The sequence below is a fragment of the Priestia sp. FSL W8-0001 genome (genome assembly GCF_038050335.1).
Taxonomy (GTDB): Bacteria; Bacillota; Bacilli; order Bacillales; family Bacillaceae_H; genus Priestia; species Priestia flexa.
Genome location: NZ_JBBPAL010000001.1, coordinates 1,108,440 through 1,222,874, shown reverse-complemented (window position 1 = coordinate 1,222,874; position 114,435 = coordinate 1,108,440). Strand labels below are relative to the sequence as shown.

Sequence of the window (114,435 nt, the reverse complement as noted above, 5' to 3'; positions counted from 1 at the left end):
GGTTGTCTGTTTCTAAAATAAGATTGAATAACTTTTTAGCTAAATCGACGTCGCAAGTTTCATACTTGTGACTACTCTTTTTCTTTTTATTCTTATTCTTATTCTTATTATTCTTTTCTTCTTCTTCCCTATGGTCTATAGGTACCGTATCTTTTTTTTCAGATACCGTATCGATACCGTATCCGTGTTTTTTTAGTTCATCTAAATATTCATCGATGAACCCTTGAAACTTAACGGTTTCTAACTCTTTTTCAATACAAACTTTAACCTTTGGAGAGTTAATAAAATTGTACTTAGCCCAGTTTCGCATCATGATCTCTTTTGTTTTATCGTTGTAAATGATTTTTTCGTAATCAACAAAACGCTGCAGTAATTTATCGACTGTTTCACGGTTATAACCTGTATGCATTTCAATCACTCGTTTAGGCAGCTCATAAATACCACATTGAGTTGTTTTGTTATTAGTCATAAGGTAAAGGTAGAAATACTTTTCTTCGGGTGTTAAATCTAAAACAAAAGCATCATCCCAAAATGTTGTGTGAACTTGTCTATATTTAGCCATTTAAAACGCTCCTTTATGTGGTATAATATGTGTACAATTATTTCTTTTGGATCCGATGCGCCAACATCGGGTTTTTTTATTTGTTTCCTTACTCATAAATTCTCACCGGAAGAACTAACGTAGTAACCATAACTCCATCACTTAAAGTAAATGGGCGCATATCACCAGTGAATCGAATTGTCACTTCAGGTGAATTAAGTTTGAAATGAGCTTCCATAGCGTCTTTCATGTATTCACAATTAAAACGGATACGAGATAAGCTAGATGGTTGTGCGTATGTTTCGAAAGGTAAAGTGAAATCGACTTTTAACGTGTCCACCGAAACAGAAATCCCTTCTTTGTTGAATTGAAGATCAACCGTTTTATTTCTCGAAACCACCTTCATAGCTTTCATGGTTTGCATAATTGATTTAAAAATGTTGAGCCATAAATGAATGTGTTCTTTATTCAAAGTGATTGCTTCGAATGAATTTTCGTTAGCTGTTTCTATAAGCTTTGCAACATCCGGGTAACGGTCACTTTTGGCAACCATTAAATTTTTAGGGTTGATGATATATTCCTGTTCGAACCCATGAATGTTTTCGATTTTTATTAATCGGTGTGAATCAGTTGCTACAACGTCACCGTTTGAAGTGTGTAAAGCGTATTGCAGGATAGGGCGTGTATCACTTTTTGCTACAAACTTTTTCACAACATCCATTGCCACTCCGTATAAATCACCGTGTACAAATTCAATTCCAACACTAGCATGTATTTGTTTAGTCGTTTTTAAGTTATTCATTTGTTTCTCCCCCTTTTAATTAGCAACGCGATTTAACATTTTATCTGCAACTCTTACCGCATCTTCTAACAATCCAATCTCTTCTAAGAAGCGTGGCCGGCTGATATCTTTACCTGTCTTATTAATATGATGTTGGCGTTTAAGCTCTAAGTTCGTTTTATAAGCTGTATTAAACGATTGAACGAACACTTTCCAAGCTGCACCATACTGGATGCCGTCTTGATTTGCTAATTTTCTGACCATTGCATTGAGTCGTTGTCTAAGATCCCCACTGATATTAACGTTATCTAAATTATCGATACGGTGCTTTAACACTTGATTTTCTTGTTCAATCCGATTTTGTTTTTGTTCCAACTGATTCACACGTTGTTCTTGTGCAACCATTTGATTGATTGCACCTTGCAACACTTCAAGCTGCGTCATAGGTTGCTTAGATTTTTTATTAAATTCCTCTTCCACTTCAATGAAGTATCTTCTTGCTACACGACCCATTTCATTGTTCTGAACCATTGCAATTTCTTTAGCTGTCGCTAATTTCAAAATGTATTCTGTTCTAGGTCTTCCACCAAGGCTTTCCCCCAAAATTGGTGAAAAGTCTTCTTCTTCAATGAACCCGTATTTCTCAATACGATCTTTAATCCAAGATGTAAAATCCTTACCAACCATTAATTTTTCATGTAACTCTCGAGCATCTACCACTCGTTCTCCTGTAGAAGTTACATACACCGGTATTAAACCGTCAGCGATGATTTTTAAATCGTTCATTTCCCCAACTCCTTTACGCTTGTACTTTTTCTTTCTTTACAATCAGATCCGTAATTTCACAATTAAGGAACGCACAAAGCTTTTCGAGTGTATCTAAGTTGATTCCATTTGCTTCATTGTCACGCAACCTTTGAAGTGTTGGACGACTGATTTTTGTTTTGACGCTAAGATAATTAAGTGACTTGACTCTTTTCTGCCACATTAGTTCATCCAGCATGATCTTGTAATTGTGGTTGATTTTCACTTCATTTTTCTTTGCCATTATTTACACCTCGCTTTCCTCTGTGGCTTGTACTATGATTGTAACATACCCATTACAGAATTGGAATATACATTTCACAAAATTTCCAAAAAAATTTACAATTCAGGGTATATCCTTTTACAATATTGCATATATCTAAATTAGGCGGTGGGACAAGGTGAAAAAAGTTAGGATAAAGCTCCATGAACTTATGGGTAAGCATAAAATCAGGAGCATTAACCAATTATCAAAAGAAACAGGTATTTCAAGACCTACATTAACTCGCTTATACGATGAAGAAACAAAGCAGTTAGATTTCGGTACAGTAGGTATCTTGTGTGATTTCTTCGGTTGTGACATAGGCGATCTTCTTGTATTAGAAGAATCCGATTCCCAAGAGAGCGAATAACACGCTCTCTATTTATTTGCTGTTTTTCTCGGTTCAGTAGCAGCTCGTTCTAAATCCCAACCCCTGCGGTAGTAACGACCATAAGCTAGTTTAAACGGCACACCATTCGCTTCTGCTAACTCACGTAACCGCTTTGTTTCAGGGAACTCCCTTGATGTACTAGCACTTGTATACCTAGGTGGAGTCGTAATTGCTCGTTCTAAGTCCCAGCCCAATTCCATAGTGCGGGCATATAACATGCGTTTGTGTACACCGTATTCTTTTGCGCGCTCAATATCTTCTTTGCAAAGTACGTGATGCGAATTAACTGGAATGTGGATAGCTTGTTTGATGCTCCACCCTAATTTAAGACGACTGTATAATGCAGCTTCCGAAATGCCATTCGCTTTTGCTTGTAACCGTTGTTCTTTCGTCACTTTCACTTTGCATGCCCCTTCTTTCGCATCTTTTTCATCTTCTTAATGACATTAAGATAATCACGCTTCAACTGATTGTTTTCTTTCAATAAATCATTTATGCGATCTTGATATTGTTTTATCAATAGAAGCTGCTGCTTGTGCATCTTACTTCCCCCAGATTTTTATTTCGCTTTATTCTCGAAGTGCGACACAATCAAATCAATTCTAACTGCTCGAATTTTTTTACTTTTTCAACATTCAACATGGATTCTTTTGCTTTGTTGTAAAATTCTTTTTCAATTTCAAAACCAAAACTGTGGCGGTTTAATTCATACGAAGCCCTTAATGTCGAACCACTACCCGCACATGGATCAATGACAACATCACCTTCATCAGTAAAAATTTGAATCAACTCTTTTAACACATTTACAGGCTTTTGCGTTGGGTGAACTCGTGGATATTCTTTTGCGTTATCTCGTTTCCACTCAAACCAGTTTTTAATCATTCGGCCTTTTGTTTCTTCCGTTTTACCATTTCTAAACTTGGGTAACTTATCACGATATAGGACAACTGCATGCTCTGTCGCTCCTACAATCTTCATATTCGCTTTTAACACTTGAGAACTTGTATTTTTAATAAAAAACAATGGATATGAGTTTTTAAACCCATGTTTTCTTCCATACTCCTCAATCATCGGCATTTGTTGATAGGAACAAAATACAATCATGGCAGGTGCTTGGTTTTTTTCTTTTGGTTCTTTTTTCAATAACTTGCTACAAAAGTGCATATACTCGGCAAGATTGAAATTTTCATCCGTTTTAAAAAACGATTTACCTGCTAGTTTACTTTCACCGTTCTTGTTATCACCATCTATATACCATTGGTTACTTGAAGCGTATGCGTTATTCCCTAAGTTGTAAGGGATATCCGCTATAACTAATTGCGCTCTCGGTATGTTGTATCTTTTAAAGTTTTGAAAATGGTCATGGTAAAGCTCCATTTTAGTTTTATTTGTCATTTCGCTCTCTCCCTTTATGTCGCTTTTTCCGTCAATGACGACGTATTATATTAAAGTCACTCTGTCCGTAAAGTGGACATTTACCCTTAAACTCTTGTATATCCTAAAAACTTGTTTAAATCAGCTTGACTCTTACCTGTTGGTACAACCATTTCAGCAGAAGATTTAACTAACATGTTAATGGCATCTAACTTCTCTTTATCCATAGCCACTAAATGTATTTGTCCATTGATTTCAAGTAAAACAGTTACTTGTGCATGTTCCAGATTAGCTTTCATTCCATCCCCTCCAATTCTTCATGTTCCACCAAGCATCCACACTCACATTTAAGTAGAGGTAACACATAGCAGCTAAGCATTTCAAATTGACAAACTGTACAGAAGAAGCGGTAACTCATCGTCTTACCCACCTTTTAACCCTGCTATAAACCTGCACATAGAAGATAGATGCTCCTAGTAACAACATGATCCATAACCAAAAAGCTAAGATAACGAATTCTCCTAATGTAAGATGTAATTTCATATAAACACCTCCACCTTTCGCATTTTTACACAGTACAAGGTATCATCTGTGGTTTGAGACTCCCACGGCTAAAGCCGCAAGCCCTACACCTTACGGTGTGACGGGTGGGATTCTTGAATGACTAAGCGTTCGCAGTCCATTTCTGTTTTGAACAGCCTTCAAGATGAGGGTGTCTCATCACCCCTCCTAAGACAGTGCATATAGCATCTTAGGCTGATTGACTGTTACCATCAATCACAGGTGCATATCGAATGTTCATAGCACCGACTAAATCACGATGTTTTTCGAATCCGCACTTACATGTATACTTACGGTCTTTTGCTTTGTTTTTCTCAGAGCATTTTGGACATGTTTGACTTGTGTATGCAGGATTTACATATTCAACTCTAATGCCTTCTAAATTCGCTTTATATTCAATGAATTGAGATAGACGATAAAATGACCAGGTGTGCAGATTCTTTTCGTTTTTACGGCTTGTTCTTGCCGTCTGCCTGATATTCGCTAATTGTTCTAAGCGAATGACAGAAATTTTATTTTCTTTTGCAAAATTAACAATTGCACGACTCACTTTATGGTCTTGGTCTTTCATCCAACGTTGTTCCTTATCTTTTGAACTGCGAATGGCATTTAACTTTTTCTTTTTTCCTAGCACTTTGCGTTCAGAACGGAACTTACGCTTCATGTACTTGTTTTGCCTGCCGTTTCCAAAGAAGCGTACCTTTTCATCATCTGTGACGGCAACAGCGGGAACTTTTAAACCTAAATCTACACCCATAACCTTTAGACCTGTCTTTTCAATCGTTGGAATAGTGACGGAAATTTGAGCAATCCATTTCCTCGCTTTCTTTGTGATACGAAGTGTACCTAGTTTATGTTTTAACAAATCAAAATTTCGATTGTCTTTATCAATCAACAAGGCACGAATCGGTGTTTTCTTTGCTTTTCCGTCTATCATGATAGGTATTGAAATATGCGTGAAATCAAACGAATAGTTTTGATTATTCCAAATGCAGACGGGCTTCTTTAAAACAGGAACAGTAGTGAATTTACTTTTCTTTGCTTTCTTGAATACGCTTTTTGCGTCTTTGATTGCCTGATTTTTAACGGCACTTGGCAAAGAAACAGAAATATCTTTACTCGACTTCTTTGTGCTTTTCTTTTCAGCAACCATTTCAGAAACGAGAGTATTGATAGTGGAGATGTACGCTTTACTCATCTCACGCAAAATAGAAGCCTGCTCTTTTGTTGGAATCAATTTAACTTTTACTGTGACTACCTGAGACATGATATTCACCCCCTTGTTTTTTGTTGTTCGACATAACGCTTCATGATAATGTCCACTTGATTCCCTCCTCATATGGCTCAACAGAACCTTGTACAAAGACTTTTATGACAATCCCTTTATCTTCTACTTCACCGACATATAGGCGGTAGAAATGACCGTCTGTAGCTTGTACCACCATGATGTCCTCATCTATCTCGACTAATGTATAGTAGCCATGAAATGCATGTTTGGATAAATCAGATACACCCGATACTTTTAGGATAGAACCAGGAGGAAAATGCTCCCGGTCCCATATCTTTAGTGTTTTAAACATTACTTCACCCCGCTATGCTATATATACAGGCTTGCCGGTCAATTTCATAATTTCTTCTTTGAAAAGGTTTTCATCGCTATTTGTGTCGCTAAGATGTAAGAGATGTATTTGTTCAACTTTGCTCAAATCATTAGCTTTGAAGAATTCTTTTACATTTTCTAAACTAAAATGTGAACGTGCGATTCGTTTTTTCATTACTTGCGGAATCACACCTAATGCTATGTTTGCATCTAAGATAGATGATGAGTAATTACATTCGATCATTATGTGAGTTAGTCCGGGGAACTTATATTTGATGTAATAAGTATCTGTAGCAAAGAGAAGTTTTTCCCCGGCTTGATTCATAATCAGAAAGCCAAATGGTTCAGAAACATCATGCTGCACATCAAAGGCCATAATTTGAAACGTTCCAATTTTAAAAGGTTTCTTAGCTTGTATCGTTTTTATCCGATGATGTTCAACGTTTATCGCGTTCGCTGTACCCTTCGACATAAAGCAGTCGATACCAGCTTTTAAAACATCCTTGATGGATTTAACATGATCACCATGTTCGTGAGAGACTAAACAACCTGCAATTTCAGAAGTTTTAAATTCGGCAGCTTGTTGAATTTGCTTCCAACCTACACCACATTCCAATAACAACTTTGTACGAGAGTCATCAAGCAAGTAAGCGTTTCCCTTGCTTGATGAACCAATTACTTTAATGTCAATCAAAACGGCGCACCGTTTTTCTCAGGTTCTTCTACAAAATCCATTTCGAGAGCAGATTGTTTTTCTTCTGGAACCTTTTTGTTATATTCATCTGCAGCTGGTTCTTCTGTTTGTTTTTCAATTTGCTTTTGTTCGTCCTGGATCTCTTCATAATCCATATCTAGCACTTCACCATTTGCGTTTTCATCGATTTCTTGCTGTACTTCGATTTCTTCATCTTCTTTATTGATGTGTTTCATCATGACGCTTTCATCATCAGAAGAGTTTAAGAACTTCTTGCAAGCACGATTGATGACTGTCTTTTTAGCCATTTCTTGCTTGAATTCATCATGCGTACTTCCTTCTTTTTCTTTGTCTTGGTCTTTGCTCCAAAACTGTGCTTTACTCCAAGCTTGTCTAATTTCTGCGATTGTCATTAACTCGATATACACTTCACCTTCAGGAAGGACAATCGTTGCATAAGCACCTATAATCTTTTCTTTATCGATGTTCTCAAATTGTTGTTTATGTTTAAGGTTAGCGATTCGACCATTAATGATTTCGTAATCAACCGTGTCACCTTCATAAATAACAGCTGCATCAATACTTTTCGCTTTCGCTACACGTTTTGTAACTGCCATTGTTCCGAAGTAAGAACGTTGGAAAGTTAATTGGCTTCCGTAAACAATGAAGTAACCTTGCTTCTTTGCCGGGTTTAACCCTTGAACCACCATGTCCAGTAATGCATTAGCGATACTATCTTTTGTGCAAACTTCTAAAGCTGGGCGTTTATTTCGGTCTTGTGTATTTTGAAGGATTAACCAAGCTGATTTCATTGCATTTTCCGGGCTATAGAAAGCAGGGAAATGTAGTTCACCACTTTCTTGAAACTCTTTTACCTTTGCTGCTACTACATCTACCGTATCTTTTTTAACTAATGCTAATTGATTTGTCATATTATTCTTCCTCCTCGTATGGGTTTGCTTCTAGATATTCAAACTTCACTTGTTTACCTTTGTTTTCAATTAAAAAGTTTTCTAAAAAGCTGGCGATTTCACTAGAAGAGATTAAATCCCTTCCGATGATTGCGTCTTCTGGACACTCTGATAAAGGACGCACTCCGAATATTTGTTTTCCGTTCACTTCTAAAACATCATGTGTGCAATAATCACTGTCTTCCCAACTTTTAACCGTTACTGTTACAACTTTTTTCGACATTTAAACTACCTCGCAATCAACAGTGATTAATGAGTTGTTATCATCTTGCTCTACTCGTAGTTCATCATCTGCACCACTTACAACTAATGAAATGATTTGTGTATCCATATCGATTAATTCTGTAACTGACTCGCTGTTATCGATGAAGATCGGGCAAGCAACTCCAAAGTGTTCAGATAGCGTTGAAATGATGTCTAAACCTACATTGATACGAGCTGCATTGTTTAAACCTCTTGAGTACGGAACGCCTTGATATAACGTTTCGCATGTCTCTTCAAGACCACCATTGATGTTTTGTTTAAATAGTTGGAAACGAGCATATTTGAATTTAGAGTTAATTTTTTCTTCTAATAAAGTAACTTTTGAGCGAATGAACTCTTCTGTTAGGAACAACTGATGTTCAAGTTCTTCAAACTCTTTTGCTAATGTTTTTTCTTCTGCTTCTAGCTCTTCAATACGTTTATTAGAAGCTTCAACTTGATCAAACTTTGCTTTATCACGTTCTAAGTTTCGAATATCTTCTTTAAGATTCATGATCTTCTCACGGACCAAAGTAGCTTCTTCATTGGCATGATCTTTTACACGTTGGATTTCTTCCTGAATAGAAGCTATTTCTGCTTGCTTTGTTTTAAATTCTTCCGTTTCTTCAAATGCTGTAGTGTTGGTTTTTAACTCTCCATACTGAGTTTTCAATTCAGATAAAACACGTTCACTTTCTTTCTTTTCAGCTTCTAAAGAAATTAATTGATTTTTAATAGCTGAAACATCAACTTTCAACTGTTCAACATCTTTAGCAACTAACTTTCCATCATTCATAATTTCCTCTAATTGCTGAGATTTTTCGATGTTAAATTTTTCGATAATTTCTTGCTTTTGATCTTCCGGATATTCTTGACCACACATAGAGCAAGTTGTTTTATGTTCATCAAACGTTTCGTTATCTTTTTTAACCCACTCTTCACGTAAATGTTGAATGTTCTTTTCGGAAGCTTTTAAACGTTCTTCATAAATATTTAAGTCATGTTGCTTCTGTTTGATATCAAAATTGAATTGATTGTTCTTATCTTTTTGAACAGCAACTTTATCTCTTAATGCATTTAACTCACCGTAATTCTTTTCTTTGTATTCGTTTTTCAATTCAATTAAAGAACTTTCAATTTCACGTAATTTCTTTTGTTTCTCAACAACTTCTGTGCCATTTTGAATACGAGAAAGTTCTTCTTCTTGCTGAGTGATAAGCGCTTGAATCTTTTCAATTTCTTCATTAATTGCTGATTCATTTAACTCTGATACATCAACAATAGAACGTCTTACTTCATCAATTCTTACTGGAATACGTGTAAGTTCTTTATTGATTTCAGTACGTTTAGCCGCAATGATTTTGCGATGATCTTCAATGCTTTTGCCGTTTAAAATGTTTTCTAATGAAGCTAATTCTTTATTGCTGTTGATTACATCTTCATTTGTGATGTCGCCTGAGATTCGAAGAAGTAACTCACGGCGCTTTTGCCAATGTAACTGTTCATTAAAGTAAAGTGGGCTTGTTAACAGTTTGAATACATCTTCATCAATTAAAGTTGCAACCGCATCTGTAAATTCTTTTTTCTTGCTTGGTACACCGTTCACGTAATAATCTGTTGTATGCCCTGTGAATTCAGTTGTTGCAGCACCACGTTTACGCGTCCATTTTTCTTTAAATACTTTACGGATACTTAGTGGTGTACCATCTACTGAGAAGATACCTTCCACTTCATGTTCCAGGTTGTTGATTTCCTGACCAACTGCATTAACTGTTTTTAATTGAAAGTCTTTTTTGTTTTGGCTGTCTTTATCAAACAGCAACCAAATGAATGCATCGAACAATGTTGTTTTACCTGTGCCGTTATCACCGAATACTTGAGCGTTGTAACCTTGTGTATCTAATTTGAATTCTTTAACACCTTTAAAGTTTTTAAGAATTAATACTTGTAATGTGATGTTTTTCATGTTTTCCTCTCCCATTGAGTGAATTTTAGTTTTCGGTTATACTGTTAAAGAAATATTATTTATGAGAGTCCTGTTCCCGCAGGCTCTTTTTTATTTAATCGCCCCTTCATATACAAATTTTCTAGCTTCTTGATGTTTGTGATAACATGCCAACATATATTCCAAATCGTTTAACTCCATTTCGTAAGCAATGACCATGCCGGCTTGGATACCTTCTTCATACAAATCAGTAGCATGTTGTTTCTTTTGCTCTGCTGCTACAATACGTTTTTTAACAAATTCAATTTGTTCCATGATAATGCGCTCCATTATTTACGCCCCTTTTTTATTTTCATTTTCTTTTTCAGCTAGCCGAACCATAGCTGGCATTAATGCTTTCCAAAAATCTCTTAAACGTTCGCCCTCCGGTTTTAATTTCATGACCTTTTCCCTCTTTCCGTTTCTAATTAATAGCTTTTTTAGCACTTTCGCTTATCGTGAATTACGCTTTTAGTTCGCTTAGAGCGAACACTATTTGAAAAAAAATCCAACTTTCGGTTCAATAAATCATCTAATGACACTTCTAAAACGTCAGCAATACGCAATAGTGTTTTAACGCTTGGGTTTTTAACATTTCTTTCCACATCACTTATATATGACCTAGTTTTACCAATTTCACAAGCTAAATTTTCTTGTGACATATTTTTCATTTTCCTGTAAACAGCTATGTTGTTAATCAATTATACTTTCACCTCTTTTCTGTAGTGTACGCTATTTGTTAACACCTTATGTTTATAATATACAAAAGTGTACGCTTATAGTCAACACTTTTTTAAAAGTTTTTTCCAAATTAGCTAACACTTCACTCGGCTTCTATTGTTGATACTTTGTACGCTACTAGTTAAACTTAAAGCAAAGGAGGTGTACGCTTTGAGAAATCGTGTAGGTGAAAAATTGAAAAAGTTACGCCAGGACCGCGGATTATCTTACCGTAAGTTAGGAGCCGAGTTATCTATTGCTCCATCTTATTTAAGTCAAATTGAAAAAGGCCAACGAAGTCCGTCGGAAGAAACACTAGAACATATCTCTAAATTCTTCAATGTAGACATATCTTACTTTTATATTAAGGATGATTATTTGAATGATTTTTCGGAAGAAGAAAAAAGTTTTTTGTTCCAAAAAGAAATTAGTTTAGAAACAATTGCGGATAATTACAATTTAAAAGTTGGTGATCGTATCGCTACGAAAGAAGAGATAGAGCAAGCTATTAAATATATTGAAGCGATTCGTATTATGTCAGAAAGTAAAAAGCACTCAAATAAATGAGCGCTTAGTTTAATTTCCTTTCTAACTCTTTTAATTTTTCAATAAATTCAAGCAGGTCCAATTCAGGTTTTGGGTTATTATGAGCAAGTGATAGCAATCGACATTCCACCTTTTTTGTTAAAAATAAGAACGTTCGTTCCTGTTTTTTCAACCGACTTAATTATATAACAAAACAAATAAAAAAAGTATTGTTTCGACAAAACAAGACAACAAATTATGTCAAGATATGATAGTCGTGTGCAGATAAGTGTAAAAAGACCTAAATTAGTGGGAGTAGTGAGATGAAAGTTAGTTTATATGCTAGAGTATCGACGCAAGAACAAGTTGAAGAAGGGTACAGTATCGACTCTCAATTAACCAACTTGCGTAAGTTTGCAGAAAGTCAAAGTTGGGATATTTATAACGAATATGTAGACGAAGGATTCTCTGCAAAAAATTTAAAAAGACCAGCGATTGAAGAATTAATAGAAGATGTAAAAAAGCAAAAGTTTGATGTTGTGTTGGTTTATCGTTTAGATCGTTTGGTGCGTTCGGTTTTAGATTTACACAACTTACTTAATTTGTTTGATAAACATAACGTCATGTTTCGTTCGGCTACCGAAATGTTCGACACCACTTCTGCTATGGGAAGATTTTTTATTTCTATTGTTGGCAGCATGGCAGCGTGGGAACGAGAGAATCTTGGTGAACGAGTATTTGTTAACATGAAACATAAAGCAGAAGAAGGAAAAAGACCTGGTGGTAAGGCTCCTTTTGGTTATCATAACATACGTGACAGTCTCATAATAAATGAAGACGAAGCGAAATGGGTTAGATGGATATTTAATCAGTACCGAACAAAAGGGAAAGATATGATTGCTTTTGAGTTAAATGCAAGAGGTGTAAAAACCAGGAACGGAAAATTGTGGTCAAACTCTGTACTTAATTACTTGATTAACAATCACGTATATGCCGGTTATGTTCGTTGGAATCGAAAGGATAGCCAGGGGAAAATAAAAGATGACATGATATTAGTAAAAGGCGATCACGAACCTATTATCTCAAAAGAAACATTTGATGAAACGCAGCGAATACAAAAGAAACGATATGTCCTGAAAGAAAAAGGTAATCGTCACTACCCTTTCACCGGTGTGTTGAAGTGTGAACGTTGTGGTATGCCTTTGTATGCTGAAAGAAAAAAATTGAAACATTCCACACGCATATATTACAAGTGTTCCGGCCGATTCAATCATAATATATGTAAAATACCTATTATACCTTCAGAAGTAATTGAATCCGAGTTTCTAAAACACTTAGATGCCGATATCTTAATAGAAGACCATGACGAGAAGCAGAACGAAATAGATGTTGCACCGCAATTAAAAGCGATTGAAAGAAAAATCGAGCGTTTAAAAGAACTTTATATTGAAGGGGACTTACCAAAAGAACAATATACAATCAAAATGCGTGAAGCTAAACAAAAAGAATTAGAATTATGGAATCAATTAGATAAGCAAACACCAGCCATAACAAAAGAACAACTCGCAATGATTGCTAACAATATTAACGCTATTTGGAACGAAGCAACCGACGAAGAGAAAAAAGTAGCTGTCCATTCTTTTGTTGACTATATCTACATAGATGTAACAAAAGAAAGTGACAGGAAAATTGGTTCTGTGCCGGAGATAACATTCACTAAGATGAAAGTCCTAAAATAATAATGCGGTGTGTAGCAACATAATAGGTTGGTCACGTATTGGACACCAGCTTGAAGATTTGTTTAAACGCTTAAAACAATATATTGAAACAGAAAGCTTTAAAAACGAAGCAATCATTGAAGGCTTCATGAAGATTGACTATTTATTCAATCAAAAACACAAGCCTCGCAAACCTTGGTGGGATGATAAGTTAGATAAGCAAGTTCGTTCTCATTACTATCAGCAAATACTTGCAAAGCCAACGGTATTAGGCGATGACTTTGTCGATGAAAACCTAACGGAAAAAGAGCTTTATAAGCACACTGTTCTTGAGCTGCTTCCATTTGATTATGCATACTACAAAAACACTGGAAAAATTGTAGAAAAGCAGTCTTTAATTTTATTCTACTATGATCAAAAAGCCAACGAGACGAAACTGTTTACCTCTCCTGTTGAAGCCTTTGATTTGCCAGTAGTGAGCTAATCGGAAAAGACCTCGATACGCGTATCGAGGTCTTTTTTTAACAGTTCTTTTTTTGCTTTTTCTTATGTTTTTTCTCAGCTTTTGCAATTTCAGCCATCTCTAAAAACTTAGCTGCGTTTGGATCACCCATTTCAGGTCCAAACTCCTCTTGTAAAAGTTGTGTTTGCTTTTCTTTCGAGTGGGCAAGGTGTCTATGATCTTTTTTCGTCATTTGCTTTGTCCTTGCTTTCCGTGCTTTGAATTACGGTTTGCTGCTTTATATATGTCTTCTCCGCCATATTCAGCTGAAAATTCTGTATCGGGTAAGCTTTCTTTTGGCGTTTGATTATTTTTTTGTGCTGGATTATGTGCTACTTTACGTTTTGCCATTGTAATAACCTCCTCATAAGATTATAAGCATTTGCTCTATACTAGCTTGTGCAAGTGCATAGATCTTATGAGCAGTAAAACCTGTCAAAACGCTTAATGAATTACCCAATAATAATGCGTTCTTTTGGATAATGATAGTCTGGTTCTGTTTTTGGACGACGAAACATTAGAATAAATACGAGCATTCCAATTCGACCGATAAACATCAGAATAATAATGAGTATTTTCCCTACATCTGATAAGCCACTCGTGATTCCCATTGATAAGCCTGTCGTTCCAAAGGCTGAACACACTTCAAAAATAATCTCTGTTAAAGAAAACGACTCTGTGATTGTTAAAATAATAACAGAAGTGGAGCAGATAATAATGGCAAACATAGACACAGCTACAGATTTAGTAATATCATCTTCATGAATTTCTCGTCTAAAAATCTTTATTGTTTTACTTCCTCTTGCATAATAAAACAAAAATAAAATATTTAGAGCAAACGTGGTCGTCCGAATCCCTCCACCGACGGAGCTTGGAGATGCTCCAATGAACATCATGGCACTCATGATAAGCAGCGTCGGTAGCGTAAATTCACTAACATCCATCGTGGCTACTCCACCACTTCGGGTTGCGGCTGATTGAAAAAAGGCATAGAAGAATGCTTCATGCCAAGACTTCCCTGCCATAAACGCATTCTGTTCTAAAAGCAAAATTAACAAAGTTCCAACAGCTAACAAGGCTAAGAACATAATAGACGTTAATTTTGCAAAAAGAGAAAACTGAAACTTACGCTTTTCTTTACGCTTTAAAAAGAAGTGCTTAACTTCAATTAGAACTGGAAAACCAATTGCTCCTAGCGTAATTAAGAGCACCGTCACGACTTGAACAAAATAGTCGTTAGCATATGGAACAAACGAAGCTCCAGTTATATCAAACCCAGCGTTTGTTGTCGCACTAATAGATGAAAAAAAACCATGTAAAAATGCTTCTTTCCAATCTAAATAATATTGATGAAAGTGAAGCGTTAATACCAATGCACCAATTGCCTCAATGGCAAAAATAAGAAGCAGTACATTTCTCATTAAATTAACGAGTCCAGATAATTTGGACTGATTATGATCCATCATAATTAATTGTCGTTCTTTTAAGCCAATCTTTTTTCCAATTAAAAGCCAAATAAATGTACTTAGTGTCATAACACCGATTCCACCTATTTGAAAAATAAATGCTAAAATAAAATATCCGAATGTGCTAAACGTCTCAGCTGTTGAAACGGGCGTGAGGCCTGTTACGCTTACCGCGCTAACAGCAATAAATAAACGGTTAATTAAATCTAGCTCCACCCCTGGCTTTAATGCTGCTGGAATGCTTAAAAGTAAAAAACCAACCGTCACGGCCGTCAAATAAAAGCCGACAATAATTTGTGCTGAGGACATTTGCCTAATTCGATGTTTCCAATTTCGACGCATGATAGACATTCCTTTTTTTATAATACATAATAGCTTTCCCTTTTTTTGAATTTTTCTTCCTTATGTATTATTTTCTTTTACTCACTAAAAGAAGAGATAGCTTTATTTAGTATAAAAGAACAAGTGACCGTTGTCATTACCAAACAGGAATTTCAGTATAAAAAGTTCTTTTTCCCATTAATAATAAAAGCTGTACGTGCAGGAAAACCACTACACGTACAGCTTTTATTCTAGCTACATTTCGCTTATTAAAAAGTTTTACTTTGAACGCTTTTGTAGCCAATCACCAATTGTTGGGTACGTTTCTTTAACCGCTTTTGGACCAAATACAACTGAAACGTGTCCTGTTTGAAGAAGCTTATATTCTTTATCTTTGCTTGAAACAGCATCCATTAACGCAGCAACTTGATGAGGCATTGCAATGTGATCTCTGCTTGCAGCAATGTTAAGAATATTAGCCTTAATATTTTTTAAATCAACCTTTTGTCCACGAATATCTAGCTCGCCATTAATCAGCTTATTTTGCTGATAAAAATCTCGAATCCACTGACGATATGCTTCACCTGGGAACGGAATGCCATCGGCTACCCACTTTTGCATAAGCTTCCAGCTTTCAACAAAGCGTTGATTTTCTGAACGATCAACTAGCGTTACGTAAGGACCGTAGAAATTTGTAATTGGCTTTAGCATCTTATTACCAAAGTCAATCATTTCAGGTGGAATGTTACCTAGCGTATCGACGGCTTTATCTAAGTTAAAGTAGCGTTCATCTAGAAATGCGCCGTATAAACCAGTGTCTGAAAAATCAAACGGACTTGTCATAAAGATCAAGTTTTTAATTGGCAATTCATCATGTAAAGCCGCAAAGGCTGCCGTCATCGTACCACCCATACAATAACCTAACACGGACAAGTTAGGTGCTTTTGAGTGACGCAGTACTTTTTTTGCAGCGCGCGGAATGTAGTCCATGATATAATCATCCAATTTCATACCGCTATCTTCTACGCCAGGCGTACCCCAATCTAACAGGTACACATCAAAGCCACGCTCTAATAAATATTCCACTAGGCTATTGCCAGGTGTTAAATCGAGAATATATGGTTTATTGATAAGAGCATATACAAGTAAAATTGGCGTCTTGTGTAGTTTTTCTTGAGTTGGAGTGTAACGATATAGCTTCGCTTTATTCTTTTTCCAAATCACTTCTTTTGGTGTCAATCCTACCTCTGGCTCTGCTTCCGTTGTGACAATTTCATAAGCACGCTTAAAGCGTCGAGCTGAGCTTTTATATTCGCTAGGCATTGATTTGATTAACTTTTCCCATTCTTGGATATATGGAGTTGCCATGAAAACATCCACCTTTCTTTTTAATCATGAGCGAAAAAGCACAGCCCCGACAAAACGTCAGGGCTACTTTTATATGAACGAACAATTACATGTATAAGCCACCGTTAATGTTTAGTTGTTGACCTGTGATATAAGCTCCGTCTTTAACTAAGTACACAACGCCACGTGCAATTTCATTTACTTGACCAAAGCGGCGCTTTGGAATTTTCGCAACAATATTAGCACGTACTTCTTCTGGAATTGCCATTACCATTTCAGTTTCAATAAAACCAGGGCAGATAGCATTAACCGTTACGTTTGTTTTTGCTAACTCAAGTGCCAGCGACTTTGTGAAGCCTACCATACCAGCTTTTGCAGCTGCATAGTTTGTTTGACCGAACCCGCCTGCTTGACCGATAATAGATGAAATGTTAATGATGCGGCCTGCTTCTGCTTCTACTAAGTCACCTAAAGCAGCAGAAGTTGTGTTATACACACTATGTAAATTAACATCAATCACTTTCTTCCAATCTTCTTCTCCAAGCTTTTTGAAAGAACGATCGCGCGTAATACCAGCGTTATTTACTAAGATATCAAGCTGGCCAAACGCTGCTTTTGTTTCTTCAACAAGGTGTTTAGCTTGATCTGCATACGATACGTCCGCTTGAACAGCAATCGCTGAACCGCCGTTTTCTCTAATTTCATTGACAATAGCTTCTGCAGATTCTTTACTACTGTTATAGTTTACAGCTACCTTAACACCTTGTGATGCTAATTCACGTGTAATAGCCGCTCCAATTCCTTTAGATCCACCTGTTACGATTGCTACTTTACCTTGTAATTCTGTCATCAAAAATCCCCCCTGGCCTCATCAATTGTAATTGTTCTACATAAACAGTAGTATGATGTGTTTACTTGTCCCCTTGTCTTACTTTTGAGCCGGTTGCTCGCTCGGCTTTTCTACTTTTACTTGCTCCAACAGCTCAGCTTTTAGCTGTTCACCTTGCTCTTGAATTTGCTCTTGAATTAACTCTTGCAGCACAGCTTGCGTATCCTGCTGCTCTTCAAGCAGTGACAATACCTTATCTAGCTTTTTGTCTAACGACTTTACATCTGACTTCAGCTTAGTGACTTCACGCTTGAAAGCTGGACTATCTTGCTTGTCTTCAAGATCATCGAAACGATCTTCTAACGCCTCTACCTTTTCCTCTACATTAATAACAAGTGAAGCTACGTTTGCTACATCTTCCTTTGTTGGAATGTTGACCTGTTGAAAATAGCGCCCTGTTACTTCGTTAATAGCTTGTTGATACTGAAGGTTCATGTTCAGAACGTTTCCCATCATTTGTGAGAACTCTTCTCTGTTCATATTGTCTCCAATAACTTTTCCCCAGTAAGACTCAGTTTTGTCATATACGTCTTTCCATGCTTGAAACGGATCTAACATCTTTTGCTGTTCCAATTTTCCATCTCCTTTCCACGTAATTAAAAGTGATGGCTCTCAATATGCTCATGACGAAAACGCATGTGGACATATTAGGAAGCACGAAGTAAACGCAATCATTATCATCAATAAGAACGCTTACTATTGTTTAATTTGTTTTCTACTTGCGCCAACAAAATGTAAAAGTGTTAAAAATATCTTACGTATACTATTATAGAGTTGTTTGATACGATAAACAATTCCCAATATTTGATTATTTTTGAAAAGTTTTGACAGAAATTGTCGAAACCTTTTGTTTTTTTGTCGTTTTCTAAAAAAACCCAAGGGAATGATTGACTTTTATCTCATCTAGGTGTAAATTACACATATAGAGACAAATTACCAAAAAGGGGTGATTAACTTGAGTACAAGTAAAGAAGATAACGCCTCTGCTTCAAACTCCGCTAACCTTGAAAAATCGATTAGTGGTGCACCAAAAAACTTTATGATTCCTTTTTTATTACTGAGCCTTCGGGGTTGGAATTTACATGGTTATAAGCTAATTCAACAGCTAATGAGCTTTGGCTTTACATCCGTCGACCAAGGAAACGTATATCGCACCTTGAGACAGCTTGAAAAAGATAACCTTATTACTTCACAATGGGATACATCTGCTGAAGGACCAGCTCGACGTATCTACTCATTAACGGAAGCTGGCGAACAATACTTAACGATGTGGGCTTCATCATTAGAGCAATATCAAAATATGTTGGATTCATTCTTTTCCATGTATACAGACATGTTTTTTCCATTCAGCTCAGGTACAAAAAAAGATGAGAATCAAAAGTAATTTGCATGTACAAAAGGAGTCACGTAGTTTGATGCTGCGTTTCCTTATATAAAAATAACGGCTATTTCGCGAGCTAGCTGAAATGTTAAGCCTTACACCTACGACAAACACCACTAACGTTTCATAAATTTATTCTGTTCGCAAGCCAATCAACCGAGGAGGAATTTGATTATGGCAACAGTAAAGTATGAAACAGTAATCGATGCAATGTGGGATCAATGGACAAAAGGATTAGAAAACATCGCTGAAGGAAATAAGCAAGTTGAGCTTTGGACGTTAAAAACATTAGAGCAACAGCAAGAATTTGTCTCAAAAGCAGTTGAACAACTTCAAGAAGTTGATAAGCAATGGAAAGCTGAGCTTGAAAACCTTCAGAAAAGAACAGTTGAAAATTTACGTAAAACTGCAGGCAACGCTGTGGCAGACTCATACGAAGAGTGGACGAATCGCATGAGCGAAGCATTAAGCAAGCTACAATCATTATCTGTAAACCAAAGCAAAACTGGTTATACAATGGTGAAACAAGCACAAGAGCAATACCACCAAGTCATCACACAGCTACTAGAAGAGCAAAAGAAAACGCGTGAAGAGCTTCAACAAGTATCTGATGCGTACGTAGAGCAAGTAAAATCTCTACAAAAATCATTTGCTCAATCAGTTGATCAATATGCAGTTGTAAAATAAAACAAGAAAGCCTAACTTCTTCTGAAGTTGGGCTTTTTATTATCTCCTTCAAACCATTACCAGTATGGCAAGAAAACGAGAGTACATACTACGACTACAACGATAATTATTCGTTGAACTTAAAAAAGGAGAGAATGAAACCATGGCTAAATCAAATAAATTATTAGTTCCTGGCGTTGGACAATTTTTAGATCAATACAAAGCAGAAATCGCTCAAGAATTTGGAGTAACTTTAGGCTCTGATACGGTTGCTCGTAGCAACGGATCAGTTGGTGGCGAAATTACAAAACGTCTAGTACAACAAGCTCAAGCTCATTTAAACGGGCAAAACAAATAATTTTAACAACTTCATAACATGGCTAAAAGCAGGTGCTCTAGGCACCTGCTTTTCTCATGCAAAAAAGAGGGTGGGACATAACAAAACAAATTTCCAAAAAGAAGAACAATTCCTTTTCTCACCTCTTTACGTTGTTAGAATACGTTTGTTTTCACAATCAACAAAAAACCTGAATGATTAAAAGCGAGTAACTCTCAATCGTTCAGGTTTATCGTTGGCTGAATTACTTATGTCTCAGCCTCTTTGATTATTGATGATCTACTTTTTTCAATGCATCTTGTGCATCATCTGAACCTTCAATTTCACTTTGATTTTTACCTTTCGATAAGAACCAGCCGCCAACAGCAATTGCAATCAGCACGATCCAAAAGAAAAGTTTCCATCCTTTTGACTCTGGGAAATGCTCATCAACAATTGCTAATTCAGGGTGAGCAAGCGTATATACTGCTAATTTAACCCCTACCCAACCAACAATTAAGAACGCAGCCGTTTCTAAACCTGGGCGTTGATTTAATAATTTTACGAACCATGTTGCTGCAAAACGCATGATAATTAATCCAATTAATCCACCTGCAAAAATAACGGCGAACTGTCCACCATCTAGCCCACCAATCTTAGGTAGTGGAGTATTTGGAAGCGTGACAGCAAGAGCTACCGCTGCAAGAATTGAATCGACCGCAAACGCAATGTCTGCTAACTCTACTTTTAAAACAGTCATCCAAAAACCTGAACCCTTTTTTTCCTTTGTAACGGTTTCATCATGTTTTGACTTTTTCAAATAGCGCTTTACGAGGTGATTAATCGCGATAAACAGTAAATATACTGCTCCGATTGCCTGTACTTGCCAAACATCCACTAAGAACGAGATTGCAAATAGTGAACCAAAACGGAAGATAAATGCCCCCGCTAACCCGTAAAATAACGCTTTTTTACGCTGCTCTTCTGGTAAGTGCTTTACCATAATTGCCATTACAAGCGCATTATCGGCAGCTAAAATTCCTTCTAAGGCGATGAGAACAAGCAACACCCACCCATATTCTAATAACAATGATGCATCCATAAACATTCTCCTCTCTTTTCTCTCTTACTAATCTTTTTCCCTAATTCGGCAAAGAAAACACAAAAAGACCTTTGCCAAATATGGCAAAGGTCTTGCTAAGCATAAATAAACTCGTTATGCCAACAAAGCCGATGGACAGAATCCATGGAATGACGACTTTGTTTCAGGTTTCCCTGACGCTACTCCCCTTTACTCCTTAGACGAAGTAAGTGTATTAAGTTATTATCATAATACGTAACTTTTTCCAACTTGTCAATGGAAGAATAGTTATTTATTTCTTTCCATTCAGTATACGTGCTAACTTGTGTAAAAATGTCTCAAAATGGATGGGTTTGGTGATATAATCTTCAAGCCCCATGTTCACTTCTTTTTCAATATCATCTTGTAGTGCATTCGCTGTAACTGCCATCAACACCCATTTTTTATGAGGCGTGATGAGCTACTGCTTCTTTCAATTAAGTCTAAGGCTGTATAAGCAGCTAGAATGCCCACTACTATTGCCAGCAAAACGGTAAATAAATTATAATTCCCTTCCAGAGTCATTCGCTCCTTTCTCATAAGCAAGACGTAAAAACAGACGAACCGTTTCAAAGACTCGCCTGCTGTTACGTGCAAGTGTATTTAATTCAACTGTTAATTGACCATTAGATCATGGAGCTGCTTTTGCACTTCTTGAATTTTCAATTTCGAGATATGAGCATATTCATCAAAATTCAAAAAGTAGACTAGGTACGTTTCATTTCTAGGAGTAATATGAGAGACCTTTTCCAGATTAACAATATAAGATCGATGCGTTTGGCTAAAAACGTTTGGATCTAAATACATATAAATATCACTGATGTTTTCATATGTTTCATATGTTCTCAACTGTGTGAATATTAAACATTTCTTTCCTGATTTTTCAATAAAAACAATCTCGTTAATTGGTATATAGTAAGTAGATCCGTTAAATTTAACAGGTAATCGCTTTGCTCTTGATTTAGTTGAGTTGTCTTTTTCTTGTTTAGCAAGCGTTTTTTTAGCGCGCTCTAAAGCTACATATAAACGCTGATTTTCAATCGGTTTAATAATATAATCAAGCGCAGATAATTCGAAAGCTTCAACCGCAAACTGATCATACCCTGTTATAAAGATAAAGCGTAAATCTGGTTTAATCTTCAAACATTCTTTGACAGCTTCTAATCCGCTCATGCTCAGTATATTAATATCTACCAAAATAAGCTCTGGACTTTGTACCATTACTTGCTGAATTAACTCTTCACCATCCCTGCAAGAGCCAATGACATCAAAGCCAGGTACCTGAGAAATAAAATATTCTAAGATTTCAATTGAATCTATATTATCATCTGCAATTAATACTTTCACAAACGTCGCTCCTTCTAACATTCTTTCTAATCCTTTTACATTATCTATTCCGTCAAATTAAAAACAAAAATGAACATTTATGCTAAGGAGAAAAATCTCGCTAGTTTCTCTCAAATTTAGTAAGTATTTGGATATCAAAAGTGTAGCATATAACCGTAACAACATATATATGAGAAATGAACTAATCAATTCATAAACCAAGTCTATCATACTATACTTCTTCCACTTATGCATAAAGAAATGCCTAAAAATCGTATTTTTATATAGGTCTTTTTGACTATTAATAAGAGATGAAACAAAAACAAATAAGCCCACCAGAAGAATTCACTTCCGGTGAGCTATATGCTTCACATGCTTATTTGCCTTTTTTTACAATGTCTTGTGCTTGCTTTGATACAAAGAAGCGGCCGTTTTTATCTTGTACGACAACGCTATTCATTTCAATTTCTTTTCCATTCACAACCGCAATATTTTTGTTAACAGGAAACTCAACCGTACGCTTGTTTGATTTTACAACTAGTACAGGGTTTTGTGGATCTTGTTTATTTACTGTTACGTTAGCACCCTTAAATGCTTTTGTAGCTTCAATAAATAGCTCATCCGTTAGTTTATCTAAGTCGAAATTCATTGCTTTTGCCATATGCTTAGCAAGATCAGTATTATCGTAATGCCCCACAGGACGATCTACTCCGTATGAATATAAGAACATGTCTTCACCCGTATGCCCACCTGTCGTAAAGCCTAGGTTTGCACGATTTGCCAGCAGTTTAGATAATGTTACTCCAATTGCATTTTTATCTTTCGCTGCATCTAACTGTTTCTTTTCATCAACCGTTAAGTTGTCTAACCCGTATAAAGCAGCCACTTCTTCTTTGTTTGATAAGTCTTTATTTAGAGAGCCCATTGCACCTTCTAACGTCATTTTCGCTTTTTTCAACGGGTCAATGTACGCTGAAACAGGCGTTGTATCATAGTTTTTATCTGTATTTTTACTTCCGATTGAAATACCGCTATTACCGTGATCTGATACAACAATAACCATTGTATTTTTATCTTTTTTCGCAAACTCGACTGCTTTCCCTACTGCGTTATCAAAAGCTAACACGTCGCTTACCATTCCAACAGGATCGTTTGCATGTGCCGCCCAGTCTGGCTTACTGCCTTCAACGAATAAGAAAAATCCATCCTTGTCCTTTGAAAGCGTAGTAAGTGCTTTATCCGTCATTTCTGAAATTGTCGGCTCTTGGGGCTTTGTTTGTTTACGGTCCATTTCGTAAGCAAGCGCTGAATCTGAGAATGAACCCCAAATTTTATCTGATTTTGATTTCAATAACTCATCGCGATTTTCTACAAAATCATAGCCCTTTTCGTCAATTACTTCAACTAAGTTTTCACCGTCTTTACGGTTTTTACTACCTTCTCCTGTAACAAGTGATTGCTTACCACCACCGAGTACAACGTCTATGCCTTGGTATACTTGCTGCTCACCTAGTACATCAAAGTTATTACGATCGTGATGATGGGCTGAAAAACCAGCTGGCGTTGCGTGTTGAATTTCAGAAGTTGCCACAATTCCTGTTGCTTTTCCAGATAGCTTTGCTCCTTCTAGAACATTTGCAACGGGGCGGTACTTGTCTTCTTCTTTTATTTGTTCAACACCAGGTGTTGTGACAAGTGAAGGAAGCACTCCTACGTATCCAGAGTTAGATTTATTACCAGTAGCCAATGCTGTTCCTGCTGGTGCTGAATCCGTAATTGCTGATTCAGCTGAATAAGCGCGAACCCCTCCAGCCATTAACTGATCCATATGTAGAGGTGCACCTTTATACCATCTTGCTAATGTTGTTGTGCTTGAGCTTGTTCCGTCCGTTACCATCATAATAACGTTTTTTGGTTTTTTCTCCTGCTGTTTTGGCCCCTTCGCTTCAGTTTCCATTAATGCATTTCCTAATCCAAAAGAACCGAGTGCTACAGCACCAGCAAGCGTTGCCCCTAATAATTTCTTTTTCATTTCATCGTGCTCCCTTCGTATCGCTCTTTTTTCTACATGCTTAAATCTAACAATTTTTTGTAAATGCACTTTTATGGCAATGTAAAGATTCGTTAAAATCGCGTAAATCCCTGTTTACAAGCCAAAAAATCCTTCAAATGCACTAATCCTTCAGGAGAAAAGTTTCATCGCATAAAAAGGAAACACATGAACAAACTACCAATAACAGATGAGGATTGATGACAAGGAGATACTTATGTTCAAAAATTTATTTAAAAAGAACAATGCTGATCAACAACCAAAGAAAACCCTAGATGAAATTATTGAGCAATTTAGTAAATCCAGTGATTTTACAACGCTCGCTATTGGAGCTCAGCATAAGAAATACGTCATTACGTACTTTAAACAGCTCGTCCAGATGCAAAGCGTTGAAGATAAAATTATAAAGCCTATTCAGCTCATTGACTTTACGTTAACAAACGTCAACGAAGTCGAAAACGTATTACCGATTGAAGATATCTCTATCACCAAAGATACCCAAGAAATTTTGGAAAAGATGCTTCGCGGGTATGTTATGTTTCAGCTTCATACTGATGATAAAGAAGTTGCGTTAATTAAAGTTCAAAGCTTTGATACGGGATTTCGAACAGAGAATGAAACTGAAAATGAGTTTAGCGTTGTAGGTCCAAAGCTCGGATTTGTAGAAGACCTAGACGTTAATTTATATCTCATGCGAAAGACATTAATTTCTGAGCATTTGGTATTCAAGGAAATTACGGTCGGACAAAAGTCTAAAACTCGGGTAGTAATCGTTTATTTAGAGGACATCACGAACCCACAGCATGTAGATACCATGACAAAGTGCTTAGAGTCCCTTGACTTTGACGTTATTTTTGATAGTACCATGCTAGAGCAGCTCATTTCAGATAACTCCAATACTCCTTTTCCTTTGTTTTTAACAACGGAGCGAGTAGACCGCGTATTGTTTACCTTGCGAAACGGTCAAGTTGCTTTTTTCTCAAGCGGTTCTCCATATGCAGTGACGGGACCATCCACGCTGCTTGATTTTTTTATTTCACCTGAAGACTATTATTTACCGTGGGTGCTAGGCTCATTCTTTCGCTTAATTCGAATGTTTGGCGTACTTTTTTCTATTTTTGCAACGCCGCTATATGTTGCCGTTGTTACCTATCATTATGAAATGTTGCCAAAAGATTTACTGGGACCAATTATTTTCTCAAGAACAAATGTCCCTTTTCCTCCCGTAGTAGAAGTGTTGTTCTTAGAAATAACCATCGAACTGCTTAGAGAAGCCGGAGCCAGACTACCTTCTAAAGTCGGCCAAACGCTTGGAATCGTTGGGGGAATTGTTATTGGGCAAGCAACCGTTGAAGCTGCTTTAACTAGTAACGTTTTGCTCATTATTGTTTCTCTAACTGCGCTCGCATCGTTTACAACGCCAATTTTTAAGATGTCTAATACGATTCGACTTTTGCGCTTCCCTTTTGTACTGTTTGCAGCCTTGTATGGACTGGTCGGTATCATGTTTGGCTTTTGCTACTTAATCGTTCATTTAATTCGATTACAATCCCTGGGTATGCCTTATTTAGTTCCTGTCTATCCATTTCGAGCAAAAAGCCAACGAGATACGTTGCTTAGACTTCCATATAGCAAAACGGCAAAACGCCCTGGGTATTTAAGACCTTTAAGCTGGTTCCGCTATAATCCTGAAAAATCAAAAAAGAAACAAAATCTAGACCGAGAGTAAGCAAGGAGGATATACAGCAATGAAAAAATTAATAATTATAGCTTGTTGTAGCATCTTTCTAATTAGCTGTGCGGATCGAGAAGTGATTGATGAGATACAAGTCGTGAATGCGATAGGATTCGATTACGATAAGGACGAAGACAAGATTCGAGGAACCATTTTATATCCCATCTTTAAATATGGACCAACGGAAGAACCAAGCATCATTGCAGCCAAAGGCGATAGTTCTTTTGATGTCCCTCTCCATTTAAATGTTAAGTCTTCACTCCCTTTGGCATTTGGCCAATTGCGTAGCGTCATAATTGGTGAAGATTATGCCAAACACGGAATGCGCGATTTAGTCAATACGCTTGCTCGAAATCCTGACTTAGGGCGTACGATTAAAGTAGCCATCACAGATGGTAATGCACATGAGATGTTAAGCTCTGTTATGAGAAAGAAAATTAAAGATTATCAGTTTATCTCAAATCTAATTGACCAGAATATTAAAACTGAAAACCTACCGCGAACCAACTTACAAACGTTTTTATTTAGTTTTTTTAGCGACGACCGCGATCCTTTTTTACCGTTGTTATCCCAAGAAAAAGATGCAATTAAATTAGAAGGAGTTGCATTGTTTAAAAATGAAAAATACATTTCTTCAATCGATATGAAAGAGGCGTTTTTAATGAAGCTACTCCTGGATGGGACGAAGCACGGTCGCTATACAATGGATATGAAGCACAAAGGGCATTCAGGCGAAGTTATTTTAGAAAATCTGCGAACCAAAACGAATTACGAATTAAAAGGGAACCGTCATAATCCCATCATTGTTGTCCATTTAAATATTGACGGCCTTGTAAAAGAGTTTCCACAATGGCTGAAACTAACAAAGCCATCTAATGTCAATATGCTTGAGAAAAAGCTAACTACGAACTTAGAAAAAGACAGTGATCGCTTAATTAAAAAGCTGCAAAAGCTTGGCGTTGACCCCATTTGTTTTACGGATTACGTTCGTAGCCGTACGCGGAACTTTGACAGCCAACGCTTTAGAGAAAACTATTCGGACATGGATATCCATGTAAAAGCGCATGTGAATCTAGTTCAAACAGGCATTAGTCAGTAGGAGGGAACAACGTGGAAAACAATGTGAAAGAACAATTTCAAGTCTCTCCGTCTTTTCTGTTCTTTTTGATTCATTCCGTGCAAGTAGGGGTTGGAATGCTGGGGTTTCAAAGATATATTGTGAAGGGTGGCGGACATGACGCTTGGATTTCAGTTATTGCTTCTGGCTTAGCCGTCTCTGTGCTGTTTTGGATGTGCTTTTATGTACTAAAACGTGAAAATACGGATGTCATTGAAATTCATCGCCTGTATTTTGGAAAATGGATTGGCAATCTCTTTAATATCATCTTATGCCTATACTTTTTCTCTTTTGCAATCACGATTTATCGAACATATATTGAAGTCCTCCAAGTCTGGATGTTCCCGCGGCTCACCACTTGGAGTATTTCACTTATTTATCTTCCTCTCATTTATTATATTATTTCAGGTGGTTTTCGCGTCATTACAGGTATTGCATTCTTTGGAGTCGTCCTTCCATTACCTTTATTTTTTTCATTGTTTTATCCACTTTCGCTAGGCGAAGTAAATAATATCTTACCAATTTTAGATCATAGCTTTGGTGAGTTGTTTACTTCTTTTAAAACAATGACGTTTAGCTACTTGGGGTTTGAATCGATTTTATTTTTTTATCCCTACATTAAAAATGGACCCTCTAGTTACAAGTGGGGGCAAGCTGGCCTTTTATTTACAACAATTCTCTATACATTTTTAACAATTGTAACATTTGTTTATTTTAGTCAAGGGCAGCTTTTAAAAACGATTTGGCCGACGCTTACAATGGCTAAAATTATTGAGATTCCCTTTATTCAACGATTTGAATACGTTGTAATTTCATTATGGCTTCTTGTTGTTCTGCCAGCAATTTGTACAACCTTATGGTGCAGCGTTCGAGGGATGAGACGGACATTTCGAGGAAAGTCTACTATTTACCTATTGGTATTTATGCTAACCTTATTAGCTCTTTCAATTTTCTTTGATAATCGAAAAAACATTGACCTTTTAAATAATACCGTTTCTCAAATAGGGACATACGTTATTTATTTTTACATTCCTTTTCTATTTATTTTCAGCATTATTCGTTCGAAAATAAAAGGAAGCAAACGAACACCTGAACCACAGCAGGAACCTCAAAAAAAGAGTGAGTCACCTTCATCGTGACTCACTCTTTTTATTAGTTAAATAGCGCTACATATTCACCGTATCCCTCTTCTTCAAGCTTATCTTTAGGGACAAATCGAAGAGCGGCTGAGTTGATGCAATAGCGTAACCCTCCAGCTTCCGTCGGACCATCTTCAAAAACATGACCTAAATGTGAATTTGCAGTTTTACTACGCACTTCCGTTCGAACCATATTATGACTAACATCCATGTTTTCCTCTACCTCTTCCTTATTAATTGGCTTGGTAAAGGACGGCCAGCCGCACCCAGCATCATATTTATCTCGTGAGCTGAAGAGTGGTTCTCCAGAAACAATGTCTACATAGATTCCTTCTTCTGTATGATTCCAGAATTCATTTCGAAATGGAGGTTCGGTTGCGTCATTTTGTGTTACCTCGTATTGAATTGGCGTCAAGCGTTTTTTCAACTCTTCATCTCTACCGATATCTTTCCAGTTCTCTTTAATAAACCGATCGCGACCGGAACCTCGACGGTACATTGAATAGCGAAATTTATTCTTTTTGTAGTAATCTTGATGATACTCTTCCGCTTCATAAAACGGCTTTGCAGGTAAAATTTGAGTTACGATAGGGCTTGAAAAACGGCCGCTCTCTTCTAGCTGTTGCTTTGAAGCTTCCGCTAGCTGCTTTTGCTCATCATTATGATAAAAGATTGCTGTGCGATAAGAGTCTCCGCGATCAGCAAACTGTCCTCCTGGATCGGTTGGATCGATTTGAGGCCAGTAAAGCTCCAATAATTTTTCATATGGAAACACTTCGGGATCAAATGTAATTTGAATCGCTTCATAGTGTCCTGTCGTTTCTGAACATACTTCTTTATACGTTGGATTTTCAGTATGGCCTCCAGTATAGCCCGATACAACTTTTAGAATGCCTGGCTGTTCGTCAAACGGCTTTACCATGCACCAAAAGCAGCCTCCAGCAAACGTGGCTAATTGATGGTTAGATTGTGTCAACGAGAAGACCTCCTCTTGATTATTTATGTTTATTATACGACTGATTAATTGAGATACCAACTATCTTGCTTCACCGACTATTATGTATAGAAAAAAGGAAGCTATGAAGCCCCCTCTTCGTTACCCTGCCTTATTTTCATGTTCTTCGTTTTCTTTTTCATCTACGCGCTGACTCATTCGAAGCGGAATAGCTTTAATAAAGAACGTTAGGACTACACCCGTTACAACAATAAAACCAGCAGTTAGATAAACGCCTGTTAGTGAATAGCTTAGCGTTTCACGAAGAATAGATACAAAGCCATCAAATGCTTGTTGCATGGATGCTGGTACCTGTTTTTGAATATCTGCTAAGCGCGCAGGATCCATTAGTACCTGTGGATCTAGCCCCTGAAGTTTCGAAGCTAATTCAGGAGGAACAGATGCTCCGCTTACCTCTTCTGTCATATGGCTAGACATACGTGAGTTCATCATTGTTCCCATAATCGCAACCCCAACTGTACCACCAAGCTGACGGAACAATTGACTGGATGCTGTTGCTACACCTAGGTAGCGCTGTTCAACAGCATTTTGAATGATTAGCGTAAATACTGGGAAGCTCATTCCTAATCCTAAACCTACTAAAATATTGTTGATGATTACGTTTGTTGACGTCGAATCTTGATTCATTGCTGACAGTGAGAACATTCCTGCTGACATGATAGCTAAGCCAATGATTGCTAAACCTTTATACTTACCTGTTTTCGTAATATATTGTCCACCGAGCGTACTTGCAAGTACCATCGCAAGCGTCATTGGCATCATAATCAATCCAGACGCCGTTGCAGAACGACCGATAACACCTTGAATAAAGAACGGAATATACATCGCTGCTCCAAACATTCCAGCACCTAAAATAAACCCAACAACGTTTGAGAGCGTAAAGATGTTGTTACGGAATAAGTGAAGTGGTAATACCGGACTTTTTGCTTTTCGCTCGACCATAATAAAAATAGCTAACGATACAACGGTTCCAATAAACAAGCTGATGATTGGTGTTGACACCCAATCATACTTAGAACCAGCCCACGAGAACGCTAGTAGTAGCGGTACAATGGTTGTTGTTAAGAATAGTGAACCCGCATAGTCGACCTTTTCACCTTCTCGTTTTTCAACGCTTGGAAACAGCATCCAAATTAGAACGAATGCAACGATACCAAACGGTAAGAATACCCAGAAAACCCAGTGCCAGTTCGCATTATCAACAATCCAACCGCCAAGTGTTGGACCGAATACACTGGCTAAACCAAAGACTGAGCTTAGTAACCCTTGCCAACGACCGCGCTCACGCGGCGTAAATAAATCTCCAACTGCTGTAAATGCAGTCGACATAATTAAACCTCCACCAAGGCCTTGAACAGCTCGGAAGATGATCAATTGAATCATTGTATTTGAAAAACCTGCACATAGTGAACCGATGATGAAAATACCGATACCTGTTAAAATAAACGGCTTGCGTCCGTAAATATCTGAAAGCTTCCCTACTAAAATAGCTGTGATACTGGAAGCTAACATAAAGCTTGTAAATACCCAGCTATAATACTCAATTCCCTGTAGCTCAGCAATAATACGTGGCAATGCAGTACCCACAATCGTTTGGTTTACGGCTGTAAACAGCATTGCTGACATAATTGCAATCATAATGGCTACTTTTTTTCGATGTTCTAAATGTTCCATATGTCTACTCCTTTCGGTAACTAAATAATTCACCTAGTGAATCATTTTTTCGGCGTACCTGTCTCTTAGTTTGACTGTCGCTCCGCAGAACGATCAATTTTTTGAAATAATGTATTCATAATTTGAATTTCCTCATTTGTAAAATCGTTAAACCGTTCAAAAAAATATGCTCTTTTTTTTGCTTCAATTTCCTCAAATATAGCATGCCCTTTTTCAGTAATGACAATTTCAACAATTCTTCGATCTGCTTCTGACTTTTTCCGTTCCACATACCCTTTAGATAAAAGCAAATCCGTCAAAGCCGTAATATGACTAGCGGATACCTGCAGGTGCTTTGAAATGTCCGTTGATTTTTGAGGACCTTCATTTCTTAACATGCGAAGAATCATAAAAGCATTAGTTGATAGCTCCGAATCAAATACGCTGTTAATTTCTTGTCGAAGCTGACGAAATACACTGCGAAACAACAACTCCATTTCATGGAGAAGCTCATGACGTTCTTTCACTATACACACTCCTTCCTTTTACTTATATGATTAAAAAGTTAATAAAATATTTATTTCACTTAGTTAACTAAAATAGTTTTATCAAATAAACATGCTTATCGTCAAGATAAAACTTCCTAAAAGATAGTATTTTCTTTTTTCAGAAAAAAAGCCATAAAAAAAAAACATGCTTGCGATAAGCGTAAGCATGTCTAATACGTAAATAATCCTGTTAAAAACGTGCGCCATTTTGGAGGCTTTTTCGCGGCTGCAAACTGACTGTCTTTTAAGCGCGTTTCAAATTCCTCTACCTTTGCTTGGAGCTTTATCATCTTTTTCGTTAACTGATCAATTTCTTTTCGGTGCTCAAGAAGCTGAAACGTGACCACTTCTCCTGCTTTTTCTTCCGTTCTTTTTTCATTTTCAATTAAGCGCATTAATAGCTGGTCAATTTGCCGTTGCATTTCTTGATTAGGCTCTTCTACTTCTTTGTGCTTTGCAGACTGATAAGCCTCAAGCTTTTCTTGCAGTACAGATACCTGAGCTTCTACATCATGTAGCTTTTGGTTGTCCTTATCATCAACCGCTACTGAAGCCGCCACTTCTTCATGAGCTGACCACTTCTCATAAAGTTCATCCATTTGTTTTTGAAGCTGCTCAATGCGATCATCACTTGCTTCAACCACTTTCACAACCGCTTGTCGATTCCGATTGTTCTTAAACTCCTCAAGCTTCGTAACATTTTCTTCTGTAAACTCCCAGTGTCCAGCATCATTTCGTTGAATATCAATGTCTGCAAGCTTTGCCCATTTCAAAACCGTACTCGGATGAATTCCTAACTGTTTGGCCACGTCAAGCGTTTTTATTGCCATCGTAATCCCTCCATCTTCTTGTTATACTAGCAACTTCGCTACGAAACAAAGATTCCCTTCATTCGTGACAAAACTAGAAGGAATTCGGCAAAGAAAGTGGGAATTCAACAAAGAAGGAGCTGGAACATAACGAAATAATCCCTTCTCAAAGACGAAACATTATTTCTTCAACATCACTAGGTTGTAAGAACAAGCTCGTTCTATTACGCTACGGACACTCGCTTTTCGCGGGGAGGAAGCTGAACCTCTACATTTTTGGTTTTAATTACATACGAAACACTCTTATTCCATTTCGTTTCAACAAACCAGTCAAACGGCACTTATTACGAAAGGAAACTTAGACCTATTACAGCAACATTACTTCTAAAGGAGCTTGTTTGTATGAAATATCTCTTATTAATAACAGCTCTATGTACCACAGCTGTTTTACTCTTCAAACCATTATCCACTTGGACCATCATATTTATCTGTACAGTCATGTGGAGCAGCGTATATGTGTACATGAAACGAGTTTCTTTTACCCATCCTATTTCGTGGATTTCATGCACGTTCTCAATTTGTATAGTCAGCGGCATGTGGTGTACTAACTCACCTTTACTACTCCTACTATTACTGGCTGTGCTATTGATGTACTATTTTGAAATCGCAAGCGGACATAATTACCTATTCTCGATTAGTAAACGCGAACTTTCAGCATCAGCTGAACTCTCAAAAGTAAATGAAGTATTCCAACAAATTCGGGCTGAGCGACATGATTTTATGAAGCATATTAGCGCCGTGTCCTACCTTATGGATAGTAAGCAACATCAAAAAGCCAATGCATATATGCAGCAATATGTGGATGCACTTCAGAACACCAATACATACATGCAAGGCGAAAGCGGACATATCGCTTCCATGCTATATCAATGGAAACAACAAGCAGCCCAAGATAACATTGAGCTAGTCTTTCAGTTTGAAAACCCGTTATCACAGCTTCCTATCACAAAGCTTAATCAAATGAACCTATTGGTAAACCTTTTGGAAAATGCCTTTGATGCGGCACGGTGCACAGACGAGAAGTATATTTGTATTAAATCTCTAGTTAAAAGTGGAATTTATATACTGGAAGTGACCAATTCCACACCTCCACTCTCTAATGAGCTGCAGGATCAACTATTCAAACAGTTTAACAAAACCACCAAATCAGGAAGCCATGAAGGACTTGGAACGTTTGTCATTCATGAGCTAGTTCGGCACTCTAACGGCTATCTGGATTATCTTTATTACCACCAGCGTTTAACCGTTAAACTGAAGTTTCCAATTGTTGTATAGCCTTTTAATTTGTTAGCAATCGTACAAACTAATGATACACGCTGGCAAAAGTCCACCTTGTGAAATCATAGGTAAAATAATATTCTTTTTTAATTAAACGGCTTGCATTTATCTCTAAAAACGAATATTATATATCATGTTGCTTTTAATGTTCGTTATTTTTGGAGGTACTTATGTTTAAGTTACAAGAAGCTAACACGAATGCTAAAACAGAGGTTTTAGCTGGAATTACTACGTTTTTAACAATGGTTTATATCGTGGTTGTAAACCCTGTAATTTTATCAGATGCAGGTGTACCGTTTGATCAAGTATTTATGGCAACCATCATTTCAGCCGTTATTGGTACGTTGTGGATGGCACTTGCCGCCAATTATCCAATTGCAATTGCGCCAGGTATGGGATTAAACGCATATTTTGCATACTCTGTTGTCGGTTCACACGGTAACATCGATTATAGAATTGCTTTTGCGGCCGTGTTTGTCGCAGGTATTATTTTCGTTATTTTGTCGCTCACGCCGTTTCGTGAGAAATTAATCGAAGCCATTCCAGGCAACTTAAAACATGGAATTACAGCTGGTATTGGCCTTTTCATCGCCTTTGTCGGCCTTCGTTCAGCAGGTATTATTGTCGCAAACGAATCCAACCTTGTAGGCTTAGGAGATCTTCAATCTCCTGGCGTTGTACTCACTTTAGTGGGATTGGCCATTACCATTGCGCTATATGCAATGAATATCAACGGGGCATTGTTTTTCGGTATGCTTATTACAGCCGTTATCGCGCTTTTCACAGGTCAGCTTTCATTTGACCAAGGGTTTGTGTCTGCCCCTTCTCTACCAGAAGGACTTCTAATTACAAATCCGCTAACTGCGTTTGGTGACGTTATTCAGCACGGTTTGTATGCTGTTGTATTTTCTTTCTTACTGGTAACCATTTTTGATACAACAGGTACGATGATTGGTGTAGCACAACAAGCAGGATTAATGAAAGATAACCATATGCCAAAAGCACGCCAAGCTCTTCTTGCAGATTCTTTTGGTACATCAATTGGTGCAATGTTTGGAACAAGTCCAACAACTGCTTTCATTGAGTCTTCAGCTGGTGTTGCTGCAGGTGGACGTACAGGTTTAACTGGCGTAACCGTAGCTCTTTTATTCATTATTGCTGCGTTCTTTAGCCCGCTTGTAAGCGCCGTTTCAGGCATTGCAGCGATTACGTCTCCAGCTTTAATTATTGTAGGTAGCTTAATGATGGGCTCTATTGCAAAGATTAACTGGAGCGAATTTGATGAAGCATTCCCTGCGTTTCTTGTTATTTTAACAATGCCTCTGACATCAAGCATTGCAACTGGAATTGCGCTAGGTTTTATCTCACATCCACTAATGAAGATTGTAAAAGGTAAAGCAAAAGAGGTTCACCCCCTTGTTTATGTATTTGCTGTTTTATTCTTATATCAACTTGTGTTTTTACCGCACTAAAAGCGATGCTTATGCATCGCTTTTTTATTTGAGATACGTTGGATTTAAGTGGAATCCTTTTCGTTATTTGGTATACTGAATATACAGAAAACGTCTTCATTGAAAGGAGCTTCATATGAAAAAACAGCTTGGCACGCTTATGTTTATCATGTTTATGATTTTTGTCGGATTCGGCATTATTATTCCGATTGTGCCAGAAGTCATTCGCATAACTGGAGCTAGCTCAGTTAACCTTGGACTCTTAATGGCAAGTTATTCTATCGCATCTTTCTTGATCGCTCCATTTTGGGGAAGTCTATCTGACCGAAAAGGTAGAAGACCCGTTCTTCTTACGGGCTTAATCGGATTTAGCGCTAGTTTCTTTATTTTTTCATTCGCTAATGACTCACTCGTTCTGATGTACATATCACGTATTCTTGGAGGTTTATTTGCCGGAGCGGTTATTCCATGTGCATTCGCTTACGCTTCTGATATTACCACGGAAGAAAATCGCACAAAAGCAATGGGCCTTTTAGGAATGACAATCGGGCTTGGCTTTATTTTTGGACCAGCATTAGGTGGACTGTTATCGTCCGTGAGCTTATTTTTCCCATTTACCATTTCAGGGATATTGGCACTAATTATGACGACCTATGCTTTCTTTGCATTACCGGAATCGCTCCAGCAAGAAAGCGTCTCTCAGGAAAAGAAAACTACGCTGCAAGATTTCAACACGGATTTTAAAGGCGCAATGAAGTATTTATATTTACTCTCCTTTTTTGGAACGTTTACGCTAGCTGGCCTTGAAGCAACTTTTCAATTTTTTCAAATCGAACGCATTGATGTAACCCCTACCATGATTGGCTGGATGTTTATGGCCAGTGGCGTTACGCAAGCTGTTATTCAAGGCGGGGTTTTACAGCGATTTAAGCAAGGAAATGAGAAAAAGCTAATTGCTGTTGGTTTAATTGTCTCAGCGGTCGGATTTGCATCCATTTTATTTTCATCCAATTTATTTAACGCAACGGTTTTCCTTTGCATCTTCACAGCCGGCAATGCCCTTATTCGCCCTTGTGTACTCGCTCTGATTACCCTTAAAACGAATATCGGCTATGGGTCAGCTTCAGGTATTAATTCATCAATGGATAGCTTAGGAAGGATTTTCGGGCCTCTGATGGGAGCCTTTGCTTTTGAACTGAACAGCATGTATCCATTTTTAATTGGAGCTGTATTAACATTCAGTGCGCTCCTTCTGCTTCAACGTCATATTGCACTCGACTATTCACCCAAAGAAATAACACCTAGCTCTTAACTAAGAAAAGACTTTAGCTTTTTTGGCTAAAGTCTTTTCTTATCGCTTGAAATACCTGGACGATTTCATCATAAAACACCATAGTACCTAAACCGATAACCAACAGTATAGTTGAATTGAAAGCACACCCAAATCTAAAAAGACGCTCCTCACTATTAAGATGAGGCCAACAACGAAACCGGGATCAGAAGGAGCTTTTAAATCATCAGCTTCTTTCTCTTCTTCATATAGTTCGCTCTCTGATTTATCTTCAGCTACTTGTTCAGTGCTTGACTGTTTTTTCAAAAGCTCATCTAACGTCACATTATAAAATTCAACTTGCTCAATGTATACTGCTTCCTCTTTATCATCTAAGAATTTCACCGTGTACTTATTGTAATATTTTCAATTCTCTTTTCCGATTTTAAGTTATTATCTCCATCAAATTCTACCACTCCAAATTTATGATCGATTGTTTCATAAAAAGCTAATAAAGAGTTTGCAACAGGTTGTGGAGTTGTTTGTAACAGCACGTCTAATCCTTCTAATTCTTTATATTTACTAAACTCCCTCACTAATTGTTCCCGTGAATTGCTACATGCTGATAAACATAGTAAGAAAAGTGCTAACACCGCTATAAAAAGCTCGTTCATATAATTCCCCCTCCTTTTTAATTCTACATCCATTACAATTAATTTCCTATATATCCATAACATAAAAATTACCATTTTCGTCAATTTTATTGCTTTGGAAATAAAATTGACGAAAATAGCACATTCTCAAATTAAAAAGTAAATACCATAAGATTTCATTACGTGAAGGGGGAAATGGCGAAAGTTTAGCAATCTTTAATAAAATAACCCTTAAGCTTATAATGCTTTTCTGACTTAATATAAGCTCTTTTTCTCTTTTACAATACATTTACGTTTACGACGAATAAAAGCCCAGAAGCAATCTTCTAGGCTTTTATTCGTCGTCCTCTAAGAAGTCTAGTACGCGATCAATAAATTGTTCGCTACCTTCGTCATTTCCGTGCTCAATTAACAGCTCCATGTTCAGCCTCCTTTTAAAATTGTTAGAATATTCTTGTTTTATACCTTACCACAATTCCAACCAAGTTGTAACGGTTATTTTGTGTAAAAATTTCGACAAATATCATCTCTTTTCAACGAAAAAAGAAAAGAGAGAAGATAAGCATCTTATCATGATTATAGACAAGACTGCAATTGATATGAATACAACCTTAAGCGTATGTACCTTTCAGCCATCCAACTCGCTTTAATTTTGCTATACAAGCTTCTTTTAAACCTTCTTCTGTGTAGCCCTCAATAACTTTGCAGTCAATTCCAATGGCATACGTATCCCTTCCGCTCTTTACTACAATTTCGTAAAACGTCTCAAGCTTTCTACAGGTAAAATCATTAATCTCCTTCAATTGATTTAATACATCGTTTAGCACTTCTTCATGATTCTTTATAATCGTTTGTGTCATCCGTATCTCTCCTTCTAATAAAATCAAAAAAGCTCATTTTGCTTTAGATGCAAAATGAGCTTTCACCCGTCTTATCACCCAAAGCTAATGCTTTGCTGGTAGGAGCACCTTACGTTGGTAGGTTGCTGTGGAGTCATAGAGCCAGATCTCTCGTCCACTCGTGATAACTTTTTAAATTAGATTTCATTATACCAAATATCTCCTATTTAGCAAGAGTATTTTTTAAATTTTTCTTTTTTTCAGTTTTGTCACTCTTTTTAACCTATGCATAGTAAAGCGAGAATATTTTCCTTTCTTTACGTAAAAACTAACAAAAAAAACGTAATGTAATTCTTTAATTAAATCCTTGGATAATTTTCTGATTATTCTTTCATTTGACCAAACTCTACCTTTGCTTATAAAATGAAGATTTGTAGAAAGGAGCACGAAAAACTATATGTATACGTATCAAATTGGCAATCAAACAATTGACTACAAAATTAAAGTCGTTCCAAATAAAACCGATATTACGGTCCAAATTTGTGACAATGAAGGGGTAACCGTAATTATCCCACGAGGCTTAAACGAGCACAACGTTCGCTCTGTTATTTCTCGTAAAGCGACTTGGATTTTAAAACAACTTAACGGTGGTAATCAACCAACCGAAGCAAAAAAACCAGCTGCTAAAAAAGCCGAAAAAGCAAAAACTGAGAACAAAACGCCAGCTGCACCTAAAGCAAAGACGTCATCTTTTGAAAACGATGACAAATTTTCGTATTTAGGTCGTCAGTACCGCTTAAACATCGTTCGTGATAATGTGGAGCAACCTGAGATGACGTTCCGTGCTAAATTTATCGCAACAGTGCCATCATCCTGGTCTGAACAAGAAACAAACGAGGGAATTCAAAACCTTTTAACAGAATGGTACCAAGGACGAGCAAATGAAAAATTCAGCGAAGCACTAAAAACAGTGAAAAAACAAGCAGCAGATGCACCTGACTCTGTAGCGTGGAAGGAACTGCAAGATACATATGCAACGATGGAAAACGGTGAGCTAGTATTGAACTGGCGTCTACTTCTAGCACCATTAACAACAATTGAATATGTGATTGCTTCACAATTTACAGATGCAGACTCATTATTTGAAGATGCAGCAGAGCGTAAACAATGGTTAGAAGAAAATAGCTTACAAGCATTCTAATCAGCTAACAGCAAAACACCCATCCTAAACTACACAAAGGACGGGTGTTTTTGCATATTGTGTTTTGTTAAAACTTAATTATAATAAAAAATGTTTATAGTTGAATAATATAGGTTAAGTATATGTAAAGGTAGTATAAAATTTAATTTTGCTCCTTTATCTATCTTCAGAAAGGATGTGCACCTAATGAAAGGACAAAGCTTTTTCATTTTAGGTCTTATTTTCGCTCTTATTATTGCTATCTTAGCTGTCATCAACAATGAGCCAGTTCAATTTAACTATGTCTTTGGCTCACAAGACTGGCCACTTATTTTAATTATTTTAACATCGGCTGTATTCGGTGGTGTCGTCGCTGCTTCACTAAGCTTTGTTAAAATCACTCAGCTTAAAAGTAAAAACAAGCAACAAACAAAACGAATTGCCGAACTAGAAACGCAACTAGCCACTCACTCAGAACCACAAGCTGATCTAGAAAAACCTTTATCAACACAAGGTGAACCATCAGCTTAATATAGAGATATACTAAAATCCTGCTTTCCCAACACTACGGGAGGGCAGGGTTTTTTGTTTTTCCTCCTTACCCCTTATAACCAATTATTATAATAAAGGGTGTATTAGCTATGTCAGTAGCCTGTGAGTGAAATGGGAAATGTTTGACTCCTACGGAATTACCAAGACGGCTTGAGACCCCGCAGAAACGCAATGACGAGGAAGGCAGGCGTGAGCCACGTGGAAAGCGAGCAATCCGGAGTGAAAATCACGACTCGTTGCGTGCGCTCGTCCTTCTTCCACACCCAAACACTTATAGAGATACGTAGTTTCCCTCCTACTCAAGAAGCCCGTGATTGAAACGGAAGATGCGAGACTCCTGCAGGACTAGCGAGTGCTCTGAGATCCCGCAGTTTACGAAGAAGCTCAGACCGAACCCTGCGGAAAGCGAGCAATCCGGAGTGAAAATCACGACCCATTGCATGCGTCTTCCCTCCTATGAAAATATGAATAACACGCATATACAAATGGAAATCTTTAGCTAACAATGGTACAATCAATTCTGTTCTTTATTCTTTCTATTTGATTTAACAAAACGATTCACTTAAAAAAAGAAGGTGCTCTTATATTGAGAAAAACTCGCATAAAACGAGAAATCATAATCTACTGCTCCATCATTCTCGGAACACTTCTCTTTTCTCTTATTGTGCAACAGTATTTCTTTCAGCCTTATACCGTTAAAGGAGACTCTATGAATCCTACGCTTCAAGAAGGCAACCGTATTATTATTAATAAACTAAGCAACTATCAACGCTTCGATCTCGTCGTCCTTCACTCTCCTCATGACCAAGACGAGTACCTCGTTAAAAGAATAATCGGTGTTGCAGGCGAAAAGATTGAATACATTGATGACCAGCTCTATATTAATAACCAAAAAGTAAGTGAACCTCACTTACATAAATACCTACAGCATATCCCGACATACGAACGCTTCACTGAAAACTTCTCTACCGAAGAACTCGTAAATGACGGCATCATTCCTCATGGATTCGTCCTTGTACTCGGAGACAACCGTAGAATAAGCCGCGATGGCCGACACTTCGGATTAACACCTGTCTCAGACATCGTTGGTGAAGTCGATGTGAAATATTGGCCTCTGACTGATCTCAAACTAATGCACTAAAAAAAGGAGCGGCGTCCGCTCCTTTTTTAATACCCATTCTCTTCATACAACTCAAGCGGAAGGCCGTCTGGATCTGCAAAAAATGTAAATAACCTTCCTGTTAACTCATCCACTCGAATCGGTTCTACCTCAATGCCTCTACTCTCTAACTCTACTTTTGCTGCTTCCACGTCTTCAACAGCAAAAGCTAAATGCCGAAGACCACAAGCCTCTGGTTGTGATGGACGAGCTGGAGGATTTGGAAATGAAAACAACTCAATTTGTACTCCTGGCGCTAGCTCTAAGTCTAGCTTATAAGAGTCGCGATGCTCTCGATATGTCTCTTCTAAAATACGCGCTCCTAGCTTTTCTACATAAAACGCTTTTGATTGCTCATAATTACTTGCGATGATTGCTACATGGTGAATTCTCTTAAACTCCATCCTTGCCCTCCTATGTAATCATTGCTTTCATCATAACCGAGCAACTAAAAAAAGAAAAGACACATTTACTATTTTAGGAAATTCTCTTTCCGTTCGTATCGTTTAAACTAATTTCCCACTCTGTTCAATCGTTTTTTTGTCATCAAACATAGTTTTATAGTATACTATTTTTCAAATCAATTTTTGAGCGACTATACTATTTATTCCTATTACTACTTGAAGGGAGGTGGTTTTCTGATGGGATTGCGATGTATAAAATTAGCAAGCTTGCAGAGATGGCATTTATAACAAAACGCACGGTAAATTACTATTCAAAAGAATTACTCGTACATCTTCGTCTTATTGAAGCTTTAAAACAAAAAGGGCTTTTGCTTAGAAAAAGGAAGCAACAATTGGAGAATACATCCCATATAGAAAACAAGCCCCTCCTTCATAAAGACGAGCTTATAACAACATCATTATACACGACGACAAAAAGTGTAGCGTCAAGAATAAAAGGCTTAATGACGGTGAAAAAACTTCTGTTAAGCAATCACTAGAGCCACTCTCACGCACTCACTTCTCATGCTCTTGTCGTAATTTGATTATTTACAGGAGGTGTTTACTTACTTTGCTTACGCAGAGTAAGTATGTTCATTGATAACCATTAATTTAATTTTAGTTGCCTTTTTAATTGCTTTAACTGCTTATTTTGTTGCGACAGAGTTTGCGATTGTAAAACTTCGTAGCTCTCGTGTCGATCAGCTCGTAGCAGAAGGTCGAAAAGGAGCGGTCGCAGTGAAGACCGTCACGACTCACCTAGATGAATACTTATCCGCATGTCAGCTTGGTATTACCATTACAGCACTTGGATTAGGTTGGCTAGGTGAACCAACAGTTGAGCGCATTTTAAATCCAGTTTTCGCAGACTTAGGTGTTCCATCTTCCGTTTCACACGTGCTTTCGTTTGTAATCGCTTTTGCGTCGGTTACGTTTTTCCACGTCGTTGTTGGAGAGTTAGCACCGAAAACGGCGGCGATTCAAAAAGCTGAAACGGTGACGCTTCTGTTTGCACCACCGTTAATTGTCTTTTATAAAGTCATGTTTCCTTTCATTTGGTTACTTAACGGTTCAGCTCGCTTATTAACAGGCTTATTTGGATTAAAACCAGCCTCAGAGCACGAGCTAGCGCACAGTGAAGAAGAGCTTCGCATCATCTTATCAGAAAGCTATAAAGGCGGCGAAATTAATCAATCTGAATACAAATATGTAAACAACATTTTTGAATTTGACAACCGCGTTGCTCGTGAAATCATGGTGCCAAGAACTGAAATGGCCGTTGTTTCTGAAGACGATACAATTGACGAATTTTTAAAAGTGGCTGTAGAAGATCGCTATACTCGTTATCCAATTACCATTGATGGGGATAAAGATAATATTATCGGCCTTGTCAACATCAAAGAAATTCTAAACGATGTGGTCTTAAACGATGCTGTGCGTAATCAGCCTGTCAAAACGTATATGAAACCAATTATTCAAGTCATTGAATCAGTCCCAATTCAAGATTTACTACTATCCATGCAGAAACAGCGTACGCATATGGCGGTGCTTATTGATGAATATGGTGGTACAGCTGGTATTGTAACGGTTGAAGATATTTTAGAAGAGATTGTTGGGGAAATTCGCGATGAGTTTGATACAGATGAAAAGCCGTATGTTCAAAAGCTTAGCGATCAACACTTTATCTTCAATTCAAAAGTATTGCTTGATGAAGTAAATGAAGTGCTTGATATTCAACTTGAGCACGAAGACATCGATACGCTCGGTGGATGGATGCTTCTTCAAAACATTGATATTCAAGAAAATGAATCCGTCACTCTATACGGATATGAATTCACGGCAAAAGAAATGGACGGACATCAAATGAAAGAAGTAGAAGTTCGTCAATTATCTCAGGAAGAAAACGAAGTGCAACAAGAAGCACTAAAAATTGAAATATAACCGAAAAAGCTGCCTCGAGGCAGCTTTTTTCATTTCTGAACAACTAATGGATAGCTATCTTCAAAATGCATAGCTACAGCATCTACTATAAGCGGACCTTTCTGTAAAACTTTCGTACTTGTAAGTTTTGAAAAGCCATCTCCACCTTCTTGCAGATAGTTTGACAGAGCAATCGTATACGTTTGAGTCAGTTCAATCGGCTCACCGCTTTCTGCTTTAATCTCTTCAATCCGCTCACCAAACGGCGCTAAGTCATTCCATTCCACTGTAATGCCCGCTGTTTGTAAAGCTGCATCATATTTTTCACTCCACTGCTGTTCCAAAATTTCATACAGGTCTCCCCCTGTTACCTCAATCTTGACGAGATGATGCTCAAAAGGAAAAGCTGATATGCCATTTCAGCTAAATCTTCCTTTGGATTCCCACCATTTTGATCAGACTGCACAGAAACATGAGCTAAGACGACAATAGAACGTATGCCCTGCTCTTTCAGTTGTTTTACGCTTTTGTTAATGGCATTTACCTCATCGGTAATCATTACTTCTTCTCGACTATTTGCCAAAACAAAATCGTTTGTATCCGTTGTGACAACTCCGATAAAGCCCATGTTCACTCCGTTTATTTTTTGATGACATACGGCCGAAACACGGTTTCACCCGTTTTCTTATCTAAAATGTTGGCTGAGGTGTACTGTGCTGTAGCTCCTTTAAAGTTTCCTTTTTCCTGAGGGGATTCACCATGAATTAAGCGCTTCATTTCTGCTACTCCACGATCAAATTCATGATTGCCTGGCGTACCAATATCAACGTTTAGCAAATTTAAAAATTCAATTGTTGGTTCATCATTAAATAACGAAGAAATAGGAGGGCTCCCACCGACCATATCACCGGTGTGAACGAGAAGCGTGTGCGGATTTTTTTCTTGGTATGCTTGCAAATGAGAAGCGAGATACTCAGCTCCTCCTACTCGTTTACCTTGGAGCTGCTGATATTGATCTAACTGACCGTGAAGGTCGTTTATTCCTAAAAGTTGCACGTGAATTAAATCATTAGACGAGGCTGTAAAATGCGTTTGGAAAGCATGGTGATACGTGGTAAACAATAAGATGCCTACAAGTAAAAGCATAGCTATACGTTGAAATAATCTCATTTCATATCCCCTCCTCATGCTGTTATCGTTAGGCTACCATAGAAGCATTAAGGAAGTATGAACGATATGTAAAGACAAATATAACAAAAAGCGCATCAGCTAGGTCTGATACGCTTTTATCATTGAAAATAAAATGCTTTTTTCTACTTGCTTTAAATGATAAAAGTAACCTTTCTTACTCATCAGCTCAGAGAACGAACCAACTTCAACCACTCTGCCTTCATCCATGACAATAATTTGATCCATCCGCTCTAAGCCAGCAAGACGGTGGCTAATGAAGATAAGCGTTGCGTCCTTTGCTTTTTGTGTTAGCTCGGCAATCACTTTTTGTTCCGTTAGCAAGTCCATTGATGAGAAAGGTTCATCCAGTAGCCAAATTCGGCCTTTTTTCAAAAATGCACGAGCCATTGCTAACTTTTGACGCTCGCCTCCAGATAGGTTTTCACCTTTTTCTAAGATGCGATCATCGAGCTCATACGCATGTAGCTCCACCGCTTGTAACGCTGCTTTTAACTCGATATCAGACGCGTTATCATTTGCTAGCAGGAGGTTGTCACGAACCGTCCCGTAGAAAAAATGATTTTCCTGCATCACGACATTCGTATAGCTCCACAAATCTTCTTGTTCAACATTCGTTAAGAACTCTTGATTAATGGATATGGTGCCTGAGGTAGGCTCATACAGCTTGACGAGCAGTTGAAACAAAGTGGATTTACCAGAACCACTAGGTCCTACAATTGCCGTTTTTGAGCCAGCTGAAAACGTAACAGAGACATCATCTAGTACGTTGCGATTTCCATACGCAAATGATAGATTTCTCACTTCTACGTCCATCGGTTCATCTTGAAGCACAGCTGAAACAGGCTTCTTTACTTCTTTCTGGTTACCCATAACAGAAAACAGCTGCGCCGAAGAGCGACGGCTATCTTCGAAATGAGTCGGAAATGCAGCCATTGGAACTGCATATTCAAATACATTCAGTCCAATCATAATAAGCATTGCTAGGAATAACCCGTCCAGCTCGCCTCGCGTGACGTCATAGACGCCGAATAAAGTTACGGCCCAGCATACGAACATGGAAATAACTAAGCTCCACGATTGGCTTGCGTTTTCCGCTTCTTGCTTTCTTGCTTGAGCGCTTAAATAACGCTTAGATAATTCAGTTAGCTTTCCTTGCTTTTCTTCTACTTTTTGATGAACTTTTAAATCTCGAAACCCGTATAAAAACTCCGTTGTTTCTGCTGATAGCTCACTTCTGAGCTCTTGAGTAGATGCTTTTAAACGCTGCTGCCTCCACGCAGCAAGCATGGGTACAACAACCCCCGTGAGGAGCATTCCAATAGCTAAGGTCACGCTAATCCAAACTGAGTAAAACAATGTAAAGAAAATGGTGCTAATGAAAACAAAGAAAAAAACGATTGGCGGATAGAATACCCGCAGGAAAAAGTTTTGTAAATTTTCTACGTCTCCAACAATTCGTGCTAGTAAATCCCCGCTGCGGTACTGATGAAGTACGCTAGGCATGAGCGGTTCTAATTTTTCAAAAAAGCGTACGCGCAGGTTTCCCAAAATCGTAAAAGTTGCTCGGTGTGAATAATAACGCTCCGCATATTTTGTTACAGCTTTTGCAATACCAAACAGCTTTAAAAGCGCAAGCATAACCGTTAACGTATACAGCGGTGGAATAAGAGCTGCTTTGGAGATGACATACCCGCTTGCACCGAATAAAGAGATGCCGATGAGCCCTGCTAGTACACCGAATATCGTCGTATATACAATATCCTTTTTTTCTTTCAGTACAATTGTGCTGATTGTCAGTAAATTTCTCATCTAACACCCTCTCCTTGCTGCGCCTGCATCATGTCGCGGTAGCTGTCAATGCGCGTCATTAATTCATCATGCGTTCCTGAATCAATGACTTTTCCGTCTTGCAAATAAACAATTTGGTCCGCATTTCGAATCGTATAAAGTCGATGAGCAACGGTAATCATGGTTGCTCGCTCACTTAGCTCTTTAATGGATGATTGTAGAATTTGTTCCGTTACTAAATCGAGACCAGTTGTCGGTTCATCAAATACAATGAGAGAAGGCTGCTTAATAAATGCACGAGCTAGTGCAAGGCGCTGTTTCTCACCGCCAGAGAGGCCTCTTCCCCCTTCACCTATCAGCGTATCAAAGCCCGCTTCCATCGACTGAATAAGCGGTAACAGCCCCGCTTTTTCGGCTGCTTTTATAAGTTCTGCTTCCGTCACTTGAGTTTGTGTACCAAGGCAAATATTTTCTTTAATCGTTCCGGAAAATAAATACGGGTGCTGAGAAATATAGCTGATAGATTCAAACCAATCCGCTTCGCTAATGTCAGTTCGCTGTTTTCCATTAATGACTACTTGTCCTTCTGTTGGATCAATTAAACCCGAAATCAATCGAAGCAGCGTTGTTTTTCCTGATCCGTTTGGACCGATAATCGCTACTTTTTCAAACGGCTTAATGATTAACGAAACGTCACGTAATGAAAATGCTCCTTCTTGATAAGAAAAATGAATATCATCCAGCACGATATGAGCAGGTTGCCCTTGCTCTACTCGATGATTTCCCCACTTCACTCCGTGTTCGGAAGCTTCAAGCTCTTCTTTGATTTTATTCGTTGCCCCGATGCTACCTCTTCCAGCGTGAAATGCACTACCTAAATCTCGAAGCGATAGATAAAAATCCGGTGCGAGAATTAAAATAAAAAACGATGCAAAAAACGTAATATTTTCAAATACAACAAGGCGTAGGCCAAGCTCAAAGGCGATGAGACCAACGCTTAGCATCGCAATAAACTCCAGTGCCAGAGAAGATGAAAATGCTGTTTTCAAAACATCCATTGTCGCATCACGAAATTCAAAGCTTTTCTCTTTCATCTTGTCTTTTTGCACCTTTGCTTTGCGCATGAGCTTCAGCGTCGTTAATCCTTGCAGAACATCGAGGAAATGACCTGAAAAAGCCGTCATTTTTTCCATTTGAACATCCGCTTTTTTTTGCGTTTTTAACCCGATCACAATCATATAAATCGGGAAAAATGGTGCGGTTATCATCATTAATAATCCTGAAAACCAGTGCTGCGTAAACACGGCAAGTAAGATAATAAGCGGCAAAATACTCGTTTGGATGACCTGCGGAATATAGAAGCTAAAGTAGTTATCCACTTCATCAATCGCATCCATCGCTACGCTCGCTTTTTTACCCGTTTGGCCGCTTAACGAAGCTTGTAAAGGGTTGTTTGCATATTTTTCAAAAAGCTCTTCTCGGATTTCACCCTTCACTTTTTCACCAAGCTTAATTCCTAGTTTTCTTGATAGATAGATAAACAGCACCCGAGCAGTTAAGACAATTAATAAATAAATAAAAGAAGGAAGCACGTCTTGAAACGACGCGTCCTTCAAGAAGATTTGGTCGACAATGTACACAAAGAAATATGCTTGGCCAACTAACATCACACCGTTTAGCAACGATGATAGGATGAGCGGAATCATCATTTTTTTATGTGCAAATGCTCGTTTTCTCAGCAGTTCCATACACAATCGGTCTCCTTACGTTTAGTTAGCAGTACTTACTGATAAGGGCTTTTTCCTTTTGCCCCCCAGATGAACAAAAACACAATTGCACCAACCACAAGCAACACAGGTGCTATCATAATCAAAAACGTATTCACATTTCGTCCCTCCTTCACTTCTTACCCTGCACGTACTCGTTATCAAATAGAAACAGTCGCATCAATAAGTATAATGATGGAACGAGCAAGCATAGTCCTGCAAGAAAGGAAATGATAAGCGTGATGGCCATTGTATCGTTTGTGAAGCTATCATAAATCGTCACGTGCGGATAGAGTAAGTACGGTAAATGCGCCGCTCCGTACCCGTAAAATGCTGTGGCAAACTGCAGCATGACAAAGATAAATGATAAACCAAGACGCTTTTTCTTCCAGATAAAATAAACGGCTCCGACAAAGAACAAGAATGACAAAACAAACAGCCACGATACATCTAACATTTTCGCAAAGTGCTCGCTGTTATGATCTGACATGGCCCAAAAGACAAGAAAGCTAGCCAAAATCGTAGGTGTACTCCAAAACAATGCGTATTTACGCAAAATGCGAAATGCCCCTTCATCTCCTGCTTTGTGCGCGTAAAAGGTTAAAAAACAAGCAGAAATATACAGAACGCTCACCACTGCAAGAAGCACAACGGCCCATGAATAAAAGCTGGTGAACAACGCCCCGTAGTCAAGTGAAACATTCGTGCCGTTTAGCTTAATATAACCACCTTCTGAAATCGTCAAGACGATGGAAAGTGAAGCTGGAATTAAAAGTCCCGTTGCTCCGTATAAAAGTTGATAGCCTAGACGCCCTTTGTTTCCATAGTGGTGAAACGCATAGTACGAACCGCGAAGCGCAATTAAGATAATTGCGATGCTTCCAGGAACCAACAGTGCCGTTCCGTAATAATAAGCAAGAGACGGGAAGAAACCAACTAATCCAACATAGAAGAAAATCAAGAATACGTTCGTTACTTCCCATACCGGAGACAAGTAACGATTGATTACTTTTTGTACAACATGTCCTTTCCCTGTCACCGATGCATAGTAGTTAAAGAACCCTGCTCCAAAGTCAATTGAAGCAACGATTAAATAACCGTATAAAAATGTCCATAGTACCGTGATACCAATTACTTCGTAGCTCATAGTAGTCCTCCCTATTCAATCCCGCGTTTTTTCAATTCTTTTTCGACAGGATTTGCTCTAAAGGTACGAATAAGAACCGTCACGGCCGATACAATTAAAATGACGTATAAAGCAGCGAACAGATAAAGCATAATATCAACGTGCTGAGACGTTGTTGCTCCTTCTGCTGTACGCATAACGCCTCGAATAATCCAAGGCTGACGTCCTTCTTCTGTAAAGAACCATCCTGCTTCAATCGCAAGCATCGCTAGCGGCCCACCGGCTACTATTAAGCTAAGAAGCGGTTTGTTAAGCGGATTCCATGATTTTTTCTTTTTCATCACAATGTAAATAAATGAAATGAACGCAAGTCCCATTCCAATTGCAACCATCAAGTCGAACATGTAGTGAACAACAAGTGGCGGCCAATCTTCCTTAGGGTATTCTTCAAGCCCAATGACTTCAGCTCCCGGAGTTCCGTGAGCTAAAATACTGAGCGCATACGGAATTTCAAGCGCGTACTTCACTTCGTTATCTTCGGTTAAAATACCGCCTAAAATTAGCGAAGCTTCTTCCATTGTTTCAAAATGCCATTCAGCCGCTGCGAGTTTTTCAGGCTGATAGTTTGCTAAATATTTGCCTGACAAATCTCCAACAAGTGCCGTTACAATGGCAAAGACAAACGCAACGACCATTGATAAATGCAGCGCTTTTTTATGATAAACGTGATCGCGTCCTCGTAAAATTGCAAAAGCTGCAATAGCTGCAAGCACAAACGCAGACGTTAAATAAGCCGAGGATAAAACGTGCGACACTTTTGTCGGCGTCGCCGGGTTGAACATAGCCGCAATCGGATTAATATTTGAAAGCACGCCGTTTTCATATGTGAAGCCCAGCGGTGCGTTCATAAATGAGTTTACCGTTGTAATAAAGAAACCCGATGCGGTTGCACCAAGCGCAGCTGGAATTAACAGCAGCAAGTGATACATTTTATTTTTGAAGCGATCCCACGTATATAAATAAATTCCGAGGAAAATAGCTTCAAAGAAGAACGCAAATGTTTCTAAAAAGAGCGGAAAGCTAATGGTTTGACCAGCTACCTGCATAAAGTTTGGCCATAGCAAACTCAGCTGCAGTGCAATCGCTGTACCTGTCACAACTCCGACAGCAACCGTGATGATATATCCGCGTGCCCATCTTCTAGCGAGCAAGTGGTAGTGTTCATCGTTTCGTTTAATTCCTATCCATTCAGCAAGTGCAATTAAGAGTGGAACCCCGACTCCTAATGTTGAGAAAATCGTATGCACAGCTAGTGTTAAACCGGTTAAGATTCGACTATACAAGACCGGATCATACTCAAACACAAACATTTCCTCCTTTATGTAGGAAGAGAATTTTCTCTTCTCTTAGCAGATTGTAGTCCCTAGTATAAAAACTTCTTTTATAGTTGACCATACTGTTCACCATTTTGTTAAAGTTTGTTCACAATTTCACAATCTTAATTTCGACACAATTTTAGAAGGTCCTGTAAAAAAACAAGCTGAAATATAAAAAAGTCATGATCCCTTCTCAAAGAAGAATCATGACTGTTTTAACATCGTTAGGTTGTAAGAACACGTTCGTTCCATTCCACTCTTTTTTTAAATTGGTTTCCGAATTATCTCTCAATCGTTCCGATAAATCGCTAACCGAAAGACTTATGTCTCCGCCTCTTTTACTCTTCATTTCTCTTTTTTACTAAATAGTGTCCGTATGTAAAAGTTAGAAAAAACACAAGTCCTACAACGCTTCCTACTAGCAATCCACTTTGAAGATTTCCATCGGGACCAGCTGTCACAATTAGTGTAAACACTCCTCCAAGCAGGAAGCTGCCAAGGGGAATAATATAATAAGGAACAAGATTTTCACGTTTGTTGTCATAAACATCCACTGATATCTTCAAATTTAAGTAACCTAATACAACAGCCGTTAAAATAAAAATAAACCAAAGGGGGTTTTCATAAGCATGTAAAATACCGTTTTGTAACCCGTCATAAACTAATAAGGATAAAATCCCTAATGTTTGAATGATAAAAGCCACTCGAATATTTTTTAAGTTTTGAACAATAAGGCGTTCATCTTTTATTTTCTTCATTGGAGCCCTCTCTTTCTACCCAAAAAACATCGTTAAGCGTTTGATCGACTGCATAACAAATTTCTAAACATAGTTTTAAAGTTGGATTATACTTCCCTTTTTCAATTAGGCTAATCGTTTGCCTTGTTACGCCAACCTTCTCAGCCAACTCACTTTGAGTTAAATCTGCTTGAACTCGAAATAACTTCACATTATTTTTAACTATATACCAATTACTTCCATTTTAATTGTAACATATACATGACATAATTCAATATATATATTACATTTTATCACAAATAAAAAAGCCGCCCTAACTTGTAGAGACGACTTTTAATAACCACGCTGCACTGCTGGATGAAGGAGCTGATAGATGACGGCTTCGTCACTGTGTTGTCTTGTTGCGGTTCTCGCTTCTTCCATCGTACCGATAAACTGTACTTCTCCCTCTTTTAACACAGCAAATCGGTGGCATAAACCTAGAATTTCATTCAAGTCATGCGTAATATAGATGACTGTTTTTCCTTCTCTCGTAAGCTTTTGAATGTATCTGCCAATCTCCATTTTCGACTGCAAATCAATTCCCACCGTCGGCTCGTCCATAAGTAAAATCGCTGGTTTATGAATGAGCGCAACGGCGATATTGAGCTTCCGCTTCATTCCGCCTGATAAATTTTGAACCTTTTCGCTCCATTTCCCCTCTAGCTGCACAGATTTACAAAGTGTTTTTAGCTCATCATCTGATACGGATCGCCCCGTCATTTTACTCCACAGTCGCATGTTTTCTTTTACCGTCAGTTCTTCCCACAGTGCAATATCTTGCGGGACGTAGCCAATTTGACTGCGAATGTGCTTTTTAGCTTTTTTTAAACGCTGACCGTTGATGACCACTTCGCCGCTCGAAGGCTTAGTGAGCGTTGCTAAAATGGATAAAAGCGTAGACTTCCCTGCACCGTTTGGTCCTAGCAGTCCCAGTACCTCACCTTTTTTTACATGCAAAGACACTTTATTTAATGATTTTTTTCTTCCATAACGCTTACTTACTTTTTCAATTGAAATCACGTAATCGACCTCACATTCCACACTGCTTTTAACCATAATAAAATGGTGATGACTAGTATTGTTCCAAGCTGAATCCAAAGTTCTTTAGCAAGTACAAGCTGCTGCGTAACCAATAGATGCTGAGGAATCCATGTAGCAATTGCGCCTAGCCGCTCCGCTATGTCACTGATTGGGAAAAATACGCCCCCGATAATACTGAGCATCATCGCAATCAAGAATCCTGCGGTATAGTAGCGCCCGAGGTGACGTGATTCCGTAGCTAGCCAAAAGCTAAACGCTAAGCAAAAGCAGAGATATATGAGCATTAGCAACAGTACTCTGCTATCTGTCACCGCTCCGACTTTCAAAAAGAAGAAAAAGCTCAGGACAGTTTGGATGATCAAAACAAACCCATATGCTGCTAACGATTGATACACATAAGACATGACGCCTTTTGGCAAGGTCTTCATTCGCTTGAAAATAGGCCCTTTTTCCTTTAGGACCCATTCCATCGCCATGAGCGACACAACAAGCGTCAAAAAGCCCCACAGCGGAACAGAGCGATTTATAGTCTGTTGCTTCTCATCAGGTTGTACACCTTCTTGTCCATCAGTCACATATTGAATGGTCATTAACGGTTCTGGCTTCCACTGCTCGTCCGTATAGCGATACGCATCTTCCCATAGGGTTTCGGGCTTTTCCCAACGATAACGTTCATACAAGCGTTCTACTTGAATAGCAGCTTTACTGTTGCTCGATAAGCGAGTTACTTCACTAGCAATCACTTCTTCTACAACGCTCGTCGCAACTGACGCTGGCATTTTCACCAGCTCAATCGTTTCTTCATAATCTTCTTTTTTAATATTATCCATAAAGCCTTCTCGAACGATAAATAAGCTATCTACTTCATTTCGGAGAAGCTTTTTTTCTCCTTCATCAGCCGTTGTAGCTATCAATTTAATTCTCTCATTCGTCGTAACTCGCTGGATTACTTCCTTAGAAAGTTTACTTTGGTCTTCATCCGCAATGGCAACTGGAATCTTCACATCGTTCTCAACGTTTTGAAGAAACATTTGGCCTACATAAGCACCTGCAGCAGGAAGCACCAGGAGAAGTATCAATAAAAATGGCTTTCGGATAATAGCCTTCAGCTTCTCCATCATGAGATTCATAGGCTCACTCTCCTTTTTTGAAACAGTGCCGTCCAGAGGAGCGACAAGCTAAAAGCAGTGAGACCGTAAACGACGAGCCAGCTCATTGATTCTGACCAGTCTACTGACTCATAGCCTCCAAATAAGCCAAACATCATCTGCAGCGACCAGGCGTTAACAGACCAGGTTTGAAGCATTAGCAACCACTCTGGTAAATAAACGCTAGGTAAAATATGTCCGCCTACAAGAGAAGCTGCAGCAAGGAACAGAACGCCTACTAGCTGATACAGCTTTTCACTGACGAAGATAGCTTGCAAGAGAGCAAACGTTGCTAAAAAAGCGAATGAACTAGCTGCAACGCTGCCAATTAGTTGCCCCCACGTGTACGATAGTGACAAGTCAAGCTTCTCTATTCCTACTGCGTATAATCCTAGCGCTAAAACGAAAACGAGTAAGAACATACTGCTAAACTGAGCAAGATGAACGTGTAGTGAGGATACTCCGTGCGTCTGCATACGCTTAAGCACTGAATTTGAATGAAGTCCTTTTACAAAAAGCATGCTGCTGTAGCTCCAAATCATGAGCAGTACTAAAAAGAACGAGAGAATATAATACTGCTTCATATCTTGCTGAAATAAAGACGTCGCTATTCGTTCTTCAAACACGCTTCCACGATCAAGAACATGAAGCCCAAATGAAAGAAGGCTGCGACGAAATTCAGATTGTCTCTCTTCCGTGCTGGCTCCTTCTTCTTGTAGAAAGTGATCGATTGTATTAATGCCGCTTTGAGCAGCGGATGTATAGTCAGCTGCGCTATCCATGACATAGCGAAAAAGCTGGGCTTGAAGCGGCTTGTTTTTATTCCCCACTACAACAAGAGGCATGTTTTCTCCCGTTGCAATCGAATGACTAAAGCCATCTGGTAAAACAACAAACGCCGCAATCTCGTCTTTGGACAGCATTTGTTGTGCTTCTGTTTTTGTTGGATACACAGGATTGATAAGTGAGCTTAACTGCTCACTTTCCGTTAACTGTTTGATGACGTATTCTGTTTGAAGCGTATCATCTTCATCGACAATTGCCACCGGAAACTTTTGTATCCGTGCTTCATCCTCCATTGTTTCTGTTAGTATGACCCCTGCTCCTATTAAGAATAGAACAGGAGCAAGTAGAAGCAGGCTAAAAGACTTCCAGTTTTTTAGCATCGCCTTCCATGTGAATGAGCATAAATAAAAGAATATCTTCACCTGCTCTTCTCTCCCTGCATTATTACATTAGAATTGTAACTAGGTATGATAGTTTACTATATGGTTGTACAAGTAGATTCAGACCTACTGCAAACCTGATAAATTTAACAAAGCGGATAACATGCTGCACACGTCATCCGCTTTTGTATGAACTATTAACTGTTAAGATTAAGAAATATCAAGATCCATCATTAAACCTTGTAAGTTTGTGTAGAAGTCTTCTTGAATCTTCATTAAATCAACTGGCGTAATATCTTTTACGTTTTTACCGTTCTTAGAATCAACTGCTGGAATATCCGCCGCGTCTTTTAATTCAGAATTTGAGTTAATCTTTAAGTTGATATCAGCTGAATCTGTCGGCATACCAACTTTTAAGTTAATATCAAACTTGTAATCTGACTTTCCTTTTGAAGCATCAATGTTTTGATCTTGCTTAAGGTCACCGCTGAACGTGTAGCCAGGAGCTTGATCACCCAAGTCAAGCGTGAATTTGCGATCAGCTGTTTGTTTCGCATCCGTTTTTCCATTCACAACTGAATCCATTGTGAACTTTAAGTTTAGGTCTTCTGTTGTTGAATCAGAAGCGTTAACGCTAGCAACTAACTTTTCAGAACTCTTCTCTCCGTCAGCTGTAATGTCGTTTGTCACATCAAGCTCTACTTTGCTATCATTGTTGTCATTTCCAATCGTAAGAGCTAGCTGTTGAGCACGCTTGTTGTCCGCGTATTCTACATCTTTTGTTGCTACTTTTACATTTCCTACATTGTCTTTGTCATCAGCTGAAGTTGCAGCAAACTCTACGTTACGATCCACAATTACTTCATCATCATTGATGTAAACTGTTGATTTAAAGCCTTTAGGGAATTTAAGATCTTTCACATCTGTTTTAAATTCGTCCAAGCCTTCTTTTAGCTGTTTTTTCACTTCTTTTTCATCTGTTAATTCAGCCATTTCTGGATCTGTTGCAGCAGATGATTCAGCAATCGTTGCAACGCGTTTTGCAATGATTGTTTGTAGCTCATCATCCTTTGCCATTTCCGCTACAAGCTTTTGAACAAATTTCTCCGTTTGTTCTTGGTTCATTTCAAGCTTTAGACGCGTGAATTTTAACGTTTCATCACCTTGTTTATACTCAGCGTTCTTTTCTTTTGTAAAGTAGTCTTCATCTAAGTTATCATAGAAGAACTTTCCGTATTTTGTTGCAATTGCTTTCTTTTCTTTCTCCGTTAGTTCTAAATCTTCCACCTTAATTTGGTTTAGTTCTAACTTATCTGGACCCGTATATGATGGGTCAAACATGCGCATAACCTGACCATACTCATCAAGGTTTAAATAGAAGAATTGATTTGCTAAAATTGGTGCTTTAAAACCAATTTGTTCCTTTGTTTGATAACCTTCTACGTCAAGTGCTTTTGTGTTACCAATATCAAGCGTTAATGAACCATATGTTTCTTGCTTTTTAGGGTCTTGCTCTGTTTTTACATTAATCGTCGATTTGCTAATCATATCTTGAATCATTTGATAAGATGGATCAGCAGCAAGTGAGTTCATTGAAAAATCACCGCTGATAGAAGCCGCTGAGCTTGATGGTTGCTCTAGTGCTTTTTCTTGGAATGCTAAGCTTTCGCCATATTTCGTTTCAATTTCTTCGGCCATTTTGTTGTATGTATTCACTTCAGATATTAAATATAATTGCTTTGGTGATTTCATGAATACATAGCCAAACGTAACCGCTGCACCAATAAGCACAAATAAAATCGCCAATCCGATGATTAACTTTGTTGGTGCTTTTCTCGGAGCTGGAGCTGTTTCTAAGGAAGCAGCAGTTTCTTCCCTTGTTTTGTTTTCATCGCTCATACGTTTTACATCCTCCTGTAAATAATTGTTTGTTTGGTCCCTTGTACATGATAAGGAATCATTACCAGTATTTCTAGTCGTTCGACAAAAAAAGACATTTTTTAGTTCATTTAGCTGATAAAAAGAAGATACCTAACAGATACAAAGACTCATTTTTCATTCCCCTATATAACCAGATTAAAACCAAATTCATTAATTTTTACCAAAAATATGAATCTGTCAGTTCCTAACGAAGCAGATCTTTTTTATAGTTCGATAGAAGGCTATCACTTCTCCTCCTTTTTACTCCATTTTTTCCTATCTTCCAAAAGCTCAACGATGATATGTATATGAACATTGACTTAGCATCATGTTAAAAGAAAGGAAAACGAGCCTTTTTTCACAATAAAAAAGAGTTTAGGACATAACAAAATGATTGCTTCTAAAAGACGAACACTAGCTGTTCCCACCTCTTTGGTTTGTCTGAACACGTTCGTTCCATTGCGCTACGGCCACTCGCTTTCCGCGGGGAGGAACTCTCAATCTTTCAGGTTTATCATTGACTGAATTACTTATGTCCCAGCCTCTCTTACGAATTAATTTGAAGTCGCTGTTGAATAAATAGAAATACGTTAACTAAGCTGTTTTCTTCAAATACACTTACATCTTGCTTTTTAAATTCCCCTTGCTCATGATAATAGCTAATTTGGCCAATTCCTTTCTCTTCGTTCATGTCGATATGAAAGCTAAGCGGCGTTCCTAAAATCGAGCCATCTTCATCTCGCTGAATAATTTGACAAAGCGTTTTATCTCCCTGCGGTTCATATAAAAAATCATAGCCGTACTGACGAGCTAACTTTTCTGTTTGCATAAGAATAATTTTTGTAACTGACGTTTCGTTCATACAACTTCTCCCTTATCTGTACTTACTTCTTTTAGTATATCATAGCTCATTTTATCGTTTGTACCAAGAGTTTGGGACATAACAAAATGATGGCTTCTAAGAGACGAACACTAGCTGTTCCCATCTCTTTGGTTTGTCTCAACACGTTCGTTCCATTGCGCTACGGTCACTCGCTTTCCGCGGGATCTCCGTTTTCCCTCTCTTTCCCGCAGGAGTCGAGTGTCCCACGCTCCATTCCACCCTGTTTCCAACATTGTTTTTCACAATCAGCAAAAAACCTGAACGATTAAAAGTTATGAACTCTCAATCGTTCAGGTTTATCATTGGCTGAATTACTTATGTCCCAGCCTCTTCATTATAATAGTTTGATAACACCTTTCGCACCTTGTTTTTGATAACCTGTCTTTCTAATCTCTACTTCTTTTCCTTCTGGTAAATTAGTAAACACAACAGGTGTAACAAGTGACGTAGCATTCTTTTTCACATAATCGAGATCGATTTGTAATAACGGTGTGCCTGGCTCAATACGTTCGCCTTCGTTCACGAGTGTTGTAAACCCTTCACCTTTTAGCTCAACCGTATCGATTCCAACATGAATTAATAATTCTAGCCCAGTATCTGTTTTCAAACCAAACGCGTGCTTGGTTGGGAAAATACTAATGACTTCACCTGAAATTGGTGAATGAAGCGCATTATTAACAGGTTCAATCGCAAAACCATCGCCCATCAGCTTAGCAGAGAACACTTGGTCAGGGACTTTTTCAAGCGGCATAACCACCCCTTCAAACGGTAAGCTAAATTCGTCAAGCACGCCTTCGCTTGGTTTTGGATCAGCTTTCACTGATGCACTTGCCATTACTTTTTCGCCTCGAACAAGCTGCTTCATCGCATTAGCTACAAACTCTACTTCCGTTCCAACAATGACTTGAACGCTCGTTTTTGCAACCTTCATCACACCGCGAGCACCGTTCTTCTTAAGCTGTCCTTCATTAACCGCACTCGAGTCTTTTACCTGTAGACGCAAGCGTGTTGCACAGTTATCAATTTCAACAAGATTTTCTTTTCCACCCAAACCTTCAATAAAATGAGCAGCCATGTTTACATGTTTATCATCTGATAATACCACCGCTTCTTCACCATCTGTTTCATCGTCTTCGCGGCCAGGCGTTTTTAAATTAAGCGCTTTAATCAGCCAGTAAAATAACGCGAAGTAAGTCGCTGCATAGATGAGGCCGATTCCTCCCAGTAGCAGTGGCTTTTGCGCAATTCCAAAGTTTAAGAAATAGTCAATGGCACCTGCTGAAAAACCAAAGCCGTGATGAATATCAAGCATGACGGCAAGCCCCATTGAAATTCCTGTTAGCAAAGCATGTACTATGTATAAAACAGGGGCAATAAACATAAATAAAAACTCAATTGGTTCTGTAATTCCTGTTAAAAATGAGGTAAATGCTAGTCCAATAAGCATTCCTGATACGAGCTTTCGCTTTTCTTTTTTAGCAGCTGCTACCATCGCAAGCGCGGCTGCTGGAAGACCAAACATCATAACTGGGAAGAAACCTGTCATAAACGTTCCCGCTGTTGGATCTCCTTTAAAGAAGCGATTTAAATCCCCTGTCGCTCCGTTAAATTCCCCGAATACAAACCACACTAAGCTGTTCAAAATATGATGTAGCCCTAGTGGAATCAGCATACGGTTTAAAAAACCAAAAATACCTGCACCAAGAGCACCAGCACCCGTTAGCCATTCACCAATGTTGTTAATTTGATCTTGAATTGGCGGCCAAATAACGCCAAACAAACCGGCGATAGCAAGCATCACAACCGACGTGATAATTGGTACAAAGCGTTTACCAGCAAAAAAACCTAGCCATTCCGGCAGTTTTATATCTGAAAAACGATTGTATAAAAGACCCGCAACAATACCTGCTACAATTCCACCAAGTACGCCCATATCAATCGTTTTATCAAGCGCAACGGCTCCTTTTGTTAGAACGAAATAACCAATGACACCTGCAAGAGCAGCTGCTCCGCTTCCATCTTTGGATAACCCAACTGCAATTCCAAGAGCAAATAAAAGTGCTAAGTTAGCGAAGATAGCATCTCCTGCTTGCGCCATAAATGGGATATCTAATAAATCAGGTTGACCTAAGCGCAGCAATAGCGCTGCGGCAGGTAAGACGGCGATGGGTAGCATAAGCGACTTCCCTACACGTTGTAAAAATTGGAACATTTCTTCATCCCCTTATCTCTATATTTACTAACATCCTACCATGAGGTGTTCTAGTTGTCTATACCAATTATGCGCTTTCATTACCTTTATATAAGTGTTAACAGTTCTTACAACATAAAAAATCACAACTGGTATAGACAACTAATTTCAAAAGAGCTACACTAATCATATACATTCGACAAAGACAAAGGAGAGACTTATGTTATGAACAAACCGCTGGTCATTTACAACGTAACGGTTTATGGCGAAACAACCGTCTATCCAAACGGATATCTGAAAATAGAAAACGGGTTAATAACTGAGCTAGGTAGTATTCACGATTATCAAAAGAGCTCAAACGATCGAGTTATTGAGTATTCTCCTGATTTCATCGTCGTTCCAGGAGCAATCGACGTCCACATTCACGGAGCTGGGAACGCAGATGCGATGGACGCAACAGAAGATGCGTTGAAAACAATGGCTGCTACCCTTCCAAAAGAAGGAACAACAAGCTTTCTTCCGACTACAATGACGCAGTCTGTAGAAGCCATTAACGATGCTCTGATCGCATGCGGACATTTTATTACAAACAACCAAAATAACGCCCAAGCAGAAGCGCTAGGCATTCACTTAGAAGGCCCTTTTATTTCAGCCAAGCGAGCAGGTGCTCAGCCTCTCCACCATATTCAACAGCCAAGCGTTGAGCAGTTTAAGCGCTGGCAAGATTTAGCACAACATCATATTCGACTTGTGACGCTTGCTCCTGAAGAATTAGGTGGAACAGAGCTTGTGAAGTACTTAAACCAAACAAACGTAGTTGCTTCAATTGGACATTCAGATGCTACGTATGAAGAAGTAGTTGCAGCTATTGGAGCCGGGGCATCGCACGTAACTCACCTATACAACGGGATGCGCGGCATTCATCACCGTGAGCCAGGCGTACTAGGTGCAGCTTACCTGCGCGAAGAGCTCTATACAGAGCTTATTGCTGACGGCATTCATTCACATAAAGAAATGGTCAAACTTGCCTATCAGCAAATTTCAAGCGAGCGCTTAATTTTAATAACTGATTCACTACGTGCTAAATGGTTGGAAAGCGGCGTTTATGACCTTGGTGGTCAGCCCGTTCACGTAAACGAAACAATGGCTACATTAGGGGATGGAACGCTTGCAGGCAGCATTTTAAAAATGAATGACGCAATGAAAAACATGATAGACTTTACCAGCTGTAGCGTATCAGACGTTATCCAAATGACTGCTGTTAATCCAGCAAAGCAAATTGGTGTTTTCAACCGTAAAGGCAGTTTAAAGGTAGGAAAAGATGGAGATTGCGTTGTACTGAATAAAAACTTCGACGTGCAGCTTACAGTGTGTCGTGGACATATCGCATATGAACAGGGGGAACAATAATGAATATCATCTCAGTAAAAGATTATAAAGAAATGAGCCAAACCGCAGCTGGTATTATTATTAACAAAGTAAAGAGTGATCCTTCAATCACGCTTGGTTTAGCTACTGGTGGAACACCTAAAGGTTTATATGAAGCTCTTATTCAAGACCATCAAACAAATGGAACGTCTTATGAGCAAGTGCACACATTTAATCTAGATGAGTATGTCGGCCTTTCTGCTGATAATCCAAACAGCTATCGTTACTATATGGTGGATACGCTTTTGGGTCACCTCGATGTAGCTCTTAATCAAACATTTATTCCAAACGGGACAGCAGAAGATGCAGAAGCAGAATGTGAGCGCTACGAAGCTCTTATTGAACAACTTGGTGGCATTGACCTCCAAATCTTAGGAATTGGTCGTAACGGGCACATTGGCTTTAATGAACCAGGTACGCCTTTTTCATCTAAAACACATGTGGTCACGCTTGCTTCTTCTACAAGACAAGCAAACGCTCGTTACTTTTCATCCATTGATGAAGTACCGACTCATGCCATAACCATGGGCATTTCATCTATTATGAACAGCACTGAAATTTTATTATTAGCGTCTGGAGAAGATAAAGCAGATGCCATCTATCATTTACTTGAAGGAACAGTAACGGAAGAGTTTCCTGCTTCCATCTTAAAGAACCATCAGGCTGTTACAATTATCGCTGATGAGAAGGCATTATCTCGTACAAACTTATAGCGGATTGTAGTATGATCGATGTAAAGGAGGAATTGTGCATGATTGACAAAAATTCACCTCTGCCGATTTACACACAGATTGAAGATGGAATTCGTTCTCAAATTGAAAACGGAGAGCTTAAACCTCACGATGCAATTCCATCCGAGCGAGAGTATGCAACACAGTTTCAAATTAGCCGTATGACAGTAAGACAAGCAATTACAAACCTTGTAAATGAAGGCCTTTTATATCGTGAAAAAGGACGCGGAACGTTCGTTTCTGAACAAAAAATTGAGCAGCACCTTGTAGGCTTAACGAGCTTTACAGAAGATATGAAGGCAAGGGGCTTCACGCCAAGTAGCCGCTTGCTTCACTTTGAAATTATTCCCGCTACAGCAAAAATTGCGTCTCAGCTTTCGATTCAAGTGCATCACCCCGTCTATGAAATCACACGTATTCGATTGGCGGATGGAATTCCAATGGCCATTGAAACGGTCTATATGTCCGCTAATCTAATCAAAGGCGTGACGGAAGCCATTATCCAACAATCGCTTTATAACTATGTCGAACAGCAAAGCGAATTAAAAATTGGACATGCTACACAAACGTTAGAAGCCATTGTGGCTACAGAAAACGAAACGGAACACTTGCAGGTAGCAAAGGGATCCCCTATCCTTCTGATTCAACGCTACACATACTTAGAAGATGGCACGCCGCTAGAAGTTGTGAGGTCAGCGTACCGTGCAGATCGCTATAAGTTTACCGTAAGCATAAATCGGACATAGAAAAACCTCGTTGCAAAGCGAGGTTTACTTTGAAAGCGAATCCAATTCCAATTTCCAAAAGCTATGGGGTTTCATCGCTTCTTTATCAATTTCTTCAAAACGCTCGCGCATTTCGCGAATTAATATATTTGGAACATGACCATCAACTTCGGGACGTTCATCTCGTAATACGAAAGGCTGGATATATTCGTAAAATAGTTCAACAAACTGTAAAAACTGTACAAGCGATGAGTTGATTAGACGCTCGCAGTCATCGTTTGAAACATCTAACAGTACAATGTTGCCATTGTCACCATGTAAACAGATAGGATCGCCTAGCTTTGTCATCCCTAAAAACCAATAAAGCTGATAGCGAGCAGATAAATGAAGCGTCTCACACAAAGTGCATAGCTGATTTTTAGAGGACATGAATTCAAACAATGGAGCAACATCTCGCGGTAGCCCAACTTCAGCTAGCAGCTTTTTAGTCTCCAAATCAACTTTAAGCGGTGCTAATTGACTTTTGTCAAACAGTATTCGCTTTTCTTTGCGTTGTTTTACTTTCTTCAACCTCTGTCACTCCCTCTACCCTACTATGCTTATTGTCTACTATTTTATTTACACTGTCACCTATTCGTTTCAGTCATAACATTTCTTTATATTTCGATACAAAAGAATGCATAAATTTCATAAAATATTGACAATACCTTTTCTTTTTCTATAGATTTAATGTAACTGACCGATATAGTGTAGTGAGAAATAGTAGCAAAAGCAGCCTCTCTCTTACTATATGTGAAGAAAGCAAGGAATACATCAGCTGAAGGATGCATTTTTCTCCATTTATTCCCTACTTAAAAGGAGCGAGCTGTTTTATGCAATATAAGCGTGAAGAGCCTTTTCGTTTTACATTTGCAAAGCCCATTGTTGGCACGTTTTTCATTAAAAAATACGATGGAAAAGACATCGAAAGTAAACCCGGTCCACTTGCCATTATTGATTTATCACCAAGAGGGATGAAGCTAATCACACCACTAGATCTTCCAGTATTTCAAAAACCTATTGAGCTTACCGTTAACTTTTCTTTACTGGATGAAAACCTTACAATCACTGGTTTGGCCGTCTGGAAAGAAAAATCAAATCATGAGTTTTTATACGGGATTGAAGCATTTACAGATGAAAACCAGCAGCAGTTATTATTAGATACATTAAAACAATATGCAAAAGAGTATCGAAAAAGGTAGCACGTAATGGCTATCTTTTTTTAGTGCAACCACCTTCCTTTCTTTTCAACATTTTGTTCTTGTTTAAGCTTATACCCTCCGTGGAAATAATAAAAACGAAACTGTAAAAAGAAAAGGTGACACAATGAGTAGTAAAGCAAAAAAAGAATGGATTGGTGGCCTTGTTCTGCTTTTGTTAATTGGATTTGTTGGAACAAGCATGTTTGGATATGAAACGGTTAAAGCTGCTATGAATGATGCATACATACCTTTGTCTCATAAAGAGCCTTTATCAGAAGAAGCGTTAAAACAAGGAAAACCCATTTCTGCACTTTTAATTACAAAAAACGAAGAACATACATCTTTTGTGCATATGACCATTAATAAGAAAGATGCAGATGTTCATATGACCAATATTCCCGTAGCTTCTATCTTGAAAGACAATGCCCAGTCTACAGAACAGCTCTTACAAAATGCTGAGCAGACGCTAGGTATTCCAATTGACTATTATGCCATGATCGATCAAACAAGCATTAAAACAATTGTTGATAAGCTTGACGGTATTGTAATTAACAACCCCACTGCCTTTACGAACGATGAGCGTACATTTCCAGCTGGTGAAGTGAAGCTGACCGGTGAGGAAGCTTTGGCATACCTTCAGCCTGTCCATGAACAAGATGTACTCTCTGCTCACGACCGGCAGATACTTGTTGCCAAAGCGATTATAAAACAAGTGGCTACCGTTCCATCGTTCACAAAAGCAAAACCGATATTAAATGAGCTATCGAACACTGTACAAACAAACTTAACATTCGAGGACCTTTCACTTATGCGTAAGCAATATAAAGCAGCGTTTGCTAGCATTAAAAAAGCTGAATACCCGCAAACTGAAGTAGAGGTTCAACAGCTTACAAGCAAGCTTCAGTTATCCTAAAAAAGAGGCTGGGACATAGGTAGTTCAACTCCTACTATGCCTGAACAATTGAGAGTTCACAACTTTTAATCGTTCAGGTTTTTTGCTGATTGTGAAAAACAATGTTGGAAACAGGGTGGAATGGAGCGTAGGACACTCGACTCCTCCGGGAAAGAGAGGGAAAACGGAGATCCCGCGGAAAGCGAGTGGCCGTAGCGCAATGAAACAAACGTGTTCAGCTAACCTAAAGAGATGGGAACAGCTAGTGTTCGTCTTTTAGAAACAATCATTTTGTTATGTCCCAAACTCCTCCATTTACATAAATGCAAAACGCACCTGGTTCATCATGCTAAAAACACCTATCTTCCCATACCGTTCATAAAGTCAACATTTTCTTGCAGAGCATATTCTGATGAAGTACTTCTCATAATCTTCTGCTCTTTGAGAAAAACTAATGATACTGGAGGAATAGGAATGGAAAAACACTTACCCAATTTAACATCAGCTGAAATTGCATCTCTATGGACAGCTTATATGAATGACAGCATGGCAACATGTATTTTAGCTTATATGTTAACTCATATTGAAGATAAAGATATTCACGCGCTTGTAAAAGAGGCTTTAACGATGTCCTCTGAGCATGTAAGCAGTTTGCAGAAGTTATTTCAACAAGAAAAGTTTGCAATTCCAAATGGATTTGGGAAGCAAGACGTAAATGTGAACGCTCCCCGTTTATATACGGATACGTTTTGTCTTAGCTATCTCAATCACATGTCAAAAGCTGGAATGGTTGGCTACAGCGGCTCATTAGCTATGAGCGCTCGATATGACTTAATTGACTATTTTTCAACCGCTTTGCATAAAACGGCCTCTTTTTATGAAAAAACGACAAAGCTGGCGCTTGAAATGGGAATTCTCACACGCCCACCTTACATTTGCGTTCCAAGTGAAGTCGATTACATTGATAGTAAGGAGTACATAAGCGGCTTTCACTTGTTCAGCAAAAACCGTCCCGTAAATGCGGTTGAGATTTCACATTTGTTTTTAAATATCCAAACGAACTTAATTGGCTATAAGATTTGCTTAAGCTTTGCTCAAACGGCTACGTCCAAAGAGGTAAAGCAGTTTATGATGAGAGGAAATGAAATCTCCCAAAAGCATATTAAGCTATTTGCTGATACGCTTTTAAACGATCATATCGCCGCACCAATGAGCTCAGATCTTTACATCACGGATTCAACAACTCCAGTGTTCTCTGAAAAGCTGATGATGTTTCACATGAGCTTACTGAGCGCTACAGGTATAGGTAATTACGCAACGGCAGCTGCAGCTAGCCAGCGAAGCGACCTTGCTTTAAATTACGAAAGAATGTCGTTTGAAATTGGACGCTATGCAAAAGCTGGAGCAGATATTATGATTAAAAATCAATGGCTTGAACAACCTCCTGGAACCATTAACAAAGAACAGCTTATTCGTTCTCCAAACAAAAAAGCATGAATGAAAACATTCATGCTTTTTTGCTCGTTTATTTCCCTGTAAACCAACTGCTTAGATGCTCACCCCACAGCCGCTTGCCTTCCTTCGTTAACTTACTTTCTTTTGTGACATAAGGAGAGATTTCATAAGGCCATAGCGGAGCGTGATTGAGATAGTGAACGTGATTCTCCTTCGCCATTCCTCCGACGGCTGCTACCGCTTCTTCATAAGATTCATATTGTGAAGCATACGGTGATGACGGCTGAAGGATAAATGCTGTTTTTAATTCTTTCACTTGCGAAATGAACTCTTGAAGTTCGGGCAGCGCATCATCAATCGGCATCTCCTTCTGGTCTTCCAACATCGGAACCTCAGCTAAAACAAGGGTCGGATTTAGCTTTTGTAAGTCTTGCTGAAAAGAAGAATGAACGAGCTCTTTTGTTGTTTGATCATGATACGAATAGATTTGGATGTGAAACACGTCTTGTCCGTATGTATCTTCTAAAGATTTCTTTACGAAAGATGCCCACTCGTCCTCTTCCCTCGCTACCAGCACAAGTGAGATGGGCTTGTCTTTTATAAACGTATCTTCAATCGCACTAACCAAAAATGGGGGTAAATGCTTTGTATAGCTTGATACACCAGAAAACTGCTTTTGATGAGGTTGTGCCGTTTCCACGACTGCTGCCTGTGCCTGCCCCTCTATTTTTGTTTCCCAATGCTGAACACCTGCTACCATCACTGCGCTACATGCCGCAAAAGCTCCTACTACAATACCACTTGTCCATTTCATTCAACCGCTCCTTTCAGCATTCACTTACCTTTATTATAAAGGGGATTATGCCTATCAAACGGGACTTTCGTACGTAAAATCTCTACAAATAAAGAGGTCGTTTGCAACAATTTCTAGGGAAATAGCGCCGTTTTATCGAGAAAGCGTCATGTTTTGTCTAACAAGTTCATGGATTTGTCGACTCTGTTTTCTTAACATTTTTCAAACCTTTATTATTTATTTTCAAAGGTCTAGGACAGGAACCTTTCCATTCTTCTCTTTTCGTTCATATAATACGTTATAACAACTAGAAGAAGGTGAAGAAATGTTTTCAAACAGACCTCGTCGTAGACCTGCTTTTCCATTCCCTGGATTTGCGAGAAGACGTCCTCAAAAAAGATCTCAAGTAGCGGAATGGATGTCTTATTTTCAAGATGACCAAGGTAACATGGACTATGCAAAGATTGCCGGTGGTGCCCAGCAGGCAAAAGATTTGTATGCTCACGTAAAGCCAATGGTTACACCGTATGTGCAGAAGTTTTTAAAATAACAAAAGCACCGACTGCAAGCCTGCAGCCGGTGTTTTTGTTATTTCATCGAAGTAAAAACCTGTTGACACACTTCCATAATACCCTCTCCATAAGCAGACGATGCATGTTGATCATGAAGACCTTTCGCTTCATCAGTCGCATTAAAAAGCAAATAGCCGTGCTCCACTGCTTTTAGCATGTCGATATCGTTTCCGCTATCTCCAAAAGCGAGCGTTCGGTGATGAGCAACGTCATAGTATGCTTTCATAAAATGAACGGTGGCTGCTTTTCCTGTACCTTTTGGAATAAAATCAACATCGTACGCATTTTCAGGGTCCCCTGCTTTTGGATTGCATCGATTAATATTTACTTCCACTGCGTATTCATCCGCTAACTTCCTAATAACCTTCAAGACTGAATGAGTATTTTGCTCTGATTTTGTATAATAGTAATAGTTCATTTTATACCCTTGTTGACCAAACTGCGTTTGAGGCGTTAAGACAACCTCATAATCAGTGCGAAGCTGATGTAAAAGCGATTGAACAGTTTCCTTTGAAAAACCGGAAGCGTCAATTTTAGCTTGCCATTCTGGTAAGCTATTCTTATTTCCTTCTTCATCAACCATATATAGCTCTGTTCCAAGATTACTGGAAATAAAATGAGGCAAATATGTTAAGTTCGCTTTCTTCATTTTCGACTCAATATGCGCGATGCTACTGCCGGTTACCCAACCAATTTTCACGTGATATTGACTACACACATCATGTAAATACCTCTCCAGTTGTTGCAGCATCGAAAGCTGTTCCACTGTGCAGGCATGCGGAAAATATGTTTCGTCAAAATCAAAGAAAATAAGTGCGTGCGTCTCTTTTCCATGAGGATATGTTTTTTTGTTCATGTTTCCCTCTCCTTTTGCTTTTTTTCAGCATACACGCTGGGAACGTTCCCAGGTCAACGACTAAATGGAGGTTTTTTATGACAACAATTCTGGATCTTGCTCGTATAAGCGGTTTATCCAAATCCACCGTTTCACGCGTGTTAAATCACCATCCACACGTTTCACAAGAAAGCAAAGAAAAAGTAGAAAAAGCCATCCAGCAAATTGGTTACAAGCGAAATGCGCGAGGCGTTCACTTGCGCAAGAAGCAAAACCAGCTTATTGGCTTATTGGTACCTACCGTCGATCACCCTTATTTTAGTCAGTTAATCAGTGCACTCTCAGAAGCCTGTCGCCAATCTGGATACGAAACGGTCATTTATCAAAGCGATTTTCAACCATCAGAAGAGCGTTATGTCTATGACAAGCTCGCACAGCAAGAAATGGACGCTCTGGTTGTGACACATACTTTATTATCTGAACAAGAAATCAAGGAGTTGGTAGGCAATAGAATCGTCATCATTTGCAATGAACAAGCTCCTGGAAACCTTTTCGACGTCTTTTCAGTAGATGAAGAACAAGCGATATTTGATGCAACGACCCATTTACTCAAACAAGGTCGAACGCGCCTTTTACTTTGTATGGATTATGAACAGACGCCGCTTCAACAAAAAAGGCTGTGCGGATTTAAGCACGCTTTAAAAGATGCAGGGATCACCTACTCACCCGATATGAAAAGAAACGGGGTTATGACAATTGACGACGGACTTCGGCTTGGAGATACACTTTTTCAAACTGAAGATTATCCAGATGGCCTGTTGACAGGAAGTGATTTTGTAGCTATGGGTTTGCTTCATAGTGCACGAAAACATAGCGTTAACATTCCGACAGATGTATCAATTATGGGCTTTGACAACCATTCCATTGGACGCGCGAGCATTCCTTTACTCACAACGGTTGATTACCCTCTACAAACAATTGCAAAGGACGTAGCTAAAGCACTTGCTCTCCGCGTACATCAGAATGAAATGCCTCCTCGACGTAAGCTTTATAAAGCCACACTGGTTATACGAGAAACAACGTAGCACAAAATCAGGCTGCACGCCTGATTTTGTGCTTTTTCTTTATTCCAAAAAAACAATTTTCTGTTATTTATAAAAATTTACACTAGCATTTTTCTCTTTTATAACATATAATCATGCAAGCGGTTGTTTTAGTGGAGTGGACATTTGTACAAAGAAAAAACTTTCTAAAAATTATAAAGATTTTATTTCTTCACATTCACAATCAATATTTTTCATGGTAAACTTACTTTTACGTATGAGCAGTATGTAGGATATGAAGCATTAATCGGAGGAACAAATGATGAAAAACTTATTGCACAAATGGAATCAAATTAGTCTAGTTACTCGAATTGTAATCGGGATTATCGTCGGTGTCGTTCTGGCGTTAACGGTTCCTGAAGGAGCTAAACTCGTTACAATCTTTGGTGCGCTATTTGTAGGTGCGCTAAAAGCTGTTGCGCCTGTATTAGTATTATTTTTAGTTATGTACGCAATCGCACAGCACAGAAATGGGCAGCAAACAAATATGAAGCCTATTATTGGCTTATACCTAATCGGCACATTCCTAGCTGGACTTGTTGCCGTCATCGCAAGCTTTATTTTCCCCGTAACGCTACAGCTTAAAGAAAGCGGCGTTGAAGGATTTGAGCCTCCAGGTGGGTTAAGTGAAGTACTGGAAAAGCTATTGTTCAATATAGTGGACAACCCTATAAATGCACTGATGAACGCTAACTATATCGGCATTTTAGCGTGGGCAATCGTACTTGGTATTGCGCTTCGCCATGCACCTGATACAACCAAAAATATGATTGGCAACTTCTCAGATGCCATTTCAACAATCGTTCGCTGGGTTATTAATCTAGCACCGCTTGGTATTATGGGCCTTGTATTTGAAGCCCTTGTTACAAACGGCTTATCGGCATTGCTTGATTACGGAAAGCTTTTAGTAGTTTTATTAGGATGCATGTTCTTTATTGCTCTTGTTGTTAACCCTATTATCGTCTTTATTAATATTCGTAAAAATCCATATCCACTTGTTTTACAATGCTTACGTGAAAGCGGGATTACGGCATTCTTTACGCGTAGCTCTGCTGCGAACATTCCAGTGAATATGAATCTATGTAAAAAGCTAGATTTAGATAAAGATACATATTCAGTATCTATTCCACTAGGCGCAACAATTAACATGGCCGGTGCAGCCGTTACAATTTCTGTATTAACACTTGCAGCTGTTAATACGCTTGGCATCGAAGTTGATTTTGGTACAGCACTTATTCTTAGCATCGTAGCTGCAATATCAGCTTGCGGAGCATCTGGTGTAGCTGGTGGGTCTTTACTATTAATTCCATTAGCATGTAGCTTATTCGGAATTCCAAACGATGTAGCGATGCAAGTCGTTGCGGTGGGCTTCATCATCGGTGTTTTACAAGATTCTTGTGAAACAGCGCTCAACTCTTCTTCAGACGTACTTTTCACAGCAACTGCTGAGTATAGAAGAAAACGTAAAGAAGGAAAAGAAATTAGCCTGTAAACAGCAAAAGCCCTTTTCACGATGTGAAGAGGGCTTTTCATTTACCTATCTTATTCTGGCTTTTGCTTTGGTACTTGCTGTAGTACATCTTGAAACTTGACTTCATCTTCATCACGATAACCTTCAAACACTACTTGCTCAACCGCTGCGTGATTAAATACGTATGTGTACTGTTCATTAATGAACCCTTCTGGGTACGGAACGCCGATATAATCATAAATTTGTTGCTCTTCTCCAAGAGACATTTGCTTACGTCCATAAATGACGAGCTTTTTGTCTCCCCCTTTTAACAATACAACAGACCCGTTTGGTAATAGTGCTTGATCCATGAGTACTCCTCCTGACAAGATGATGTAGTTAATTAACACATACGCTTAATTTTTAAATCAATATTACTTCTACTCCTATGTACTTACCATTAGGTTAACATGTAGACTTGAAAGGTAAATAGGGAAATTACCTTAAATTACCTAATTATCAGATGAGCATTTAGACCCAAACCTCAACTAAGTACAAAGATATGGTTAGAAAATAGGAAAGTAGTGTTTACCGACGGTTTTTCTGTATGTAAATGTCGGAGCATGGAAGATGGATATGGAGCATCCTCACCTTCACTGCCTATGAATGTTTTGTATAACGAAGAAGAGTTTGGAACATAACAAAATAATTGCACGTTTTGGGGATGATTTACTATTGTGTTAGGTATTTTTAATAAAAAAGAATGGTTTCTTATTTCAGCTGATCAAAAAGTGCTTGATCTACAACGAGCTCACTTTCAATATCTCCGGCTGGATACGAGGTCGTTACGGAAAAGCCAAGCGCTTTGTTGTTATTTACGTAACCACTTATTTGTATTCTTTTCTTAGATAACAGCTTTTCTTCCGTAAACGTGACGGATGAAACGTCATGAAATTCTTTTTGTAAATGCGTGATTACCTGGGGCTTTATTTCCTTTGCATAGGATTTTGCTTCATGATGTTGAAGCATGTATACCATCACTCCTGCAGCGACAATCGCTAACCCCAAAAGCGTAAAAATTACTTTTTTCATCAATCGCTCCCCTTTATTCTCTTATTCTTAGCTTCTATTATAGCAACGGTGGATTACCTTTTGGGTAAAACATATATGAAATCCCCCTATTACCTTGTACTACTTCGACTATCTTCACCATACATTAGTTGTAAAAAGGACGTGTTCATTTTGCTTTTCATCAATTATAACCTAATTCTGATTAGCTTCATTCTTTTCATCCTAGCTTACTTCATCGGCATAAAAAAACAAATATGGTTGCTTCCTGGATTTAACGAGCGTCGTATACGTAATAAAGAAAAAGCAAGCAAACTAGTTGGCCTCTCTAGCTTGATTGGCGGACTACTTAGTTTCACTGCTGGCTTTATCTTAGCCATTCAGCCTGAGGTTGTCATTTTAATTCTTATTGCTGGCTACCTCTTCCTAGTCATTTATACGCATAAGAAATTAGGATCCACAACAAAAACCAACCTGTCATAGCAGATTGGTTAATAATTTTTCTATCCATTAACTTATTTAATTTATCCTCTAATAAATTTATATTATCTAAAAAAGAGTTTGGGACATAACAAAATGATTGCTTCTAAAAGACGAACACTAGCTGTTCCCATCTCTTTGGTTTGTCTCAACACGTTCGTTCCATTGCGCTACGCTCCATTCCACCCTGTTTCCAACATTGTTTTCACAATCAACCAAAAAACCTGAGCGATTAAAAGTTATGAACTCTCAATCGTTCAGGTATAGTAGAGGCTGAACTACTTATGTCTCAGTCTCTTCTTTTCTTATTGAAAAATCTTCCCTTTAGCATCTACATAAATTGATTTCACAATGGTACGCTCAAACGGCTTTCCGTCTTTTGTTTGACCTTTGATGTCCGCAGTGATGTTGTAGACGCCTTCTTCAGCAAAGGAAGCGTTGAACTGCTGATTTTTTTTCATATCTTTTTGCTGTTTCTTTACGACTTTCCCATTTTTCTTAATGTTTAGAGTTGCGTCTGCTTTTGCCACGTCACCTGAATGAACTACGTCGACAGAAGAAGGAGTTACGTTTTGAAGTTCAATGTCATCGTTTAAGCTACTTTTTACACTTACGTTTAAAAAGTACGCTGATTTTTTGTGCTTTGCTTGTACTTTCCACTTTCCTGCTTCAGGAGATGATACTTGGAACATGTGATGATGAGCACCTTTAAAGACACCTTCGTCAATGGTGCGAACCGCTTTTTTGTACACCTTTCCAGTTGGGCTAACAAGCTCAATATCATTCATTTTTTGCTCGCTAAGCCAGTCTACTTCAATCTTTGTTGCGCTTTCTTCTACCGTAAACTCTTGTACAGCAGAGCTTGTAAATTCTCCACCTCGGTAAATGTTGCTGCTTTCTTCATGCTGCACGGCTTCTAATGCGCTGATTTTTGAAGCGGAAAGTGCTTGGGTCGTCGTTAAGTATGGTTTAAACAAATTGAAGGTAGCGCTTGATTTAACAGTTGAATGATCCCATGAACCCACGCGAACTTCACGCCCATACGGTAAACGAGAACTTGTCACCGTTACAGCTCCGTCGTTAGAGCCGTAGGAGTTCAAATAAACGCCCCCAAAATAAAGCGCTGAACCAAAGCTTCCCCAGCTCGTTCCACCAAACGTATAAATTGGATTTTTCAAGCGATTAGCGTGTGAATCCGTTTGGGCACGGTAATTCTTCATATAACCTGTTTGAAGAGCTGTTAAAACCATGAACAAATACAACGACAGGTTTAGCTGGATCCACAGAAGCAGGTGTATTTCCTACGTACCATTGGCCAGGTACGCCAGACGGATCATCTTTCCCTCCGAATCCTCCTGCCTGCGCACCCAGCGGAACAACAAGCCAGAAAACCATCATCAACATGAACAAACGCCTCATACCGTTCTCCCCTATCTTCAATTGTCTAGGAGGAAGCACACCTCCCAATTTTAAAATAGCAGGATTATTATAGAAAAAAGAATAGTATTTTCCATAAACACATCTGAAGTCCTAGCAAAATGAATCAATGGTCCAGCGTTGTCTACTTATCTCTTATTCGATAACCTTCTAGAATTCTTAATTGTTTAAAGACTATATCTATTTAATTACAAAAACAAATACCGAGCTGCAGAATTCTATCCGTTTGAAGAAAGCGTAAAAAAGCCGCTGAATCTGCCCCTCAGCACGAAAGGCCAAAAGAAGTGAATAGCTTATTTTTAACAAAAACAAGCTAAAAAAAGCTAGCCTGCTTCCAGAAGCAGGCTAGCCGTTATTAGAATATGAAGTGTGCGATCAGCACGATAAGCGGAAGAGCAATTGCTGTGCGAAGGATAAAAACGAGCACAAGATCTTTAAAACGAATCGGAAGCTTAGATCCCAGAATTAATCCTCCAACCTCAGACATGTACACAAGCTGCGTTACCGATAAACATGCGATGATAAAGCGTGTCATTTCACTTTCAATTCCACTGCTTAGAATCGCTGGTAAAAACATATCTGCAAAGCCAACTAAAATGGACACGGATGCATCAGCTGCTTCCGGTACCCCCATCAGCCCTAACAGCGGCACGAACGGCTTTCCTATCCATTCAAAAAACGGGGTGTATTCTGCTACGATAACCGAAATGGTCCCGATTGTCATGACAACTGGAATAACCGCTAGCCACATATCCAATACGTTTTTTGTACCGTTTCTAAAAAACGTAGACACGCTTCCGTTTTTACGCGCTTGCTCAATCGCTTTTTCAGTTCCCCACTGAAACGGCGTTTGACCTTTTGGAATAAACGATTCGTCTTCACGCTCAATTTCTTTAAAATACGTATTTTTCTTGAGAGATAATGGTGGAATGCGCGGCATGATAAACGCTAGCACCAACCCTACAGCAACAATCGTTAAATAATACGGAACGAACATGTGGGCAAGGCCAATCTCGGTGATTACGACGATTGAAAACGTAATAGATACAACCGAGAACGTTGTGCTAATAATCGCTGCTTCTCGCTCTGTATAATGCCCGTCTTCATACTGCTTGCTCGTTAGGAACACACCAATTGTCCCGTCACCAATCCAAGATGCTAAACAGTCCATGGAAGAACGTCCTGGAAGTTTAAAAAGTGGACGCATCAGCTTAGCAAACAAGACGCCACATAAATCAAGTAAACCAAAATCCAAAAGAAGCGGTAAGAAAAAGCCAGCAAGTAAGAATGTTGTCAGCAGCACTGGCACAAGACCCGTTAATAAAAAGCCTCCCGTGTCGTCAGACGTAATAAAAGCGGGGCCTATGCCTAACACAACCATTGCTGCAAGTAAGAAGCCCAGCGTACGTGCTAAAAAAAACGGGATGCTGACATCAAACAAATTCTTTAAAAACGGTGAGTTCATGATAAAGTCAGGTTTTCCCCACTTGGCAACGCATGTTCCAATAAACGTAATTCCCATTAAAACAGCAGCAATCATTGGAATTGTTGATGCAAATACATCACCAAGCCAGTTTGCAACAAACGCGACGAAAACGGTCGTTCCATCTTCCATCGGAATGGGAATCATAAACAATAAAATTCCTAATACGGATGGAACAATAAATCGAACATAATCTCCTCTACTATACCCCTTATCCTGTACCTTCTTTGCTGGAACGCTACTCACTGGCGCTCCCTCCCCCCTTAAAGTCTATATCCCTCAAAGTTTATAAAGCTTGCTGTAGTGCGTACGCTCTTCAATTCGCTTGCGGTTTGGTTCAAAGCCAACCCCCGGTGTGGTTGGTACGGTAATCACTCCATTTTCAACTGTAATCGCAGGGTCTGTGATATCGCTTGAAAAATAGCGAGAAGAGGCTGACGTGTCCCCAGGAAGCGTAAAGTTATCGAGCGTCGTAATGGCAACGTTATGAGCACGCCCTACACCAGCTTCCAGCATCCCTCCACACCAGACAGGTATGCCGTGCTCTTTACAAAGATCATGAATCTGCTTCGATTCATAGAGTCCACCAACGCGGCCAATTTTAATATTAATAATTTTACAGCTTCCTAACTCAATCGCATGCCTTGCATCATCAAGCGTATAAATGCTTTCATCTAAGCAAAGCGGCGTTTGAAGCTCGCGCTGCAGCTTCGCATGGTCAATGATATCGTCATAAGCGAGCGGCTGCTCAATCATCATGAGGTTAAATTCATCAAACGCTTTTAAGTGATCAATGTCACCTAGCGTATACGCTGAGTTCGCATCTGCCATCAAAGAAATATCCGGGAAGCGCGTGCGAACTGCTTTTAAAATATCGAGATCCCAGCCTGGCTTTACCTTTAGCTTAATTCGCTTATATCCTTCTTCACAGTTTTTTTCCACCGCTTTTAATAGCTCATACTCTGAATCTTTAATCCCTAAACTAACCCCAACATCAATGGTTTTTTTCGTCCCGCCAAGTGCTTTCCAAAGCGGCTCGTTGTTGCTTCTTGCGTATAAGTCCCACATTGCCCCTTCAAGCGCTGCTTTCGCCATGGAGTTGCCCCGAATCGGTTCAAACAACTTCTGAAGTTCGCTCGGGTGGGACACAGGATGTTGAAGTAAAAGCGGAATTAAATAATCCTCCATGATGTGCCAATTTGTTTTGAGCGTTTCTTCTTTATAGTAAGGCTCTGGTGAAGCAACAGACTCTGCCCACCCCGATAAGCCGTTTTTTCCTAGGATTTCTACTAGGATAAATTCTTTATGCGTTTCGGTGAAGATGCTCGTTGTGAATGGTTCTAAAAGCTCCATTTTCACGTGGCGCAAAATAATGTGCTGAATCTCCATCTCGTTTCCCCCTACCTTATTTTTTTGTCACTACGTAGTAATGAATATCTCCGTTTGTTTTCACAAAGTCCGTGACTTCATAGCCACAGTCTAGAGCTTTGCTCAATGCTTCCCTTGTTTTTAAGCGCCACTGTAGCGCCAGGTCTTGATTTTTTGCCTTTACCTCTTGATAGCGAGCGGGCACCGCTACGAATAACACGTCATGCATTAATGTAGAGTTCATAGGTGCAGGAGTTGGTAACTCTTGATTATTTAGCACATAGTTTAATAGAATATTGTCTTCCTTAACGCTCCATTCCGCGTATTCCTTTTCTTCTCGTTTCTGCACGCGGTCGCTTTGAATCCACCAATGCACCACAAAGCGGTCCGACGGTATTCCTGCATTTAGAATGTCGTTTAGTTCACCGTAGTAATTTTCTTTATAGGCTGCTCCAATTCCGCCGAGCTTTCGCAAATTCAAGTTAGCATTTGCTGTTTCAAGCGGATCATATGTCCATGCAAGCAGCTCATAACCTAGCTTCTTTGCTTCTTGTCGCTGCACCCACTTCAGCTTTTGCCCAATACCATAGCTACGATATTCTTTTAAAATGCCCAAGCTGTGAGAGCATAGATAGGATTGCTTGCCGTCAAAGCCTGGAAATGAATACTGAAACCCAATGAGCTTGTCTTCAAGAAAAGCTCCTAACACCAGCCCTCCGTTTCGAATCGTTGCGACCATCATTTCAACTGGAACCGGATCTTCTCCCTTCCAGATTGTTCGCTCTAAATTCCCTACTTTTCGCAGTTCGTCTGGATGCTCCACCCGCCGAATGACGAGCTCGTCCATATGTAAATTCGTCATATTATCTCCTCGCTTATTCCATGTATGTATCTTGATGTGTATATAAGCTCTCAAGCTTTTGCTGACGCTGTTGAACGCCAGCGGGATTTTTTTCTTGATATGCGGTGAGCACTAAGTCCAAAAGCGTAATGACCGGGGCGATTGAGTTGCAACCTGACTGGACGTTTGTCTCTGTTAAAAGCGTAATGTCAGCTAGCTCACCAACCGGCGATAAAATACGATCGGTAACGGCAATTACCGTTACCCCAACTTTCTTAGCGTAAGCCGCAAGCTTTGTCGCTTCCTTTGCATAGCGGGGAAACGACAGGACAACAATGACTGACTCGGGTGTTAAATCGCAAAGACTTTCTTGAATATCTCCCGGCTGATTGACTAACCGCACGCGTTCCCGAAGCGTCGAAAGCATCATTGAAAACCAGTGTGCTGCTCCGTATGAAGTTCGGTATCCGGCAACCAGTACTTGATCTGCGTGAATCAGTCTGTCTACCACTTCCCAAATTCTCTGAGTGTTCTCCTCATTTTCCAAGCGGCAGATGATGTTCAGTTCGCTTTCTAACACGCGCTTAAGAACGTTTTGATTCTCTTCTTTTTTAACTGTTTTTTCGTGTCCCATTACGCGCTGCTGAATCGCATCGTGCATTTGTGAAAAGCTTTGAAAGCCAAGAGAGTATGAAAGGCGAATAACTGTCGTTTCGCTGACTCCCGAGGCGCGACCAATTTCTGCTGCCGTTTGAAACGACGCTTCTTGAAGGGAATCCAGTAAATACTGAGCAACCTTCTTTTGCCCTGATGATAAATGAGGAAACGCTTCTTTTACTACCTGTTCAAATCGCTGCGCACTCATTCTCCCTGCACCTCTGCTTTTGAGGCCAAAAGAGCAAGAGTTAGATAAATGTTTGTTCCGGTTAGCAGCGCTTCTTTATTAAACATCATGTCAGGATGATGAAGGCCATGCTTTAATCCACACCCAAGACCGATCATCGTCGAAGCAACGCCCGTTTCTTTCGTGTACACGTGAAAGTCTTCAGCACCTTTCGTTTCGCAGACAGATACTAATCCATCGTCACCTAGTACAGACTGAATGGCCTGTGTCGCAATTTGAATGGTATGAACGTTTGGAACCGCAGCGTATGTACGTCCTTCAAAATGATAATCGATTGCTACTTCATGTATTGAAGTCAGGTGAGAGAGGATGTGCTCCACTCGCGATTTCAATTCATCCATCGCTTCATTTGTATTGGCTCGCAAATCCAAAGCAAACACAGCTTCATCAGGAATTACATTTGTGCTATCTCCTCCAGCTTGCAGCTTCGTCATTTTGACTGAATAATCATTCGTTTTTGTTAAGCGTAAACCTCTTAGCATCTGTACAAGGTCCGCTGCGATTTCAATCGCATTTTTACCAAATTCGGGTCGTGACGCATGAGCTTGTACACCGTGAACGATGCCATGAACTGCACAGGCTGAGCCGTGTAAAATAACGGGAGATGCTTTCTTATCCTCTACTTCCCACTCAGGTCTTACGTGCATGCCATACAGCTCCGTCACGTTTTGCAAGCACCCTGATTCAATCATTTGCTTCGCTCCCGCCCCGGTTTCTTCTGATGGTTGAAACAAAAAGCGAATCGTTTTTTGAGGCTTGATATTCATTTTCTTAAGCGCAAGAGCCGTGTACAAAAGCATGGTGCTATGAGCATCGTGCCCGCACGAGTGATTGGCTTTTAGCTCTCCGTCCATCCACTGCACGACCGCATCTAAATCAGCTCGGAACGCTACCACTTCGGAAGAAGCACCTTGAAGCTCAGCAGTTAATCCGTAATGTTCTGAGAATGTGCGAACGCTGTATCCAGCATCCTCTAGCTTCTTTTGAATATAAGCTGACGTTTCTTTTTCCTCACTGCTTGATTCTGGATATGTATGCAGATGTTCATAAGTTTTATAAATGTCATTTTTCATCTTTTTTACGTATGACTGGTTCATTCCATCCTCCTTCGCACTCAAAACTTCATATTTATTCATCAATGAAGTTTTTCCTTCACTTGATTCTTATAATATCATAACTTTCTGACAATAAACAATAGCTTTAGAGCACTATGAAATATTGGAATATGAACTAAAATACTATGCAAATATATAACCTCTTCAAAAATAATGAAATAAATGTTAAAATAGTAAAAATTAACTAAGGAGAGTAATCGATGAAACAAACACTTCCCTATCACTCTGTTCCTTATACCCACATTCACCGTGGTTCAAAAAAAGTATGTATTATGCTTTCAGGTCTTGGCTATCACTATGAGAAACCTCTATTCTACTATTCTACGATGCTCATGCTTGAAGAAGGGATTGATGTTGTACACGTTCACTACAGCTACAACCGCGACTTTTTAAAGCAGTCGCTTCAAATCGTTGCTGATACGATGATGAAAGATATCGAACCTATCTTGATGCATATTTTAGAGACATATTCATATGAAGAAATCATTTTTATAGGAAAGTCGCTGGGGACCGTTCCAATCCTTCACAACTTCATGAAGCAAGACCGCTTTGCAGGTGCGACAATGCTCCTCTTGACTCCTCTGCTAAACTTTCCTGAGCTGTTTACAAGCCTTCAAAAAAGCAGGCACCAGGGGCTACTTGTGATCGGAGACCAAGATGTTCACTACGACAAGCAAAAGCTTCAACAGCTTCACATGACAAATTTTCAAATTGACGTCATAAAAGATGGAGATCACTCATTAGACGTTCATCTGATAAATGCGCACGCATCTCTCACAGCTCTCATGAACGTCATGAATAATATGAAGAAGTCTCTACATATAGTGAAACAGCATTGATTAAAAAGGAGGGTACAAACCATGTCAAAAGGAAAAATCGCTTTTTTATTAGTTCTTTTCCTATTAGCGGTTGGAGGCTTCATGACAATGTTTTTTTCAAACAGCTCTGACCAAGTTACTAGTAGCAAAGGACCAACCTTAAAAAACGAAACAATTAAAAACGTCACGCATTCTCTAACGGCAAGAGAGGATATGCTGATTAATACTAATCAAGCGTTTGTCTTTGAATATGACTCTGGTAGCAAGAAGAAAGAAGTCGACGTTTGGGTTGAAAAGTATGAAAAGGGGCTATTTGTAGAAAAGCTAAATGAGTTATCTACAGAAGTGGACAAAGAAGGACTGATTATTTTCACTTCTAGCGATATTTATCCGGAAGATGAAGACGGAGAAGAAGTCATTACTATGTTTAACTTAAAGGTTGGAAATCAAACGGGCAGCGCTGGGTTAAGCTTCACAGAAAAAAGGAACATTGAAGAAAAAGAGAACTTAGCTGGCACGTGGGAAGGCTTTTATCAAGACGTACAAAAAATTGATGGAGACATGCCACTAGGCTACATGGCTTATTCTTCTGAAGATTCCATATCAAGCATTCAGCTAAACTATTTAAAAAATCCAAAAGCTCACGAAAAAGAGCTAAAAGAATACGACAGCATCTACGTGTTAAAATGCCGTTTTCACTAAAAACAAAAGCAGGTGGTAGACATGTTGAAGTTCATTGACGACATTGCTGGTTCTCTGTATGACATCATGAAGTTTCTCGTACGAAGCTTATGCTATTTCTTGACTGGAGTACTCATTGTTGCTATTCCCCTTTATGCGATTGTTTTTGTGTTTCAAGCATTTGGTAAGTAAAAATATCCATAAGGAAAAATTAGAATAAGAAAGAGGTTCAATAATCATTGAAAAAACCGACACCAACTAACCACAACAAGAAAAAAGACTTCATAGATACAGACTTATTTTTATTTATCATCATTTTCATTGCGGGTCTTATCTCTATTTTCATTTTACATTAACCGTATACTTCTTTCCTACAAACGCTCAAAGCATTTTGAGCGTTTGTTTATTATAGTCAAATATCAGATTTATCGTACTAGAATAATAGATTCTTAACAAACCATCACAAGACTTTTTCATTGAACACTTCACCTACATACATCCCGCTCGCCGCTGCTTGAGAGAGCGAATGCGTAACGCCAGAGCTATCTCCAATAACGTACAGCTCTTTCACATTAGTTTCGAAGTATTCATTGGTTTCCACAACCGGCGAATAAAACTTCCCGTCCATTCCATAAAGAAGCGTATCTTCGTGAATGCTTTCTCCAAGCAATCCTTCGAGCTTTTCCAAAAAGGCTTCTAATGCAGAAATATAATCAGTTGGAACATAGTTCAATAAATTCCCCTCGGTAGCGCTAAGCGTTGGCTGAATCCGATTACCGCTCATGTCTTCCTTGGAGGTTGCTTTTTGACGTCGCAAGTCGGACAAGCGCTGCACGACAATCTGATCTCCACCGGCGTTTAGTTCACCAATCACATTTTGCGCATAGGTGTTCGCTTCTTGCAGCGTATTAAAATACGCCGGTGTAAAAAGCGTAAAGTTTAGGTTTGCCGTACCGCTTCCTTCTTCTCTATAGTTCTGACCATCTGGCATGACCAATCCTTCCTGGTACTTTCTAATAATGCGGCCCTTTGGATTCATACAGTATGTATACGAAATGACGCCTTCATGTTCGGAAGAAAGCTTTGTTTCAAACGTATGCTCTAACAAACGATTGAGCTGGCGACCGTGCATTTCAATACGTATTCCTAAATCTAAGCGAGTTGATCCTTTCTTCACACCGAGAGCTGAGAATTGTTCTTCAACCCAGTCGTTCCCTGACCTACCTGTTGCGACCACGACGCGACGTGCTTGTACATCCCCTTTATTTGAAACAATTTTAAACTCATTTTCTTGTTTCTCAATGCGCTTGACGTCTACTTCAAACCATATGTCAATTCGTGACTTCAATACGTCGTATATGCGCTGGAAAATAGCAGTCGAACGAGCTGTTCCTAAGTGTCGGACTTCCGTTGAAAGAAGCTGGAGACCATGTACTTCTGCATTCTTTACAAGGTCTGGATTGACTGTGGAATACAGCTTGACTTCATCCCCTCCGAACGAATAAAGCACATCGTCCACTTCTTTCATGAGACGAAGCGCTTCTTCTGGACCTACTTTTTGCTCTAAATCTCCGCCAAAATCATTGGTGTAATTAAACTTTCCTTCTGACTTTCCGAGTCCTGCAAAACCGTAATATTTTCCGCACACGTCACAACTGCAAAGCTTCCCTTCATCAAGAGGACATGACCTTTTATGGAGCTGTTTTCCCTTATCAATAAGCAGTACGTTTTGGCTTTGTCTTGCCAGCGTGTACGCTAAAAACACCCCGCTTACGCCTACTCCAATAATGACAACATCATACACATCGCTTCACCTCATACTCTTTTATATACGTAGAAGCTACGCTGGTTAAATACCGAACAGCGCAGCTTCTCGCTCTAGCAATCTATTTGCTGTTTTTACGACGATCGCGGTTTTCACCAACCGCAGCCATCCCTGCAATTAAAAATGGCAAGCTAATCACAAAGGATTGCAGCCACGTAGAACCTAATACTTTGAACAATAAAAACACAAGCACTGTCGCAGTAAAATAGATGGGGATAAACTGCTTTGAAAGCCATCGTTCACTCATGTTCATCACTCCTATAGTACAACTTTACAAAGAATCGCAGCACTTCGCAATATGAAAGAGTTTATGACCATTATTTTCTACTTTCTGCTTTCTCCTTTCTCCTACGTCTTCACATATGATGCTTCTTTCCTGATCCATGTACTACATTCTATCAAAGATACAGATACTAAAAAAAGAGAGCGAATACCACTCGCTCCCTTTTGCGTATTATGCTGATTGTTTAACTCTATCGTTTTTCTCTTTAATTCTTTTGTTCTTGCTGTAGCCAGCAAACAAAATGAGAACAACTACGACTGCTTGAATCAGATAGGTCGCAATCCCGTGATGAATGTGAAGCAGCTCGCCAACGCTTTTGTCTTTTAAAATCATTTCAGCTGCCGTCCAAGCTAAAATTCCAGCTCCAACGTAGGCAATCCACGGATACTTGTCCATTGCTTTCACGATAGCTTTTGAACCAAAAATCATAATTGGAATACTAATCAATACTCCAAGGGCAACCATTCCAATATGACCATTTGCAGCCCCAGCAACCGCTACTACGTTATCAAGACTCATCACTGCGTCTGCGATAATAATTGTTTGAATCGCTTTTCCTAAGCCGTTATAAGACTTAATATTTGAACTATCTTCTTCTTCCACCAGTACTTTGTACGCAATCCACAGAAGCAACACGCCGCCGATGATTGTCACAAATGGAATTTTCAGTAGGTATACGATAACTGCCGCAAACCCGATGCGTAGAACGACCGCTCCAAACGTTCCCCAAAAAATCGCTTTATTTTGCAGCTCTTTTGGTAAATTCCGTGTAGCCATCGCAATTACGACTGCATTATCTCCAGATAAGATAATGTCAATAAGAATGATTTTTAATAACGCAATAATAGCTGTTGATGAAATCGCGACGCCTAAAGTGAAAAGCTCATTTTCCATGCTTATCGTCTTCTCCTTTTTACTTACAGGAACACTGCCTGTAAGATATACTGTTTAGAACCAAGAAGCTATTCTTAAACGAAGCAAGCGCTGCAATCGTTCGTTCAAACAACAAAAAGGCTCCGAGCCTAAGCGTTCGAAACCTCAAAAACCAAACGTCGATCACTCAATGTGCTTTGAAGCACGCTTGACTTTGTTAATAGAATTATTCTACTACATTCCAAATAGTATATCAAAGTAAAAGTTTATACAACAAAACTTTTTCCCTACTTAACAATCATCTTCTGCCAAAGAGTATAGTCAATAACTTCCCTAAGCTGAAAAATGTATAAAAAACTCCATTCAGTAGTGAGATATTACTGCATAAGGCCTTTTACGTGAAATGATTTATGTTACATATTCATGTTATCTTCTCGCTTATATTTGATAAGTTCATGTAGTTTCTCGAAATTCACTTGCTCATTCCATACCTTTCGAGCATCAGGCGTCATATATGGATAAACATACTTGTCAATCATTAAATCAATTCCAGTTTCATCTACTAAATTATAGGTAGGAATTCGATATTGTTTTTTATCATGCGTGATAATTACCAAAACATTGATCAGGGTGAAACCATTGCGACGCACTTCTGCTTTTTGTATGTTCTTGAATGACACATTGCCTTTTTTGGTCTTAAAATAACCGTTTGGTCCTGGAACAAATGAAATAATAGTTTTCCCAGGAATTATACCAGGAATATACCATATGAATAGATAAGCCATAACTGGAAACAGTACAATCCCTCCAATTAACCATTGAAGTGAAAAAGTTGAATTAAAGCCTAAACCATCAATGATTAAAAGTGCTGTTCCAAATAAACCACCTATATAAAATATAAACTGGATTACATAATATAACATGCTTCCTTTAATATGAACTTCATCACCAGAATGCTTCATATTTAATAACATTATTCGTTCTCCTTATCCAATAGTTTCATTTATTTTAAATATAGAGGAAGGAATAAACGTTTTCAAGAAAGCTTTGCTTGTAAGCTCTAAATTAAATCGATTGTCCTCATTTCTAGCGAGAACCCAGTCATTCTGCTTACCTGGAATGAAAAAGCAAATATCCTCAGGCTCCGGGTTGTTATGTTGGTTGTAAGCAAGTACCATCATTGTATTTATTCTCGATTTCCTAGTATTTAAATCCATTAAAAAACTACTAGTTGCTTGAATATCTGCTACTGTTAATTGAGATGTCCAACGACTGATTGCTGCACAGAGGTGCTCTACATCACTAAACTCTTCAAGCAAGCCCTCGAGCTGCTTTGCTAAATTTCGAATTATCAGCATCAGACATTTTATTTCCTGTAGAACGCACGTATTACTTATGTTAAACGCAAGTAACTATGCTTAAATAAAGTGTAAGTGTCTTACAAAGTAACAGCTTAAGAGAATGGGGCTTTGTATCAAATGCTCCCATCTAATAAGTACTAATTATTAAAGTACACCCACACTATTATTCTTTTTAAATTAATTCTTAACACCAATAAAGTAAAATTTAACTCGTAGTCCAATTCTTTATACGGGAATTGGGTAGAGACTCTCAGACCATATTTCTGAGGATATACGATTTTTAAATTTAACATTACAGATAGTAATCTAAGGTTATATCCATAAATCGGAAATGATAACCTGTATGAAACCACTCTATCATATTGCATCTTTAAACATTTTTTACAATAATTTAAATAAATATCATATATGTTCTTTAAATCCATTTATAGTTAAATATTACTTTTTTTTATTATCCATATAAAAAAGCACTTACTGCCTTCTCAGACTTCAAGTGCTTATTCTTCTTTATATAAACGCTAAAATCTCTTTACCAAACCGAACGATAAAACGCACACCATATAAAATCAACACACCCCCAGCAACCACCGAGATATTTTTCAAAAATTTATCTGTCAAAAGATTTCGACCGAAGTGTACCGTGAAAGCCACGTTCAGATTCCAAAGGATAATTCCCCCTAGAATAAATAAACTGTAGAGAAAAGAAAGAGAATGAGACATCGTCTGCGTCATTTCCTGTAAGGTAGAGCCATAAACCCCAAACCAAAATACAATATTTAAAGGATTTAATAACGCAATTAAAAAACCAACGAAAAATGTTTTATACCACGGAGCCAAAGTGGTTGTCATATCTTCCTGCTTGAACGAATGCTGTTTCGATAGGTTGCTTATTCCGAGTTTAATGAGAAAAAAACCGCCTAACAAATATGTAAACACAACCACAAAGTGATGTTGAAATAAATGTTCAGCTCCTAAATAAATGACGACTAGAAACAGGAAATCTCCCGTAACTCCTCCCAGACCGATAAGCCAAGAAGGCCAAAAACCACCTGCAATTCCTCGCTTGATCATCTCAACTTTAATCGGCCCTAATGGTGCTGCAAGACTGATTCCCAATACCACTAGATGAATAATTAGAATAGTCACGTTATCCCTCCAACTCCATAGCTTGTCTTTCTATAAGATATGACCATACCTTTTGAGATAATCTACTTAGCTGCGAATTGCTGCATAACGGCTCGGTAAAAGATTGAACTATTATGACTAAATACTTATCTAGCACATTTAAATGCAATAATAGGTTTACATACCAATAATTAGGTGACTTAACTTATAAGAATGACATTACTTTATTAGGAGGAGAGTTGAAAATGAACAATAATACGAAAACAGTTGAAAACAAGGTAGAGAATAAGCTAAACGAAATGAGCCAAGAAAAGAAAGACAGCATTCTTGCTAGCTTTACCAAATTCCAAACGTACTTAGGAGATAAAGTTTCAAAAGGTGAGAAACTAAGGTTAAGTGATAATCAGCTGACTTTAGCTTTTATTGATTAAATATAAACATTAAACAAGAATGAGTTTATATGAATATGAGAACGTGAAAAAGCACTTATCGTCTACAGGAGACAATTAAGTGCTTAATTTTTTCAATGTTTATTCATTAATTACCTTACTGCCTCTTCTTCTCTCCCCATATTTTTCGAAGGTCTGGTAAGTAAATAGCAAGTGGAGTGCCTTCATACGCAGAAACTTCTATTAATGAATTCCTCTCTTTTAACCATTTATATAAATCATCTTCCATAGTTGGAGACAACAAGATTTGTTGTACTATAAACGCAATATCATCATATTATTGGAAGTCTTATTCTTGATCTTCTAGACCATTATTTATTTCATAAACTGTATCTAATCTACCAATCATCTTTAGTCTGTTTTTGCATTCAATAATTAAGACATTTTTATAACTATATACTTTTAATGCTCGTGTTAAAGAGTCGCATCTCATAGTAACTCTACCTGTTTCTGATTTTGAAAACAGCTAGCACAATATGAGCTACATTTCGATTATACTGATTGGTTTCTGGCTGTTGGATACCTATACCTTTTATTATTAAAAGAGAACTATCATCCTACGTTCTCTATTTCTAAGCACATGTTTCCTTACTGTTCGAAACTTTAATATAGATTAATGTAAAAACCTTGAAAGGCATTGAATCAATAAAGTTTTTGAACCAGTACCTTTACTTTGTTTTTAATCCTTCTCGCATCTGTTCTACTAATGTATACAGCCACTGTAAAGGAGTTACTTCAATAGCTGGAAAATAAACTTCTGTATTACTTTGAATAAATTCTTCTTTCTCTTCTTTTGTTAAATGATTATTTAAGAATTCTTCACAATCATTTATTGTAGACACCAAACATTCTCTACTGACTTCATTTATAAATTCATCTAAGGCTTGCTCAGGAGAACTAATATCTTGATGAAATGTACCTCCTAAAAAATCTTCAAATTCATCTAAGTAATTATAGTTTTTATCCATAAACCTTTCCCTTCTTTCTATTTAACAGGATATCCTGTTAAAATAAAATTACCATCGTTACTCTTTTTTAGAATAATCTTTGCGTTTGTTACATTCTCCACTACTTCCGAATTTCTTGAAACACTCTTGCCAATTATTTCTCCGTTACCCTGGTATTTCAATTGTAATTTAGGTCTACTATTTGAGTCAGATAGCCACTTTTGAATTTTTTCGATATTCTTAGAGTTATTAAGAACTTTACTAGCAACTTTCTCAGCAGTAGCCCTATCTGTAAAAGAGGATGATAGGCAGGACAGCCGGTATTTCGAAGGAATGGTTCGAGCGCTTCTTGTGGGATACTTTCAACTAAATGGTGAATAGAGAGTGCACTATCATTATTTTGCAGTTTTATTTCAAGATCTAAAGGTAGAATTAATTGATTCATGTTATAATTTTTAAACATAAGGATCCTTCTTTCGATATGATTTGGTGTGGTAACTTAATTTTATCAGAAGTGGTCCTTATTTTATTGTAAAAATATAAAGCCAGTGCAATTTTACTCGTCGTAAAACTGCACCGGCTTTTTTAGTTTATTTAGGAGCGTTTTGTCCCAGCCTCTGGTAGGAATTTTTAATATTATTAGTCAGCTCATTTAAAATAATTTTTTTCTTTCCCTGAGGTAAATGGCAGCTTAAAATTAGCAAATCAACTAGGTCAGGTTGTTCCTCAGCAACTTCCTGCAAGTAATCCCTGCCAAACTCTTTCATTACAGGTAGCAAACTGCTCATTTTTAATGGAAATCCACATCAATTCTCTTTTTATTTGTTTGAGTTTGTTTAGGCATGATAACTTCTAGTACACCATTCTTATAAGAAGCCTTTATATCTTCCTCAGAAACAGGAGTTGGTAGTGTAACGGCTCTGTGAAAGCTACCTGTGTATCTTTCTCTCCTATGCATATTCTCTTCTTTAATCTCATTAGTTCTGTTAATTGAGCCACTAATTCTCAATACATTATTTTCAATATCAATGTTTACATCTTCTTTACTCTGTAAGCCTGGAATGTCACAAGTTGCTACTACCTCTTTATCTGTTTCATGAACATCCACTCTTATATTCCCCAATTGATTCATTTCATTGTCTAAATGAAAAGGGAAATCATTGAATAATCTGTCAAAATCTCTCCTAATGTTAGTTAATTGTCTAAATGGATCATAAGGTATTAATGCCATTTGTATCATCTCCTTAGTTATTTTTAACAAATATATTTTTTACATTTACTATGTAATTATTCATTTACTATGAAATTATTCATTTAAGGGATAAGCTGCGTCAGTTTTAGAAAAGCATCCTATTACAGAAAAAGGAGAGCCTAATTAGCTCTCCTCAGTTTCATTAGTTTTAACCTCATATCCAAAAAGCTGTGACCTTTCATCAGGTATCCATTTTCCATCTCTAATCCTGCTCAAGCCCTGATACAAAGAGCCTCCTATAATATTCTCTAACCATTTGGAGCATTCAGTCATAGTATCAAAATCATGTAAGTATACTCCATTTTTATACAGTGAATATTTTTTATGTTGCATACTAACACCTCCTTTGATTGATACATGTATTGTACCAGGAGGTGCTGCGTGTTTAAAAGGTGTTTTGATTCCTGTCTCAAAAACAGGGGTCAGTCCCAAGCCAATCAAGGTTAAATCAATTTTACTTAAATCCTACTCTTACTTCACCATCATGAAATATTTCAATAACATATCCTGTAGATAGCGAAAATATCCATGTATCAAAACTTACAGCAGTAACATCATCTATATCTTTAAGTACTTTATCTAAAGTAGTTTGAATAATAGGTAAAGTTCCTTCGTCCCAAATTACATAAACAACATTACTGTATTCATTCGCGTTTTGGTCTAAAAAGGAGATTATCTCATCAACTGTATTCACTTCAGCATTATTAGACACTTTCTCCCATTCAATACGCCCCCACTTAAACGGAAATGAACTTTCAAAATTACTTAATATTTGCTCTCTATTATTATCAGAAAAGACATGTACATCCTCACCTAGTGCTTCAATACACTCATCAAATAAACTCATCTAAAGTCCCCTTATCTATTCAAATGTTTTAATAAAGATTTAAAGGTGCTTTCGTTACCCTCAAACGGTACAGCTATTTTTCGGGCATTAGCCCCTTTACCATTACGAAAATCCTCAATATTTATATGCGGCACCTTATTTGGGTCATAATCTAATCTCCATCTTACTTTTCCGTCAGCAGACTGCCTACCAACAACTTGACCATATCCAGCACTTGACTTAAGAGTACCTGTATATGGCTGTGAGTTTGGTCCTAAATCTCCAACTAGGTCTAGTACCTTATTTCTAGCTTGTTCATATGTTTTGACCTTATCTAATACTTGTTCCCCTTTTCCTATACCCTTACCACTCTCATCCCTAACCTTCGTCCCAACCCCATTACCACCATCCACACGCTCAATAAACTGATACCCGCCATGCCCCTTCACAGATCCAACACCTGGATACGCTAAACGATTATCCAGCTTATTTAGACCCAAGTTCTGCAGAGCTGACTGCGTACGCACGTTAATGGCTGCGGCACCTTCATTCAGTTTCTTCGTGGCGGCACCGCTGAGTTGTTCAAACTTCGTCATTTTTGCGAGCTTGTCCGCTCCCTTTGTGCCGACTATGCTCATGGCAACGTTAGCGGTTAGGTAGGAGAAGTAGTGGCCTCTGCTTTTTGCATCGCCGTTTATGACCTGTTCATTCCAGGAGTCTTTTATCTCATTACCGATGGTTTTAGCTACGCCTTTTGGATCATCCCAAACAGCTTTGACTCCTTCACCGATGCTTTGTAACGTTCCTTTTGGGTCTTCTACCATATGTACGAGGTCATTCTATGTCTCGTTAACTGTGTGCGTCATGTCTTTTACATTATGCTGATTGTTTATCTACTTGAGTAACGAACTTTAAAACCATCTTCATTACTTCATACGCTATGACACTCTTTCTTATCCATAGCTTTTATTTGTACAAAAGTTATTGCATCTACTTCAATAATTATTGGCAAAAAAAGCACCTGTTGCCTATCAGACCACCAAGTGCTTTTTTGTTTACTTTTCTTCAAGTTCCTTCATTCTCTCTATTAACTTCTTCCTTACCTTATGCGTTTCTAAGTCTGCTAACCTAACAGGGATAGGTAAACGACTCTCATTATTAATACAGTTCATAGCAACTTCAGTGCTTGTATCTAAATCAACCCAGTTACCACAAGATACAAATATAGGATTTACATTTTTTGTCGTTCTTAACGCTCGACCATAAACTTCATTATTTATTACAATATCGGTGTAAGCTCCTATTGAATTCTCTGGCATAATAAAATCTACGTCTTGAATTTTAAGATAACTTTTTGCTACACCAATAGTTGGTTTATTTAGAAAAAAGGAGGCGTGGGTAGCGATACCCATGTGACGATAATGTAAGTAGCCGTTTCCATCAAACATATAAAGATCAGGATATTTAGTAAGTTTTTTTGCTGCTTCCTTAATCAATGGCAATTCACGAAAGGCCAGAAAACCTGAGATATAAGGAACTGTTATTTCTCCATAACTATATACTTTTTCAAGAACTTCGTGTGTACTAAAATCAATAACCACAATACAACAAACACCAAACGTCTTTTCACTTGCTTCCCAATACGCTAAATCTACTCCTGCAACTGACTCTATTTCTTCCAATTGAAAATCATTTTTTAGATTTACTCTTGGTAAAAGTACTTGTTGTTCATTTTTAAATTCTTTTATGAAATAATTTAATTTATCATTATTCATATTAATCACCACTTACAAAGCTGTTCAATCATATTATTATTTTGTATTTTTATCATTACTGAATTTTTCAGCATATAATAAATCCCATTCACTAGGCTCTGTTTTTTGATTTCTAATTTCTCCTTGTTCATTATACTTTTTATAAACCATTTCACGTCCAGCAATACATTCTGATTCATACTTTTTCATTCCATTTTCAAAGAATTCAACCTGATATCCATCTGCTGAATTTTTATTCATATGTCCAACCCTTTTTATAGTACCATTCGAATAAAACTCTACATACTTCCCTTGTTTAAAACCATTTTCAACGTAGAAATAACTTTCTATATTTCCATTTTCATAAAGATCGTAAGCCAATCCCGTAAACAACCTTTCTTTACCATCAGCAGTATATTCTACTATTGCTAAGTCATATGGTCCCCCATACTCTAAGTGCTCTTCAAACTCTAAGCCGTTCTGTATTATATACTCCTTAGTTAATAATTCATTTGACATTTTTTGAAACCTCCGTAATTATTTCAAATTCATCTGTAAGATAAGCACAATGAGGACATCTTGGAAACATCATTCCAGCTGGTTTTGTTCTATTTTGACCTGTACGAATTACATTGATAACAAAATTATCCAAATCAGCTTGAGGGTTTTCCTTTAAAGCCTTATTCAATGCAATTACTTCAGCATGTGTATCGGCACCTTTTGTAAACTCATATGATTCAATAACTTCTTTTGGCATAAGATCATACCTTGACTTTATTAGAGGATGAAAGTCTGGCAAAATTCCATCGTATTCATTTATTGCATAATAAATTTCACCAGTTGTCTTATCATACACTCCAGCAAAAGCTGGACCTAATTTTTTCTTACTTATCCCTGTTTCTTTTAACTTTTGCAATTCTATAAGTGTCTCACTGCGTAAGTTAATTCGATAATTTAGCTCTTCTGATGTAAATTTACCATATCTATTACGTAAATATTCTATTCGACTTTTCCCTGTAACCTCAGCAACCTTCTCATCCCTAACCTTCGTCCCAACCCCATTACCACCATCCACACGCTCAATAAACTGATACCCGCCATGCCCCTTCACAGATCCAACACCTGGATACGCTAAACGATTATCCAGTCCCAAGTTCTGCAGAGCTGACTGCGTATGCACATGAATGGCTGCGGCACCTTCATTCAGTTTCTTCGTGGTGGCACCGCTGAGTTGTTCAAGCTTCGTCGTTTTTGCGAGCTTGTCCGCTCCTTTTGTGCCGACTATGCTCATGGCAACGTTAGCGGTTAGGTAGGAGAAGTAGTAGCCTCTGCTTTTTGCATCGCCGTTTATGACCTGTTCATTCCAGGAGTCTTTTATCTCATTACCGATGGTTTTAGCTACGCCTTTTGGATCATCCCAAACAGCTTTGACTCCTTCACCGATGCTTTCTGCTGTTTCGACTGGATGCTGGACCATATGTACGAGGTCATTCTATGTCTCGTTAACTGTGTGCGTCATGTCTTTTACATTATGCTGATTGTTTATCTACTTGAGTAACGAACTTTAAAACCATCTTCATTACTTCATACGCTATTACAATCCTTATTTACAAAAAGCACTTGTTGCCTACCAGACAACCAAGTGCTTTATAGTTAGCTATATAAAATACTCCATTAGATTAAAACGGCGTCCCGCATAATTATATGGCAATCTTTTACAAACAAAATATCATTATACAAACTCTTAATGGTACAACCATCAAAAGTTTGTGATTTTCAGCAATCTCATTTATAATTTCTTTCTATTTATCTATATTAAAACTCTTCTTCCCATACTTCTTTTGCATCCAATAACCTTTGTGATAAAAACTCATAAAAATTCTTTGCTGTATTGTAGTCATCAAGTCCACCTTGTCTATCCCATGCTATTACTGGACACTCATTGTTTTCCATATTACTAGTGTCTAGACAATAAGCATATTCCCCAATATCTTCAATAACTACTAAATTCTCACTCATCCCTAAATCCCTATAACTCTCTGTTTCAATAACAACAGAAGCTATATTAGACTTAGCAACCCCTAAAATATCAACACCAAATAATCCACCGGAGCCATAATTAGTTAAAAACCACTTATAACTTTCTGGCAATTTTAACTGTAGGGTATCTTGAACATAATCAACTTGTTTTTTATCTACTCCACCAGTAAAGTCATCTGATTCCATATTTATCTTAATAAAATTGGTTAATTCCTCTTTATTCATTCAAAATTCCTCCTTTTATAATTCAGCTTTATCTATTTGCTTAGCTCTCCATCTCCAATATTTCGACCTAAAATTTTCATATTGCTTTTTTAACACAGGGTCGTTTCTAAAGCTTCCACCATTCTCCACTAATCCATGCAATATTTTATAATACTCCTTATGCATACTACCCGGGAGCTCCACCATTGATCCGGGCTCTCTTTGAATTAAATGATGAAGTTCTATAGCAGTCCCATCTTGCCAAATTGGTGTTCTTCCTTTTTTCATCAATTGGAGATTTGTCATACCAGTTTTAGGGTCAATTCTCATATAATCAATATCTAATCTTTGAAAAACCCGTCTGCTAATATCCCTTACTTCTCCATTAACTTTAGTTGTTCCAGTATGTTCTACATCCTTATAGTTTTTATATTCTTTACCCGTGCCTTTACCACTCTCATCCCTAACCTTCGTCCCAACCCCATTACCACCATCCACACGCTCAATAAACTGATACCCACCATGCCCCTTCACAGATCCAACACCTGGATACTCCAAACGATTATCCAGCTTATTTAGACCCAAGTTCTACAGAGCTGACTGCGTACGCACATGAATGGCTGCGGCACCTTCATTCAGTTTCTTCGTGGCGGCACCGCTAATTCCTTATCTCTATAAATATGTTTCAAGTTCCATCCATTTTCTTTACAGTATACTTTAATTTCATCTTCTTGACATTTCAAGCTATATCCATCTCTTGCTTGCCCTTGAGTCGAGACTCGTATATACCCAACAACGTTCAACTTTTCACCCTCCCGTTACGGAAATTAAAATTTATGTAATGCTTTTAGACGAATAGCGAGTATTATACGACCGTCTCTTGTAAAAATACAACCCAATTTTTGTCTGCCCTGTTGCTAAACTAGTAACCTTCTTACGTAACCTACCTTTTATCGCCACGAGCTTTGTCAATCTCGTTGGTTTGTCAACCATTCCATATCATAACTATTCCTGCCATGTAAAATGTCATCTCGCCTATTTCTCTTTCCTATTCATTTCCCGTAAAGTATTAAAACGATACTCCTTGATGGTACAACCATCATGAGCTCTCGATTCTCAAAAAAATCATTTTCTTATTGTCTCACTCAAATATCAGCTGATTTAGTATAAATTAAAGTAAAAAACCTTGAAAGGCATTTAGCCAATCAAGGTTCATTCAATCTGGTTCTGAAAGGCTACTTTACTTATCTCTATTAGCTATGTGAGATTCGACAGCCTCTTCTAAACTCATTGCTTTTTCTAAATTATCATCCACAAGTATAAGTAAAGGACCCTCTAAAATATCCCCTTCTGAAGTTCTAACTTCAAAAGTAGCAGCCCAATATTTTGGAGAAATTCTAGATATTTCCACACCTATTAGTTCTAATTTGAAGTTTTCATTCCTATCTTTATTTACATACTCAAGCGCCAGTTGTTCTGCTCTTTCTCTCGATAACTTCATTATCGAATACCTCCATATTGTGTTATATACCAGTTAGCATGTAGTTGCTCAGCTTCGTTTAAGGAATTCCATCTTTTTGGGTTATTTGATAACATATCATAAACAAATTGCTCAGGAGCATTGAATTTTGTTAAATCATTCATTGGAACTGGTCCGCTAGTACGAGGCAAATTTGAATAAGCCTCTTTCCCGATTTGTTTATATTGAATATAGTGTGACAATTCATGCCAAACTTCATATTGTGTGGGGTTACTTTTCAATACCAGTTCCCCAGTATTATAGTTAAAGCCTCCTCCTTTTCCTGGTGGCAAAAACTCATCTCCAACCTTGAGTGTTACTCCTCTTTTTTCAAGATAATTGCCTAAAAGTCTCAAGTCTTTTTCACTATAGTGTTTACCACCAAGGCGACCTGTTTCTTCCACATAATCAATCTTACCCGTACCCTTACCACTCTCATCCCTAACCTTCGTCCCAACCCCATTACCACCATCCACACGCTCAATAAACTGATACCCGCCATTCCCCTTCACAGATCTAACACCTGGATACGCTAAACGATTATCCAGCTTATTTAGACCCAAGTTCTGCAGAGCTGACTGCGTATGCACATGAATGGCTGCGGCACCTTCATTCAGTTTCTTCGTGGCGGCACCGCTAATTCCTTATCTCTATAAATATGTTTCAAGTTCCATCCATTTTCTTTACAGTATACTTTAATTTCATCTTCTTGATATTTCAAGCTATAACCATCTCTTGCTTGTCCTTGTGTAGAAACTCGTATATACCCAACAACATTCAACTTTTCACCCTCCTGTTACATAAATTGTAATTTTCGTAACGTTTTTAAACGAATAGCGAGTATTATACGACCGTCTCTAGGAATATTACAACCCAAAACTAAAAAGCCAAGGCAATATAAGAACACTCTTTCACGTTACCCTTGTTTATCATCATGAGCTTTGTCATTCTCGTTAGTTTGTTAGCTATTCCATGTAATAACTATCCCTATTATGTAAAATGTCATCTCGTCTAATTATCGTACTTTTTACACTAACCAAGTATTAAACAAAACTCCATGGTGGTACAACCATCATGAGCTATGAATTTCACATAAGCAATTTCATATCGTCCAACTTAAGTCTATTTTATTATATTGTTTCATTCATTTTCTCATGTACAATGTATCTCTCCCTTTATCACCACGAGCTTTGTCATTCGTATATCGCTTACCATCATAAGTATTTGATTCAAATGTTAGTTTATTTTTAACCATAAAATTTTATATACCAAAAGCTTTGAAAGGCATATAGCCAATCAAGGTAAAGTAATATATTCGGTTTAATTTACTGATAAATCAAGGGAATACTTATCATTTTCTTCTTTTTTTCTTAAAAATTAGCAGTCTTATCCGTATCCTATGTTGTAATCTAAAAATAAAAAGCACTTGTTGCCTCTAGTTGACAATCAAGTGCTTTAAGTTTCATTGCATCAGAAAAACAGTATGATACCTTTTGTGTCTCGTGCCAAGTACTACCTTTAAAACTTACGAGTTTGTGTTTAGTCGTTAGTTTTTTATGCGTTCCATGTCTTTGTACCCGACAACAAATAAAATGTCATCTTGCCTTAGCTCGTTTATGCTAGCTAACTAAAAAGCTCTTGATTAAGGATACCTCAATCCATTAATAAATTCCTTAAAACTCCCAGCGATTTTATACGTATTTTCTTCTTCACTTGATTCCGGGAAATAAAAAGAGTGATCCCAATAATATACACCATGGTTTTCAGTATCGGTAATGAGTACAATTAATCCTGAACCCGGATCATCACCTATTATTAAACTATTTGTTAACATATCTTCTTCAAACTCTTCATAGCATTTACTTAAGTCAAATGTTTTTTTTACACCTAAACCATATAAGACATCTAATGGAATTTCCTGATTTAATTCTTTAACATAAAATTTACTATACCTAACTTTTGAAGTCCCTCCGTTATATTCACTTAAAAATTTTTTATAATCTTCAGGAAGTAAAAATCCTAAAAACTCTTCAAATTCTTCAATCGATTCTTTTGTTGCTTTACCAAAAGCATTTAAATTCATTTTATTTCACTCCCCTTTAATCTTTTTATTTCTTAGATAATGACATTCCACCCATGTGTCGGAATCTTCTGTGCATCTCTTTATCAATTTCTTGCATAGTAGTTAAATCTTGATGATGGTGCCATGTATTTTCATCTGATTTAGGACCATTTGGGGCTAATTCATCAGCCTTAGCAAAGTCAAGATCATATCTCTCAAACTTACCTATTGGAACTTCTTGTTTTACCATCCCAGCAGATTTGAAATCTGGAAAACCACCTGGATAAGAAACACGATTTGGTGGTATCTCCCAATCAGTATAAGTCCACGTTCCTTCCTCATCAATTTCGATTTTCCCACCTTTTTTCTGCCATTTGTCAGGATCTCTAGAATATGCTGGTTTAGTAGATAATTGTTCCTTTGTAAACTTCACTACTTCTTGGTTCTTACCCGTGCCTTTACCACTCTCATCCCTAACCTTCGTCCCAACCCCATTACCACCATCCACACGCTCAACAAACTGATACCCACCATTCCCCTTCACAGATCCAACACCTGGATACGCTAAACGATTATCCAACTTATTTAGACCCAAGTTCTGCAGAGCTGACTGCGTACGCACATGAATAGCTGCGGCACCTTCATTCAGTTTCTTCGTGGCGGCACCGCTGAGTTGTTCAAGCTTCGTCGCTTTTGCGAGCTTGTCCGCTCCTTTTGTGCCGACTATGCTCATGGCAACGTTAGCGGTTAGGTAAGAGAAATAGTGGCCTCTGCTTTTTGCATCACCGTTTATGACCTGTTCATTCCAGGAGTCTTTTATCTCATTACCGATGGTGTGAGCTACGCCTTTTGGATCATCCCAAACAGCTTTGACTCCTTCACCGATGCTTTCTGCTGTTTCGACTGGATGCTGGACCATATGTACGAGGTCATTCCACGTATCGACAACGGCATCTGTCGCTCCGCCAGCGACGCCATCCCAGCTTCGTTTTGTGACGTCTAGCGCGGTTTTGGTTCCTTGCTTGATGTTTTCAATGCTGACTTTCCAGCTTTCTTTGGACACTTCGATGGCAAGCTTTGTGCTCACTTTCGCTTTTGCGAGACCGGCTGCTGCTTGGGATTGGACATCTGCCCACGTTTCGTGAGCTGTGTGCTTCATATCCTTTACGCCGTCTGAAACAGCTTGTACGCCGGTGTTCCAGCCCGTTTTTGTCGCGGTCCAAGCAGCTTCTGTTCCGTGGGTGACTTTGTCAACGCCTGCGTGAAAGCCATCCATTGTCTTATCCCATGCATGTTCGACCCCACTTGTGACGCTTCTCCAAGCCGCACCCCAAAATCCTTTTTCTTCTTTCTTCTTGGCATGTGGGTTTTCGCATACTTCAAGCGTGAAGCTTTCTTGCGCTTGAATGTTCTTTTGATTTTCGTAGGCTTTTCGCTCGGCTTCTTTGGCTTCCACATACGAAACGGCGCGGCTGTTGGCTTCCCCCTGCATGCCATACACTGGGCTTGCTTTATAGGCATCAAGGTCAAAGTAAAGAGGCGTCGCGTTACCTGCTTGACTTGTGGAACTTGTGACGGCTTGAATGTTTTGGGTGACCATATTATAGAAGAATGACAGCCCTTTGTATTCTTGAACGAGATCCGCGTCTAGCTGATTCACGGCTTGGAGCGTATCCTTTCGCTCTTGTTCTGCTTCTTCTAGGTACTGATTGTACTTAGCACTTGAAAAGACGTTGAGCGGTAAGATATGGTCGATTGTATTAAAAATATTCTGCAGAGCGTTTTGCTGCTGGATAATCATTTCTTTAGCTTGCGTGTTTCCTTGATGAACATTTTGGTCTAGAAACGCTTCCGCTACAAACGTACTTCCTTCAAGCTCTGAAGTTCCCATTTTTGCTTCAATGGTTTCAAAAAAAGCTCGGTTTGTTTCAATTAAGTTCAGCCACTGATTAGCAATGTCTGCGTGGCTTTGATAAAAAGCTTTAATATTGTCTGCGCCTTTTCCTTGAAGATCCTCATCTAAAGCGGCGATTCGCTTAAACGCTTTTTGTAATACTAGTAGTTGCTTTTCCATTTCGTTATATGAACTGATGCGCTCTTTTGCTGTCTCTAGCAGCGCGCTCGCATCATATACAGCGTTTTGCACTCCAAAAAGCTCCTCTCTATTATATACGTTTTCTACCTATCTTTCATCCTACGCCTTATCTGCGCGCCATCATCTCATCCTGCGCTTTCAGCTGTTTGAGGTTGCTTTCCGTATCCGCTATTTGCTTAGTCAGAAGCTGAACATAGTTCGTCATGAGCTGCTGGATTTCCATCTCTTGATTCTTCATCATCTCCGTGATTTCTAAACGATTGTCTCCGACGCTTTTCATTTCCTTTACGACGATGTTATCTTTCGCTGCCTTTAACGCGTTTAGCTCATTCATGACCGATTCATAGTTTAATTTAATCGTTTTTCCCATGCTTACAGCCTCCCTCTGATATGACTAATCTTTCGGTGCAGATCCTCCGCTGCTTCTTCTCCTTTATGTACAAGCGAACTCGCTTCTGTTGCCACGAAGCTCAGTCCGTTTAATAGAAGCTGTTGACGTTCAAGCTTCAGAATTGCCGAATCAATATCCGATAAGTAGTCTTCATATTCATCTTGTAAGATTCGCTTCAGCTCTTCTTTCGCACTTTCACGCTGTTCATCAAATGAAGTCGACCGCTTTCCTTTCCATCCTTCTCCAAGCTCTGGATTGGTTACTAAGCTCATATCGTTCATGGAGAGCGTTCTCTCTGACGTCACTTGCTGCTTGGCGGACTCCAACAACCGAATTTTTTCATTTACTTCCGCTGCTTGATGAGAAATCGTACTTGATAGCCCAGCAATAATCTTTGCGTAATCCACTGATCGCACCTCCGCACAGTATTTTTCCATATTTTATAGTATAAAATAATGAATATTGGTTCTAAATAGGAAGAACTTCTCTTTTTCTACTAATATCTGTGAGTTCAATGGAAATTTTTAGATAAAAGACCTATACATATTCCATTTTTTTCTTTGATCTTTTTTATTGACAAATAAAATACATTGTAACTATAATGGTTACAACGGTGGTGATAAGCAATGAAACAAATTAGCAGCCGATTCTCCATGGCCGTTCATACGTTAACTCTAATTGCGGTCGCACCCAGTGAATGCACGGGCGACTTTATTGCAGGAAGCGTAAATACAAACCCTGTCGTCGTTCGAAGAATTATGAGCATGTTGAAAAAAGCTGGCTTAATTGACGTACGGGCAGGTGTTGGCGGAGCGTCGCTTTTGAAAGAACCGTCAGAAATTACCCTACTCGATGTTTACAAAGCAGTTGATGTGGTTGAAGATGGACAGTTGTTTAATATTCATGAAAAGCCAAACATCTTATGCCCAGTGGGAAGAACGATTGAAGACTCTCTTTCTGCGGAGCTAAAAGAAGCTCAGGCTGCCATGGAAAAACGATTGAATGAAACGACCATTGGAATGATGATTGAAAAAGCACATGGTAACTAAAGCTCTTTTATGAGCTTTTTTTAAAACACTAGTTGTAACCATTCGAGTTATAACCAGTATGGTTATATATACTAAATAAAGTGGAGGAATGAACAGATGAAAATGTTAGTTACAGGAGCAACAGGACAATTCGGTTCAATTGTAGTTGAAACTCTTTTACAAACGGTACCCGCAGAAAACCTAGCGGTGAGCGTGCGAAACCCTGAAAAGGCAGCGCACCTAAAAGCACAAGGAGTTGACGTGCGTCACGGTGATTTTGATCAACCCGAAACGCTTGCTGAAGCGTTCGCTGGCATTGATCGTTTACTGCTTGTATCAACAGACGGAGATAATAAAACGCGCATTCGTCAACATCAAGCTGCCGTTGAAGCTGCAAAGCAAGCGGGCGTTTCGTTCATCGCTTACACAAGCCTGGCAAAAGCAGACGAAAGCACTCTTTCTCTTGCAGAAGTGCATCGCGCAACGGAAAAAGCCATTAAGGAATCAGGCATTGCCTATTCTCTTCTTCGCAACAACTGGTACGTGGAAAATGAAGCGGGTACGGTTCAAGGCGTACTTCACGGAGCACCTTGGCTAAATCCAACAGGTGATGCAAAAATCAGCTGGGCGTTACGAAGCGACTATGCTCAGGCAGCAGCTGCTGTTTTAGCTGGAGAGGGTCACGAAAACACCGTATATGAACTAGCAGGCACGCCGCGCACTCAAAAAGAACTTGCCGCTATCGCAAGCAACGTGCTTCAAAAAGACGTGGAAGTCGTAAACGTAGACGATGCTGGGTTTAAGGAAGCGCTAAGCGGAGCTGGGTTACCAGGCTTTGTCGTTGACATGCTTGTTGAGATGCAAGAACCAATTCGTCAAGGCTCTCTCGATGTAGAAAGCACTGACTTAGAAAAACTGCTCGGTCGCAAAGCACAGCCGCTTGATGTGTTTGTTCAGGCATTGATGAATTAATAGGCACAACAAAAAGAGAACACATACCTTTTATTACAAACGTATTTATCATTAAAATAAAATGATATACAATTGATAAACCAAAAAAAGGATAGATGAACAGGATTAAAGTGTCTGTATTCATCTATTCTTTTTTGTACAACAAAGGATTTTATTGACCACAACACAATGATGATTGTCGTAGTATTATAAAGAAAAGAAGCGGTAACACTAGTGTATAATACTATCAATCTTTTTAGTGTAGGAATCATTACCGCCCCTTTAAAAACTAGAGAACAAGTATATTTATTATAAGAAACACTCCGCTAAACATATTTCAATATAGAAATGATTTCATCACTTTTTATTGATTAATCATTCTTCCTTACCTACCTACTATGTAAGTCAACGTTATAAACTTACTTTCCTTATGACTCTTACCGAACTATAAGCAGAAAAGATTACTGAAGCAATTATTCTGAACCACGACAACCCCCCCTACTCTATGAACCATTTAACCATATCAAATAATTTACCAATTTTTTAAAAAACCATTCAAGAATGTTCACTCTTATTTTTGGAACAATACAATTGACTGTACTAACAAATAAGGAGGTTAGTTAGAAATGGATCATCAGCAATTAGCCAATCATGAATCACTGGATTTACATGAAGTTATAAATTTTAAAACGCTTTGCATAGCGAAATCTAAGCTAATGCAAGGACTCGTATTTGATGATGATTTAAGAGCCTTAATGAAAAAAGATGTGGAACAATCTATCAAAGCGCTTGAAGAATTACAGGTAGTTTATCAACGCGTACCGTTTGAAGCACCAGTTCCTCAAAACCGACCAACACCAATAATAAATTAACAAGGAGGCACTTTCATTGAATCAGGACTATCTAGACCCTATAAACGCGTTGCACATGCCAGAGCTAGCGGATACTACATTTGCGATGGATTTACTTCTTCGCTCCAAAGAAGGTGTACGCAATATTGCCACGGCATTAACGGAGACTGCATCGCCTGATGTTAGAACCCTCTTACGAAATCAATTAATGCAAGGTATTGCCATGCACCAAGAAATTACGGAATTAATGATCAATAAAAAATGGTTCCATCCATACGAACTAAGTGAACAGTATAAATTAGATCAACTCTCTGCCAACAATACATTGATGATTGGAAAAATGAATTTATTCCCGCTTGAAAGCAATAGAAAAGGGCTGTTTGACCGAACACCTGATGATCACTAACACTGGAGGCTGTATAGCATGAAGGCAGTAACGTATCAAGGTATTAAAAATATTGTAGTTAAAGAAGTGCCAGACCCAAAGATTGAAAAACGAGATGACATGATCATTAAAGTAACGAGTACAGCTATATGTGGGTCTGATTTACATTTAATTCACGGCATGATTCCTAACCTGCAAGAAAACTATGTTATTGGCCATGAGCCAATGGGAATCGTTGAAGAAGTTGGACCCGATGTGACTAAGGTAAAAAAAGGAGACCGAGTCATTATTCCTTTTAATATCGCATGCGGTGAATGTCTTTACTGTAAAAACCATTTGGAAAGCCAATGTGATAACTCGAATGATAATGGTGATATGGGTGCCTATTTCGGATATTCTGGTAACACGGGTGGCTACCCAGGTGGGCAAGCTGAATATTTAAGGGTGCCATTTGCTAATTTTACTCACTTCAAAATCCCAGAAACCTGTGAAGAACCTGATGAAAAGTTAACGGTGATTGCCGATGCGATGACTACTGGTTATTGGAGCGTTGACAATGCAGGCGTAAAGAATGGTGATACAGTTATTGTTCTTGGCTGTGGTCCCGTTGGTCTTTTCGCTCAAAAATTCTGTTGGCTAAAAGGTGCAAAGCGTGTCATTGCCGTAGATTATGTAGACTATCGCTTGCAACATGCCAAACGTACTAACAAAGTTGAAATTGTTAATTTTGAACACTTTGAAAATCCAGGAATGCATTTGAAAGAAATAACAAATAATACCTCCTGCTGACTTCTGTTTGTTTTACACGATATAATTTGGAACCTTAAAGATAAGATGCTGTTCTTTTACTAAAGACATATAATCACTTACTTTCCATTTTCAAACGTCACTCTCTTTTTTTCTATGCCCAAAGCTTAAAAATCTTTCCTCTCTTCACCGCTTCCGGCTCTTCCATCTCAAGAGCCATTCCTTCAATGACTGCTTCTGCATTTTCCATAAACGTATAGAGCTGGCCCGTTCCGTACTGGTCGGAAATGACGTCATAAGCTTTTGAAAGAGAATAGTCCCAATACGTGCGCTCGTCTACGCCTGATGCGATGACGTGAGCGAGTCGGTGCTTGATAAAGGTTGAAGCAGATTTGCGTGCTTGCTTTCCGTTGAGCCCTAGGATACTTCCAGCGCTAAGCTGCGTTACAAATCCTTTTTTTACAAGATCGTATAGTTTATCTGGGTGCTGTTGAAAGACTGGGTGACGTTCAGGTGCTTGTAAGATTGGTACGATCCCTTGAAGCTGCAGGTCGTAGAGTACGCTATCGAGATTCGTTGGTAGCGTATGATAAGGTAGAGACATTAATAGATATTTGTCCGTATGGTTCAGTGTAAGAAGCTTTTGTTTTTCATAGTTTTTAAGTAGCTGAGGCGAGGCGGGTACGAGCTGCCCTGGCAAAACGCGAAGCGGAATAAGGGCTTCTTCTAGCCAATCGTTGGCGGCGCTCGCATACAAAATAAGCTCATGGCGCGTCACGTCGGACTCTTCCCAAAACAGCGGAGTGGCGACGACGGAATGAACGCCTTTTTTCACAAGCGAACGCGCCATATTCGTAAACGTCTGCACATCTCTTGGTCCATTATCAATGTTCGGCAAAATAAAGGTTTGAAGATCAATCATTGAACGATGCCCTCCTCCACAAATTGTCTATCTTTATCATACGATGTTTCACGGAGATTCTCTATGGAATTCGCTCGACAACTTATCCAACAATCATTCGTACAATTACAAGAAATACGAAAAGCCCTAACAAAATCCACCAAATTCGCTTATGAATTGATCCTTAAGAAAATAGACCTAAATAAAAAGAATGGCGAGGAGCCATTCTTTTTATTCCTATTGTAACGCTGCGTATTTTTCCACTCCGGTTGTGACGGCTTGAAGCATCCCTTCTAAGTAAGCCGGATTAGACAGCTTTTGATCTTCAGTTGGGTTTGTCATATACCCCATTTCAAGAAGTACAACCGGCACCGTAGACCAGTTAAAGCCCGTTAAGTCACTGCGGTAGCGAATGCCGTTTACTTTCATACCACTTTGCTTTTTTACTTCACTTACAATGTGAGTTGCTGCAAGGTTACTTTGTTTAGCAATGGCTTGCTTCTTGCTTGGAACGAGAACCCCAAAGCCGCTGACGTTTGGATTCTCGGCTCCGTCTGCGTGAAGCCGAATGACAAGGTCTGCTTTCTTTTCATTTGCCATCTCCGCTCGCTCTTTGTTGCTGATGTCTACATCATGAGCTGAGCGCGTCAAATACACTTCAAACCCTTTTTCTGTTAGAAGCTCTTCAAGCAAAAAAGCCGCTTCTAAATTGAGCACATATTCAGGTTTTCTTGTCACGACCCCTGTTGTCCCGCCCGTTACCTTCATTTTCGTTTCGTTTGAATAGGGTGACACGCGCTCATGTATTGTATTCGCTCGCGCTTGATGACCGGGGTCTAAATAAACAATAAACGACTTTTGGGGTTCTTCCATTTTAGCTTCCGCTAGTGAAAATGGTTTCGCTTTTAATACCTTAACTGGAATGGTTTCATACGTTCCTTCCATAAGCTCATTATTGCTTGCTCTATCCACTCCAAGCATGAACGCCCAGGCCAGACAGACAAGCACAACAAGCAGTAGTGAATACCAACCTTTCATTACCTCCGTCCCTCTTCTTTCTTTAAAAGAGCAACGTTATACTCTTCGGTTTTACTGAGCTTAATATTGTTTGAGGAAGCGGGATAGTACCAGGACTTCGCATTAAAGTAGTTTTGCAAGTAGTCCGTTTCAAACACGTATCCGTAGCGCGCATAGATTTCGTTTCGCGCAATATATAACTCATGCTTACTAAGACCAGCTACCTCAGACACCGACAGCTCGCGACGGTCACTATCGGTAATAACATATTCCGAATAGCTCACAGGAGGCGCCGACGAACTAGAATCATCATAGTACACATACTCTTCATCAAACAAAACTAAGTTATCCTTTGACTCGCCTATTAAAATAGGAATCGAATACCCACACGAACCCGAATAATCGACAAGCACCGAAGAATTCATCGAATACGGATATACGCCTAAACACTCTGTGCCTACGCTAATGTACAGAGACGCATTCACACGCGTTGCCAGCTCGTTGCTCACGCGATAGACGTCTTTTCCCCACGCCTTTAGTGCACTCATCTCTCCTTTATCGTAAAGGGTAAAGAAGCGGTTCGCTACGGGCGTTCCAAGACGATCTGCACTTATATAAAGCGTGCCGTTCACTTTATCGTGCTCAATCTCCCAGCTATCAACGGAAAACGCTCCGCTGCTCCCCTTTACAGAAACGTTCGCAAGCTTCTTTTTGTAGTCATTTACAATATTCGTCGGCTTCGGAGCAGTGGGTGCTTTAGGTTCTTCTTCATCTTCAGCTACTTCTTTTACTTCCGGCGTTTCAGCTTCCGGTTTAGTTACGGGCGTAGTTTCATTAGAATTCTGTTGGCTCGTTACGTAATCATAGACAAAGTAACCAGCTCCTCCAAGCACAAGTAGAGTTGCCACCACAACCCATATCTTTAGCCAAGAGTTCGTTGATTTTGACTCTCGAGTTCCTTCTTGATTTCTTTGACGAGTTCCATCTACCATCGTTCCACAACTTGGACAAGCGACCGCATTTTCCGGCAGCTGCTTCCCACACTCTCTACAAAACGATCCCATCATCCCACTCTCCTTCATTACCACACTGTGTGTTTAAAATAGGATATCTTTTACTACGTACGATGACGAATGCTAGTAGTACCGTTAATGTATATGCTGGAAGCTTTTTTATAACCATTTATTTTTTATCATTACATGAAGAGATGAGTAGACATTATGATATGAATAGATGTTACCTTCGACTTCATTAAAAAAAAGCACCTTAACAAGATATTAAGATGCTTTTCCTCTCACTTAAAACAATCCCAAAAACTTCGCTTTCTTCACACGTTCAGGAGGCAAGGTCTGTACGCCTTTGCCATCCACAATCGCAACGGCGTTTTCCATCAACATGTCGACCTTGCTGGCACCGTATGCTTTTTCGATTTGCTTATATGCTTTTGGAAGCGAGTATTTTTTATAGTTTGTAAGCGTCACGCCTGATGCAACAACGTGAGCGAGATTATGTTCTAAAAATTCAAAGGCCGCTTGCTTCACTTTTTTTCCATGTATGCCGATAATACTATCAGACGATATTTGCACAAGTGCACCCTGCTTCACCAGCTTATATAATTCTTCTTTATGCTCTAAGAAATAAGGGTGGCGTTCAGGCTCACTGATAATAGGAACAAGTTGATCAAGCTGCAATTCATAAATTAATGACTCCATATATACAGGCTTCTCTTGATGTGAGATATGTAGAAGCATATATTTGTTGTTGTCATTAATCGTTTGGAAGTTACCGCGAGACTTTTGAATAAAACGCTCGCTAATCGGTACTCTCCCTCCTGGCATAACACGGAGCGGGACGACACGCGACTCTAGCATATGGTTCATATCATCCAGATAACCAGGCTCTAATCCTTGTTCATTCGCAATAATGGTATGAATCCCATTTTCCGTTAAAAGCAACGCTGCTTCTTGAAAAGCTTTTGAGGCCCCAAGCTTTTTCGGTACGATATCCGTATATAAATCTATCATCTTTATCTTCTCCTCAATGACACCCTTTATTGAAATAAGTCTATCATAACGTCACTGTGCCACTCAAACGAAAAGAAGATTCATATAGTTTTCACTTTTCAGATCGATGAACTTAAAAGATACCAAGAAACTTTTCTTTTCGAATTCTCTCCGGCTGTTCCTTATAAATACTCTGCCCTGCTATAACCGATTCAGCATTTTCCATTAATAAATAAACGCTTCTTACACCAAAATGTCGTTGGACAACATCGTACGCTTTTGGAAGTGAATACTTCTGGTAGTTAGTCGCATGACATCCTGATGCCATTAAATGAACAAGTCCATGACGCAGAAGTAAATAAGCAAACCTTTTCGCCTGGGCTCCGTTGTATCCCATCAAGCTTTGAGATGAAATCTGCATAACCGCTCCTTTTTTCACCAATTTGTACACTGCATTTGGATTGTTCCTAAAATACGGATGACATTCAGGCTCATTAATAATAGGAATAATCTTTTTCAGCTGCAGCTCATACATCACTTGATCGATATATGTAACAAAATTCGTTCTTGGAAGCTGCAGTAATAAATACGCTCGGTCATCGTTAACAGTTAAAATATCATTGATATCATACGAATGGTGCACCATCGGCTGAAGTAGCGCTCGCTGCCCAGGAACGACATTTAATGGAATTTTTGTTTCTTTTAGAGAACGGTTAGCTACATGAACCCGGTTTAAAATCGTATCCCTCTCGAATCCAAAATCTTCGCCGTCGTAAAACGGACTTGTCATAATCGTCGTTACTCCCTCTGACACGAGCCTTCGACTCATCTTTAAAAACGTTTCGGTGTCAGAGGGACCTTTTTCTACATTAGGCAACAAAAATACATTTAAATCAATCACTCAACCAGCCCCTATACAGTTTTATAAGCATATAGTACCATTTTATAGCCTGAATCAAGCAATAACAACAACTACAAATCGACATTTTACAACAAAAAAAAGATAGCAGGATCATCCTGCTATCTTTTATGAAGCAACAAAATAGTTAATTAATGCTTCCGACCACGCCTTGTGACCTTTGTCAGTTAGCGTACGTTGGTCCTCTGATAGGTACTCTAAAATCTCTTCACTCGTGTAATCTGGCCATGAACCCCAGTGATCTACGTACTCATATCCGTTCTCTTTAGAGAACATTTCCAATTCTTTTGCTTCCTTCGGATAATTCGTTGCGTTGTAGATTGGCTGTGATGGTTGAAGGATTGTCACAACACCGTCAACCTCTTTTGTAATATGAGACATAATCACACTTAAATTATCAAGCGTGTTTTTAATACCTACTACGCCGTTATCATTTAACAAGAATGGTTCAAACAATAACACATCAGGATCAGCTTTTACGATATCTTCATATGTATTACCACGAACAAACTCAAGAGTATTCATTCCCTCATACTCGTATACCGTCACGTCAATTAACGACGAACCATACGTTTTATCAAGCTCCGCTTTTAACAGCATGGGCCAGCTATTTTCATCCTTTGACATTGCTTGTGAACCCACAATCATAAGATTCATTGGCTCTCCTGTTTCAGACGCTTGTGCTAGTTTATCGACAATCGAATCCGGTAAATTAGACGTATATGACTCCCAGCTTCCTCCTGAAACAGCTTTTGACTCGCTACTATCTGACGTACTTTTTTCCTGAGAAGCGGGCGCTGCGGACGTATTGGAGTCCCAGTAGATCTTCCCAGCTACAATCGTTGCAATAAGCACAATGATTGCTAAAATATTCACAAATACTTTCATATTCTAACTCCCTTGCTAATTCTTTCTTGCCTTTCCTTTCTATTATAATATAAATTTTGACGAATTTTTATAAAAAATGATTAAATTTGTCATTTTTTTTGGTAAAATAAAAGAATACGTGTGTATTTTGTCACAGAACAAAAGGCGTAATAATAAACAAGAAAAGGAAGATACATTTATATGGAACAAGAACGCAGACGCAGAAAGCGTAAATCCAAAAAAGGATTTAAAATCGCTCTTTCTATCATTCTATTATTGATTATTGGTATTGGAGTTTACGCTTTCTCAGTCTATAGCTCCGTAACGAACACATTAAACAGAACGCATGAACCGTTATCTCGTGAAAAATCAGAAAAGCGTGGCCAGCAAGTCAACCTAGACAGCCGCGATCCAATTTCCGTTTTACTACTAGGTGTGGACCAACGTGGTGCAGACCGTGGACGCTCAGACTCACTAATTCTTATGACGGTAAACCCAGACAAAAAATCAGTCAAAATGGTCAGCATCCCGCGTGATACAAAAACAGAAATTATCGGAAAAGGAAAAGAAGATAAAATCAACCACGCCTATGCATTCGGCGGTGTCGATATGTCGATTAAAACTGTTGAGAACTTCTTAGATGTACCGATTGATTATTATGTACAGGTTAATATGGAAGGATTTAAAGATTTAGTAGATGCTGTTGGTGGGGTAACGGTGAATAATAACTTAGATTTCACTTACGAAGGTCACCACTTTACAAAAGGAACGCTTGATTTAAATGGAGAAGAAGCCCTAAAGTATTCACGCATGCGCTATGAAGATCCAAGAGGAGATTTTGGACGTCAAGAACGTCAACGTCAAATTATTCAAGCCGTTATTGATGAAGGTGCAAGCATGAAATCTCTTGCGAACTATGGAAGCATTTTAGATGCCATTGGCGATAACGTGAAAACAAACTTAACGTTTGATGAAATGAAAGATGTTCAAGCGAACTATAAAGATGCTCGTCATAGCCTAGAGCAGATTCAACTTGAAGGAACAGGCGGTAAAGCAAGCAACGGAGTTTACTACTATCACGTATCAGAGTCTGAACGTATACAATTATCAAGTATGTTAAAAGAACATTTGGGTATTAGATAAGAAATTTAACACCCAAGTGGAAAATTCAAGTGCGACTTGCACTTGAATCTTTTTTTACAGAGGAGCGTTTATGTTGAATAACAAGGTTTGTATTATTGAAAAATTTATTATTATAACTGCGTTTATTATAGGAACAGGTGGCATTATACCTGTACTTTTAGCAAACACTAACTATATAGATATTTCATTTAAATTTATATTTTTTTCATTGTATTTCTTAAGTTCTTTTTTTCTATTAAAACGTGTTAAAGGGATATCAAGTGCTATTTTTAATTATAAACTATTGATACTTTTATTATTAATTATCGGTTTATCTTTTATATGGTCTTATTACCCCAGTGTTACTCTAAATAAATATATTGCTTTATTAGGTACTACTATTATAGGTATATATATATCAATAAGATTAAATACTAAACAAATCGTACAGTACTTAACTTATTCATTTTTTATAATCTCTATTCTCAGCTTAATTTTAATAGTATTTTTCCCTGCTTTAGGAGTACATAAATTTGATGTACATGCTGGAATATGGAAAGGAATATATACTCATAAAAACTCTTTAGGGCGATACATGACGTATGGCTTAGTTATAACCATTATATATAGTATTAGTTATGCTAAATCTAAATCTTTTTCTATTCTATCTATTTTGCTAGCCACTATTCTATTATTTGGCTCAAACTCCACAACTTCAATATTGCTAGTATTTATACTTCTGTTTTTAGTTTTAATTGTTAGACTCTTTAAAATAAATCTGTTTCTATTAATTAGCTTACTCTCGTTTGGATTCATAACACTTTGTATAATTTTAGGTATCGTTATTATGAATGCAAAAACTTTAGTTGGTTTCTTTAATAAAGATTTAAGCTTCTCTGGAAGAACAGACATCTGGTATTATAGCTGGCAAAAATTCATCGAAAGTCCTTTGTTAGGATACGGATTTGGGGCATTTTGGCATGAAGAAAGCTCTTTAGCTTATTATATAAGAAAGCAAGTTGGTTGGATGGATGCCCCCCACTCACATAATCTTATATTGGATTTATTGTTACAAGTAGGAATAATAGGCACATTAGTCTTTTTAATTATCTTTATTAAATGCACTCTAAATTCTATAAGGTTGCTACGCCTTTCATCTGAACCTTCTAATTACTTTTATTTAATTACATTGGCATCTATATTCTTATTCGGTTTAACTGAAAGTACTATTTTAGTACCAAATAACATATTTTGGATTCTATTTATTATCATTATTATTAGATTACCTATAGACTTAAAGAATTATATGATTAAGATCAAATAACATTTTTATTATTTTACAATTATTGAGGCTGGGACAAAACCCTCCTCTGAACCGAAAAAGCCGGTGAAATTTTACATTAAAATAAGGACCACTTCTGATAAAATAAAGTTACCACACAAAATCTTATCGGAAAGAAGGGTCCTTATGTTTAAAGATTATAACATGAATCAAGTGGTTTTGATGCTAGACTAAAAAGTAGACACAGATTGTTATAATAAAAATAAAAACTATAACGAGGTGTCGAAATGCCAAGAGGTACTGGTAAAAGATATGATGAAGCATTTAAAAAAGAAACAGTAACGTATATTGCAGAAAACAACAAGTCTGTGGCTCAAGTAGCTAGAGAAATGGATGTTAATGAGAATACTTTATATAACTGGATAAAGAAATATGGCCAAGAACCAGAGGTGAAGTCTGTTCAATCCTTCTCCTCTGCAGAAGCTGAAGTAAGAACACTGCGAAAGGAAATGCGTGATCTCAAGGAGGAGAATGAAATCTTAAAAAAGGCGATGCACTACTTCGCGAAAGACACTCGGTAAAGTATGAATTCATTTATGGAAATCGCTCCCAATTCCGAGTGGAGAAGATGTGCATTGTTTTGGGAGTTTCCAAGAGTGGATACTTTAAATGGTTAAATCGACCGATTAGTGAAAGACAGAAGAAGCATAAAAAACTCTCACACGAGATATTAAAGACTCACCTTGAATTCAAGCAACGTTATGGCAGTGTTAAAATTACGAAAACACTAAAAAGCGTGGTGTTAAAGTAAGTGAGCGTACAGTCTCCCGAATAATGACAAAGAACCACTGGAAGTCTTGTACAGTCAAAAAGTACAAGGCTACGACCAATTCGAGGCATCATCACCCAGTAAGTGAAAACGTCTTAAATCGACAGTTTAAAGCGAGTAAACCAAACCAGTTCTGGGTTACGGATATCACTTATATTCCAACGAATGAGGGCTGGTTGTATTTGGCGACCGTAATGGATTTATATTCTCGTAAGATAATAGGATGGGCCATGGATAAAAAAATGACCAAAGAATTAGTTATCTCTGCGTTAAAGATGGCTTACAAACGCCAAAAACCTGGGAATGGGGTGGTCCATCATTCAGATCGCGGTGTTCAATATGCTTCTTGTGAATATCAAAATCTATTAAAAAAGTACACTATGACTGGCAGCATGAGCCGGAAAGGAAATTGTTACGACAACGCTTGTATTGAGTCCTTTCACGGGATTCTAAAACGAGAGCTTGTTTACCAAACAAAGTATAAAACGAGAGAAGAAGCAAAGAAGTCACTATTTGAATACATTGAGTTCTTTTACAATTCCAAGCGAATTCATTCGACATTGGGGTATTGCACACCGAATGAATTTGAACAAATGTACAGGAAATTCGCAGCTTGATTTCTCCTTCATAAAAAAGTTTAAATCTTTATAAATTTAAACTTTTTTATGAAGGCTACCAAGCGAAAGTGCGGTAGAAATCTGTGTCTATTTTCTTGACGTAGTATCAGTTTTGCCTTTAGATTTAGAAATAAAATTGCAAGAAAATGATATTGCCTTCGTCGTTCACCATCTCGTTGAACATATTCCAGATGAAGCCTTTGCCGGCTTCTTACAGAAAACGGGGTGTCCTGCTTACCATCCACGCATGATGATGAAAATCATTTTATGTGCCTACACACAGTCAGTTTTTTCAGGAAGAAAAATTGAAGCGCTTCTCAAAGATAGTATACGTATGATGTGGCTAGCTCAAGGTTACGAACCGAGCTATCGGACAATCAATCGATTTCGTGTTCACCCAGAAGTTCAAGTGCTTCTTCGTGAGTGCTTTGTCCAGTTTCGATGTCAGCTTATTCAAGAGAACGAGATTGATAATGAAGCAATCTTCATTGATGGAACGAAGATTGAAGCAAATGCCAATAAGTTCACATTTGTCTGGCGCAAATCAATCGAAAAGTATAGTGCGAGCCTCTTGGAGAAATCAACCCAGCTGTATGACGAACTAGTAGAAAGAGAAATTATTCCACAGATCGAACGAGAAAGTTCGGACGAACTTTCTGTTGAAGAATTATCTCTAATCACTAAAAAATTAGAAGAAAAGGTTGAAGAGTTGACAAAAGAAATTGAAGCAAGTGAAGATGC

General features: G+C 38.5%; 130 protein-coding genes, 5 pseudogenes and 3 riboswitches (2 of these 138 running past the window's edge). Of the genes and pseudogenes, 40 read left to right on the top strand and 95 right to left on the bottom strand.

Annotated features, from left to right (window positions below):
• From MKZ18_RS06440 to MKZ18_RS06425, 4 genes are all read right to left on the bottom strand, one after another.
• Positions 1-562: the 5' portion of a hypothetical protein gene (locus tag MKZ18_RS06440; RefSeq protein ID WP_340842762.1), read on the bottom strand. The gene continues 347 nt to the left of window position 1, outside the view; the window shows 562 of its 909 coding nt (coding positions 1-562); the start codon lies at positions 560-562; its stop codon lies beyond the left edge, outside the window.
• A gap of 88 nt (positions 563-650) precedes the next feature.
• Positions 651-1,343: a hypothetical protein gene (locus tag MKZ18_RS06435; RefSeq protein WP_340842764.1), complete on the bottom strand. Its 693-nt coding sequence runs from the start codon at positions 1,341-1,343 to the stop codon at positions 651-653.
• Between the two features lie 15 nt (positions 1,344-1,358).
• Positions 1,359-2,108: an antA/AntB antirepressor family protein gene (locus MKZ18_RS06430; RefSeq protein WP_100347521.1), complete on the bottom strand. Its 750-nt coding sequence runs from the start codon at positions 2,106-2,108 to the stop codon at positions 1,359-1,361.
• 13 nt (positions 2,109-2,121) lie between these two features.
• Positions 2,122-2,370: a helix-turn-helix domain-containing protein gene (locus MKZ18_RS06425; protein WP_340842766.1), complete on the bottom strand. Its 249-nt coding sequence runs from the start codon at positions 2,368-2,370 to the stop codon at positions 2,122-2,124.
• Between the two features lie 157 nt (positions 2,371-2,527).
• Between MKZ18_RS06425 and MKZ18_RS06420 the strand changes: the two genes are divergently transcribed.
• A complete protein-coding gene (locus MKZ18_RS06420; protein ID WP_340842767.1) occupies positions 2,528-2,758 on the top strand; it encodes a helix-turn-helix domain-containing protein in 231 nt (76 codons plus the stop codon).
• Positions 2,759-2,766: 8 nt separating this feature from the next.
• Here the strand turns inward: MKZ18_RS06420 and MKZ18_RS06415 are convergent, their stop codons facing one another.
• The 12 genes from MKZ18_RS06415 to MKZ18_RS06360 all read right to left on the bottom strand — a co-directional run bounded on the left by MKZ18_RS06415 (position 2,767) and on the right by MKZ18_RS06360 (position 10,907).
• Entirely contained in the window at positions 2,767-3,180 is a 414-nt protein-coding gene (locus tag MKZ18_RS06415; RefSeq protein WP_340842769.1) for a hypothetical protein, read from the bottom strand.
• Positions 3,177-3,320, bottom strand: coding sequence for a hypothetical protein (locus MKZ18_RS06410; RefSeq protein ID WP_340842770.1), 144 nt, complete (start codon positions 3,318-3,320; stop codon positions 3,177-3,179). Before MKZ18_RS06410 ends, MKZ18_RS06415 begins: the two co-directional genes overlap by 4 nt.
• A 50-nt stretch (positions 3,321-3,370) precedes the next feature.
• A complete protein-coding gene (locus MKZ18_RS06405; RefSeq protein WP_340842771.1) occupies positions 3,371-4,174 on the bottom strand; it encodes a DNA-methyltransferase in 804 nt (267 codons plus the stop codon).
• An 86-nt stretch (positions 4,175-4,260) separates the two neighbouring features.
• Positions 4,261-4,452: a hypothetical protein gene (locus MKZ18_RS06400; protein ID WP_340842773.1), complete on the bottom strand. Its 192-nt coding sequence runs from the start codon at positions 4,450-4,452 to the stop codon at positions 4,261-4,263.
• A gap of 452 nt (positions 4,453-4,904) precedes the next feature.
• Positions 4,905-5,981: an RNA-guided endonuclease InsQ/TnpB family protein gene (locus MKZ18_RS06395; RefSeq protein ID WP_340842775.1), complete on the bottom strand. Its 1,077-nt coding sequence runs from the start codon at positions 5,979-5,981 to the stop codon at positions 4,905-4,907.
• Positions 5,982-6,021: 40 nt separating this feature from the next.
• Positions 6,022-6,294, bottom strand: coding sequence for a hypothetical protein (locus MKZ18_RS06390; RefSeq protein WP_340842776.1), 273 nt, complete (start codon positions 6,292-6,294; stop codon positions 6,022-6,024).
• A gap of 12 nt (positions 6,295-6,306) precedes the next feature.
• Positions 6,307-7,008 (bottom strand): MBL fold metallo-hydrolase, encoded by a 702-nt coding sequence (locus tag MKZ18_RS06385; RefSeq protein WP_340842778.1) that lies wholly within the window; start codon positions 7,006-7,008, stop codon positions 6,307-6,309.
• Positions 7,005-7,940, bottom strand: coding sequence for a recombinase RecT (locus tag MKZ18_RS06380; RefSeq protein ID WP_340842779.1), 936 nt, complete (start codon positions 7,938-7,940; stop codon positions 7,005-7,007). Before MKZ18_RS06380 ends, MKZ18_RS06385 begins: the two co-directional genes overlap by 4 nt.
• A gap of 1 nt (position 7,941) precedes the next feature.
• Positions 7,942-8,202 carry a hypothetical protein gene (locus tag MKZ18_RS06375; RefSeq protein WP_340842781.1) on the bottom strand — a complete coding sequence of 87 codons (261 nt, stop codon included), beginning with the start codon at positions 8,200-8,202 and terminating at the stop codon, positions 7,942-7,944.
• Complete coding sequence (locus MKZ18_RS06370; protein WP_340842782.1) at positions 8,203-10,188, bottom strand: ATP-binding protein; 1,986 nt, start codon at positions 10,186-10,188, stop codon at positions 8,203-8,205.
• Positions 10,189-10,278: 90 nt separating this feature from the next.
• Positions 10,279-10,497, bottom strand: a complete 219-nt coding sequence (locus tag MKZ18_RS06365) for a hypothetical protein (RefSeq protein ID WP_340842784.1) — start codon at positions 10,495-10,497, stop codon at positions 10,279-10,281.
• Between the two features lie 149 nt (positions 10,498-10,646).
• Positions 10,647-10,907: a helix-turn-helix transcriptional regulator gene (locus MKZ18_RS06360; protein ID WP_340842786.1), complete on the bottom strand. Its 261-nt coding sequence runs from the start codon at positions 10,905-10,907 to the stop codon at positions 10,647-10,649.
• A 190-nt stretch (positions 10,908-11,097) separates the two neighbouring features.
• Between MKZ18_RS06360 and MKZ18_RS06355 the strand changes: the two genes are divergently transcribed.
• The 3 genes from MKZ18_RS06355 to MKZ18_RS06345 all read left to right on the top strand — a co-directional run bounded on the left by MKZ18_RS06355 (position 11,098) and on the right by MKZ18_RS06345 (position 13,653).
• Complete coding sequence (locus tag MKZ18_RS06355; protein WP_340842787.1) at positions 11,098-11,493, top strand: helix-turn-helix domain-containing protein; 396 nt, start codon at positions 11,098-11,100, stop codon at positions 11,491-11,493.
• A 281-nt stretch (positions 11,494-11,774) separates the two neighbouring features.
• Entirely contained in the window at positions 11,775-13,190 is a 1,416-nt protein-coding gene (locus MKZ18_RS06350) for a recombinase family protein (protein WP_340842788.1), read from the top strand.
• A gap of 7 nt (positions 13,191-13,197) precedes the next feature.
• Positions 13,198-13,653, top strand: coding sequence for a DUF4080 domain-containing protein (locus MKZ18_RS06345; protein WP_340842790.1), 456 nt, complete (start codon positions 13,198-13,200; stop codon positions 13,651-13,653).
• A gap of 37 nt (positions 13,654-13,690) precedes the next feature.
• Here the strand turns inward: MKZ18_RS06345 and MKZ18_RS06340 are convergent, their stop codons facing one another.
• From MKZ18_RS06340 to phaR, 6 genes are all read right to left on the bottom strand, one after another.
• Positions 13,691-13,864: a hypothetical protein gene (locus tag MKZ18_RS06340; protein ID WP_167556157.1), complete on the bottom strand. Its 174-nt coding sequence runs from the start codon at positions 13,862-13,864 to the stop codon at positions 13,691-13,693.
• On the bottom strand, positions 13,861-14,022 hold the full coding sequence (locus tag MKZ18_RS06335; RefSeq protein ID WP_340842792.1) for a hypothetical protein: 162 nt from the start codon (positions 14,020-14,022) through the stop codon (positions 13,861-13,863). The genes MKZ18_RS06340 and MKZ18_RS06335 overlap by 4 nt, the downstream gene beginning before the upstream one ends.
• 101 nt (positions 14,023-14,123) lie before the next feature.
• Positions 14,124-15,530 carry a TrkH family potassium uptake protein gene (locus MKZ18_RS06330; protein WP_340842993.1) on the bottom strand — a complete coding sequence of 469 codons (1,407 nt, stop codon included), beginning with the start codon at positions 15,528-15,530 and terminating at the stop codon, positions 14,124-14,126.
• 207 nt (positions 15,531-15,737) lie between these two features.
• Positions 15,738-16,826, bottom strand: a complete 1,089-nt coding sequence (locus tag MKZ18_RS06325) for a class III poly(R)-hydroxyalkanoic acid synthase subunit PhaC (protein WP_025909636.1) — start codon at positions 16,824-16,826, stop codon at positions 15,738-15,740.
• Between the two features lie 85 nt (positions 16,827-16,911).
• Positions 16,912-17,655, bottom strand: coding sequence for a 3-oxoacyl-ACP reductase (locus tag MKZ18_RS06320; protein ID WP_025909637.1), 744 nt, complete (start codon positions 17,653-17,655; stop codon positions 16,912-16,914).
• Between the two features lie 78 nt (positions 17,656-17,733).
• Complete coding sequence (gene phaR / locus MKZ18_RS06315) at positions 17,734-18,267, bottom strand: polyhydroxyalkanoic acid synthase subunit PhaR (RefSeq protein WP_025909638.1); 534 nt, start codon at positions 18,265-18,267, stop codon at positions 17,734-17,736.
• Positions 18,268-18,649: 382 nt separating this feature from the next.
• Here phaR and phaQ point away from each other — a divergent pair, with 382 nt between their 5' ends.
• From phaQ to MKZ18_RS06300, 3 genes are all read left to right on the top strand, one after another.
• Positions 18,650-19,078 (top strand): poly-beta-hydroxybutyrate-responsive repressor, encoded by a 429-nt coding sequence (phaQ, locus tag MKZ18_RS06310; protein ID WP_025909639.1) that lies wholly within the window; start codon positions 18,650-18,652, stop codon positions 19,076-19,078.
• Between the two features lie 171 nt (positions 19,079-19,249).
• On the top strand, positions 19,250-19,762 hold the full coding sequence (gene phaP, locus MKZ18_RS06305; protein WP_025909640.1) for a polyhydroxyalkanoic acid inclusion protein PhaP: 513 nt from the start codon (positions 19,250-19,252) through the stop codon (positions 19,760-19,762).
• 142 nt (positions 19,763-19,904) lie between these two features.
• Positions 19,905-20,099, top strand: a complete 195-nt coding sequence (locus MKZ18_RS06300; RefSeq protein ID WP_025910214.1) for an alpha/beta-type small acid-soluble spore protein — start codon at positions 19,905-19,907, stop codon at positions 20,097-20,099.
• A 247-nt stretch (positions 20,100-20,346) separates the two neighbouring features.
• On the opposite strand, the gene MKZ18_RS06295 is transcribed toward MKZ18_RS06300, so the two are convergent.
• The 4 genes from MKZ18_RS06295 to MKZ18_RS06280 all read right to left on the bottom strand — a co-directional run bounded on the left by MKZ18_RS06295 (position 20,347) and on the right by MKZ18_RS06280 (position 24,535).
• Complete coding sequence (locus MKZ18_RS06295) at positions 20,347-21,159, bottom strand: TerC family protein (RefSeq protein ID WP_061785087.1); 813 nt, start codon at positions 21,157-21,159, stop codon at positions 20,347-20,349.
• Positions 21,160-21,256: 97 nt separating this feature from the next.
• Positions 21,257-21,359, bottom strand: a riboswitch (yybP-ykoY riboswitch).
• A gap of 71 nt (positions 21,360-21,430) precedes the next feature.
• Positions 21,431-21,568, bottom strand: coding sequence for a hypothetical protein (locus MKZ18_RS06290; protein ID WP_156413467.1), 138 nt, complete (start codon positions 21,566-21,568; stop codon positions 21,431-21,433).
• A gap of 224 nt (positions 21,569-21,792) precedes the next feature.
• The gene (locus tag MKZ18_RS06285) at positions 21,793-22,545 is read right to left on the bottom strand and encodes a response regulator (RefSeq protein ID WP_061785088.1); all 753 of its coding nucleotides are present in this window, start codon (positions 22,543-22,545) and stop codon (positions 21,793-21,795) included.
• A gap of 334 nt (positions 22,546-22,879) precedes the next feature.
• Positions 22,880-24,535: an alkaline phosphatase gene (locus MKZ18_RS06280; protein ID WP_061785089.1), complete on the bottom strand. Its 1,656-nt coding sequence runs from the start codon at positions 24,533-24,535 to the stop codon at positions 22,880-22,882.
• A 235-nt stretch (positions 24,536-24,770) separates the two neighbouring features.
• Between MKZ18_RS06280 and MKZ18_RS06275 the strand changes: the two genes are divergently transcribed.
• Genes MKZ18_RS06275 through MKZ18_RS06265 form a run of 3 tightly spaced genes read left to right on the top strand, consistent with a single transcriptional unit; the run spans position 24,771 to position 28,544 of the window.
• Positions 24,771-26,282 carry a spore germination protein gene (locus MKZ18_RS06275; RefSeq protein WP_340842796.1) on the top strand — a complete coding sequence of 504 codons (1,512 nt, stop codon included), beginning with the start codon at positions 24,771-24,773 and terminating at the stop codon, positions 26,280-26,282.
• Between the two features lie 19 nt (positions 26,283-26,301).
• The gene (locus MKZ18_RS06270; RefSeq protein ID WP_340842797.1) at positions 26,302-27,387 is read left to right on the top strand and encodes a Ger(x)C family spore germination protein; all 1,086 of its coding nucleotides are present in this window, start codon (positions 26,302-26,304) and stop codon (positions 27,385-27,387) included.
• An 11-nt stretch (positions 27,388-27,398) separates the two neighbouring features.
• Entirely contained in the window at positions 27,399-28,544 is a 1,146-nt protein-coding gene (locus MKZ18_RS06265; protein WP_163070698.1) for a GerAB/ArcD/ProY family transporter, read from the top strand.
• A 13-nt stretch (positions 28,545-28,557) separates the two neighbouring features.
• Here the strand turns inward: MKZ18_RS06265 and msrA are convergent, their stop codons facing one another.
• The 4 genes from msrA to MKZ18_RS06245 form a co-directional block, all read right to left on the bottom strand.
• A complete protein-coding gene (gene msrA, locus MKZ18_RS06260) occupies positions 28,558-29,520 on the bottom strand; it encodes a peptide-methionine (S)-S-oxide reductase MsrA (RefSeq protein WP_025910207.1) in 963 nt (320 codons plus the stop codon).
• Positions 29,521-29,640: 120 nt separating this feature from the next.
• Positions 29,641-31,233 carry an MDR family MFS transporter gene (locus MKZ18_RS06255; protein WP_341344513.1) on the bottom strand — a complete coding sequence of 531 codons (1,593 nt, stop codon included), beginning with the start codon at positions 31,231-31,233 and terminating at the stop codon, positions 29,641-29,643.
• A gap of 65 nt (positions 31,234-31,298) precedes the next feature.
• Positions 31,299-31,739: a MarR family winged helix-turn-helix transcriptional regulator gene (locus MKZ18_RS06250; protein WP_025910204.1), complete on the bottom strand. Its 441-nt coding sequence runs from the start codon at positions 31,737-31,739 to the stop codon at positions 31,299-31,301.
• 191 nt (positions 31,740-31,930) lie between these two features.
• Positions 31,931-32,590 (bottom strand): MerR family transcriptional regulator, encoded by a 660-nt coding sequence (locus MKZ18_RS06245; protein WP_025910203.1) that lies wholly within the window; start codon positions 32,588-32,590, stop codon positions 31,931-31,933.
• A gap of 381 nt (positions 32,591-32,971) precedes the next feature.
• Here MKZ18_RS06245 and MKZ18_RS06240 point away from each other — a divergent pair, with 381 nt between their 5' ends.
• From MKZ18_RS06240 to MKZ18_RS06230, 3 genes are all read left to right on the top strand, one after another.
• Positions 32,972-33,904, top strand: a complete 933-nt coding sequence (locus tag MKZ18_RS06240) for a sensor histidine kinase (protein WP_340842802.1) — start codon at positions 32,972-32,974, stop codon at positions 33,902-33,904.
• Between the two features lie 173 nt (positions 33,905-34,077).
• The gene (locus MKZ18_RS06235) at positions 34,078-35,379 is read left to right on the top strand and encodes an NCS2 family permease (protein ID WP_025910198.1); all 1,302 of its coding nucleotides are present in this window, start codon (positions 34,078-34,080) and stop codon (positions 35,377-35,379) included.
• 115 nt (positions 35,380-35,494) lie between these two features.
• The gene (locus MKZ18_RS06230) at positions 35,495-36,670 is read left to right on the top strand and encodes an MFS transporter (RefSeq protein ID WP_076513072.1); all 1,176 of its coding nucleotides are present in this window, start codon (positions 35,495-35,497) and stop codon (positions 36,668-36,670) included.
• An 87-nt stretch (positions 36,671-36,757) separates the two neighbouring features.
• Here MKZ18_RS06230 and MKZ18_RS06225 read toward each other — a convergent pair whose 3' ends face one another.
• The 3 genes from MKZ18_RS06225 to MKZ18_RS06215 all read right to left on the bottom strand — a co-directional run bounded on the left by MKZ18_RS06225 (position 36,758) and on the right by MKZ18_RS06215 (position 38,141).
• The gene (locus MKZ18_RS06225; protein ID WP_138117219.1) at positions 36,758-37,033 is read right to left on the bottom strand and encodes a hypothetical protein; all 276 of its coding nucleotides are present in this window, start codon (positions 37,031-37,033) and stop codon (positions 36,758-36,760) included.
• A complete protein-coding gene (locus MKZ18_RS06220; protein ID WP_025910194.1) occupies positions 37,030-37,302 on the bottom strand; it encodes a hypothetical protein in 273 nt (90 codons plus the stop codon). Before MKZ18_RS06220 ends, MKZ18_RS06225 begins: the two co-directional genes overlap by 4 nt.
• Before the next feature lie 590 nt (positions 37,303-37,892).
• Positions 37,893-38,141 (bottom strand): hypothetical protein, encoded by a 249-nt coding sequence (locus tag MKZ18_RS06215; RefSeq protein ID WP_025910192.1) that lies wholly within the window; start codon positions 38,139-38,141, stop codon positions 37,893-37,895.
• A 68-nt stretch (positions 38,142-38,209) separates the two neighbouring features.
• Positions 38,210-38,311, bottom strand: a riboswitch (SAM riboswitch).
• Between the two features lie 266 nt (positions 38,312-38,577).
• Between MKZ18_RS06215 and MKZ18_RS06210 the strand changes: the two genes are divergently transcribed.
• From MKZ18_RS06210 to lepB, 3 genes are all read left to right on the top strand, one after another.
• Complete coding sequence (locus tag MKZ18_RS06210) at positions 38,578-39,321, top strand: M48 family metallopeptidase (RefSeq protein WP_061785497.1); 744 nt, start codon at positions 38,578-38,580, stop codon at positions 39,319-39,321.
• Positions 39,322-39,507: 186 nt separating this feature from the next.
• Complete coding sequence (locus MKZ18_RS06205; RefSeq protein ID WP_025910188.1) at positions 39,508-39,831, top strand: LapA family protein; 324 nt, start codon at positions 39,508-39,510, stop codon at positions 39,829-39,831.
• 607 nt (positions 39,832-40,438) lie between these two features.
• The gene (lepB, locus tag MKZ18_RS06200; RefSeq protein ID WP_025910186.1) at positions 40,439-40,993 is read left to right on the top strand and encodes a signal peptidase I; all 555 of its coding nucleotides are present in this window, start codon (positions 40,439-40,441) and stop codon (positions 40,991-40,993) included.
• A gap of 26 nt (positions 40,994-41,019) precedes the next feature.
• On the opposite strand, the gene gloA2 is transcribed toward lepB, so the two are convergent.
• Entirely contained in the window at positions 41,020-41,415 is a 396-nt protein-coding gene (gene gloA2, locus MKZ18_RS06195; protein ID WP_025910184.1) for an SMU1112c/YaeR family gloxylase I-like metalloprotein, read from the bottom strand.
• A 636-nt stretch (positions 41,416-42,051) separates the two neighbouring features.
• Between gloA2 and MKZ18_RS06190 the strand changes: the two genes are divergently transcribed.
• The gene (locus MKZ18_RS06190; protein WP_025910182.1) at positions 42,052-43,395 is read left to right on the top strand and encodes a hemolysin family protein; all 1,344 of its coding nucleotides are present in this window, start codon (positions 42,052-42,054) and stop codon (positions 43,393-43,395) included.
• Between the two features lie 29 nt (positions 43,396-43,424).
• Here the strand turns inward: MKZ18_RS06190 and MKZ18_RS06185 are convergent, their stop codons facing one another.
• The 16 genes from MKZ18_RS06185 to nagE all read right to left on the bottom strand — a co-directional run bounded on the left by MKZ18_RS06185 (position 43,425) and on the right by nagE (position 59,770).
• A complete protein-coding gene (locus MKZ18_RS06185; RefSeq protein WP_235932325.1) occupies positions 43,425-43,730 on the bottom strand; it encodes a 5'-nucleotidase C-terminal domain-containing protein in 306 nt (101 codons plus the stop codon).
• 11 nt (positions 43,731-43,741) lie between these two features.
• Complete coding sequence (locus tag MKZ18_RS06180) at positions 43,742-44,002, bottom strand: hypothetical protein (RefSeq protein WP_341344512.1); 261 nt, start codon at positions 44,000-44,002, stop codon at positions 43,742-43,744.
• A gap of 11 nt (positions 44,003-44,013) precedes the next feature.
• The gene (locus MKZ18_RS06175; RefSeq protein ID WP_341344511.1) at positions 44,014-44,544 is read right to left on the bottom strand and encodes a metallophosphoesterase; all 531 of its coding nucleotides are present in this window, start codon (positions 44,542-44,544) and stop codon (positions 44,014-44,016) included.
• A gap of 99 nt (positions 44,545-44,643) precedes the next feature.
• Positions 44,644-46,374 (bottom strand): thiol reductant ABC exporter subunit CydC, encoded by a 1,731-nt coding sequence (gene cydC, locus MKZ18_RS06170; protein ID WP_340842806.1) that lies wholly within the window; start codon positions 46,372-46,374, stop codon positions 44,644-44,646.
• Positions 46,371-48,101 (bottom strand): thiol reductant ABC exporter subunit CydD, encoded by a 1,731-nt coding sequence (gene cydD / locus MKZ18_RS06165; protein ID WP_025910178.1) that lies wholly within the window; start codon positions 48,099-48,101, stop codon positions 46,371-46,373. The genes cydC and cydD overlap by 4 nt, the downstream gene beginning before the upstream one ends.
• 35 nt (positions 48,102-48,136) lie before the next feature.
• Positions 48,137-48,238: a cytochrome bd oxidase small subunit CydS gene (gene cydS, locus MKZ18_RS21060; protein ID WP_373688673.1), complete on the bottom strand. Its 102-nt coding sequence runs from the start codon at positions 48,236-48,238 to the stop codon at positions 48,137-48,139.
• Positions 48,239-48,252: 14 nt separating this feature from the next.
• Entirely contained in the window at positions 48,253-49,266 is a 1,014-nt protein-coding gene (locus MKZ18_RS06160; protein WP_061785501.1) for a cytochrome d ubiquinol oxidase subunit II, read from the bottom strand.
• An 11-nt stretch (positions 49,267-49,277) separates the two neighbouring features.
• Positions 49,278-50,609 carry a cytochrome ubiquinol oxidase subunit I gene (locus tag MKZ18_RS06155; RefSeq protein ID WP_061785502.1) on the bottom strand — a complete coding sequence of 444 codons (1,332 nt, stop codon included), beginning with the start codon at positions 50,607-50,609 and terminating at the stop codon, positions 49,278-49,280.
• 350 nt (positions 50,610-50,959) lie between these two features.
• Entirely contained in the window at positions 50,960-51,379 is a 420-nt protein-coding gene (locus MKZ18_RS06150) for a hypothetical protein (protein ID WP_025910174.1), read from the bottom strand.
• Positions 51,360-51,584 carry a helix-turn-helix transcriptional regulator gene (locus MKZ18_RS06145; protein WP_025910172.1) on the bottom strand — a complete coding sequence of 75 codons (225 nt, stop codon included), beginning with the start codon at positions 51,582-51,584 and terminating at the stop codon, positions 51,360-51,362. The genes MKZ18_RS06150 and MKZ18_RS06145 overlap by 20 nt, the downstream gene beginning before the upstream one ends.
• A 107-nt stretch (positions 51,585-51,691) precedes the next feature.
• Positions 51,692-52,420 carry an ABC transporter ATP-binding protein gene (locus tag MKZ18_RS06140; RefSeq protein WP_061785503.1) on the bottom strand — a complete coding sequence of 243 codons (729 nt, stop codon included), beginning with the start codon at positions 52,418-52,420 and terminating at the stop codon, positions 51,692-51,694.
• Positions 52,417-53,571, bottom strand: a complete 1,155-nt coding sequence (locus MKZ18_RS06135; RefSeq protein WP_061785504.1) for an ABC transporter permease — start codon at positions 53,569-53,571, stop codon at positions 52,417-52,419. The genes MKZ18_RS06140 and MKZ18_RS06135 overlap by 4 nt, the downstream gene beginning before the upstream one ends.
• Entirely contained in the window at positions 53,568-54,797 is a 1,230-nt protein-coding gene (locus MKZ18_RS06130) for an ABC transporter permease (protein WP_035320841.1), read from the bottom strand. Before MKZ18_RS06130 ends, MKZ18_RS06135 begins: the two co-directional genes overlap by 4 nt.
• A 168-nt stretch (positions 54,798-54,965) precedes the next feature.
• Positions 54,966-56,654 carry a DUF6583 family protein gene (locus tag MKZ18_RS06125; protein WP_061785505.1) on the bottom strand — a complete coding sequence of 563 codons (1,689 nt, stop codon included), beginning with the start codon at positions 56,652-56,654 and terminating at the stop codon, positions 54,966-54,968.
• A gap of 568 nt (positions 56,655-57,222) precedes the next feature.
• Positions 57,223-57,537 (bottom strand): hypothetical protein, encoded by a 315-nt coding sequence (locus MKZ18_RS06120; RefSeq protein WP_025910164.1) that lies wholly within the window; start codon positions 57,535-57,537, stop codon positions 57,223-57,225.
• 355 nt (positions 57,538-57,892) lie between these two features.
• Positions 57,893-59,770 (bottom strand): N-acetylglucosamine-specific PTS transporter subunit IIBC, encoded by a 1,878-nt coding sequence (gene nagE / locus MKZ18_RS06115; protein WP_061786559.1) that lies wholly within the window; start codon positions 59,768-59,770, stop codon positions 57,893-57,895.
• Positions 59,771-59,974: 204 nt separating this feature from the next.
• Between nagE and nagA the strand changes: the two genes are divergently transcribed.
• The 3 genes from nagA to MKZ18_RS06100 are packed head-to-tail and all read left to right on the top strand — an operon-like array spanning position 59,975 to position 62,654.
• On the top strand, positions 59,975-61,159 hold the full coding sequence (nagA, locus tag MKZ18_RS06110; RefSeq protein ID WP_025910161.1) for an N-acetylglucosamine-6-phosphate deacetylase: 1,185 nt from the start codon (positions 59,975-59,977) through the stop codon (positions 61,157-61,159).
• Complete coding sequence (nagB, locus tag MKZ18_RS06105) at positions 61,159-61,890, top strand: glucosamine-6-phosphate deaminase (RefSeq protein ID WP_025910159.1); 732 nt, start codon at positions 61,159-61,161, stop codon at positions 61,888-61,890. The genes nagA and nagB overlap by 1 nt, the downstream gene beginning before the upstream one ends.
• A gap of 38 nt (positions 61,891-61,928) precedes the next feature.
• The gene (locus tag MKZ18_RS06100) at positions 61,929-62,654 is read left to right on the top strand and encodes a GntR family transcriptional regulator (RefSeq protein ID WP_341344510.1); all 726 of its coding nucleotides are present in this window, start codon (positions 61,929-61,931) and stop codon (positions 62,652-62,654) included.
• A gap of 24 nt (positions 62,655-62,678) precedes the next feature.
• Here the strand turns inward: MKZ18_RS06100 and MKZ18_RS06095 are convergent, their stop codons facing one another.
• On the bottom strand, positions 62,679-63,203 hold the full coding sequence (locus tag MKZ18_RS06095; protein WP_025910157.1) for an SUKH-4 family immunity protein: 525 nt from the start codon (positions 63,201-63,203) through the stop codon (positions 62,679-62,681).
• Positions 63,204-63,505: 302 nt separating this feature from the next.
• On the opposite strand from MKZ18_RS06095, the gene MKZ18_RS06090 reads away from it, so the two are divergent.
• The 3 genes from MKZ18_RS06090 to MKZ18_RS06080 all read left to right on the top strand — a co-directional run bounded on the left by MKZ18_RS06090 (position 63,506) and on the right by MKZ18_RS06080 (position 66,263).
• Complete coding sequence (locus MKZ18_RS06090) at positions 63,506-63,874, top strand: PilZ domain-containing protein (RefSeq protein WP_061786558.1); 369 nt, start codon at positions 63,506-63,508, stop codon at positions 63,872-63,874.
• A gap of 124 nt (positions 63,875-63,998) precedes the next feature.
• The gene (locus MKZ18_RS06085) at positions 63,999-64,787 is read left to right on the top strand and encodes an LCP family glycopolymer transferase (RefSeq protein ID WP_061786557.1); all 789 of its coding nucleotides are present in this window, start codon (positions 63,999-64,001) and stop codon (positions 64,785-64,787) included.
• Between the two features lie 453 nt (positions 64,788-65,240).
• Entirely contained in the window at positions 65,241-66,263 is a 1,023-nt protein-coding gene (locus tag MKZ18_RS06080) for a DUF3231 family protein (protein WP_061786727.1), read from the top strand.
• Between the two features lie 28 nt (positions 66,264-66,291).
• Here MKZ18_RS06080 and MKZ18_RS06075 read toward each other — a convergent pair whose 3' ends face one another.
• Positions 66,292-67,035, bottom strand: a complete 744-nt coding sequence (locus MKZ18_RS06075; RefSeq protein ID WP_061786586.1) for a hypothetical protein — start codon at positions 67,033-67,035, stop codon at positions 66,292-66,294.
• 304 nt (positions 67,036-67,339) lie between these two features.
• Between MKZ18_RS06075 and MKZ18_RS06070 the strand changes: the two genes are divergently transcribed.
• Positions 67,340-67,564, top strand: coding sequence for a hypothetical protein (locus MKZ18_RS06070; RefSeq protein ID WP_025910153.1), 225 nt, complete (start codon positions 67,340-67,342; stop codon positions 67,562-67,564).
• 38 nt (positions 67,565-67,602) lie between these two features.
• Here the strand turns inward: MKZ18_RS06070 and MKZ18_RS06065 are convergent, their stop codons facing one another.
• The gene (locus MKZ18_RS06065; protein WP_061786587.1) at positions 67,603-68,442 is read right to left on the bottom strand and encodes an HAD-IIB family hydrolase; all 840 of its coding nucleotides are present in this window, start codon (positions 68,440-68,442) and stop codon (positions 67,603-67,605) included.
• Between the two features lie 77 nt (positions 68,443-68,519).
• Between MKZ18_RS06065 and MKZ18_RS06060 the strand changes: the two genes are divergently transcribed.
• Positions 68,520-69,506, top strand: a complete 987-nt coding sequence (locus MKZ18_RS06060; RefSeq protein WP_025910151.1) for a LacI family DNA-binding transcriptional regulator — start codon at positions 68,520-68,522, stop codon at positions 69,504-69,506.
• A gap of 280 nt (positions 69,507-69,786) precedes the next feature.
• Positions 69,787-71,016: a serine/threonine transporter SstT gene (gene sstT / locus MKZ18_RS06055; protein WP_061786588.1), complete on the top strand. Its 1,230-nt coding sequence runs from the start codon at positions 69,787-69,789 to the stop codon at positions 71,014-71,016.
• A 50-nt stretch (positions 71,017-71,066) separates the two neighbouring features.
• On the opposite strand, the gene MKZ18_RS06050 is transcribed toward sstT, so the two are convergent.
• Together MKZ18_RS06050 and MKZ18_RS06045 are read right to left on the bottom strand one after the other, a co-directional pair.
• A complete protein-coding gene (locus MKZ18_RS06050; protein ID WP_025910149.1) occupies positions 71,067-71,345 on the bottom strand; it encodes a DUF4176 domain-containing protein in 279 nt (92 codons plus the stop codon).
• 400 nt (positions 71,346-71,745) lie between these two features.
• Complete coding sequence (locus tag MKZ18_RS06045; RefSeq protein WP_025910148.1) at positions 71,746-72,066, bottom strand: DUF1433 domain-containing protein; 321 nt, start codon at positions 72,064-72,066, stop codon at positions 71,746-71,748.
• Between the two features lie 150 nt (positions 72,067-72,216).
• Here MKZ18_RS06045 and MKZ18_RS06040 point away from each other — a divergent pair, with 150 nt between their 5' ends.
• Positions 72,217-72,525, top strand: coding sequence for a DUF3784 domain-containing protein (locus MKZ18_RS06040; protein WP_061786589.1), 309 nt, complete (start codon positions 72,217-72,219; stop codon positions 72,523-72,525).
• Between the two features lie 302 nt (positions 72,526-72,827).
• Here the strand turns inward: MKZ18_RS06040 and MKZ18_RS06035 are convergent, their stop codons facing one another.
• The 7 genes from MKZ18_RS06035 to MKZ18_RS06005 form a co-directional block, all read right to left on the bottom strand.
• Complete coding sequence (locus MKZ18_RS06035) at positions 72,828-73,742, bottom strand: hypothetical protein (protein WP_340842815.1); 915 nt, start codon at positions 73,740-73,742, stop codon at positions 72,828-72,830.
• Entirely contained in the window at positions 73,705-73,941 is a 237-nt protein-coding gene (locus MKZ18_RS06030; RefSeq protein WP_144593911.1) for a lysophospholipase, read from the bottom strand. Before MKZ18_RS06030 ends, MKZ18_RS06035 begins: the two co-directional genes overlap by 38 nt.
• Positions 73,942-74,314: 373 nt before the next feature.
• Positions 74,315-75,688: a YjiH family protein gene (locus tag MKZ18_RS06025; protein ID WP_061785915.1), complete on the bottom strand. Its 1,374-nt coding sequence runs from the start codon at positions 75,686-75,688 to the stop codon at positions 74,315-74,317.
• 33 nt (positions 75,689-75,721) lie between these two features.
• On the bottom strand, positions 75,722-76,831 hold the full coding sequence (gene menC, locus MKZ18_RS06020; protein ID WP_061785916.1) for an o-succinylbenzoate synthase: 1,110 nt from the start codon (positions 76,829-76,831) through the stop codon (positions 75,722-75,724).
• A gap of 16 nt (positions 76,832-76,847) precedes the next feature.
• Positions 76,848-77,672 carry a hypothetical protein gene (locus MKZ18_RS06015; RefSeq protein WP_061785917.1) on the bottom strand — a complete coding sequence of 275 codons (825 nt, stop codon included), beginning with the start codon at positions 77,670-77,672 and terminating at the stop codon, positions 76,848-76,850.
• A 13-nt stretch (positions 77,673-77,685) separates the two neighbouring features.
• Positions 77,686-78,516 (bottom strand): MurR/RpiR family transcriptional regulator, encoded by an 831-nt coding sequence (locus MKZ18_RS06010; protein ID WP_061785918.1) that lies wholly within the window; start codon positions 78,514-78,516, stop codon positions 77,686-77,688.
• Complete coding sequence (locus MKZ18_RS06005) at positions 78,513-79,652, bottom strand: amidohydrolase (RefSeq protein WP_061785919.1); 1,140 nt, start codon at positions 79,650-79,652, stop codon at positions 78,513-78,515. The genes MKZ18_RS06010 and MKZ18_RS06005 overlap by 4 nt, the downstream gene beginning before the upstream one ends.
• Positions 79,653-79,870: 218 nt before the next feature.
• Here MKZ18_RS06005 and MKZ18_RS06000 point away from each other — a divergent pair, with 218 nt between their 5' ends.
• Genes MKZ18_RS06000 through MKZ18_RS05990 form a run of 3 tightly spaced genes read left to right on the top strand, consistent with a single transcriptional unit; the run spans position 79,871 to position 81,361 of the window.
• Complete coding sequence (locus MKZ18_RS06000; RefSeq protein WP_061785920.1) at positions 79,871-80,509, top strand: alpha/beta family hydrolase; 639 nt, start codon at positions 79,871-79,873, stop codon at positions 80,507-80,509.
• A 21-nt stretch (positions 80,510-80,530) separates the two neighbouring features.
• Positions 80,531-81,190 carry a hypothetical protein gene (locus MKZ18_RS05995; protein ID WP_061785921.1) on the top strand — a complete coding sequence of 220 codons (660 nt, stop codon included), beginning with the start codon at positions 80,531-80,533 and terminating at the stop codon, positions 81,188-81,190.
• A gap of 21 nt (positions 81,191-81,211) precedes the next feature.
• Entirely contained in the window at positions 81,212-81,361 is a 150-nt protein-coding gene (locus MKZ18_RS05990; RefSeq protein WP_167556160.1) for a hypothetical protein, read from the top strand.
• Positions 81,362-81,629: 268 nt separating this feature from the next.
• Here the strand turns inward: MKZ18_RS05990 and MKZ18_RS05985 are convergent, their stop codons facing one another.
• From MKZ18_RS05985 to MKZ18_RS05960, 6 genes are all read right to left on the bottom strand, one after another.
• Complete coding sequence (locus MKZ18_RS05985) at positions 81,630-82,973, bottom strand: NAD(P)/FAD-dependent oxidoreductase (RefSeq protein WP_061785922.1); 1,344 nt, start codon at positions 82,971-82,973, stop codon at positions 81,630-81,632.
• Between the two features lie 82 nt (positions 82,974-83,055).
• The gene (locus MKZ18_RS05980) at positions 83,056-83,241 is read right to left on the bottom strand and encodes a hypothetical protein (protein WP_061785923.1); all 186 of its coding nucleotides are present in this window, start codon (positions 83,239-83,241) and stop codon (positions 83,056-83,058) included.
• A 207-nt stretch (positions 83,242-83,448) separates the two neighbouring features.
• Positions 83,449-84,171 carry a TerC family protein gene (locus MKZ18_RS05975; protein ID WP_061785924.1) on the bottom strand — a complete coding sequence of 241 codons (723 nt, stop codon included), beginning with the start codon at positions 84,169-84,171 and terminating at the stop codon, positions 83,449-83,451.
• Between the two features lie 392 nt (positions 84,172-84,563).
• Positions 84,564-85,124 carry a DUF5381 family protein gene (locus tag MKZ18_RS05970; protein ID WP_061785925.1) on the bottom strand — a complete coding sequence of 187 codons (561 nt, stop codon included), beginning with the start codon at positions 85,122-85,124 and terminating at the stop codon, positions 84,564-84,566.
• Between the two features lie 12 nt (positions 85,125-85,136).
• Entirely contained in the window at positions 85,137-85,508 is a 372-nt protein-coding gene (locus MKZ18_RS05965) for a hypothetical protein (RefSeq protein ID WP_061785926.1), read from the bottom strand.
• A gap of 196 nt (positions 85,509-85,704) precedes the next feature.
• Positions 85,705-85,808, bottom strand: a riboswitch (purine riboswitch).
• A gap of 210 nt (positions 85,809-86,018) precedes the next feature.
• Complete coding sequence (locus MKZ18_RS05960) at positions 86,019-86,657, bottom strand: LysE family transporter (RefSeq protein WP_061785927.1); 639 nt, start codon at positions 86,655-86,657, stop codon at positions 86,019-86,021.
• Positions 86,658-86,881: 224 nt separating this feature from the next.
• On the opposite strand from MKZ18_RS05960, the gene MKZ18_RS05955 reads away from it, so the two are divergent.
• Entirely contained in the window at positions 86,882-87,067 is a 186-nt protein-coding gene (locus MKZ18_RS05955) for a hypothetical protein (RefSeq protein ID WP_061785928.1), read from the top strand.
• Between the two features lie 686 nt (positions 87,068-87,753).
• Here MKZ18_RS05955 and MKZ18_RS05950 read toward each other — a convergent pair.
• The 21 genes and pseudogenes from MKZ18_RS05950 to MKZ18_RS05855 all read right to left on the bottom strand — a co-directional run bounded on the left by MKZ18_RS05950 (position 87,754) and on the right by MKZ18_RS05855 (position 100,582).
• A complete protein-coding gene (locus MKZ18_RS05950) occupies positions 87,754-88,053 on the bottom strand; it encodes a contact-dependent growth inhibition system immunity protein (protein WP_061785929.1) in 300 nt (99 codons plus the stop codon).
• Between the two features lie 17 nt (positions 88,054-88,070).
• Entirely contained in the window at positions 88,071-88,349 is a 279-nt protein-coding gene (locus MKZ18_RS05945; RefSeq protein WP_138117593.1) for an RNase A-like domain-containing protein, read from the bottom strand.
• Positions 88,307-88,495 (bottom strand): annotated as a pseudogene (locus tag MKZ18_RS21055) (IS5/IS1182 family transposase); the annotation flags it as partial. The pseudogene MKZ18_RS21055 and the gene MKZ18_RS05945, both read right to left, overlap by 43 nt.
• Before the next feature lie 127 nt (positions 88,496-88,622).
• Positions 88,623-88,820 (bottom strand): hypothetical protein, encoded by a 198-nt coding sequence (locus MKZ18_RS05940; RefSeq protein ID WP_061785931.1) that lies wholly within the window; start codon positions 88,818-88,820, stop codon positions 88,623-88,625.
• 2 nt (positions 88,821-88,822) lie between these two features.
• Positions 88,823-89,263 carry an Hsp20/alpha crystallin family protein gene (locus MKZ18_RS05935; protein ID WP_061785932.1) on the bottom strand — a complete coding sequence of 147 codons (441 nt, stop codon included), beginning with the start codon at positions 89,261-89,263 and terminating at the stop codon, positions 88,823-88,825.
• A 144-nt stretch (positions 89,264-89,407) separates the two neighbouring features.
• Positions 89,408-89,617 (bottom strand): hypothetical protein, encoded by a 210-nt coding sequence (locus MKZ18_RS05930; RefSeq protein ID WP_061785933.1) that lies wholly within the window; start codon positions 89,615-89,617, stop codon positions 89,408-89,410.
• A gap of 121 nt (positions 89,618-89,738) precedes the next feature.
• Positions 89,739-90,131, bottom strand: a complete 393-nt coding sequence (locus MKZ18_RS05925; RefSeq protein WP_061785934.1) for a CDI toxin immunity protein — start codon at positions 90,129-90,131, stop codon at positions 89,739-89,741.
• An 11-nt stretch (positions 90,132-90,142) separates the two neighbouring features.
• Positions 90,143-90,475, bottom strand: a pseudogene (locus tag MKZ18_RS21050) (T7SS effector LXG polymorphic toxin); the annotation flags it as partial.
• A 690-nt stretch (positions 90,476-91,165) separates the two neighbouring features.
• A complete protein-coding gene (locus tag MKZ18_RS05915) occupies positions 91,166-91,885 on the bottom strand; it encodes an endonuclease V (protein ID WP_076514053.1) in 720 nt (239 codons plus the stop codon).
• A gap of 36 nt (positions 91,886-91,921) precedes the next feature.
• Positions 91,922-92,383, bottom strand: a complete 462-nt coding sequence (locus tag MKZ18_RS05910) for a toxin-antitoxin system YwqK family antitoxin (RefSeq protein WP_076514054.1) — start codon at positions 92,381-92,383, stop codon at positions 91,922-91,924.
• Complete coding sequence (locus MKZ18_RS05905) at positions 92,373-93,341, bottom strand: YwqJ-related putative deaminase (RefSeq protein ID WP_340842827.1); 969 nt, start codon at positions 93,339-93,341, stop codon at positions 92,373-92,375. The genes MKZ18_RS05910 and MKZ18_RS05905 overlap by 11 nt, the downstream gene beginning before the upstream one ends.
• 338 nt (positions 93,342-93,679) lie before the next feature.
• Positions 93,680-94,129: an SMI1/KNR4 family protein gene (locus tag MKZ18_RS05900; protein ID WP_025910107.1), complete on the bottom strand. Its 450-nt coding sequence runs from the start codon at positions 94,127-94,129 to the stop codon at positions 93,680-93,682.
• 15 nt (positions 94,130-94,144) lie between these two features.
• A complete protein-coding gene (locus tag MKZ18_RS05895) occupies positions 94,145-94,666 on the bottom strand; it encodes an HNH/ENDO VII family nuclease (protein ID WP_340842829.1) in 522 nt (173 codons plus the stop codon).
• A 77-nt stretch (positions 94,667-94,743) separates the two neighbouring features.
• Positions 94,744-94,911 carry a recombinase family protein gene (locus MKZ18_RS05890; protein WP_445677368.1) on the bottom strand — a complete coding sequence of 56 codons (168 nt, stop codon included), beginning with the start codon at positions 94,909-94,911 and terminating at the stop codon, positions 94,744-94,746.
• 437 nt (positions 94,912-95,348) lie between these two features.
• On the bottom strand, positions 95,349-95,609 hold the full coding sequence (locus tag MKZ18_RS05885) for a hypothetical protein (protein WP_340842831.1): 261 nt from the start codon (positions 95,607-95,609) through the stop codon (positions 95,349-95,351).
• Entirely contained in the window at positions 95,609-96,139 is a 531-nt protein-coding gene (locus MKZ18_RS05880; protein WP_340842995.1) for a zincin-like metallopeptidase toxin domain-containing protein, read from the bottom strand. Before MKZ18_RS05880 ends, MKZ18_RS05885 begins: the two co-directional genes overlap by 1 nt.
• A 101-nt stretch (positions 96,140-96,240) precedes the next feature.
• Complete coding sequence (locus MKZ18_RS05875; RefSeq protein ID WP_374955875.1) at positions 96,241-96,408, bottom strand: recombinase family protein; 168 nt, start codon at positions 96,406-96,408, stop codon at positions 96,241-96,243.
• An 861-nt stretch (positions 96,409-97,269) separates the two neighbouring features.
• On the bottom strand, positions 97,270-97,710 hold the full coding sequence (locus MKZ18_RS05870) for an SMI1/KNR4 family protein (protein WP_100347327.1): 441 nt from the start codon (positions 97,708-97,710) through the stop codon (positions 97,270-97,272).
• 25 nt (positions 97,711-97,735) lie between these two features.
• Positions 97,736-99,835 (bottom strand): T7SS effector LXG polymorphic toxin, encoded by a 2,100-nt coding sequence (locus MKZ18_RS05865; RefSeq protein WP_340842835.1) that lies wholly within the window; start codon positions 99,833-99,835, stop codon positions 97,736-97,738.
• Between the two features lie 55 nt (positions 99,836-99,890).
• Complete coding sequence (locus MKZ18_RS05860) at positions 99,891-100,154, bottom strand: DUF5344 family protein (protein WP_061784862.1); 264 nt, start codon at positions 100,152-100,154, stop codon at positions 99,891-99,893.
• Between the two features lie 2 nt (positions 100,155-100,156).
• A complete protein-coding gene (locus MKZ18_RS05855; RefSeq protein ID WP_061784863.1) occupies positions 100,157-100,582 on the bottom strand; it encodes a hypothetical protein in 426 nt (141 codons plus the stop codon).
• Between the two features lie 219 nt (positions 100,583-100,801).
• Here MKZ18_RS05855 and MKZ18_RS05850 point away from each other — a divergent pair, with 219 nt between their 5' ends.
• The 5 genes and pseudogenes from MKZ18_RS05850 to MKZ18_RS05830 form a co-directional block, all read left to right on the top strand.
• Entirely contained in the window at positions 100,802-101,224 is a 423-nt protein-coding gene (locus MKZ18_RS05850) for an Rrf2 family transcriptional regulator (RefSeq protein WP_061784864.1), read from the top strand.
• Between the two features lie 96 nt (positions 101,225-101,320).
• Entirely contained in the window at positions 101,321-102,175 is an 855-nt protein-coding gene (locus MKZ18_RS05845; protein ID WP_025909578.1) for an SDR family oxidoreductase, read from the top strand.
• 605 nt (positions 102,176-102,780) lie between these two features.
• On the top strand, positions 102,781-103,026 hold the full coding sequence (locus MKZ18_RS05840) for a hypothetical protein (RefSeq protein WP_025909579.1): 246 nt from the start codon (positions 102,781-102,783) through the stop codon (positions 103,024-103,026).
• 16 nt (positions 103,027-103,042) lie between these two features.
• On the top strand, positions 103,043-103,411 hold the full coding sequence (locus tag MKZ18_RS05835) for a spore coat protein (RefSeq protein ID WP_025909580.1): 369 nt from the start codon (positions 103,043-103,045) through the stop codon (positions 103,409-103,411).
• Between the two features lie 18 nt (positions 103,412-103,429).
• A pseudogene (locus tag MKZ18_RS05830) lies at positions 103,430-104,161 on the top strand (alcohol dehydrogenase catalytic domain-containing protein); the annotation flags it as partial.
• 130 nt (positions 104,162-104,291) lie between these two features.
• On the opposite strand, the gene MKZ18_RS05825 reads toward MKZ18_RS05830, so the two are convergent.
• The 6 genes from MKZ18_RS05825 to MKZ18_RS05800 form a co-directional block, all read right to left on the bottom strand.
• Positions 104,292-105,059 carry a tyrosine-protein phosphatase gene (locus MKZ18_RS05825; protein WP_025909584.1) on the bottom strand — a complete coding sequence of 256 codons (768 nt, stop codon included), beginning with the start codon at positions 105,057-105,059 and terminating at the stop codon, positions 104,292-104,294.
• 216 nt (positions 105,060-105,275) lie between these two features.
• Positions 105,276-106,076, bottom strand: a complete 801-nt coding sequence (locus MKZ18_RS05820) for an N-acetylmuramoyl-L-alanine amidase family protein (protein WP_340842838.1) — start codon at positions 106,074-106,076, stop codon at positions 105,276-105,278.
• Complete coding sequence (locus MKZ18_RS05815; protein ID WP_225001954.1) at positions 106,076-107,122, bottom strand: YARHG domain-containing protein; 1,047 nt, start codon at positions 107,120-107,122, stop codon at positions 106,076-106,078. Before MKZ18_RS05815 ends, MKZ18_RS05820 begins: the two co-directional genes overlap by 1 nt.
• 231 nt (positions 107,123-107,353) lie before the next feature.
• Positions 107,354-108,079, bottom strand: coding sequence for a CpsB/CapC family capsule biosynthesis tyrosine phosphatase (locus MKZ18_RS05810; protein ID WP_340842839.1), 726 nt, complete (start codon positions 108,077-108,079; stop codon positions 107,354-107,356).
• Between the two features lie 112 nt (positions 108,080-108,191).
• On the bottom strand, positions 108,192-108,959 hold the full coding sequence (locus MKZ18_RS05805; protein ID WP_340842840.1) for a tyrosine-protein phosphatase: 768 nt from the start codon (positions 108,957-108,959) through the stop codon (positions 108,192-108,194).
• Between the two features lie 126 nt (positions 108,960-109,085).
• The gene (locus tag MKZ18_RS05800; RefSeq protein WP_340842841.1) at positions 109,086-109,865 is read right to left on the bottom strand and encodes an SGNH/GDSL hydrolase family protein; all 780 of its coding nucleotides are present in this window, start codon (positions 109,863-109,865) and stop codon (positions 109,086-109,088) included.
• Between the two features lie 180 nt (positions 109,866-110,045).
• Here MKZ18_RS05800 and tagU point away from each other — a divergent pair, with 180 nt between their 5' ends.
• The 4 genes and pseudogenes from tagU to MKZ18_RS05780 form a co-directional block, all read left to right on the top strand.
• Positions 110,046-110,987, top strand: coding sequence for a polyisoprenyl-teichoic acid--peptidoglycan teichoic acid transferase TagU (gene tagU, locus MKZ18_RS05795; protein ID WP_340842842.1), 942 nt, complete (start codon positions 110,046-110,048; stop codon positions 110,985-110,987).
• Between the two features lie 70 nt (positions 110,988-111,057).
• Complete coding sequence (locus tag MKZ18_RS05790) at positions 111,058-112,290, top strand: O-antigen ligase family protein (RefSeq protein ID WP_340842843.1); 1,233 nt, start codon at positions 111,058-111,060, stop codon at positions 112,288-112,290.
• Positions 112,291-112,535: 245 nt separating this feature from the next.
• A pseudogene (locus tag MKZ18_RS05785) lies at positions 112,536-113,694 on the top strand (IS3 family transposase).
• A 79-nt stretch (positions 113,695-113,773) separates the two neighbouring features.
• Positions 113,774-114,435: pseudogene (locus tag MKZ18_RS05780) on the top strand (transposase) (its annotated part continues 385 nt past the right edge of the window); the annotation flags it as partial.

Coding starts and splice junctions, on each gene's coding strand:
- MKZ18_RS05825 (WP_025909584.1), bottom strand. CDS start 105,059: ATGATTGATCTTCAAACCTTTATTTTGCCGAACATTGATAATGGACCA.
- sstT (WP_061786588.1), top strand. CDS start 69,787: ATGAAAAACTTATTGCACAAATGGAATCAAATTAGTCTAGTTACTCGA.
- MKZ18_RS06180 (WP_341344512.1), bottom strand. CDS start 44,002: ATGGGCTTTATCGGAGTTGTCACAACGGATACAAACGATTTTGTTTTG.
- MKZ18_RS06205 (WP_025910188.1), top strand. CDS start 39,508: ATGAAAGGACAAAGCTTTTTCATTTTAGGTCTTATTTTCGCTCTTATT.
- MKZ18_RS06075 (WP_061786586.1), bottom strand. CDS start 67,035: ATGAAATGGACAAGTGGTATTGTAGTAGGAGCTTTTGCGGCATGTAGC.
- nagE (WP_061786559.1), bottom strand. CDS start 59,770: ATGTTCCAATTTTTACAACGTGTAGGGAAGTCGCTTATGCTACCCATC.
- MKZ18_RS06125 (WP_061785505.1), bottom strand. CDS start 56,654: ATGAGCGATGAAAACAAAACAAGGGAAGAAACTGCTGCTTCCTTAGAA.
- tagU (WP_340842842.1), top strand. CDS start 110,046: ATGGAACAAGAACGCAGACGCAGAAAGCGTAAATCCAAAAAAGGATTT.
- MKZ18_RS05905 (WP_340842827.1), bottom strand. CDS start 93,341: ATGGTCCAGCATCCAGTCGAAACAGCAGAAAGCATCGGTGAAGGAGTC.
- MKZ18_RS06000 (WP_061785920.1), top strand. CDS start 79,871: ATGAAACAAACACTTCCCTATCACTCTGTTCCTTATACCCACATTCAC.
- MKZ18_RS06410 (WP_340842770.1), bottom strand. CDS start 3,320: ATGCACAAGCAGCAGCTTCTATTGATAAAACAATATCAAGATCGCATA.
- MKZ18_RS05815 (WP_225001954.1), bottom strand. CDS start 107,122: ATGATGGGATCGTTTTGTAGAGAGTGTGGGAAGCAGCTGCCGGAAAAT.
- MKZ18_RS05800 (WP_340842841.1), bottom strand. CDS start 109,865: ATGAAAGTATTTGTGAATATTTTAGCAATCATTGTGCTTATTGCAACG.
- MKZ18_RS06375 (WP_340842781.1), bottom strand. CDS start 8,202: ATGTCGAAAAAAGTTGTAACAGTAACGGTTAAAAGTTGGGAAGACAGT.
- MKZ18_RS06390 (WP_340842776.1), bottom strand. CDS start 6,294: ATGTTTAAAACACTAAAGATATGGGACCGGGAGCATTTTCCTCCTGGT.
- MKZ18_RS05845 (WP_025909578.1), top strand. CDS start 101,321: ATGAAAATGTTAGTTACAGGAGCAACAGGACAATTCGGTTCAATTGTA.
- MKZ18_RS05950 (WP_061785929.1), bottom strand. CDS start 88,053: ATGGATAAAAACTATAATTACTTAGATGAATTTGAAGATTTTTTAGGA.
- MKZ18_RS06085 (WP_061786557.1), top strand. CDS start 63,999: ATGAGTAGTAAAGCAAAAAAAGAATGGATTGGTGGCCTTGTTCTGCTT.
- cydC (WP_340842806.1), bottom strand. CDS start 46,374: ATGAGAAATTTACTGACAATCAGCACAATTGTACTGAAAGAAAAAAAG.
- MKZ18_RS06065 (WP_061786587.1), bottom strand. CDS start 68,442: ATGAACAAAAAAACATATCCTCATGGAAAAGAGACGCACGCACTTATT.
- MKZ18_RS05915 (WP_076514053.1), bottom strand. CDS start 91,885: ATGAATAATGATAAATTAAATTATTTCATAAAAGAATTTAAAAATGAA.
- menC (WP_061785916.1), bottom strand. CDS start 76,831: ATGGAGATTCAGCACATTATTTTGCGCCACGTGAAAATGGAGCTTTTA.
- MKZ18_RS06080 (WP_061786727.1), top strand. CDS start 65,241: ATGGAAAAACACTTACCCAATTTAACATCAGCTGAAATTGCATCTCTA.
- MKZ18_RS05810 (WP_340842839.1), bottom strand. CDS start 108,079: ATGATAGATTTATATACGGATATCGTACCGAAAAAGCTTGGGGCCTCA.
- MKZ18_RS06245 (WP_025910203.1), bottom strand. CDS start 32,590: ATGGCAATAAAAACGCTTGACGTGGCCAAACAGTTAGGAATTCATCCG.
- MKZ18_RS06295 (WP_061785087.1), bottom strand. CDS start 21,159: ATGGATGCATCATTGTTATTAGAATATGGGTGGGTGTTGCTTGTTCTC.
- MKZ18_RS05980 (WP_061785923.1), bottom strand. CDS start 83,241: ATGAGTGAACGATGGCTTTCAAAGCAGTTTATCCCCATCTATTTTACT.
- MKZ18_RS06365 (WP_340842784.1), bottom strand. CDS start 10,497: ATGGAGCGCATTATCATGGAACAAATTGAATTTGTTAAAAAACGTATT.
- MKZ18_RS05970 (WP_061785925.1), bottom strand. CDS start 85,124: ATGTTATTAAATATGAAGCATTCTGGTGATGAAGTTCATATTAAAGGA.
- MKZ18_RS06320 (WP_025909637.1), bottom strand. CDS start 17,655: ATGACAGAATTACAAGGTAAAGTAGCAATCGTAACAGGTGGATCTAAA.
- MKZ18_RS06400 (WP_340842773.1), bottom strand. CDS start 4,452: ATGAAAGCTAATCTGGAACATGCACAAGTAACTGTTTTACTTGAAATC.
- MKZ18_RS06380 (WP_340842779.1), bottom strand. CDS start 7,940: ATGACAAATCAATTAGCATTAGTTAAAAAAGATACGGTAGATGTAGTA.
- MKZ18_RS05965 (WP_061785926.1), bottom strand. CDS start 85,508: ATGCTGATAATTCGAAATTTAGCAAAGCAGCTCGAGGGCTTGCTTGAA.
- MKZ18_RS06030 (WP_144593911.1), bottom strand. CDS start 73,941: ATGAGGCGTTTGTTCATGTTGATGATGGTTTTCTGGCTTGTTGTTCCG.
- gloA2 (WP_025910184.1), bottom strand. CDS start 41,415: ATGGAGTTTAAGAGAATTCACCATGTAGCAATCATCGCAAGTAATTAT.
- MKZ18_RS05850 (WP_061784864.1), top strand. CDS start 100,802: ATGAAACAAATTAGCAGCCGATTCTCCATGGCCGTTCATACGTTAACT.
- MKZ18_RS05840 (WP_025909579.1), top strand. CDS start 102,781: ATGGATCATCAGCAATTAGCCAATCATGAATCACTGGATTTACATGAA.
- MKZ18_RS06015 (WP_061785917.1), bottom strand. CDS start 77,672: ATGACGAATTTACATATGGACGAGCTCGTCATTCGGCGGGTGGAGCAT.
- MKZ18_RS06425 (WP_340842766.1), bottom strand. CDS start 2,370: ATGGCAAAGAAAAATGAAGTGAAAATCAACCACAATTACAAGATCATG.
- MKZ18_RS06270 (WP_340842797.1), top strand. CDS start 26,302: ATGAAAAAATTAATAATTATAGCTTGTTGTAGCATCTTTCTAATTAGC.
- MKZ18_RS05925 (WP_061785934.1), bottom strand. CDS start 90,131: ATGAGTTTATTTGATGAGTGTATTGAAGCACTAGGTGAGGATGTACAT.
- MKZ18_RS06220 (WP_025910194.1), bottom strand. CDS start 37,302: ATGAACGAGCTTTTTATAGCGGTGTTAGCACTTTTCTTACTATGTTTA.
- MKZ18_RS06135 (WP_061785504.1), bottom strand. CDS start 53,571: ATGAATCTCATGATGGAGAAGCTGAAGGCTATTATCCGAAAGCCATTT.
- MKZ18_RS06285 (WP_061785088.1), bottom strand. CDS start 22,545: ATGTTAGAAGGAGCGACGTTTGTGAAAGTATTAATTGCAGATGATAAT.
- MKZ18_RS05935 (WP_061785932.1), bottom strand. CDS start 89,263: ATGGCATTAATACCTTATGATCCATTTAGACAATTAACTAACATTAGG.
- MKZ18_RS06290 (WP_156413467.1), bottom strand. CDS start 21,568: ATGGCAGTTACAGCGAATGCACTACAAGATGATATTGAAAAAGAAGTG.
- MKZ18_RS06160 (WP_061785501.1), bottom strand. CDS start 49,266: ATGAGCTACGAAGTAATTGGTATCACGGTACTATGGACATTTTTATAC.
- MKZ18_RS06070 (WP_025910153.1), top strand. CDS start 67,340: ATGTTTTCAAACAGACCTCGTCGTAGACCTGCTTTTCCATTCCCTGGA.
- MKZ18_RS06005 (WP_061785919.1), bottom strand. CDS start 79,652: ATGAACCAGTCATACGTAAAAAAGATGAAAAATGACATTTATAAAACT.
- MKZ18_RS06090 (WP_061786558.1), top strand. CDS start 63,506: ATGCAATATAAGCGTGAAGAGCCTTTTCGTTTTACATTTGCAAAGCCC.
- MKZ18_RS05860 (WP_061784862.1), bottom strand. CDS start 100,154: ATGGGAAAAACGATTAAATTAAACTATGAATCGGTCATGAATGAGCTA.
- MKZ18_RS06240 (WP_340842802.1), top strand. CDS start 32,972: ATGAAATATCTCTTATTAATAACAGCTCTATGTACCACAGCTGTTTTA.
- MKZ18_RS05940 (WP_061785931.1), bottom strand. CDS start 88,820: ATGAGCAGTTTGCTACCTGTAATGAAAGAGTTTGGCAGGGATTACTTG.
- MKZ18_RS06370 (WP_340842782.1), bottom strand. CDS start 10,188: ATGAAAAACATCACATTACAAGTATTAATTCTTAAAAACTTTAAAGGT.
- MKZ18_RS05995 (WP_061785921.1), top strand. CDS start 80,531: ATGTCAAAAGGAAAAATCGCTTTTTTATTAGTTCTTTTCCTATTAGCG.
- MKZ18_RS05885 (WP_340842831.1), bottom strand. CDS start 95,609: ATGAAGTTATCGAGAGAAAGAGCAGAACAACTGGCGCTTGAGTATGTA.
- MKZ18_RS06275 (WP_340842796.1), top strand. CDS start 24,771: ATGTTCAAAAATTTATTTAAAAAGAACAATGCTGATCAACAACCAAAG.
- MKZ18_RS06235 (WP_025910198.1), top strand. CDS start 34,078: ATGTTTAAGTTACAAGAAGCTAACACGAATGCTAAAACAGAGGTTTTA.
- MKZ18_RS06350 (WP_340842788.1), top strand. CDS start 11,775: ATGAAAGTTAGTTTATATGCTAGAGTATCGACGCAAGAACAAGTTGAA.
- MKZ18_RS06050 (WP_025910149.1), bottom strand. CDS start 71,345: ATGGATCAAGCACTATTACCAAACGGGTCTGTTGTATTGTTAAAAGGG.
- nagB (WP_025910159.1), top strand. CDS start 61,159: ATGAATATCATCTCAGTAAAAGATTATAAAGAAATGAGCCAAACCGCA.
- MKZ18_RS06100 (WP_341344510.1), top strand. CDS start 61,929: ATGATTGACAAAAATTCACCTCTGCCGATTTACACACAGATTGAAGAT.
- MKZ18_RS06430 (WP_100347521.1), bottom strand. CDS start 2,108: ATGAACGATTTAAAAATCATCGCTGACGGTTTAATACCGGTGTATGTA.
- MKZ18_RS06280 (WP_061785089.1), bottom strand. CDS start 24,535: ATGAAAAAGAAATTATTAGGGGCAACGCTTGCTGGTGCTGTAGCACTC.
- MKZ18_RS06215 (WP_025910192.1), bottom strand. CDS start 38,141: ATGACACAAACGATTATAAAGAATCATGAAGAAGTGCTAAACGATGTA.
- MKZ18_RS05900 (WP_025910107.1), bottom strand. CDS start 94,129: ATGAATAAAGAGGAATTAACCAATTTTATTAAGATAAATATGGAATCA.
- MKZ18_RS05790 (WP_340842843.1), top strand. CDS start 111,058: ATGTTGAATAACAAGGTTTGTATTATTGAAAAATTTATTATTATAACT.
- MKZ18_RS06335 (WP_340842792.1), bottom strand. CDS start 14,022: ATGGCAAAACGTAAAGTAGCACATAATCCAGCACAAAAAAATAATCAA.
- MKZ18_RS06395 (WP_340842775.1), bottom strand. CDS start 5,981: ATGTCTCAGGTAGTCACAGTAAAAGTTAAATTGATTCCAACAAAAGAG.
- MKZ18_RS06435 (WP_340842764.1), bottom strand. CDS start 1,343: ATGAATAACTTAAAAACGACTAAACAAATACATGCTAGTGTTGGAATT.
- MKZ18_RS06340 (WP_167556157.1), bottom strand. CDS start 13,864: ATGACGAAAAAAGATCATAGACACCTTGCCCACTCGAAAGAAAAGCAA.
- nagA (WP_025910161.1), top strand. CDS start 59,975: ATGAACAAACCGCTGGTCATTTACAACGTAACGGTTTATGGCGAAACA.
- MKZ18_RS05990 (WP_167556160.1), top strand. CDS start 81,212: ATGTTGAAGTTCATTGACGACATTGCTGGTTCTCTGTATGACATCATG.
- cydD (WP_025910178.1), bottom strand. CDS start 48,101: ATGGAACTGCTGAGAAAACGAGCATTTGCACATAAAAAAATGATGATT.
- MKZ18_RS06150 (WP_025910174.1), bottom strand. CDS start 51,379: ATGAAGAAAATAAAAGATGAACGCCTTATTGTTCAAAACTTAAAAAAT.
- phaP (WP_025909640.1), top strand. CDS start 19,250: ATGGCAACAGTAAAGTATGAAACAGTAATCGATGCAATGTGGGATCAA.
- MKZ18_RS06300 (WP_025910214.1), top strand. CDS start 19,905: ATGGCTAAATCAAATAAATTATTAGTTCCTGGCGTTGGACAATTTTTA.
- MKZ18_RS05955 (WP_061785928.1), top strand. CDS start 86,882: ATGAACAATAATACGAAAACAGTTGAAAACAAGGTAGAGAATAAGCTA.
- MKZ18_RS06325 (WP_025909636.1), bottom strand. CDS start 16,826: ATGGCAACTCCATATATCCAAGAATGGGAAAAGTTAATCAAATCAATG.
- MKZ18_RS06405 (WP_340842771.1), bottom strand. CDS start 4,174: ATGACAAATAAAACTAAAATGGAGCTTTACCATGACCATTTTCAAAAC.
- MKZ18_RS05820 (WP_340842838.1), bottom strand. CDS start 106,076: ATGAAAGGTTGGTATTCACTACTGCTTGTTGTGCTTGTCTGTCTGGCC.
- MKZ18_RS06255 (WP_341344513.1), bottom strand. CDS start 31,233: ATGGAACATTTAGAACATCGAAAAAAAGTAGCCATTATGATTGCAATT.
- MKZ18_RS05975 (WP_061785924.1), bottom strand. CDS start 84,171: ATGGAAAATGAGCTTTTCACTTTAGGCGTCGCGATTTCATCAACAGCT.
- MKZ18_RS05930 (WP_061785933.1), bottom strand. CDS start 89,617: ATGCAACATAAAAAATATTCACTGTATAAAAATGGAGTATACTTACAT.
- MKZ18_RS06010 (WP_061785918.1), bottom strand. CDS start 78,516: ATGAGTGCGCAGCGATTTGAACAGGTAGTAAAAGAAGCGTTTCCTCAT.
- MKZ18_RS06120 (WP_025910164.1), bottom strand. CDS start 57,537: ATGAACGAAACGTCAGTTACAAAAATTATTCTTATGCAAACAGAAAAG.
- MKZ18_RS06035 (WP_340842815.1), bottom strand. CDS start 73,742: ATGAAGAATTACCGTGCCCAAACGGATTCACACGCTAATCGCTTGAAA.
- MKZ18_RS06045 (WP_025910148.1), bottom strand. CDS start 72,066: ATGAAAAAAGTAATTTTTACGCTTTTGGGGTTAGCGATTGTCGCTGCA.
- MKZ18_RS06230 (WP_076513072.1), top strand. CDS start 35,495: ATGAAAAAACAGCTTGGCACGCTTATGTTTATCATGTTTATGATTTTT.
- MKZ18_RS06175 (WP_341344511.1), bottom strand. CDS start 44,544: ATGAGATTATTTCAACGTATAGCTATGCTTTTACTTGTAGGCATCTTA.
- MKZ18_RS06060 (WP_025910151.1), top strand. CDS start 68,520: ATGACAACAATTCTGGATCTTGCTCGTATAAGCGGTTTATCCAAATCC.
- MKZ18_RS05910 (WP_076514054.1), bottom strand. CDS start 92,383: ATGTCAAATGAATTATTAACTAAGGAGTATATAATACAGAACGGCTTA.
- MKZ18_RS05870 (WP_100347327.1), bottom strand. CDS start 97,710: ATGAATTTAAATGCTTTTGGTAAAGCAACAAAAGAATCGATTGAAGAA.
- MKZ18_RS06210 (WP_061785497.1), top strand. CDS start 38,578: ATGTATACGTATCAAATTGGCAATCAAACAATTGACTACAAAATTAAA.